The organism is Kitasatospora sp. NPDC058492, from assembly GCF_042720685.1.
Taxonomy (GTDB): domain Bacteria; phylum Actinomycetota; class Actinomycetes; order Streptomycetales; family Streptomycetaceae; genus Kitasatospora.
Map to the genome: position 1 here is coordinate 1 of NZ_JBHXMU010000028.1, position 107,807 is coordinate 107,807.

General features: G+C 73.4%; 84 protein-coding genes, 5 tRNA genes and 2 pseudogenes. 52 read left to right on the plus strand and 39 right to left on the minus strand.

Translation table 11 applies throughout. From position 1 onward, the window contains the following. Positions 1–364 precede the first annotated feature (364 nt). The 4 genes from ACFWPI_RS19655 to ACFWPI_RS19670 form a co-directional block, all read right to left on the minus strand. Positions 365–1,039: a nucleoside/nucleotide kinase family protein gene (locus ACFWPI_RS19655; protein ID WP_380378837.1), complete on the minus strand. Its 675-nt coding sequence runs from the start codon at positions 1,037–1,039 to the stop codon at positions 365–367. A 31-nt stretch (positions 1,040–1,070) separates the two neighbouring features. Next, on the minus strand, positions 1,071–2,027 hold the full coding sequence (locus tag ACFWPI_RS19660; protein WP_380378836.1) for an LD-carboxypeptidase: 957 nt from the start codon (positions 2,025–2,027) through the stop codon (positions 1,071–1,073). Positions 2,028–2,199: 172 nt separating this feature from the next. Beyond that, positions 2,200–3,282 (minus strand): tryptophan--tRNA ligase, encoded by a 1,083-nt coding sequence (gene trpS / locus ACFWPI_RS19665; protein ID WP_380334932.1) that lies wholly within the window; start codon positions 3,280–3,282, stop codon positions 2,200–2,202. Between the two features lie 247 nt (positions 3,283–3,529). Continuing rightward, positions 3,530–5,101: an APC family permease gene (locus ACFWPI_RS19670; protein ID WP_063349310.1), complete on the minus strand. Its 1,572-nt coding sequence runs from the start codon at positions 5,099–5,101 to the stop codon at positions 3,530–3,532. 321 nt (positions 5,102–5,422) lie between these two features. On the opposite strand from ACFWPI_RS19670, the gene ACFWPI_RS19675 reads away from it, so the two are divergent. Further along, positions 5,423–6,538 (plus strand): ABC transporter substrate-binding protein, encoded by a 1,116-nt coding sequence (locus ACFWPI_RS19675; RefSeq protein ID WP_380378834.1) that lies wholly within the window; start codon positions 5,423–5,425, stop codon positions 6,536–6,538. A 118-nt stretch (positions 6,539–6,656) separates the two neighbouring features. Further along, complete coding sequence (locus ACFWPI_RS19680; RefSeq protein ID WP_380378832.1) at positions 6,657–7,883, plus strand: hypothetical protein; 1,227 nt, start codon at positions 6,657–6,659, stop codon at positions 7,881–7,883. Between the two features lie 126 nt (positions 7,884–8,009). Here the strand turns inward: ACFWPI_RS19680 and ACFWPI_RS19685 are convergent, their stop codons facing one another. Continuing rightward, positions 8,010–8,543, minus strand: a complete 534-nt coding sequence (locus tag ACFWPI_RS19685) for an NUDIX hydrolase (protein WP_063349308.1) — start codon at positions 8,541–8,543, stop codon at positions 8,010–8,012. Positions 8,544–8,638: 95 nt separating this feature from the next. Between ACFWPI_RS19685 and ACFWPI_RS19690 the strand changes: the two genes are divergently transcribed. After that, positions 8,639–9,613, plus strand: a complete 975-nt coding sequence (locus ACFWPI_RS19690; RefSeq protein ID WP_380378830.1) for an ATP-grasp domain-containing protein — start codon at positions 8,639–8,641, stop codon at positions 9,611–9,613. Positions 9,614–9,669: 56 nt separating this feature from the next. Here the strand turns inward: ACFWPI_RS19690 and ACFWPI_RS19695 are convergent, their stop codons facing one another. Next, positions 9,670–13,728 (minus strand): ABC transporter transmembrane domain-containing protein, encoded by a 4,059-nt coding sequence (locus ACFWPI_RS19695; protein WP_380378828.1) that lies wholly within the window; start codon positions 13,726–13,728, stop codon positions 9,670–9,672. Between the two features lie 345 nt (positions 13,729–14,073). Further along, on the minus strand, positions 14,074–14,715 hold the full coding sequence (locus tag ACFWPI_RS19700) for a TetR/AcrR family transcriptional regulator (protein WP_107452927.1): 642 nt from the start codon (positions 14,713–14,715) through the stop codon (positions 14,074–14,076). Between the two features lie 132 nt (positions 14,716–14,847). Between ACFWPI_RS19700 and ACFWPI_RS19705 the strand changes: the two genes are divergently transcribed. The 4 genes from ACFWPI_RS19705 (at position 14,848) to ACFWPI_RS19720 (ending at position 21,431) form a co-directional block, all read left to right on the plus strand. Then, positions 14,848–16,560, plus strand: coding sequence for a carboxyl transferase domain-containing protein (locus ACFWPI_RS19705; RefSeq protein WP_063349305.1), 1,713 nt, complete (start codon positions 14,848–14,850; stop codon positions 16,558–16,560). 187 nt (positions 16,561–16,747) lie between these two features. Next, a complete protein-coding gene (locus tag ACFWPI_RS19710) occupies positions 16,748–19,057 on the plus strand; it encodes an acetyl/propionyl/methylcrotonyl-CoA carboxylase subunit alpha (protein WP_380378826.1) in 2,310 nt (769 codons plus the stop codon). Beyond that, positions 19,054–20,040: a hydroxymethylglutaryl-CoA lyase gene (locus ACFWPI_RS19715; RefSeq protein ID WP_380378824.1), complete on the plus strand. Its 987-nt coding sequence runs from the start codon at positions 19,054–19,056 to the stop codon at positions 20,038–20,040. Before ACFWPI_RS19710 ends, ACFWPI_RS19715 begins: the two co-directional genes overlap by 4 nt. Before the next feature lie 200 nt (positions 20,041–20,240). Further along, complete coding sequence (locus ACFWPI_RS19720; protein ID WP_380378822.1) at positions 20,241–21,431, plus strand: acyl-CoA dehydrogenase family protein; 1,191 nt, start codon at positions 20,241–20,243, stop codon at positions 21,429–21,431. Between the two features lie 169 nt (positions 21,432–21,600). Here ACFWPI_RS19720 and ACFWPI_RS19725 read toward each other — a convergent pair whose 3' ends face one another. After that, positions 21,601–22,080 (minus strand): universal stress protein, encoded by a 480-nt coding sequence (locus tag ACFWPI_RS19725; protein WP_063351389.1) that lies wholly within the window; start codon positions 22,078–22,080, stop codon positions 21,601–21,603. 72 nt (positions 22,081–22,152) lie between these two features. Here ACFWPI_RS19725 and ACFWPI_RS19730 point away from each other — a divergent pair, with 72 nt between their 5' ends. Together ACFWPI_RS19730 and ACFWPI_RS19735 are read left to right on the plus strand one after the other, a co-directional pair. Beyond that, the gene (locus tag ACFWPI_RS19730; RefSeq protein ID WP_380378820.1) at positions 22,153–22,737 is read left to right on the plus strand and encodes a hypothetical protein; all 585 of its coding nucleotides are present in this window, start codon (positions 22,153–22,155) and stop codon (positions 22,735–22,737) included. Positions 22,738–23,163: 426 nt separating this feature from the next. Continuing rightward, entirely contained in the window at positions 23,164–24,231 is a 1,068-nt protein-coding gene (locus tag ACFWPI_RS19735; protein WP_380378818.1) for an HAD-IA family hydrolase, read from the plus strand. A 144-nt stretch (positions 24,232–24,375) separates the two neighbouring features. Here ACFWPI_RS19735 and ACFWPI_RS19740 read toward each other — a convergent pair whose 3' ends face one another. Beyond that, on the minus strand, positions 24,376–25,176 hold the full coding sequence (locus ACFWPI_RS19740; protein ID WP_380378816.1) for a GNAT family N-acetyltransferase: 801 nt from the start codon (positions 25,174–25,176) through the stop codon (positions 24,376–24,378). A gap of 1,030 nt (positions 25,177–26,206) precedes the next feature. Between ACFWPI_RS19740 and ACFWPI_RS19745 the strand changes: the two are divergent. The 5 genes and pseudogenes from ACFWPI_RS19745 to ACFWPI_RS19765 all read left to right on the plus strand — a co-directional run. Continuing rightward, positions 26,207–27,209, plus strand: a pseudogene (locus tag ACFWPI_RS19745) (helix-turn-helix domain-containing protein); the annotation flags it as partial. 943 nt (positions 27,210–28,152) lie between these two features. Beyond that, the gene (orn, locus tag ACFWPI_RS19750; RefSeq protein ID WP_063349299.1) at positions 28,153–28,755 is read left to right on the plus strand and encodes an oligoribonuclease; all 603 of its coding nucleotides are present in this window, start codon (positions 28,153–28,155) and stop codon (positions 28,753–28,755) included. Between the two features lie 127 nt (positions 28,756–28,882). Continuing rightward, a tRNA-His gene (locus ACFWPI_RS19755) sits at positions 28,883–28,958 on the plus strand. A 133-nt stretch (positions 28,959–29,091) separates the two neighbouring features. Beyond that, a complete protein-coding gene (locus ACFWPI_RS19760) occupies positions 29,092–29,538 on the plus strand; it encodes a DUF4442 domain-containing protein (protein WP_363583564.1) in 447 nt (148 codons plus the stop codon). A gap of 109 nt (positions 29,539–29,647) precedes the next feature. After that, positions 29,648–30,559 carry a hypothetical protein gene (locus ACFWPI_RS19765; RefSeq protein ID WP_380372949.1) on the plus strand — a complete coding sequence of 304 codons (912 nt, stop codon included), beginning with the start codon at positions 29,648–29,650 and terminating at the stop codon, positions 30,557–30,559. Positions 30,560–30,634: 75 nt separating this feature from the next. Here ACFWPI_RS19765 and ACFWPI_RS19770 read toward each other — a convergent pair whose 3' ends face one another. Both ACFWPI_RS19770 and ACFWPI_RS19775 read right to left on the minus strand, forming a co-directional pair. After that, the gene (locus ACFWPI_RS19770) at positions 30,635–31,570 is read right to left on the minus strand and encodes a spermidine synthase (RefSeq protein WP_380372947.1); all 936 of its coding nucleotides are present in this window, start codon (positions 31,568–31,570) and stop codon (positions 30,635–30,637) included. Positions 31,571–31,697: 127 nt separating this feature from the next. Further along, positions 31,698–32,222 (minus strand): hypothetical protein, encoded by a 525-nt coding sequence (locus ACFWPI_RS19775; RefSeq protein WP_208869100.1) that lies wholly within the window; start codon positions 32,220–32,222, stop codon positions 31,698–31,700. A 438-nt stretch (positions 32,223–32,660) separates the two neighbouring features. On the opposite strand from ACFWPI_RS19775, the gene ACFWPI_RS19780 reads away from it, so the two are divergent. Next, positions 32,661–34,250 (plus strand): tetratricopeptide repeat protein, encoded by a 1,590-nt coding sequence (locus ACFWPI_RS19780; protein ID WP_380372945.1) that lies wholly within the window; start codon positions 32,661–32,663, stop codon positions 34,248–34,250. 21 nt (positions 34,251–34,271) lie between these two features. Here the strand turns inward: ACFWPI_RS19780 and ACFWPI_RS19785 are convergent, their stop codons facing one another. Further along, a complete protein-coding gene (locus ACFWPI_RS19785; protein ID WP_380372943.1) occupies positions 34,272–34,928 on the minus strand; it encodes a histidine phosphatase family protein in 657 nt (218 codons plus the stop codon). A 287-nt stretch (positions 34,929–35,215) separates the two neighbouring features. Here ACFWPI_RS19785 and ACFWPI_RS19790 point away from each other — a divergent pair, with 287 nt between their 5' ends. The 3 genes from ACFWPI_RS19790 to ACFWPI_RS19800 are packed head-to-tail and all read left to right on the plus strand — an operon-like array spanning position 35,216 to position 39,505. Next, positions 35,216–36,463 (plus strand): hypothetical protein, encoded by a 1,248-nt coding sequence (locus ACFWPI_RS19790; RefSeq protein WP_380372941.1) that lies wholly within the window; start codon positions 35,216–35,218, stop codon positions 36,461–36,463. Between the two features lie 55 nt (positions 36,464–36,518). Continuing rightward, positions 36,519–38,144: a hypothetical protein gene (locus tag ACFWPI_RS19795; protein WP_380372939.1), complete on the plus strand. Its 1,626-nt coding sequence runs from the start codon at positions 36,519–36,521 to the stop codon at positions 38,142–38,144. Then, the gene (locus tag ACFWPI_RS19800) at positions 38,144–39,505 is read left to right on the plus strand and encodes an AAA family ATPase (protein WP_380372959.1); all 1,362 of its coding nucleotides are present in this window, start codon (positions 38,144–38,146) and stop codon (positions 39,503–39,505) included. Before ACFWPI_RS19795 ends, ACFWPI_RS19800 begins: the two co-directional genes overlap by 1 nt. A 30-nt stretch (positions 39,506–39,535) precedes the next feature. On the opposite strand, the gene ACFWPI_RS19805 is transcribed toward ACFWPI_RS19800, so the two are convergent. Continuing rightward, positions 39,536–39,880 carry a hypothetical protein gene (locus ACFWPI_RS19805; protein ID WP_380372936.1) on the minus strand — a complete coding sequence of 115 codons (345 nt, stop codon included), beginning with the start codon at positions 39,878–39,880 and terminating at the stop codon, positions 39,536–39,538. A gap of 250 nt (positions 39,881–40,130) precedes the next feature. On the opposite strand from ACFWPI_RS19805, the gene ACFWPI_RS19810 reads away from it, so the two are divergent. The 3 genes from ACFWPI_RS19810 to ACFWPI_RS19820 all read left to right on the plus strand — a co-directional run bounded on the left by ACFWPI_RS19810 (position 40,131) and on the right by ACFWPI_RS19820 (position 41,376). Continuing rightward, positions 40,131–40,505 (plus strand): hypothetical protein, encoded by a 375-nt coding sequence (locus ACFWPI_RS19810; RefSeq protein WP_063349289.1) that lies wholly within the window; start codon positions 40,131–40,133, stop codon positions 40,503–40,505. 171 nt (positions 40,506–40,676) lie between these two features. Further along, positions 40,677–41,234, plus strand: coding sequence for a bifunctional DNA primase/polymerase (locus tag ACFWPI_RS19815; RefSeq protein ID WP_380372933.1), 558 nt, complete (start codon positions 40,677–40,679; stop codon positions 41,232–41,234). 68 nt (positions 41,235–41,302) lie between these two features. Next, positions 41,303–41,376, plus strand: a tRNA-Lys gene (locus ACFWPI_RS19820). 130 nt (positions 41,377–41,506) lie between these two features. Here ACFWPI_RS19820 and pgi read toward each other — a convergent pair. Together pgi and ACFWPI_RS19830 are read right to left on the minus strand one after the other, a co-directional pair. Next, positions 41,507–43,168 (minus strand): glucose-6-phosphate isomerase, encoded by a 1,662-nt coding sequence (gene pgi, locus ACFWPI_RS19825; protein WP_380372930.1) that lies wholly within the window; start codon positions 43,166–43,168, stop codon positions 41,507–41,509. A gap of 184 nt (positions 43,169–43,352) precedes the next feature. Next, positions 43,353–44,936, minus strand: a complete 1,584-nt coding sequence (locus tag ACFWPI_RS19830) for a Na+/H+ antiporter (RefSeq protein ID WP_167745871.1) — start codon at positions 44,934–44,936, stop codon at positions 43,353–43,355. 193 nt (positions 44,937–45,129) lie between these two features. Here ACFWPI_RS19830 and ACFWPI_RS19835 point away from each other — a divergent pair, with 193 nt between their 5' ends. The 4 genes from ACFWPI_RS19835 to ACFWPI_RS19850 all read left to right on the plus strand — a co-directional run bounded on the left by ACFWPI_RS19835 (position 45,130) and on the right by ACFWPI_RS19850 (position 47,932). Continuing rightward, the gene (locus tag ACFWPI_RS19835) at positions 45,130–46,038 is read left to right on the plus strand and encodes an NADP-dependent oxidoreductase (protein WP_380372926.1); all 909 of its coding nucleotides are present in this window, start codon (positions 45,130–45,132) and stop codon (positions 46,036–46,038) included. A 73-nt stretch (positions 46,039–46,111) separates the two neighbouring features. Further along, positions 46,112–46,185, plus strand: a tRNA-Lys gene (locus ACFWPI_RS19840). Between the two features lie 140 nt (positions 46,186–46,325). After that, a complete protein-coding gene (locus tag ACFWPI_RS19845) occupies positions 46,326–47,297 on the plus strand; it encodes a GlxA family transcriptional regulator (RefSeq protein ID WP_380372923.1) in 972 nt (323 codons plus the stop codon). Then, positions 47,297–47,932, plus strand: a complete 636-nt coding sequence (locus ACFWPI_RS19850) for a DJ-1/PfpI family protein (RefSeq protein ID WP_380372920.1) — start codon at positions 47,297–47,299, stop codon at positions 47,930–47,932. The genes ACFWPI_RS19845 and ACFWPI_RS19850 overlap by 1 nt, the downstream gene beginning before the upstream one ends. Here ACFWPI_RS19850 and ACFWPI_RS19855 read toward each other — a convergent pair. Continuing rightward, on the minus strand, positions 47,929–49,119 hold the full coding sequence (locus ACFWPI_RS19855; RefSeq protein WP_380372918.1) for an MFS transporter: 1,191 nt from the start codon (positions 49,117–49,119) through the stop codon (positions 47,929–47,931). The two genes, ACFWPI_RS19850 and ACFWPI_RS19855, sit on opposite strands and share 4 nt — an antisense overlap. 62 nt (positions 49,120–49,181) lie before the next feature. Then, positions 49,182–50,873, minus strand: a complete 1,692-nt coding sequence (locus ACFWPI_RS19860; protein ID WP_380372915.1) for a chitinase — start codon at positions 50,871–50,873, stop codon at positions 49,182–49,184. Between the two features lie 235 nt (positions 50,874–51,108). On the opposite strand from ACFWPI_RS19860, the gene ACFWPI_RS19865 reads away from it, so the two are divergent. Continuing rightward, entirely contained in the window at positions 51,109–54,312 is a 3,204-nt protein-coding gene (locus ACFWPI_RS19865; protein ID WP_380372912.1) for a S41 family peptidase, read from the plus strand. A 40-nt stretch (positions 54,313–54,352) separates the two neighbouring features. Here the strand turns inward: ACFWPI_RS19865 and ACFWPI_RS19870 are convergent, their stop codons facing one another. Continuing rightward, complete coding sequence (locus ACFWPI_RS19870) at positions 54,353–54,586, minus strand: hypothetical protein (protein WP_063349281.1); 234 nt, start codon at positions 54,584–54,586, stop codon at positions 54,353–54,355. Positions 54,587–54,759: 173 nt separating this feature from the next. On the opposite strand from ACFWPI_RS19870, the gene ACFWPI_RS19875 reads away from it, so the two are divergent. The 10 genes and pseudogenes from ACFWPI_RS19875 to ACFWPI_RS19920 all read left to right on the plus strand — a co-directional run bounded on the left by ACFWPI_RS19875 (position 54,760) and on the right by ACFWPI_RS19920 (position 61,898). Then, positions 54,760–55,566 carry a phosphoribosyl-dephospho-CoA transferase MdcG domain-containing protein gene (locus ACFWPI_RS19875; protein ID WP_380372908.1) on the plus strand — a complete coding sequence of 269 codons (807 nt, stop codon included), beginning with the start codon at positions 54,760–54,762 and terminating at the stop codon, positions 55,564–55,566. A 299-nt stretch (positions 55,567–55,865) separates the two neighbouring features. After that, positions 55,866–56,380: pseudogene (locus tag ACFWPI_RS19880) on the plus strand (DUF5753 domain-containing protein); the annotation flags it as partial. A 114-nt stretch (positions 56,381–56,494) separates the two neighbouring features. Then, positions 56,495–56,809: a hypothetical protein gene (locus tag ACFWPI_RS19885; protein WP_380372905.1), complete on the plus strand. Its 315-nt coding sequence runs from the start codon at positions 56,495–56,497 to the stop codon at positions 56,807–56,809. Further along, positions 56,733–57,254 carry a DUF6879 family protein gene (locus ACFWPI_RS19890; protein ID WP_380372902.1) on the plus strand — a complete coding sequence of 174 codons (522 nt, stop codon included), beginning with the start codon at positions 56,733–56,735 and terminating at the stop codon, positions 57,252–57,254. The genes ACFWPI_RS19885 and ACFWPI_RS19890 overlap by 77 nt, the downstream gene beginning before the upstream one ends. 26 nt (positions 57,255–57,280) lie before the next feature. Then, the gene (locus ACFWPI_RS19895) at positions 57,281–58,129 is read left to right on the plus strand and encodes a helix-turn-helix domain-containing protein (protein ID WP_380372899.1); all 849 of its coding nucleotides are present in this window, start codon (positions 57,281–57,283) and stop codon (positions 58,127–58,129) included. A 185-nt stretch (positions 58,130–58,314) separates the two neighbouring features. Then, positions 58,315–58,734, plus strand: a complete 420-nt coding sequence (locus tag ACFWPI_RS19900) for a hypothetical protein (protein ID WP_380372896.1) — start codon at positions 58,315–58,317, stop codon at positions 58,732–58,734. Next, positions 58,731–59,387 (plus strand): hypothetical protein, encoded by a 657-nt coding sequence (locus tag ACFWPI_RS19905; protein WP_380372894.1) that lies wholly within the window; start codon positions 58,731–58,733, stop codon positions 59,385–59,387. Before ACFWPI_RS19900 ends, ACFWPI_RS19905 begins: the two co-directional genes overlap by 4 nt. After that, positions 59,351–60,196 carry a hypothetical protein gene (locus tag ACFWPI_RS19910; RefSeq protein WP_380372892.1) on the plus strand — a complete coding sequence of 282 codons (846 nt, stop codon included), beginning with the start codon at positions 59,351–59,353 and terminating at the stop codon, positions 60,194–60,196. The genes ACFWPI_RS19905 and ACFWPI_RS19910 overlap by 37 nt, the downstream gene beginning before the upstream one ends. After that, entirely contained in the window at positions 60,193–60,705 is a 513-nt protein-coding gene (locus ACFWPI_RS19915; RefSeq protein WP_380372890.1) for a GNAT family N-acetyltransferase, read from the plus strand. The genes ACFWPI_RS19910 and ACFWPI_RS19915 overlap by 4 nt, the downstream gene beginning before the upstream one ends. A gap of 158 nt (positions 60,706–60,863) precedes the next feature. Then, entirely contained in the window at positions 60,864–61,898 is a 1,035-nt protein-coding gene (locus ACFWPI_RS19920; RefSeq protein ID WP_380372887.1) for a multiprotein-bridging factor 1 family protein, read from the plus strand. A 29-nt stretch (positions 61,899–61,927) separates the two neighbouring features. On the opposite strand, the gene ACFWPI_RS19925 is transcribed toward ACFWPI_RS19920, so the two are convergent. From ACFWPI_RS19925 to snpA (ACFWPI_RS19945), 5 genes are all read right to left on the minus strand, one after another. Further along, positions 61,928–62,749, minus strand: a complete 822-nt coding sequence (locus ACFWPI_RS19925) for a hypothetical protein (RefSeq protein ID WP_380372885.1) — start codon at positions 62,747–62,749, stop codon at positions 61,928–61,930. A gap of 236 nt (positions 62,750–62,985) precedes the next feature. Next, a complete protein-coding gene (locus ACFWPI_RS19930) occupies positions 62,986–65,061 on the minus strand; it encodes a phosphocholine-specific phospholipase C (protein WP_380372883.1) in 2,076 nt (691 codons plus the stop codon). Between the two features lie 207 nt (positions 65,062–65,268). Beyond that, the gene (locus tag ACFWPI_RS19935) at positions 65,269–65,928 is read right to left on the minus strand and encodes a pentapeptide repeat-containing protein (protein ID WP_380372880.1); all 660 of its coding nucleotides are present in this window, start codon (positions 65,926–65,928) and stop codon (positions 65,269–65,271) included. Between the two features lie 182 nt (positions 65,929–66,110). Next, positions 66,111–66,734 (minus strand): snapalysin, encoded by a 624-nt coding sequence (gene snpA / locus ACFWPI_RS19940; RefSeq protein WP_380372878.1) that lies wholly within the window; start codon positions 66,732–66,734, stop codon positions 66,111–66,113. A 340-nt stretch (positions 66,735–67,074) separates the two neighbouring features. Further along, on the minus strand, positions 67,075–67,716 hold the full coding sequence (snpA, locus tag ACFWPI_RS19945; RefSeq protein WP_380372876.1) for a snapalysin: 642 nt from the start codon (positions 67,714–67,716) through the stop codon (positions 67,075–67,077). A gap of 260 nt (positions 67,717–67,976) precedes the next feature. On the opposite strand from snpA (ACFWPI_RS19945), the gene ACFWPI_RS19950 reads away from it, so the two are divergent. Next, the gene (locus ACFWPI_RS19950) at positions 67,977–68,951 is read left to right on the plus strand and encodes a LysR family transcriptional regulator (protein WP_244293453.1); all 975 of its coding nucleotides are present in this window, start codon (positions 67,977–67,979) and stop codon (positions 68,949–68,951) included. Between the two features lie 136 nt (positions 68,952–69,087). On the opposite strand, the gene ACFWPI_RS19955 is transcribed toward ACFWPI_RS19950, so the two are convergent. Then, positions 69,088–70,278, minus strand: a complete 1,191-nt coding sequence (locus tag ACFWPI_RS19955) for a low temperature requirement protein A (RefSeq protein WP_380372871.1) — start codon at positions 70,276–70,278, stop codon at positions 69,088–69,090. 453 nt (positions 70,279–70,731) lie between these two features. Beyond that, positions 70,732–72,435, minus strand: a complete 1,704-nt coding sequence (locus ACFWPI_RS19960; RefSeq protein ID WP_380372869.1) for an ABC transporter family substrate-binding protein — start codon at positions 72,433–72,435, stop codon at positions 70,732–70,734. A gap of 345 nt (positions 72,436–72,780) precedes the next feature. Between ACFWPI_RS19960 and ACFWPI_RS19965 the strand changes: the two genes are divergently transcribed. The 4 genes from ACFWPI_RS19965 to ACFWPI_RS19980 all read left to right on the plus strand — a co-directional run bounded on the left by ACFWPI_RS19965 (position 72,781) and on the right by ACFWPI_RS19980 (position 76,959). Then, positions 72,781–73,761: an ABC transporter permease gene (locus ACFWPI_RS19965; RefSeq protein ID WP_380372867.1), complete on the plus strand. Its 981-nt coding sequence runs from the start codon at positions 72,781–72,783 to the stop codon at positions 73,759–73,761. A 16-nt stretch (positions 73,762–73,777) separates the two neighbouring features. After that, positions 73,778–74,707: an ABC transporter permease gene (locus ACFWPI_RS19970; RefSeq protein WP_380372864.1), complete on the plus strand. Its 930-nt coding sequence runs from the start codon at positions 73,778–73,780 to the stop codon at positions 74,705–74,707. Beyond that, a complete protein-coding gene (locus ACFWPI_RS19975; protein WP_380372861.1) occupies positions 74,704–76,785 on the plus strand; it encodes a dipeptide ABC transporter ATP-binding protein in 2,082 nt (693 codons plus the stop codon). Before ACFWPI_RS19970 ends, ACFWPI_RS19975 begins: the two co-directional genes overlap by 4 nt. Before the next feature lie 100 nt (positions 76,786–76,885). After that, positions 76,886–76,959: transfer RNA gene (locus ACFWPI_RS19980), tRNA-Lys, on the plus strand. An 89-nt stretch (positions 76,960–77,048) separates the two neighbouring features. Here ACFWPI_RS19980 and ACFWPI_RS19985 read toward each other — a convergent pair. Both ACFWPI_RS19985 and ACFWPI_RS19990 read right to left on the minus strand, forming a co-directional pair. Continuing rightward, the gene (locus tag ACFWPI_RS19985; protein ID WP_380335039.1) at positions 77,049–77,930 is read right to left on the minus strand and encodes an alpha/beta fold hydrolase; all 882 of its coding nucleotides are present in this window, start codon (positions 77,928–77,930) and stop codon (positions 77,049–77,051) included. Beyond that, complete coding sequence (locus tag ACFWPI_RS19990; protein WP_380372956.1) at positions 77,927–78,667, minus strand: DUF998 domain-containing protein; 741 nt, start codon at positions 78,665–78,667, stop codon at positions 77,927–77,929. The genes ACFWPI_RS19985 and ACFWPI_RS19990 overlap by 4 nt, the downstream gene beginning before the upstream one ends. 202 nt (positions 78,668–78,869) lie before the next feature. Between ACFWPI_RS19990 and ACFWPI_RS19995 the strand changes: the two genes are divergently transcribed. The 3 genes from ACFWPI_RS19995 (at position 78,870) to ACFWPI_RS20005 (ending at position 82,896) form a co-directional block, all read left to right on the plus strand. Then, positions 78,870–78,943, plus strand: a tRNA-Lys gene (locus ACFWPI_RS19995). A 223-nt stretch (positions 78,944–79,166) separates the two neighbouring features. Beyond that, complete coding sequence (locus ACFWPI_RS20000) at positions 79,167–81,623, plus strand: transglycosylase domain-containing protein (protein ID WP_380372859.1); 2,457 nt, start codon at positions 79,167–79,169, stop codon at positions 81,621–81,623. A 169-nt stretch (positions 81,624–81,792) separates the two neighbouring features. After that, positions 81,793–82,896 (plus strand): DMT family transporter, encoded by a 1,104-nt coding sequence (locus ACFWPI_RS20005; RefSeq protein ID WP_380372856.1) that lies wholly within the window; start codon positions 81,793–81,795, stop codon positions 82,894–82,896. Here ACFWPI_RS20005 and lepB read toward each other — a convergent pair. Continuing rightward, positions 82,859–83,668 carry a signal peptidase I gene (lepB, locus tag ACFWPI_RS20010; protein ID WP_380372853.1) on the minus strand — a complete coding sequence of 270 codons (810 nt, stop codon included), beginning with the start codon at positions 83,666–83,668 and terminating at the stop codon, positions 82,859–82,861. The two genes, ACFWPI_RS20005 and lepB, sit on opposite strands and share 38 nt — an antisense overlap. 157 nt (positions 83,669–83,825) lie before the next feature. Then, the gene (locus tag ACFWPI_RS20015) at positions 83,826–84,161 is read right to left on the minus strand and encodes a chorismate mutase (RefSeq protein ID WP_063349265.1); all 336 of its coding nucleotides are present in this window, start codon (positions 84,159–84,161) and stop codon (positions 83,826–83,828) included. 263 nt (positions 84,162–84,424) lie between these two features. Between ACFWPI_RS20015 and ACFWPI_RS20020 the strand changes: the two genes are divergently transcribed. Both ACFWPI_RS20020 and ACFWPI_RS20025 read left to right on the plus strand, forming a co-directional pair. After that, positions 84,425–84,850 carry an OsmC family protein gene (locus ACFWPI_RS20020; protein ID WP_063351385.1) on the plus strand — a complete coding sequence of 142 codons (426 nt, stop codon included), beginning with the start codon at positions 84,425–84,427 and terminating at the stop codon, positions 84,848–84,850. A gap of 683 nt (positions 84,851–85,533) precedes the next feature. Beyond that, positions 85,534–87,465: a putative bifunctional diguanylate cyclase/phosphodiesterase gene (locus ACFWPI_RS20025; protein ID WP_380372953.1), complete on the plus strand. Its 1,932-nt coding sequence runs from the start codon at positions 85,534–85,536 to the stop codon at positions 87,463–87,465. An 88-nt stretch (positions 87,466–87,553) separates the two neighbouring features. On the opposite strand, the gene ACFWPI_RS20030 is transcribed toward ACFWPI_RS20025, so the two are convergent. Next, the gene (locus ACFWPI_RS20030; protein ID WP_380372849.1) at positions 87,554–88,645 is read right to left on the minus strand and encodes an LLM class flavin-dependent oxidoreductase; all 1,092 of its coding nucleotides are present in this window, start codon (positions 88,643–88,645) and stop codon (positions 87,554–87,556) included. A 512-nt stretch (positions 88,646–89,157) separates the two neighbouring features. On the opposite strand from ACFWPI_RS20030, the gene ACFWPI_RS20035 reads away from it, so the two are divergent. Both ACFWPI_RS20035 and ACFWPI_RS20040 read left to right on the plus strand, forming a co-directional pair. Further along, complete coding sequence (locus tag ACFWPI_RS20035) at positions 89,158–89,748, plus strand: DedA family protein (protein WP_244293667.1); 591 nt, start codon at positions 89,158–89,160, stop codon at positions 89,746–89,748. Positions 89,749–90,116: 368 nt separating this feature from the next. Beyond that, the gene (locus ACFWPI_RS20040) at positions 90,117–91,397 is read left to right on the plus strand and encodes a hypothetical protein (protein ID WP_063349262.1); all 1,281 of its coding nucleotides are present in this window, start codon (positions 90,117–90,119) and stop codon (positions 91,395–91,397) included. 76 nt (positions 91,398–91,473) lie between these two features. Here ACFWPI_RS20040 and ACFWPI_RS20045 read toward each other — a convergent pair whose 3' ends face one another. From ACFWPI_RS20045 to ACFWPI_RS20070, 6 genes are all read right to left on the minus strand, one after another. Next, a complete protein-coding gene (locus ACFWPI_RS20045; RefSeq protein WP_380372846.1) occupies positions 91,474–92,379 on the minus strand; it encodes an alpha/beta fold hydrolase in 906 nt (301 codons plus the stop codon). Then, positions 92,376–93,461, minus strand: a complete 1,086-nt coding sequence (locus ACFWPI_RS20050; protein ID WP_380372843.1) for a branched-chain amino acid ABC transporter permease — start codon at positions 93,459–93,461, stop codon at positions 92,376–92,378. The genes ACFWPI_RS20045 and ACFWPI_RS20050 overlap by 4 nt, the downstream gene beginning before the upstream one ends. A gap of 251 nt (positions 93,462–93,712) precedes the next feature. Beyond that, positions 93,713–94,579 carry a branched-chain amino acid ABC transporter permease gene (locus ACFWPI_RS20055; protein ID WP_063349260.1) on the minus strand — a complete coding sequence of 289 codons (867 nt, stop codon included), beginning with the start codon at positions 94,577–94,579 and terminating at the stop codon, positions 93,713–93,715. Further along, entirely contained in the window at positions 94,579–95,385 is an 807-nt protein-coding gene (locus tag ACFWPI_RS20060; RefSeq protein WP_380372840.1) for an ABC transporter ATP-binding protein, read from the minus strand. Before ACFWPI_RS20060 ends, ACFWPI_RS20055 begins: the two co-directional genes overlap by 1 nt. 59 nt (positions 95,386–95,444) lie before the next feature. Beyond that, complete coding sequence (locus tag ACFWPI_RS20065) at positions 95,445–96,269, minus strand: ABC transporter ATP-binding protein (RefSeq protein ID WP_380372837.1); 825 nt, start codon at positions 96,267–96,269, stop codon at positions 95,445–95,447. A gap of 5 nt (positions 96,270–96,274) precedes the next feature. After that, positions 96,275–97,549: a substrate-binding domain-containing protein gene (locus ACFWPI_RS20070; protein ID WP_380372834.1), complete on the minus strand. Its 1,275-nt coding sequence runs from the start codon at positions 97,547–97,549 to the stop codon at positions 96,275–96,277. Positions 97,550–97,906: 357 nt separating this feature from the next. Between ACFWPI_RS20070 and ACFWPI_RS20075 the strand changes: the two genes are divergently transcribed. The 4 genes from ACFWPI_RS20075 to ACFWPI_RS20090 all read left to right on the plus strand — a co-directional run bounded on the left by ACFWPI_RS20075 (position 97,907) and on the right by ACFWPI_RS20090 (position 104,137). Then, a complete protein-coding gene (locus tag ACFWPI_RS20075; protein WP_380372832.1) occupies positions 97,907–98,668 on the plus strand; it encodes a CoA transferase subunit A in 762 nt (253 codons plus the stop codon). A gap of 4 nt (positions 98,669–98,672) precedes the next feature. Continuing rightward, the gene (locus ACFWPI_RS20080; RefSeq protein ID WP_079135861.1) at positions 98,673–99,392 is read left to right on the plus strand and encodes a 3-oxoacid CoA-transferase subunit B; all 720 of its coding nucleotides are present in this window, start codon (positions 98,673–98,675) and stop codon (positions 99,390–99,392) included. A 623-nt stretch (positions 99,393–100,015) separates the two neighbouring features. Continuing rightward, positions 100,016–102,121: a glycosyltransferase family 2 protein gene (locus tag ACFWPI_RS20085; RefSeq protein WP_380372827.1), complete on the plus strand. Its 2,106-nt coding sequence runs from the start codon at positions 100,016–100,018 to the stop codon at positions 102,119–102,121. A gap of 84 nt (positions 102,122–102,205) precedes the next feature. Then, on the plus strand, positions 102,206–104,137 hold the full coding sequence (locus ACFWPI_RS20090; protein WP_380372824.1) for a galactose oxidase-like domain-containing protein: 1,932 nt from the start codon (positions 102,206–102,208) through the stop codon (positions 104,135–104,137). Positions 104,138–104,244: 107 nt separating this feature from the next. Here the strand turns inward: ACFWPI_RS20090 and ACFWPI_RS20095 are convergent, their stop codons facing one another. From ACFWPI_RS20095 to ACFWPI_RS20105, 3 genes are all read right to left on the minus strand, one after another. Continuing rightward, positions 104,245–105,342: a glycoside hydrolase family 6 protein gene (locus tag ACFWPI_RS20095; RefSeq protein WP_380372822.1), complete on the minus strand. Its 1,098-nt coding sequence runs from the start codon at positions 105,340–105,342 to the stop codon at positions 104,245–104,247. Between the two features lie 196 nt (positions 105,343–105,538). Then, entirely contained in the window at positions 105,539–106,267 is a 729-nt protein-coding gene (locus ACFWPI_RS20100) for a uracil-DNA glycosylase (protein ID WP_244293451.1), read from the minus strand. Between the two features lie 78 nt (positions 106,268–106,345). Further along, complete coding sequence (locus ACFWPI_RS20105) at positions 106,346–107,623, minus strand: low temperature requirement protein A (protein ID WP_380372820.1); 1,278 nt, start codon at positions 107,621–107,623, stop codon at positions 106,346–106,348. Positions 107,624–107,807: the final 184 nt, after the last annotated feature.

The window sequence follows — 107,807 nt, forward strand, 5'->3', positions numbered from 1 at the left end:
TGGCACGCTGTTGAGTTCTCAAGGAACGGACACTTCCTTCGGACCGCCTTCCAGCGGGCCCTCCGGGCGCTTCGTTCTTTCGTGTTTCAAGCTTACCAGATGTTTTCCGCTCCGTTTCCGGCGCTTCGTTCATCCAACTCGCTGATGTCTTCTGCGGCTTGACGCCCCGTCCGACGTTTCAAACTCTAGCCGATCCCCGCTCCGAAAAGCGAATCGGCCGCAATCCAATAAAACGAACACACCGAATAAGAACCAAGCCGCGACAAGACGCGACCCAGCCCGAACCAGGAAATGGTGTTTCAAAAGGATTGGCCGCCCCGGGACCGTCCGCGCCGATGCGTGTCCGGTGCTCCCTGCCGAGCGACTAGAGAACACTACCCCTGGCCGGCGTCACGGGCAAGCCGCTGCCGGGGACGGTCCGGGTGCAGAGGGCGCGGCCGGCTTTCACGTACTCGCCGTTGGGGTGGTCGTTGCCGGTCACCCAGTGGCGGGCGGTGGCCTCGTCGCGGCCACCGTCGCGGTGGCGGCGGAGCAGGCGCTCCTCGCGGAGGGCGTCGTCGGTGTCCACGTACCAGAGTTCGCGCAGCAGGCGGCGGGCCTCCGGCCACGGGGTGTCGGTGGAGGCGAGGTAGTTGCCCTCGGTGATGACGAGGCGGGTGTGCGGGCGGACGACGTGGCGGGCGGCGACCGGTTCGTCGAGGATGCGGTCGAAGTCGGGGACGTAGATGTCCTGGAAGCGGTCGGCGGCGATGCGGCGCAGCAGGGCGACGTACCCGTGGGCGTCGAACGTGGCGGGGGCGCCCTTGCGGTGGGTCAGGGCGAGGCGGTCCAGCTGGGCGGCGGACAGGTGGAAGCCGTCGAGCGGGACGTACGCGGCGCTGCCGGGGCCTTCGGCGCGTTCGATCTCGGCGACCAGGTGCCGGGCCAGGGTGGACTTGCCGGCGGCGGGCGGGCCGGCAAGTCCGAGGATCGTACGGGCGTTGCTGCCCGGGCCCCGGAGGAAGCCGAGGGCGAGGGCGGTGAGGCGGTCCTCGTTCATGGCCGCACCCTACTCACCGCCGGCCCGGGCCTCACCGCTCGGCGAGGGCGGGCACTTCCAGGGTGAGGGTGCCGGCGTCGGCGTCGAGGACGGCGGGGACGCCGAGCGGGACGGTCAGGGTGGAGGGGCAGTGGCCGAAGCCGAGTTCCCAGATGACGGGTATGCCGAGCGGGCCGAGGCGGTCGAGCATGACGTCCCGGACGCGGTCGAGCCGTCCGCAGCCGTCCCAGGAGCCGAGCGCGATGCCGGCGACCCCGTCGAACGCGCCGGAGCGCAGGAACTGGGTGAGGAGCCGATCGAGCTGGTACGGGTGCTCGTTGACGTCCTCCAGGATCAGGATGCCGCCGGCGTAGGAGGGCCGGGCGGCGGGCGTGCCGCGCTCGGCCGCGAGGACGTGGACGCAGCCGCCCGCGGTGACGCCCCTGGCGCGGCCGGGGACGAGGGCGGTGGCGGTCGGTGAGGTGAGCACGGTGGTGGCCGTGGGCTCGAAGAGGGTGCGGCGCAGGTGCTCGGCGGTCGGTCCGTCGGAGATGAAGGAGCCGGCCGCGCTCATCGGCCCGTAGAGGGTGGCGATGCCGAGCCGCTGGGCGAAGGCCTCCTGGAGGGAGGAGACGTCGCTGAAGCCGATGAACGGCTTGGGCGGGGCGGCGCGCATGGCGTCCCAGTCGAGCAGGTCGACCATGCGGTGGACGCCGTAGCCTCCGCGGGCGCAGATGACGGCGTCGACGGTGGGGTCGAGCCAGGCGGACTGGAGGTCGGCGGCGCGGTCGGCGTCGGTGCCGGCGAGGTAGCCGAGGGTGGGGTGGGCGTCGAGGACGTGCGGGGCGACGGTGACTCGCAGGCCCCAGGAGCGGAGGATCGCGCAGCCGTCGGTGAGTCGCTGGGAGTCGATCGGGCCGCTGGGGGCAACGACGGCGATGTGGTCGCCGGGGCGCAGGTGCGGCGGGCGGGTCAGACCCTGGCCGGACGTGGTCGGGTGCTGGTCCATGGGCCGGGACGCCTTTCGGGGGAGGCCGGGTACGGGCGGCCTCGGTGTGGTCGAGGCCGCCCGGTGACGATATGCCCCCGTTTCGACGGGCCGATGTCCGCGAGCCGACGTCTTCGGGCCGAAGGTGCGCCGGAGGTACGCCGGAGGTGCCCCGACGGTGCGGGGCGGTTCTTCAGATCGCCCCCATCACCTTCCTGACCTCGTCGAGGGTGGCGTCGGCGACGGCGTTGGCGCGTTCGGCCCCGTCGCGCAGGACCTGGCGCAGGTGGCCTCGGTCGGCGGCGAGTTCGGCACGGCGGGCGCGCAGGGGGCGGAGGTACTCGTTGACGGAGTCGGTGACGGTGCGCTTGAGCGCGGCGGCCCCGCCGTCGCCGAGTTCCTCGGCGATCTCCTCGGGTGCGCGGTCCTGGCAGAGCGCGGCGAGCAGGACGAGGCTGGAGACCTCGGGCCGGTTGGCCGGGTCGTAGTCGATCCGGCGGTCGGCATCGGTCCTGGCGCCGCGGATGATCCGGGCGGTCTCGTCCTCGGTGGCGCCGAGGGGGACGGAGTTGCCCCGGCTCTTGCTCATCTTGCCGCCGTCGGTGCCGAGCAGCAGCGGGGCGTCGGAGAGCAGTGCGCGGGGGGTGGGGAAGACGGCGCCGCCGTCGGCGTGCGGGTAGCGCTCGTTGAAGCGGCGGGCGATGGTGCGGGCGACTTCGAGGTGGGGCAGTTGGTCCTGGCCGACCGGGACGAGGTTCGCCTTGCAGAAAAGGATGTCGGCGGCCTGGTGGGCGGGGTAGGTGAACATCAGCCCGTTGACGGCGGACTGGCGGGAGTGCGCGATCTCGTCCTTGACGGTGGGGTTGCGGTTCAGTTCGGCGACGCTGACCAGGCTGAGGAAGGGCAGCAGCAGCTGGTTGAGGGCGGGGACGGCGCTGTGCGCGAAGATCGTGGCGCGGTCGGGGTCGAGGCCGGCCGCGAGGTAGTCGAGGACGAGGTTCTCGGTGTGCTCGGCGAGCCGGTCGGCGATGTCCCGGTCGGTGATGACCTGGTAGTCGGCGATCACGACGAACATCTCGACGCCCTGGTTCTGGAGCTGGACGCGGTTGTGCAGGGTGCCGAAGTAGTGGCCGAGGTGCAGCGGTCCGGTGGGGCGGTCCCCGGTGAGGACGCGGTGGCCGGCCGGGTCGGCGGTGAAGGTGGCGGTGGTGGCCACGGACGGGGTCGTCGAGGTCGTCGGGGTCGTCGCGTTGGTCGCGGTCGTCGCGGTGGTCATCGGGTTTCTCCTCGGTACGGCGGCGGTGGCGGCCGTCCGGGGCGGGGGCCCGTTCCGTGGGAAACGCGAAAGGGCCGTCCATTCCGGACGGCCCTGGTCGAGCGGGTGGGGTGGCCGTCCCTCAGGACGGCCACCAGCACTGGCCCGCGTAAAGCTTCATGCGGTCGAGGATAGCGTCGATGCCCGGCGGCGTGGTCGGTTTTCGGCGCTCCCGGTCCCCTCGGTCCTCCCGGTCCTCCCGGTCCTCTCAGTCCTCGACGACCAGCGCGGGGGTGTCCTTGCGCAGCGTCTCGCCGCGGAAGAACTCCGGCCGGGCCAGCCCGTAGCAGGTCATCAGGACGGCGCCGAGCAGCAGGATGCCGACGCCGATGACGAACACCGAGCCGATGCCGAAGACGGCGCCGCTGCCGTAGTCCGGGCTCCAGGCGTCGGTGAGGGTCTGCAGGAAGACCCCGCTCAGCAGCACGCCGCCGAGCAGCGGGGCGATGCCCTTGAGGAACAGGTCGCGGGGGCCGGTGCGCAGCGAGCGGCGGAAGTACCAGACGCAGGCGAACGCGGTCAGCGCGTAGTAGAAGCAGATCATCAGGCCGAGCGCCAGGATGGTGTCCTGGACGACGTTCTCGCTGATCAGGCTCATGCCGACGTAGAAGACGGCGGTGGCGATGCCGGCCGCGACGGTGGCGTACCCGGGGGTGCGGAAGCGCGGGTGGACGGCGCCGAAACGCGGCGGCACGGCGCGGTAGGCGCTCATCGCGAGCAGGGTGCGGGCCACCGGGATGAAGGTGGTCTGGAGGCTGGCGGCGGCGCTGGCGACGACGGCCAGGAAGAGCAGGACGCTCCACGGCGAGCCGAGGACCGGGCGGGCGAGCGCGGCGAAGACGTTGTCGGAGGTCTCCGGGTTGCTGAGGCCGGAGCCGGTGGAGCCGACGCCCGCGAACATCTGGGCGGAGATCGCGACCAGCAGGTACGAGCCGACCAGGGTGACCATGGAGACCATCGCGGCGCGGCCGGGGGTCTTGGTGCTGCCGAGGGTCTCCTCGTTCATGGTGAGGCAGGTGTCCCAGCCCCAGTACATGAAGATCGACAGCGACAGGCCGGCGGTGAAGGCGCTGAAGGAGCTGACCTGGAGCGGGTTGAGCCAGGAGAACGAGAAGCCGATCGAGTCGGGCAGGTCGCCGGCGGCGGCCTTGCCGATGGCGATGGCCGAGAAGAGCACCAGCACGGCGAGTTGGAGGCCGACCAGGCTGTACTGGAACCACTTGGTGGCGGTCATCCCCCGGTAGCTCATCGCGGTGGCGCCGGCGATCAGCAGGACGACGGTGAGCAGGTGGACGGCCTGGTTCTGGTCGAGTTCGGCGACCCAGCTCCTGCCGGTCATCTCGCCGAGCATCAGGTAGAGGAAGTCGGTCGCGACCCCGGCCAGGTTGGACAGCACGATGATGGTCGCGACGGTCAGGCCCCAGCCGGCCATCCAGCCGACCCGGGGGCCGAAGGCCTTGACCGTCCAGGTGAAGGACGTGCCGCAGTCCGGGAAGTCCTTGTTCAGCTCCTTGTAGGCGAACGCGACGAGCAGCATCGGCAGGAAGCCGGCCAGGAACACGGCGGGCATCTGGACGCCGACCGCGGTGACGGTCGGCCCGAGTGTCGCGGTCAGGCAGTAGACCGGGGCGACCGTGGAAACGCCCAGGACCACACTGCCCAGCAGGCCCACCGAGTTGCCCCGTAGACCCTTGTCCCCCGCTCCCCCAGCTGTCCCCTGGTCGGGGACTCCACCACTGATGCCACTGACCGGGGCACCCTGCGGAGCGTCGGGCGCCATTGCCCGGCCGCTGCTTCCGTGCTCTGAGAGCTGCTGATCAAACACCAGCGCACCCTAGGCGCGAGCATGGAAGGTTGAGTAGACCAACCCTTGGTGATCTAAACCACTTGCTTCGATTCGTTCTCGGCGAAGGCCGTCAAGGTGCAGCATTAACGGCGCGTTAAGCGGTGTACCTTGGTTTCAAAGGATCAGGGTCAAGAGAATTTCTCCCTTATGTCAAGGTTTGAGATGGTTCGCCCTCGGCTCGGACGGGCCACTACGCCCCCCTCGAGTGCTTCGGATAGGTTTGCCTCACCTAACCTCGATTCGAAGGAGCGTCGCGTGGCCCCCCACCCCGACGACCTGGTCCTCGTCCCCCGCACCCCCTCCCGCCGCAGGTTCCTCTCCGCCGGGATCGCCGGTGGGGCGGCCCTCGGCCTCGGCGGAATGCTCACCGCCTGCGGCAGCTCCGGCGGCTCGGGCGGCAACGGCGGCTCAGGCGGCGCGACCCCCGGCGCCGGCGGCGCATCGCCCGACCAGAAGTCGGTCAAGCAGGGCGGCGACGACTACGCCACCGTGATCGAGAAGATGAAGGGCTTCGGCACCGACGCCGCCCCCGGCGTCTACCCGCGCACCGTCAAGCACGCCATGGGCGAGACCGTCATCCCCGCCAAGCCCACCCGGGTCGTGGTGCTGGACACCGGCGAACTCGACAACGTCGTCGCACTCGGCATCCAGCCGGTCGGCATCGTCTACACCGACGGCTCCAAGTCCCTGCCGTCCTACCTCAAGGACAAGGCCGGCAACCCGGCCAACGTCGGCACCATCAACAGCCTCAACCTGGAGGCCATCGCCGCGCTCAAGCCCGACCTGATCCTCGGCAGCCAGCTGCGCGCCCAGGACCAGTACGCGCAGCTGTCCAAGATCGCGCCGACCGTCTTCTCGCTGCGCCCCGGCTACCCCTGGAAGCAGAACTTCCAGCTCAACGCCAGCCCGTTCGGCCTGGAGGCCGAGGCCAAGACCCAGCTCGACGCGTACCAGGCGGCCGCCACCGCGATCGGCGCCAAGCTCGGCGACAAGCGGCCCACCATCACGCCGCTGCGCTTCATGCCCGGCCGGACCCGGCTGTACGCCGAGCTGTCCTTCATCGGCACCATCCTCACCGACATCCCGCTGCCGCAGCCCAAGATCGAACAGGTCAAGGAACTCGCGGTGGAGGTCAGCCCGGAACAGATCGACAAGGCCGACGCCGACTGGATCTTCTACGGCGTGTACGGCAGCCCCAGCTCCACCAACCAGGACGCGGTGCTCGGCGGCGCGCTCTGGAAGACCCTCGGCGCGGTCAAGTCCGGTCAGGCCCGGCCGGTTTCGGACGAGACCTGGTTCCTCGGGCTCGGTGTCATGGCGGCCAACGTGGTGCTCGCCGACCTCAAGGGCTTCGTCGCGCCCGGCACTTGAGCCGACACGGGGTGTAGGGGCGGGCAGTGGTCTCGCGCACACCCCCGGAATTGATGCTTGGAGCTGGTCGCGCGGTGCGGGAGGATCATCCGGACCGTCCGCCGAAGGGCCCGTGCCGATGACCTCGCTCCACCCCGCCGCAACCGACCCGTCCCTGCCCGACCCGCCCGGGGACAGCGCCGGATCCGCGCCCCCGCACGCCGCACGCTGCTCCATCACGACGGCCGCCGAGACCGGCCCGGCCGGCACTCCGGGCGCCGCCCCGTCCGGCACCGCCGGCGGGCCGCGCCAGGCCGGCGGCTCACGCCACGACTCGGTGCCGCAGCCACGCGGACGGGAGGACGGCGCGGGGGACGGCGGACTCGCGGCGGCGAGGGGCGAGGCGGCTGCGGACGATCCGACCACCTCGCGGCTGCGGGCGGCGCTCGCCGACCGGCTGCGGGCCGCCCGCGCCCAAGGCCGCTCGGTCGCCGACCTGGCGGCCGCGTGCCGGCGATCGGCTACGGAAGTCCGGGCGCTGCTGGGCGAGAGCGCCGAGGACGGGGACGGCGAGGACGGCGAGGTCCGTGAAGGCGGCGCGGGCGGCGCGGATGTTGAGCACCGTGGAGACGTTCCGGGTGGCGGGGCCGAGGCCGTGGGCGGGCGGACCGGGACCGGGACCGGGACCGGGGCTGGCAGGTTCGGCCGGCCGGCCGTCACGCCCGAGGGCGACCGGGCCGTGCCCGTGCTGCGCGCGGCGCGCGAGGAACTCCGGGCCGCCGGCTCCCGGCGCCCCGCGCCCTCGCGCCGGCTGCGCCGGATGCACCCGCAGGCCGACGCGACCGGGCAGGGAGCGGCCGCACGGGAGACGGCCGCGACCGAACCGATCGGGACAGCACCTACGACACCCGTGACCTCCGCCGCTCTCCCGGCCGAGGTCTGGGCGGCAGCCGCACCCGGTTCAGGTGAACTCATCGGAGGCACCGGGGCGGTGACGGCTCCGTCGGCCGCCGCCCCCGAGGCGGCGTGGGCCGAAACACCACTCGGCATCCTGATCGGCGGCAGCCCGAACCAGCCCGAGGCCGTCGGCCGCCCGGAGGAGCGGGCGCCGGTCCGGGTGACGGCGGAACCGGTCCGGATCGGCCGCGGCACCAGCCTGATCGTGCTGCCCTCCTGGCGCGCCGCCATCGCCGTCTCGGTGCCGACCGAGCAGCTGCTGTCCGCCACCGGGCTCGCCTTCGAGCAGTTGGCCGACGCGCAGCTGACCGTGCTGATGAACCCCTGCGCGCTGCACGACCGGGAGCTGGACCTGCACGGTTGGGAATCCGGCCCGGGCGGGCGGGCGCGACGCGGCGGGCGCCCGTAGGGGCGTGCGCTTGTAGCAGCGTGTGGCCGTAGCAGCGCACTTTTGGGGCCCGCAGGTGACGGTCAGGAGACGGCGGTCAGGAGATCGCGGTCGGCCGTGCGTCGGGGAACGGTCAGCGGGTGGCCGTCAGCGGGTGGCCGGGGCGTTCGGGATGAAGCCGAGGTCGACGGGTACCGGGGGGCGCCCATCGACGGCCCAGCCCTCGCGGACGGCGGCCAGCAGCTCCGGCAGCCGGGGCGGCCAGAGCGCGTCGGCGTGCTCGTCCGCCAGGTCGGCCGGGGTCCACCAGCGCCAGTCGAGGATCCGGTCCTCGGCGTGCACCGCGCTGACGTCACCGACCGGGCCGCGGTGCGGTCCGCCCGTGAGGTAGATGTGCTCGTGCTGACGGACCGGGGTGCCGTGCCAGGTGAAGTCGTGTTCCCAGGTGCAGAGCAGCGGGCCCGGTTCGAGGTCGCTCCAGCCCGTCTCCTCCCAGAGTTCGCGCCGGGCGCCGGTCCACGGGGTCTCGCCGGGTTCCAGCCCGCCGCCCGGCATGGTCCAGTGGACGCCGACCTCGTCGTTGTCCGAACGGAGCAGGAAGACCGAGCCGTCCTCGTCCAGGACCACCGTGCGAGCCGCCTGCCGGGGGACACGTGTACGGAGTCTCAGCAGATTTCGCATCGGATCACTCTCCCAGCACCCGGCCGGGCCGTCGAGCGGGTTTGACGCGCCGAAAGCCGCCGACGCCGCCCCGCCCGGGCCTTACCCTGACGGCCATGCCCGTACCCGCGATCCTCTTCCCCGCCGACCCGCTCAACCCGCGCCGGCCCGACCCGCACTTCGCCTGGGAGGCCAGGCTGCTGCGGGAGTTGGGCGGCGAGCACCACCTGGTCGACCACGACGCGCTGCTCGCCGGGCACGCCGGGCACGCCGAGCAGGCGGTCCGGCGGGTGCCGCAGGACCGGGGTCCGCTCTGGTACCGGGGCTGGATGCTTCCGTCCGCCCGCTACACCGGCTTCGCCACCGCGCTCGCCGCGCGCGGCTGCGCCCTGCTGACCAGCCCGGCCGGCTATGCGACGGCACACGAACTGCCGGGCTGGTACGACGTGTTCGAGGGGGCGACTCCGCCCAGCACGTGGATCCCCACCGCCGCTTCCTCGGTGCCCGGGCCGGAAGAGCTGGCGGCCGCCGTGGCCCGGCTCGGCGGGAGCGGGCCGGCGATCGTCAAGGACTACGTGAAGTCGCGCAAGCACGAGTGGCACGAGGCCTGCTACATCCCCGAGTTGGCCGATCTGGCGAGCGTCGGGCGGGTGGTGGCGCGGTTCGTCGAGCTCCAGGGCGAGTTCCTGACCGGCGGGGTGGTGCTGCGGCGGTACGAGGAGTTCGAGCGGCCGGCCGACGGGCCGGGCGGCAGCTCGGGCGACGACTTCGGCGAAGGATCGGGGGAAGGATCGGATGTCCGTTCGGGCCGTGGGAGCGGGCGGGCCGTGGAGGCGCGGGTGTGGTGGCTGGACGGCGAACCCGTCCTGGTCGGGCCGCACCCCGACGCACCCCACCACGATGTCGAACCCGACCTCACCGGCGTCCGCCCCCTGGTCCGGATGCTCGGCTGCCGCTTCGTCACCACCGACCTCGCCAGCCGGGCCGACGGCTCCGGCTGGCGCGTGGTCGAGGTCGGGGACGGACAGGTCAGCGACCTGCCGCACGGGATCGACGCCACCGGCCTGCTGGCCTCGCTGATCGCCGCCTGACGATCAGTCTGGCGGGCCGCCGGCGACGGTCCGCCAGACTGATCGCGGGCAGTCGGCTACCCCGCGGCGACGGCCTCGACCGCCGGGTGGCCGTCCGCGATGAACGCCTGCCAGAGCCGGGCGTACGTGCCGCCCCGGGCGAGCAACTCGGTGTGCGTACCGTCCTCGACCACCCGGCCGTGGTCCAGCACGACGACCCGGTCGGCGCGCTCGGCGGTGGTCAGCCGGTGGGCGATGACCAGCGTGGTGCGGCCGCCACTGAGCCGGTCCGCGGCCTGGTTGACCACCGCCTCGGTGGCCAGGTCGAGCGCCGCGGTCGCCTCGTCGAGCAGCAGGACGTCCGGATCGACCAGTTCGGCCCGGGCCAGCGCGATCAACTGCCGCTGGCCCGCCGAGAGGTTGCGGCCGCGACCCGCGACCTCGTGGTCGTAGCCGCCGGACAGCCGGACGATCATGTCGTGCGCGCCGACCGCCCGGGCCGCCGCCTCCACCTCGGCCGGCGAGGCGTCGGGCCGGCCGTACGCGATCGCCTCGCGCACCGTGCCCGCGAACAGGTACGCCTCCTGCGGCACCACGCCCAGCCGGTGGCGGTACTGCGCCAGGTCGAAGCGGGTGAGGTCGACCCCGTCCACCCGCACGGTGCCCTCCGTCGCGTCGTAGAACCGGGCGACCAGCTTCACCAGCGTCGACTTGCCGGCGCCGGTCTCGCCCACCAGCGCCACCGTCTGCCCGGCCGGAATGTGCAGGTCCACACCGGTCAGCACGTTCGGGGCGCCGTCCGCACCGCCGTTGTAGGCGAAGCCGACACCCTCGAAGGAGATCTCGCCGCGCAGCCCCTCGGGCACCGGCACGGGGTCGGCCGCCTCGGCCGTGGCGGTCGGGGTGCGCAGCAGCTCCCGGATCCGGCCGAGGCCCACCGAAGCCTGCTGGTAGCCGTCGAACACCTGGGACAGCTGGTTGACCGGCGCGAAGAACAGATCGATGTACAGCAGGTACGCGACCAGCGCGCCGACCGTCAGCGTCCCGGCGTCGACCCGGGCCGCGCCCACGATCAGCACCAGCGCGGCGGCCACGCTGGAGAGGAACTGGACGAACGGGAAGTACAGCGAGATGTACAGCTGCGCGCGCACCCGGGCCTCGCGGTAGGCGACGCCCCGGGCGACGAAGCGGTCCGTGTTGGTGTCCAGGCGGCGGAAGGCCTGGACGATCCGCATGCCCGCCACGTTCTCCTGGAGGTCGGCGTTGACGGTGCTGATGAGGTCCCGGGACAGCTCGTACTGGTCCCTGGACTTCCGTCGGAACACCAGCGTCGCGATCACCAGCAGGGGCAGCACCGCGAAGACCACCAGAGCCAGGCCGGCGTCGATGATCAGCAGCGCGGCGAAGATCCCGCCGAAGGTCAGCAGGCTGACCACGGCGGTGACCACGCCGGTCTGCAGGAAGGACGTCAGCGAGTCCAGGTCGGTGGTCATCCGGGTCATGATCCGGCCGGACAGCTCGCGCTCGTAGTAGTCCAGGCCGAGCCGGTTGAGGTGGGCGAAGATCTTGAGGCGGAGCATGTAGAGCACCCGCTCACCGGTACGGCCGCTGACCCGGTTCTCGGCGCTCTGGACCAACCAGTCCAGCAGCACCACCACCAGCGCGGCGAGCGCGGCCACGGCGACCCCGGACATCAGGGCCTTGCTGACGCCCTGGTCGATGCCGTGCCGGATCAGCACCGGCAGCACCAGGCCGGAAGCCGCGTCGAGCGCGACGAGCAGCAGGGCCAGGGCGAGCGGGACGCGGAAGGGGCGCAGCAGGCGGCGGAGGGTGAAGTCCGGGTCACCGGCCTCGGCCTCGGCGCGCGGGACCGCCGGGGAGTCGGCGGCCGGCGGGAGGGCCGCGACCCTGGCCAGCAGGTCGGGGTCGGCGGTGCGGGCCGCCTTGACCAGGGCGGGGGTGGGGAGGTCGGGGGCAGCCGGGGCAGCGGGTTGCGAGGCGACGGGTTCCGGGGCAACGGGTTCCGGGGCCGGGGCCTGCGTGGGGGTCGGTCCGTCGACCTGCTCGGAGGCGGACCGCGCCTCGGTCTGCTCGGCGGCCTGCTCAGCGGTCTGCTGCTCGGGGGTCTGCTGCCCAGCGGGCCGCTCGGGGGTCTGCGGAGAGGTCTGCTCGACAGTCTGCGGGGCCTCGGACGACCGGGGTGTGCGGCCGGCCTCGGGGTCGGTGATCAGAGCCCGGTACTGGGGACATCGGGCGTCGAGTTCCTCGTGCGTGCCGATGTCCAGCAGCCGGCCGTGATCCAGGACGGCTATCCGGTCGGCAAGCTGCAGGGTCGAGCGGCGGTGGGCGATCAGCAGCGTGGTGCGGCCGGTCATCACCGAACGCAGCGCGTCGTGGATCTCCGCCTCGACCTGCGGGTCCACCGCCGAGGTGGCATCGTCCAGCAGCAGGATCCGGGGGTCGGTGAGGATCGCCCGGGCCAGCGCGATCCGCTGGCGCTGGCCTCCGGAGAGGGTCAGGCCCTGCTCGCCGACCTTGGTCTCGTAGCCGTCCGGCAGCGCGCGGACGAACTCGTCGGCCTGGGCGGCCCGCGCGGCCGCCACGACCTGCTCGTCCGTGGCGTCCGGACGGCCGTAGGCGATGTTGGTGCGGACCGACTCGGAGAACAGGAAGCTCTCCTCGGGGACGATGCCGACCGCCGACCGGACCGAGTCCAGGGTGAGGTCGCGCAGGTCGTGGCCGTAGAGGCGGACGGCGCCGGCCGCCGGGTCGTAGAAGCGCGGCACCAGCTGCGCCACCGTCGACTTGCCGGAGCCGGAAGCCCCGACCAGGGCGAGGGTCTCGCCGGGGGCCAGCTTCAGGCTGAGGCCGTGCAGGACGGGGGCGGGGTGCTCGGGGTCGTAGCGGAACTCGACCTGGTCGAACTCCAGGGCGACATCGGAGGCTCGGGGGCCTGCGGTGGCACGGGGGCTTGCAGCGACGCGGGGGCCTGCGGTGCTGCCTTCGCGGGTGCCGTCCCCGGTGGAGTCCAGGGTGAGGTCCAGGGTGAGCGCGTCCGGGCGCTCCTGGACCAGCGGGCGCTCGTCGATCAGCTGGAGGACGCGCTCCACACCGGCCCGGGCCTGCTGGCCGACCGTGATGACCATGGTGAGCATCCGCACCGGTCCGGTCATCTGCGCGACGTAGGTGGAGAAGGCCACGAAGGTCCCGAGCGACACCTGGCCGTCGACGGCCAGCCAGCCGCCGAAGGCCAGCACCGCGACCTGCGCGAGCGCCGGGACGGCCTGCATCGCCGGGTTGTAGCGGGCGTTGAGCCGGATCGACCGGAGCCGGGCCGCGAACAGGTTGCGGGAGGCCCGCTCCAGCTTGTCCAGCTCCTGCGCCTCCTGGCCGAAGCCCTTGACCACCCGGACACCGCCGATCGCGCCGTCCACCACACCCGCGACGGCGGCCGCCTCCTGCTGGGCGGCCCAGGTGGCGGGGAAGAGTCGCTTCCGACTGAGGACGGTGATCCACCACAGCGCGGGGGCCATCACCAGGGCTATCAGGGTGAGCGGCGGGGAGAGCCAGACCATCACGGCCAGCGACATGACGAACATCAGCAGGTAGCCGGTCATCATCGGCAGCATCGAGAGCAGGCCGTTGATCAGCTGGAGGTCGGAGGTCGCACGCCCGACCACCTGGCCGGTGTCCAGCCGGTCCTGGCGGTGGCCGTCGAGCCGGCCGAGCGAGCGGAACAGGTCGCTGCGCATGTCGTGCTGGACGTCCAGGGCGAGCTGGCCGCCGTAGTAGCGGCGGACCTGGGTGCACCCGAAGACGACGACGGCGGCGAGCAGCAGCACCACCGCCCAGGGGACCAGCGAACGGGTGTGCGCGGTGATGACGTCGTCGATGATCAGCTTGGTGACCAGCGGCACCAGCGAGGTGACGGCCATGCCGACGAGCGAGGCGCCGAAGGCGAGCAGCACGCTGCGACGGGAGCGCCAGCAGTAGCCGACCAGGCGGCGCAGCCAGCCGACGGCCTGCGGGTCGTTGCCGTCCGGCTGCGGGTGGGCGCCGTCCGGCTGCGGGCTCGCGCCGGGGGCCGGTGAGCCGCTCGGGGATTGCTCCACCGTGGATCCGTGAGTCTCAGGCATATTTAGGGATGCTAACCATTTCGTCGGGTGGCCGCCATGGCGTTTCCGGCCCGGATGGGGCCGGAGCGGGCCGGGGCGGCCCGGATCGTCCGGTCCGGCGGACTGGCCAACAGCCTGCGGCCTGCGGTGATTCCCGGCCGAACGAACGCACGGCCCGCCGACCCGCCCGCCTCCAGGGTCGCCCGCCTCCGGGGTCGCCTGCCTCCAGGGTCGCGGACGGGCCGCCGAAGGCCCAGCGGCCCGGGGCGGGCGGGCGCCGTCCTTTGGTCCTAGACCTCCGGCCTCGGAGCCGGAGCGCCAACCTTGGGCCTGGACTGCCGAGCGGGCCGTCCGGGTGCGCAGGACTCAGGCCTGCGCGGACACCGACTCGGCCGCCGCCGCGAAGGCGCCGTGGGCGAGGGCGTGCAGCAGGACGGCCATGCCGTCGCGCTGGAGGCCGGAGCGCTCGTCCTGGGCGGGGCCCGGGCCGAGGCTGTGCGGGGTCGAGTTGATCAGGCCGAAGACGGCGTGGACGGCGGCCCTGGCCACCGGTTCGGCGGCGGGGCCCGTCAGCTGCGGATAGACCTGCCGGACCACGTCCACCCACAGCTCGACGTAGCCGCGCTGGAGCCGGCGGACGGTGCGCCGGTCCTCCTCCTTGAGGTTCAGCAGCTCGCGGTCGTGGAGGGTGATCAGGTCGCGGTCGTCGAGGGCGAAGTCGACGTGGCCGCCGATCAGCGCGTCCAGCGCGGCAGCCGGACCGTCGCCGCCCCCCGCCCGGCGCCGCCCCTCCTCCAGCAGGCGCTCGCTGATGCCGATCAGCAGATCGGCGAGCATCGCGTCCTTTCCGGCGAAGTGGCGGTAGAGCCCGGGGCCGCTGATGCCGACGGCCTTGCCGATCTCGTCCACACCCACCCCGAGGAAACCCCGGGCCGCGAAGAGTCGCGCGGCCTCCCGACGGATCTGGTCGCGGCGTGGGAGCGCGGAGGCTGCGGGGACGTTCGGCATGCTGCCCATCGTAGACAGTGGGGTTATCGGCCGTTAACCTGGGCGCGTAAGTTAACGTTAATTAACGTGGGGTCCATGGGCGCACCGCATCCGGCCGCCCGCCTGGTGCCGAGGGCAAGGGAGCTCTTGGGAATGGTCATCTCAACCGCCGGTGTACCCACCGGCGTCCATGGCAGCACAGCGGCCGGCACCACGGCGGCGCCAGGTGCCGTACCGCCGGGAGCCGCTGCTCCCGCGCCCCGGCTCGGCACTGCGGTCGACCCGGGCTCCACCGCCTACCGCGCCAACACCGAGGCACACCGGGCCCTGGTCGCCGAGCTGCGCGAGAAGCTCGACGCGGCGGCCCTCGGCGGCGGCGCCAGGGCCCGCGCCCGGCACACGGCGCGCGGCAAGCTGCTCCCCCGCGACCGGGTGGACGCCCTGCTCGACCCGGCCTCGCCCTTCCTGGAACTGGCCCCGCTGGCCGCCGACGGAATGTACGACGGGGCGGCGCCCGCGGCCGGGGTGATCGCGGGCATCGGCCGGGTCGCCGGGCGCGAGGTGGTGGTGGTCGCCAACGACGCCACCGTCAAGGGCGGCACCTACTACCCGATGACCGTGAAGAAGCACCTGCGCGCCCAGGAGGTCGCGCTGGAGAACCGGCTGCCCTGCGTCTACCTGGTGGACTCCGGCGGCGCCTTCCTCCCCATGCAGGACGAGGTCTTCCCGGACCGCGACCACTTCGGCCGGATCTTCTACAACCAGGCCAGGCTCTCCGCCGCGGGCATCCCGCAGATCGCCGCCGTGCTCGGCTCCTGCACGGCCGGCGGGGCGTACGTCCCGGCGATGAGCGACCAGGCCGTGATCGTCCGCAACCAGGGCACGATCTTCCTGGGCGGGCCGCCGCTGGTGAAGGCCGCCACCGGAGAGGTGGTCACCGCCGAGGAACTGGGCGGCGGTGACCTGCACTCCCGCACCTCGGGGGTGACGGACCACCTGGCCGAGGACGACGCCCACGCCCTCTCCATCGTCCGCACGATCGTGGCCGGGCTCGGCCCGCGCTCGGCCAGGCCGTGGCCGCTCACCCCGGTCGAGCCGCCGGCCGTGGACCCGGCCGGCCTGTACGGGGCCGTCCCGGTCGACCCGCGCACGCCCTACGACGTGCGCGAGGTGATCGCCCGGCTGGTCGACGGCAGCCGGTTCGCCGAGTTCAAGGCCGAGTACGGCGCGACCCTGGTCACCGGCTTCGCCCGGATCCACGGCCACCCCGTCGGCATCGTCGCCAACAACGGCGTGCTGTTCTCCGAGTCGGCCCTCAAGGGCGCCCACTTCATCGAGTTGTGCGACCAGCGCGGCATCCCCCTCCTCTTCCTGCAGAACATCACCGGGTTCATGGTCGGCCGGCAGTACGAGGCGGGCGGCATCGCCAAGCACGGCGCCAAGATGGTCAACGCCGTCGCCAGCACCCGCGTCCCGAAGCTGACCGTGGTGATCGGCGGCTCGTACGGAGCCGGCAACTACTCGATGTGCGGCCGGGCCTACTCACCTCGCTTCCTGTGGATGTGGCCGGGCTCGAAGATCTCCGTGATGGGCGGCGAGCAGGCGGCGTCCGTCCTCGCCACCGTCCGCCGCGACCAGTTGGAGGCCCACGGCGAGCAGTGGCCGGCCGAGGCGGAGGAGGAGTTCAAGCGCCCCGTCCGCGAGCAGTACGAGCGCCAGGGCAACGCCTACTACGCCACCGCCCGCCTCTGGGATGACGGCGTGATCGACCCGATGGACACCCGCACCGTCGTCGGCCTCGCCCTCACCGCCTGCGCCAACGCCCCGCTCCCGCCGCCCGGCCCGTACGGGGTCTTCCGGATGTGACCCCGCCCCGGCGGGTGTGACCCGCCCCCTCCCACGCGACCTCTCCTCTCCTGTCGGTGTGACCCCGCTCCTGCGGGCGTGACTCCCGCGGCGCCGGCGCACCCGGGCCGGCGCCCTCCTCTCCACCGCCGCCACCCCGCCGCCACCTCCTTCGTACGGCTCCCCTCGACCCGGAGGAACGCCTCCCATGTTCGACACAGTTCTGGTCGCCAACCGCGGCGAGATCGCCCTCCGGGTGATCCGCACCCTGCGGCGGCTCGGCGTGCGCTCGGTCGCCGTGTTCAGCGACGCCGACGCCGACGCGCCGCACGTCCGCGAGGCCGACGTCGCCGTCCGGCTCGGCCCGGCCGACCGCAGCGACAGCTCGGCGGCCGAGACCTACCTGCGCACCGACCAGATCCTCGCCGCCGCCCGCCGCACCGGGGCCCAGGCCGTCCACCCCGGTTACGGCTTCCTCGCCGAGAACGCCGGCTTCGCCCGCGCCTGCGCCGACGCCGGCCTCGTCTTCATCGGACCTCCTCCCGGTGCGGTCGAGCTGATGGGTGACAAGATCAACGCCAAGGAAGCCGTCCGAACCGCCGGCGTTCCGGTGGTCCCCGGCAGCCAGGCCACCGCGCCCACCGACGGGGATCTCCTCGCCGCCGCCGAGGAGATCGGCTACCCCGTCCTGCTCAAGCCGTCCGCCGGAGGCGGTGGCAAGGGCATGCGCCTCGTGCGGGACCGCGCCGACCTGCCCACCGAGATCGCCGCCGCCCGCCGCGTCGCCCGGACCGCCTTCGGTGACGACACCCTGCTGCTGGAACGCTGGGTCGACCGGCCGCGCCACATCGAGGTGCAGGTGCTCGCCGACGCCCACGGCACCACCGTCCACCTCGGCGAGCGCGAATGCAGCCTCCAGCGCCGCCATCAGAAACTGATCGAAGAGGCTCCCTCCGTTCTGCTCAATGCCGAGACCCGCGCCGCGATGGGCGCCGCGGCCGTCCGCGCCGCGGAGTCCTGCGGCTACACCGGGGCCGGCACCGTGGAATTCATCGTTCCCGGCATCGACCCGGACTCCCCCGCCACCGCCTCCACCGAGGGGGTGCGGGACTTCTTCTTCATGGAGATGAACACCCGCCTCCAGGTCGAACACCCCGTCACCGAACTCGCCGTCGCCGTCGGCGACGATTCAGCCCGACTCGACCTGGTCGAGTGGCAGCTGCGGATCGCCTCGGGCGAACGGCTCTCCTTCGATCAGTCCGACATCTCCTTCCTGGGCCACGCCATCGAGGCCCGGATCTGCGCCGAGGACCCGGAACGGGACTTCCTGCCCACCGGCGGCCGCATCCTCGTCCTGGACGAGCCCCAGGGCGAGGGCGTGCGCGTCGACTCCGGAGTCGCCCCCGGATCCGTCGTCACCAGCGCCTACGACCCGATGCTCGCCAAGGTCATCGCGTACGGGCCCGACCGCCCGACCGCGCTGCGCCGGCTCCGCGCCGCGCTGGCCGACACCCGCATCCTGGGCGTCACCACCAACACCGGCTTCCTGCGACGGCTGCTCGCACACCCCGAGGTCGTCGCCGGCCGGCTGGACACCGGCCTGGTGGAACAGACGGCCCAACAGCAGCCCGCCCTGCTCGCCTCGCCGTACTCCCCGGCGAACGCGCCGAACGGCGCGAACGAGACCGGCGAGGCCGACAAGGCCAACGAGGCCGATGACGCGCACGAGGCCGACGCCACAACTGCCGACCCGCTGACGGCCGAGACGCCACCACCTGCCCACCTCCTCTACTACGCGGCCGCGCTGGCGCGGCACCTGGACCTCACCCCGGCCGCCGACCCCGGCGGCTGGACCGACCCCTTCTCCCTTCCCTCCGGCTGGCGCCTGAGCGGCACCCCCGCCTGGACCACCCACCGACTCCGTACCCCCGGCCAGGATCCGGTCTCGGTGCGCATCCGTTCGATCACTGCGGGCAACGTAGCCGATGCCACTGACAATCCCGCCGAGCTCACCCGCGAGGTCGAGCTCCGGCTCGGCGCCGGGCCCGTCCACCGGGCCCGCGCGACCCGGACCGCCGACCGGCTGCACCTGACCGTCGACGGCCTGCAGACCACGTTCGCGCTGGCCACCGACGCCGCTCCCGGCCTCGCCGCCGGCCCGGTGACCTGGCTCGGCATCGAGGGCGACGCCTGGTCGCTGCACGCCCACGACCCGGTGGGCGAGCGCGCCGCCGGAACCGCCGCCCACCACGGCGCCCTGACCGCCCCGATGCCCGGAACCGTCACCGTCGTCAAGACCACGACGGGCGAGACGGTCCGCAAGGGCCAGCCCCTGCTCGTGCTGGAGGCCATGAAGATGGAACACGTGATCGCCGCCCCGCACGACGGCGTGGTGGCCGAGCTGCGGGCCACCGCGGGCGCCACCGTCGCGATGGAGGAACTGCTGGTCGTGGTCGCCCCGGCCGGGGACGGCGCCGACGAGCAGGCCGCCCCCGCGCCCGCCGGGGTGCGGTCATGACCGCACCCGCCCGCGAGCCCGACGCGCTGGACCTGGGCCTGCCCGACCCCGTCCGCGCCCCCGGCCTGCCCGAGGAGGTCCGGATCCACGAGGTCGGACCGCGCGACGGGCTGCAGAACGAGGGCTCCCTGGTGCCCGTGGAGGTCAAGGCGGAGTTCATCGCCCGGCTCGCGGCCGCCGGGCTGCGCACCGTCGAGGCGACCAGCTTCGTCCACCCGAAATGGGTCCCGCAGCTGGCCGACGCCGAAGAACTGATGCCCCGGCTCGCCGGCCTGCCGGAGCGCAACCCCGGCCTGCGGCTGCCGGTGCTGGTGCCCAACGAACGCGGCCTCGACCGGGCGCTCGCCCACCACGCCACCGACGTCGCGGTGTTCGCCAGCGCCACCGAGACCTTCGCCCGCCGCAACCTCAACCGCTCGGCGGACGAGGCGATGGCGATGTTCCGCCCGGTCGTGACGCGGGCGACCGAGGCCGGGCTGGCGGTCCGCGGCTACCTCTCGATGTGCTTCGGAGACCCCTGGGAAGGTCCGGTCCCGGTCTCCCAGGTGGTCGGATACGGCGTGCGGCTGCTGGAGATGGGCTGCGCGGAGCTGAGCCTCGGCGACACCATCGGCGTGGCCACCCCCGGGCAGGTCGGCGCCCTCCTGGCCGGCTTCGCGCGGGCCGGGGTGCCGGCCGGCCGGCTCGCCGTGCACTTCCACGACACCTACGGCCAGGCGCTCAGCAACACCCTGGCGGCCCTGCGCGAGGGGGTCACCACGGTGGACGCGTCGGCGGGCGGCCTCGGCGGCTGCCCGTACGCGAAGAGCGCCACCGGCAACCTGGCCACCGAGGACCTGGTGTGGATGCTGCACGGGCTCGGCATCCGGACCGGGGTCGACCTGCGCGCGCTGGTCGCCACCAGCGGGTGGATGGCCGAGCGGCTGGGCCGTCCGAGCCCGTCCCGCACCGTCCAGGCGCTGCTCGGCGCCGCCCGGGGCTGACCCCGCCCCACCACCGCTCCCCGGTGCCGGCCGCGCGGAATCCCGGCCGCGGCCGGCACCAGGCACCAGGCACCAGGCACCAGGCACCAGGCACCACGTTCATCGTCCAACCACACCGTGCGACCGTCACACCGTCAGACGGACGCCGGTCGTCCCGCTCACGCCCGCGGCCACCCCGGCCGGGCTCCAGGAGGATCACCGTGTTCGACCACCGGCTCAGCAGCGAGTACGAGGAACTGCGGCGCACCGTCGCCGAGTTCGCCCAGGACGTGGTGGCGCCGAAGATCGGCGGGTTCTACGAGCGGGAGGAGTTCCCGTACGAGATCGTCCGCGAGATGGGGCGCATGGGCCTGTTCGGCCTGCCCTTCCCGGAGGAGTACGGCGGCATGGGCGGCGACTACTTCGCGCTGGGCATCGCCCTGGAGGAACTCGCCCGGGTCGACTCCTCGGTGGCGATCACCCTGGAGGCGGCCGTCTCGCTCGGCGCGATGCCGATCCACCGGTTCGGGACGGAGGAGCAGAAGCGCGAGTGGCTGCCCCGGCTGACCTCCGGCGAACTCCTCGGTGCCTTCGGCCTGACCGAGCCCGAGGGCGGCTCGGACGCCGGCGCGACCCGCACGACCGCGCGGTACGACGAGACCACCGACGAGTGGGTCATCAACGGCACCAAGTGCTTCATCACCAACTCCGGCACGGACATCACCGGTCTGGTCACCGTCACCGCACTCACGGAACCGATCGCTCGTTCGAGTGAAGAAGGCGAATTCCGCTCGCCAACGCGCGAAATCTCTTCCATCATCGTGCCCACCGGGACCCCGGGGTTCCAGGTATCGAAGAAGTACTCGAAGGTCGGGTGGAACGCATCCGACACCCGCGAACTGTCCTTTACCGACTGCCGCGTCCCCGCGGCCAACCTGCTGGGCGAGCGTGGCCGAGGCTACGCCCAGTTCCTGCGGATCCTCGACGAGGGCCGCATCGCGATCGCGGCCCTGGCCACCGGCCTGGCCCAGGGATGCGTCGACGAGTCCGTCAAGTACGCCGGCATGCGCCGGGCCTTCGGCCGGCCGATCGGCGCCAACCAGGCCATCCAGTTCAAGCTCGCCGACATGGAGCTGCGCGCCCACACCTCCCGCCTGGCCTGGCGGGACGCCGCCTCCCGGCTGCTGCACGGCGAACCGTTCAAGAAGGAGGCCGCGATCGCGAAGCTGTACTCGTCCGAGGCCGCCGTCGACAACGCCCGCGAGGCGACCCAGATCCACGGCGGGTACGGCTTCATGAACGAGTTCCCGGTCGCCCGTTTCTGGCGCGACTGCAAGATCCTGGAAATCGGGGAGGGCACATCGGAGGTTCAGCGCATGCTCATCGCCCGGGAGATCGGCGCCGGGTTCTGATCCGGCCCCACCGGAGCAACACCCCGCTCCTCAGGCGGCGTTGAGGAGCGCCCGACGCAGAGGAGCGGGCCGACGCCGACGGGGCGGTCGACACCATCGGCGGCCGACACCAGCGGCCGACAACGGGGAGACGCCTCCGGGGCGCGGAAACGCGGCGCCCGACTGAGCGTCAGGGAATCACGATCACCGGGCGGTTGGCCCGCCGCGCCAGCCGTCCGGAGACCGAGCCGAAGATCTTGCCGAGCAGGCCGTGCGTCGTGCCGACGACGATCGCGTCGGCGGCGTACTCGCGGCCGACCTCCTCGATCTCGTGGCAGATGTCGCCGCCCCGCTCGATCAGGATCCACGGCACCCCGGTGAGGAAGTCCGCGCAGGCGAGCTCCAGACCCAGGACCTCGGTCCGGTGGTCGGGGAGGTCGACGAAGACGGGAGGTTCACAGCCTGCCCAGACAGTGGCGGGCAGGCGATTGGCGACGTGCACGATCACCAGGCCGCACTGCGAACGGCGCGCCATGCCCACCGCGTACGCGAGGGCGCGCTCGCTCGACAGGGAGCCGTCGAAGCCGACGACCACGCCGTGCTGGAAGACCGGGTCGAGGGAGCGCGCGGACGCGTCCCGGGCCGTCGACTCGGTGTGCGCGCCGGGCAGGCCGGACGCCTCCGGGCGCTCGGCGCCCGGGCCCAGGCGGCCCGTCACCGGAGACCCTGCAGGGTCGGCCGGGTGCCCGCCACGCCGCTGGCGAGGCCCTGGACGGTCGTGCCGGGCGAGGCCGCCCCGTCGGACCAGGCCGCACAGAGCACGCACGAGGCCCCGGGGAGCACCCGGCCCCGGGCCGGCTTCCTCAGCGCCCGGGGTGCGATCGGCGGCACCAGCGACACCCGAGGTGCCAACCGGCGCGTCGGCTCGCTGGGCGACGGCGTCGCCAACCCGCTCGCCGACAACCCGCTCGCCGGCATGCTCGCCGACACGGTCATCAGCCCGCTCGCCCCTGCGCTCACCCCCGCGCTCGTCGGCCGGTGCGTAGCCGAGCTCGTCGGCTTGGGCGTCGACCTGGTCGTCGGCTCGGTCATCGGCCTGCCTACTGGCGGGCAGGCGACCCGATACATCGGCGCGCCCGTCGGCTGGAGCGAGGTCCGCGCGGCCGCCGTCGTCCCCGGCGCCTGCGCCTGCGCCCACGCTGCGGGGCGCGTCCGGCTCCACCGGTCGGAAGGACTCAAAACCAGCCATGGCTCACGGCTCTTCAGGGGAGAGGGGCCGACAGGAGAGGACAACGCCGCCCGGGCAGCAGGCCCGCCCACGGGATGACGTCGGTCTGCGCCGCGCAGCACCGTATGTGACCTGTTCCTTTCAGAGTACGACGGGTGTGAGGCCCAGCCCAGCGGTGAGGCCTCGGAGCGGCATTGTTCCCGCGAAAGGAGGATGCGCCCGCCGTCGGCAGTGCGCCCCGCCCGCAGGCCACGCGCCCCCTCCAGAAAGGAGGTTCCCTGGAGCTTGACTGAGCGGACCGGACGACGCAACAGGCCTGCCGGACACCGTGACCGGACTGTCATGGATCGGCGACGATCCGTTGCGACACGTCGCGAACCGTCACGCCCCGCCAGCCTCAGCCGGCCCGCCCGGACCCACCCGTACGCCAGGTCCTGGAACCCGTTTCAGCCACTACGTATGGCTTCGCGACGTGGTCTGGCATTTGCCAGGTGCATAGGCGCGGCCGCTGGCACCATGCTTGGCATGCCCCTGCTCCTGTTCGACCTCGACAACACGCTGCTCCCCAGGGACGCCGCTTTCCGGGCCTGGGCTCAGGATTTTCTGTCCGAGCGCGACCTGCCGCCCGGAGACCTCGAATGGTTCGTCACTCTCGACGGCGGCGGCTACGTGCCGCGCAGCACCGTACTGTCCGCCGTCCGGCGCCGCTACGGGTTGGACGTCTCCACCGAGTTCCTGCTCGCCCACTACCGACACGGCATCAACTCCCACATCCACTGCCCGCCCGGACACGTCGACGCGCTGCAGGCGGCACGGGCGGCCGGGTGGACGCTCGGCATCGTCAGCAACGGCGGCACCCGGCCGCAGTTGGAGAAGATCCGGCGGACCGGGCTGGGGCCGCTGGTCGACGGCTGGGTCATCTCCGAGGAGGCCGACTGCGTCAAACCGGATCCGCTGATCTTCGAGATAGCCGCCCAGCGGTGCGGCGTCGTGCCCACCGGGACGTGGGCCGCGCACACCTGGATGGTCGGGGACCACGCGCCCGCGGACATCGCCGGCGCCGAACTGGCCGGCCTGCGCAGCGTCTGGCTGCACCACGGCCGGCCCTGGGCCGAGAGCGGCTACCGGCCGACGCTGAAGGCGGCCGGCCTGCCGGAGGCCGTCGGTCAGGTGCTCGCCGCACGCGGCGCGCCGTCGGCCCGGCCGGGTCTGCGCGCGGGCGGGCCGGTCCAGCGGCGGTCCACCGGGGTGCCGGTGCGCGCGGGGGCGCTCCTCGGCGCGCGGACCGGCGCACGGCCGACGGAATCCGCCCCTGACGGCCCGTTCGCGCCTGCTGCCGTGAACGCCGGAACGGCCAGTGCCCCCGGTGGTTCGATGGCGGGGTCGGATGTCCGAAACCGCACCGGCGAGTTTGCCGTGGTCGCCGACAGCCGTCCTGGCCTGGTCCCGGGCGCGGGCCCGGCGACGGATCCGGGAGCGAGCGTGCTGCGCCCCGTCGCGGTGGCGCACCCAACGGCCGTCCGTACGGCGGCGGATGGGGCGGGGCCCGCGCGGACCACGTTCGCCGTGGCGCCGGCGGCGGCCGCCCCGTAACACCCCGCTTGAACGCGCCACCTCGCGCACCCCGTCCCTCACACGCACCGCACGCCCTTCACGCACCCCGCCGCACCGCATCCCACCGCAACTGGTGCCCCGCACCGCAACCAGCGACGACCCCGCCGCGGAGCGGCCCGGCCGTCAGCCGTGCGCGGAGGTCCGGGTCCACCAGCAGGTGCGGGCCTGCGCGGTGAACCCGAGCTTGCGGTAGAGCGGTTCGCCGAGCGAGGTGGCGACCAGAGTGGCCGGGCGGTCGGGGTGCGCGTGGGCCAGGGCGGTCTGGAGTACGGCGCGGGCCACGCCCTGGCCGCGCCGGTCGGGCAGGGTGGCGACCCAGTACACCCCGGTGGCCTGGCCGTCGTCGTAGGTGAGGCAGGTGCCGGCGGTGGCGCCGTCGACGCGGCCCAGCCAGGCCCGGAGCCCGGGTTCGCGCAGGAGCTGTTCCGGGAGCGCTTCGCCACGGGTCCAGGGCTGCCGGGCGGGCAGCGGGAAGCCGTCCACGATCGCACGCTCGACCTGCGCGAAAGCATCGCCGTCCAGCGCCTCATCGACCGTCAGGGAGCCGCCGCCGTGCGCCTCCGAGAGCGAGGGGAGGACGGCCGGGACGCCGTCGACCGGGCCGGGTTCACGGGTCATCACCGGCATGACCGGCATCCGGGTGGCGCCGAACCGGGTCAGGTCGAGTGCGCCGTACGGGTCCTCCAGGGTGAAGCAGATGGTCTCCCACTCCTTCAGGAGGTCCTCCAACTCCCCTTCCACCAGCGCTGGTTCGACGTACGGACTGGTGACCACGAAGCGGTGTGAGTCCTCCGGGGTGCGGGCGCAGCGGACCGCCGTCAGGCCCGGGCGGGTGCGGAACCGCCAGCCGTGCACGCGGGCTTGGGCGAGCCAGAAGGCGGCGGCGTTGTCGTTGGCCTGTTCGAGCCGGCTGTTGGTGTTCACGGCAGGACGGTAACCCGGAGGTCGCGCCCCGGTTCCGCCGCCCCGGCCCTGGCCGGATGAAGCCTGGGAGGCGCACGAGCTCATTTCGTGCGCCCTCTCGTGCACCGCCGATTTTCGGTCAATTTCGCGCCGATCCCTCCCGCTTGGGCAAATCCGCAGCCCAGACCCGCCGACCGGGCGCGCGCGGGCCGGACGCCCCAGGACCGGCCCCGCGACAACCAGCCACCGTTGCACCGGCCCTCTTCCCAGAAGGGTCGACGGGTGCCACGCTTCGTGATCGAATGCATCACGCCAAATTGCCATGTCGACATAGCGTCGGATGGTGAACTTGTCACAACGGCAATGGTCCACCCGATAGATTTCGATCTTGGCGAGCAGCAGTGCCGCACCACCCACACCACACCACCGAGGGGGCTTGAGCGCCTTGAGCAGGGTGAGCAGGAGCGACGCGGGTCCTGACAGCGGCCAGGCGGCGGCCGGTATCGCGGCTCGGTCCGCGAGAAGCACCGGCACCTCCGCGACCGCCGCCACCACCCGCAACTCCGGCACCCCGGGCGCCGTCTCGCACTCCTCGTACCCCACAGTGCCTTCCCCCGGCATCGCCGCCACGGGCACCTCGGCGGCGGCCGCAGAGCACGGCGGAGCGGCACACAGCGGGCAGGCGTACGGCGGTCCCGCGTACGGCGGGTCGGCACACGGCGGAGCAGTGCACGGCGGGTCGGCACACGGCGGAGCAGTGCACGGCGGGTCGGCACACGGCGGCCAGCAGGCGCACTCCGGACAGGTCGTCAGCCGAGGCACCGTCAGCCCGGCGCAGGCCTACGGCGCCGACTTCCCGGCCTATCCCGGCTACCCGGGGGCGGGCGGAACGATCGCCGCGAATGGCGCGATCGGCGCGAACGGCGCCCCTGGCCTGAACGGCGCCCCCACCGGCTCCCTGGGCGGCCCCCTCGCCAGCCTCCCCCTGGGCTCCCCCGGCCACGGCCCGCTGGGCCACGGCGGGCCGGGCGCGAACGGCTCGTCGACCCCGATGACGGTCTCCGCCCCGCGCAAGCTCTCCGGCCGCCGACGCCGGGAGACCGTCGCGGTGCTGATCTTCGGCGGCGCCCCGATCTTCGAGAGCTCGATCCCGCTGTCCGTCTTCGGCGTCGACCGCCAGGACGCCGGGGTACCGCGCTACCGGCTGTTGGTCTGCGCCGGCGAGGACGGCCCGCTCGCCACCACCGGCGGCCTCACCCTCTCCGCTCCGTACGGCCTGGAGGCCCTCGCCCGGGCCGGCACGATCGTCGTACCGGCCTGGCGCTCGATCTCGCAGCCCCCGCCGGTCGAGGCGATCACCGCCCTGCGCAAGGCCCACCACGAGGGCGCGCGGATCATCGGGCTCTGCACCGGCGCCTTCGTCCTGGCCGCCGCCGGCCTGCTCGACGGCCGCCCGGCGACCACCCACTGGATGTACGCGCCGACGCTGGCCAAGCGCTACCCCCGGGTGCACGTGGACCCGCGCGAGCTCTTCGTCGACGACGGCGACGTGCTCACCTCGGCCGGCACCGCCGCCGGCATCGACCTGTGCCTGCACGTGGTGCGCAGCGACCACGGCGCCGAGGCGGCCAACGCGCTGGCCCGCCGCCTGGTGGTCCCGAGCCGTCGCAGCGGCGGCGGACAGGCCCAGTACATCGACCAGTCTTTACCTGAGGAGATCGGCAACGACCCGCTGGCCGAGGTGGTCACCTGGGCGCTGGAGAACCTCAACCAGCAGTTCGACGTCGAGGTGCTGGCGGCACGCGCGTACATGAGCCGACGCACCTTCGACCGGCGGTTCCGCACGCTCACCGGCAGCGCGCCGCTGCAGTGGCTGATCACCCAGCGGGTGCTCCAGGCGCAGCGGCTGCTGGAGACCTCGGAGCTGTCGGTGGACGACGTCGCCCGCCGGTGCGGGTTCCGTTCGCCGGTGGCGCTGCGCGGGCACTTCCGGCGCCAGCTCGGGGTGTCGCCGGCCGCGTACCGGACCAGCTACCGGGCGCGCCGGCCCGGGCCGCAGTCGGCGGTGCCGACCGGGCCGCACGGCGGCGACCTGCGGCTGCCCGGCGCCCTGCCGCACGCGGCGGCCACGGCCGGGTCGGCAGCGGGCGCGGCACTGTTCGGCGGGGCACACGGCAGCCAGCACGGCGCGCAACACAGCGCACAGCACGGCAGCCAGCACGGCGCGCAGCCCGCGTACCCGTTCCCGGCCGGGAACGGCGCACCGGCGCAGATCGGCCCGCACGGCCAGCCGCTGCCGCACGGCGCGTCGCCGGCCGCGGCGGGGCAGCCGGGCCCGCACGGCCAGCCCGGCCCGTTCGGTCCGGGGCAGGCCGGGACGCCGGCCGACCGGGCCTTCCACGCCCGGGCCGGGCAGCCGTACCCGCACCAGCAGGCCGCGCAGCAGCCGCACCCCGGGCAGCAGGGTGCGGGGCGCGGTCCGGTGCGGTCGCCGCTGGTGCCGCCGCAGGCCGGGTCGGGGGCGGGGCGTCCGCCGCGCACCGCGGAGCACGCGGCGGCGGAGGACGGCCACCCCCAGCCGGGGGCGCGCGGCCAGGGGCAGGGGCACCGCAGTGCGGTCGAACGGCCCGCGGACGAGCCGGGTGCCGCGGCGGGCTCCGCCCGCGGTCACGGCGCGGCGACCGGCCGGGTGCCGGCCCCCGCCCCCGCCGGGCAGCCGGCGACCGGGGCGGGCGAGCTCCGGGGCCGGCAGGCGCGGGTGCCGCAGGCCCGTCCGCAGGGCGGCCGGGCGGCGGCGGCCGACGGCGCCCGGGCGGCGCGCGAGGCCCGTCCGACTCGGGACGGCCACGCGGTCCGGACCGGGCGGGAGGGCGAGCGGCCGGACGGCCACGGCCCGCACGGCGGCGCGGAGGAGCACCAGGCCGAGGGCTGTGCCCCGGAGCCCCGCTCGGCTCCGCCGGTCCCCGCGGCGCGTGATCGCGCCGTAGGGTGAGTTGTGTGAATGACCGTTTGGTATGGATCGACTGTGAAATGACCGGCCTCGACCTCGACCAGGACGCCCTGGTCGAGGTCGCGGCACTGGTGACGGACTCCGAGCTCAACATCCTCGGCGAGGGTGTGGACGTCATCATCCGCCCGCCGGCGGAGGCGCTGGCGGGCATGCCCGAGGTGGTGCGCGCGATGCACACCTCCTCCGGCCTGCTGGAGGAGCTGGAGCAGGGTGTGACGCTGGCCGAGGCGGAGGCGCGGGTGCTCGCGTACATCCGCGAGCACGTGCCGGAGGCCGGCCGGACGCCGCTGTGCGGGAACTCGGTGGCCACCGACCGCGGCTTCCTCGCCCGGGACATGCCGGCCCTGGAGAAGCACCTGCACTACCGGATCGTGGACGTCTCCTCGATCAAGGAGCTGGCCCGCCGCTGGTACCCGAAGGCGTACTACAACAGCCCGCAGAAGGGCGGCAACCACCGGGCGCTGGCCGACATCCGCGAGAGCATCGACGAACTGCGGTACTACCGCGAGGCGGTGTTCGTCCCGCAGCCCGGACCGGACACCGACACCGCGCGCGCCATCGCCGAGAAGTACCAGGCCCCGGAGGGCTGACCCGAGGAGCCCGGGGGAGGTGCCCGCGTTCGCCCGGACGAAAGCCTGGCGCGAGCACCCTCTCGGATCCTGTAGAGTTCTTCCTGTCGGAACGGGAACGCGGAAGCGGGAACGGACCGGACAGATGGTGGGTGTAGCTCAGTTGGTAGAGCACCTGGTTGTGGTCCAGGTGGCCGCGGGTTCAAGTCCCGTCACTCACCCCAGAGCCTGAGGGGCCGATCTCTTCGAGAGATCGGCCCCTCAGGCGTTTTCGCGTTCCCTCAACTCTCCACCGCGGTTCGGGTTTTCCCGGCGCAGGCCTGCCGCCAGAAGCTACCGGCTAGTAACATTCCTGCCATGACCACACCTTCGATCGGCCAGCTGCTCGACTCCACCGTGCCGATGGCGCACACCCTCAAGCTGGAGTACCTGGAGACCGCCCCGGACCGCGCCGTGCTGCGGCTGCCCGACCAGCCCGCGTACCACAACCACGTCGGCGGACCGCACGCCGGCGCGATGTTCACCCTCGCCGAGTCCGCCAGCGGCTGCATCGTGCTCGCCGCCTTCGGCGACCAGCTCTCCCGGGCCGTGCCGCTCGCGGTGAACGCCGAGATCGCCTACAAGAAGCTCGCCATGGGCGAGGTCACCGCCACCGCCGTCCTCGGCCGCCCCGCCGCCGAGGTCGTCGCCGAGCTGGACGCCGGCGGCCGCCCCGAGTTCCCGGTCACCGTCGAGATCACCCGCGCCGACGGCGCCGTCACCGGCGTGATGACCGTCACCTGGACCCTGCGCCCCAACTCCTGACCGCGCCACGGCCGGTGGCCCCGGGCAACCCGGCCCGGGGCCACCCGCGCGATGACTGTCCGTGACGGCGGGCGTGACCTCACGACCCGTCCGCTCGTTCTCAACTCACATGCGAGCCAATCACGCGACCAAGCCCCAGGAACCCGCCCCCCGCGGCGTCGGCGCACGGCGCGCGATCGGCCGGTGGCTGCCCCGCGTCCTCGCCGCCGGCGGCGCCCTCCTCGCCCAACTCGGGGGCTTCGGCGCGCAGGCCGCCTGCGCCGACCCGCTGCCGGACCAGACCCGACCCGCCGTCCGCCGCACCCTGGCCGGCGGGCCCGCGCCCGGCCGGCTCGTCCAGGCCGGGCGGCCCGCGTACGACGGTCCGTCGGCCGAGCGGTCCGACGACCCCGGGCGCCCGGCGGCCGAGGAGGCCGAACGCCCCTCCCCCGGGCTCGTCGGGGAACTGACCGGCGCCGTCCCCGACGCCGGGATCGACGGCGCCACCGGCACGGTCGGCAGCGTCTTCCAGGACCGGATCCGAGCCGGCGGACTCCCCCTGCCCGGGCAACGGGCCGCCGTCCCCGACGCCTTCGCGATCGCCTCCGGCCTGCCCGACACCGTCCCCGCCCAGGGCCGCCCCGCCGAGACCCACGCCTCCCGGGAGGGCGGGCCCGCCGAACTGCCCGCCACCGCACGGCCCGGCGCCACCGGAGTCCGCTCCGCCGCGCCGGCCGCCACCGCCCGCCCGTCCGGGGCGGCCGGCGCGCCCCCGGTCCAGGAGGCCACCGCCCCGGACGGGCGGAGCGCGGCCGGACCCGCCACGAGCCGTGACCGGACGGGCGCCACCACCGCCCTGCCGGTCGGGCCCGGCGCACCCGCCCAGCCGTCCGAAACCCTCGCGCTCGCCGACACCGCCACGGTGACGGCCGTGGGCGACGGTTCCGCCACCGCGACCGCCGTCCTCGCGCCGATCGCCGCCGGGCTGCTGCTGACCGGCGCGGCCATGTGCAAGCACCGCGGCCTGCCGCGCGGGCACTGACCGGACTCACGCTCCTGGCGACGGTTCCAGCGCCGGCCGCGGACGTTCACGCCCGGGGGCAACCCCTCGGGGTGGTCAGCGGAAGACGCCCGGGGGCGGGGCCGGGGAGGGGGCGGCGGTGGCGTCCGTGGCGGGGACGGCCCCGGCGGCGAACGCGGTGAGGGCGGAGCCGTGTTCGACCCGGCCGAGGGCGGCGTCGGAGGCGACGCGGCGGGTGAGGTCGGCGATCGGGAGGGGTGCGTGGGCGCCGGCGAGGACGAGGTTGCCGAAGCGCTTGCCGCGCAGGACGGCGGGGTCGGCGACCAGGCACAGTTCGGGGAAGACCGCGCCGAGGGTGGCGATCTGGGAGCGGGCGAAGGGCAGCGCCGAGCCGTCGGCGATGTTGGCCGCGTACCAGCCGCCGGGGGCGAGGGCGCGGGCGGCGAGGGCGGTGAACTCGACGGTGGTGCAGTGGGCCGGGGTGCGGGCGCCGGAGAAGACGTCGGTGATGACCAGGTCGACGCTGTCCTCGGGGGTGCGTTCGAGCACGCTGCGGGCGTCGGCACCGCGCACCTTGATCTGCCAGCCGCGCTCCAACGGCAGCTCGGTGCGGACGAGTTCGGTGAGCGCGGTGTCGATCTCGGCGACCTGCTGGCGGGAGCGGGGCCGGGTGGCCGCGACGTAACGGGCCAGGGTGAGGGCGCCGCCGCCGAGGTGCAGCACGGTGAGCGGGCGGCCGGACGGGGCGACCAGGTCGATCAGGTGGCCGAGCCGGCGCTGGTACTCGAAACCGAGGTGGGTGGGGTCGGTGAGGTCGACCATGGACTGCGGGGCGCCGTCGATCAGCAGCGACCAGGCCGCGGGGCGGTCCCGGTCGGGGCGCAGTTCGGCGAGGCCGGAGCCGACCGGGCGGGTGAGCGGGCCCTGGGCGTGGGTGCGGCCGCCGGGGCCGGTGACGTCCGGCCCGGTGTCGCGCTCGGTGCCGCGGCCCGCGCCCCGGGCTGCTCTGCTGCTTCGTCCCATGACCGCCATTATCGCCGCCGGGCGGGGCGGCCTCGCTGGTCAGGGAGGTCCGGGAGGTCCGGGGGCATGCCAGGTGGATCCGGCCGGAGGGGCGGGCCAGGCTCGCGGGCCCGGCGGGATCCGCACGGCACGCCCGCTAGAACGGGCCGAGGCCGCCTGCGGTGAGCGTGCAGGCGGCCTCGCAGAGGGCGGAGCGGAGCACCCAGGCGTCGGTGGGGCGGGCGGCGCAGGCGGCGCCGGAGGGGGGCATCACCCACCGCGGGTCGGTGGCGGTCGGCAGCAGGGCGCCGGCGGTACAGGAACTGCCTGGCAGGTGCCAGGTCTCGCTGGTGCCGACGGGGACGAGGAAGGTGACGGTGCTGCCGTTGCGGCTCTGCAGGACGGCCCCGCAGGCCCTGCGCAGCCGCAGGATGTCCACCGCCTCCAAGCCGTGCCGCAGGGCGACCGTCACGGTGTCGCAGCTGGTGACGAGGGTGTCCTGGTCCGGTCCGGGGCCGAGGCGGTGGCCGGGGTGCCGGCCGCCGCGGGGGGCGCGTCCGCCTTCGACCGGGCCCCGGCCGGGGATCCGGTCGTCGGCCGGGTCGGGGAGCAGGGCGGGGGCGGCGCCGGCGAGCACGCCGCCGGCGGCCGGTCGGTACTGCGACAGTCCGGTGGCCATCATGGGCCCTCCTGTACCTCGTCGGGTCAAAAGCGCCGCCGCCCGGGAGGTGGGGGCCGCGGGGACGGACGGCAGGCCGGGGCGACGGCCTGGGCTTCCACGTATCAGGACAACGCGGCGGACACCTCACAGGCCACGGGGCGCCTTACAGCAAGGCATGGCATTTCATGGCGGATAACCCGCAACCACGCCCGCTTTATACCGAATTGGGGGCACATCTCCCATAAACCGGCTGTGGTCGACCGGTCACGCCCGGTACTGTCGGTGGCGGGTCACGACGACCCCACCGGCCACACCGGGCCGTTCCCGCACCGTCGCGCACCACCGTGCCGACACCCGGACCGTACCCGCACTTCGCCCCCGCACCCGACAGCCGCGCACCTCCGGCGCCGCCGGCCGCGCACCCGCACCACCACCCTCCGCACGACCACGGAGCGCACCATGGCAGCCACCCCACCGGCCGAGCCGAACCGCCCGTCACCCAACGCCGTGATGCGCGCACTGCGCGGCAACCGCTCACCCGGCGAGTTCGCCATGGCCGTGCGCCGGGCGGCCCGGGAGATCGGGGAGCACGTGTCCTGCGACGCCCGCTACGTCGGGCGGGTCGAATCCGGCGAGATCCGCTGCCCCAACTACGCCTACGAGCGGGTCTTCCGGCACATGTGGCCGGACCGCACGCTCACCGAACTCGGCTTCTCCCCCCGGACCGCCGTCCGCCGCCGCCCGGCGGACGGCGCCGGCGGGAGGGCCCAAGCCCCCCCGCTCCACCCACCGTTCCCGCCCCCGCCCGCCCCGCGCTCACCACTCTCCACTCAACTCCCGTACGCTGCCTCGCCGTACGCGGATCCAGCCGCTCCGAACAGGCCCCCGTGGCCGAGGGCCGTCGCGGCGCCCCGGGGGCCTGATGGATCGCCCTATCTCGACGAGGAGAACGACGACGTGCGTCGCCGTACGTTCCTGGCCGGCGGCCCGACCGCGCTGGCCACCGTGATCGGCATCGACCGGCCGACCGTGGCCGCCGCCGCGGCCACCGGCGGTGCCGCCGCCGACCCCGCCGCGCCGGTGCTGTTCGAGCCCGGCCCCGGCGCCTTCGTGCCCGGCCGCCCCGGGCCGGTACCGCCGCCCCGCAAGGTCGGCGCCGCCGAGGTGCTCGGCGTCGAGCAGGCCGTCCGGGAGATCCGGCTGGCCGACGACGCGCACGGCGGCGACACCCTGTTCGAACGCGCCGGGCAGTCGCTGCGCACCGCCTACCTGCTGCTCAACGAGGGCGAGTACAGCGCGGAGACCGAACGCCGGCTCCAGGCCGGGGCCGGCGAACTCGCCATCTCGGTGGGCTGGTTGGCGCACGACTCGAACCGGCTGGCGGACGCCCGCTCGCTCTACGCCGAGGCGCTCGCCACCGCCCGCATGGCCGGCGACGCCGCACTGGAGGCGCACGTGTTCTGCAACAGCGCCTTCCTCGCCCGGGACGCCGGCCGCCCCCGCGAGGCGCTGCGCGCCGCCCAGGCCGGGCAGGTCGCCGCCCGCCAGTTGGACTCCCCCCGGCTGCTCGCGCTGCTGGCCATGCGGGAGGCCGGCGGCTGGGCGCTGCTGCAGGACCGCGCCGCCTGCGAACGCGCGATCGCCCGGTCGTACACGCTGTTCGGCCGCGGCCGCTCCGAGGACGATCCGGAGTGGATGTCCTTCTTCGGCGAGGCGGAGATCGCCGGCCTGCAGTCGCAGTGCTGGTCCGCACTCGGCGACTGGGACCGCGCCAGCGAACAGGCCGCGCTGGCCATAGCCCTGCAGAAGCCGCACTTCGTCCGCAACCGGGTGCTGTACACCGCCGAGCTGGCCCACGACCGGCTCGGCCGGGGCGACTTGGCGGGTGCGGCGCACCACGGTTCGGCCGCCGTGGCGCTGTTCGGCGAAGTCCGCTCGGCCCGGATCCGGAGCATGCTGGCGGACACCGCCGAACGGCTGCGCCCGCACGCCGCCGTGACCGAGGTGCGCCACTTCCTGGCCGGGTACGACCAGGCGGCGGCCGCCTGAGGCAGGCGTCCTGACCGACCGTCAGTGACCGGCGGTCAGGCCCTCCAGGTGGGAGAGGTCGTTCCAGACCTCCACGGCCGGCGCGCCGTACTCCCAGGAGAGCACGCAGAGCGCGGCGGTGCCGAGCTTGAAGCGCTGGGCGAACTCGGGCGGCAGGCCCAGCCAGCGCGCGGTCAGGATGCGCAGCAGGTGGCCGTGCGCGAACAGGACGACGTCCCGGTCCGCGCAGTGCATGACGGTGGTGTCCGGCTCGGGGACGCCGTGCTCCTCGTTGAGGCCGGCGAGGAAGGCGTCCACCCGGGCGGCCACCTCGGAGAGCTTCTCGCCACCGGGCACGCCGTCGCGCCAGATCAGCCAGCCGGGGTGGTCGGTGGCACGGATGTCCGCGCCGGTGCGGCCCTCGTACTGGCCGTAGTCCCACTCCAGGAGCTCCGGGCGCTCCACCGCCCGGTCGCCGAAGCCGGCCAGGGCGCAGGTCTCCTTGGCGCGGCCGAGCGGGCTGGTGTAGACGAGCGCGTCCGGCATCCCGTTCCAGGGGGCCTTGGCGAGGCGGGCGCCGAGCGCCCGGGCCATCGCCCGGCCCTCCTCGGTCAGCGGGATGTCGGTGCGGCCGGTGTGGCGGCCGGTGGCCGACCATTCGGTCTCGCCGTGGCGGACCAGCACGATTCGGGCGGGCATGACAGGCTCCTCGCAGCGGGGTGGTGGCAACGGTCGGTCTCACCCTTGAGCACCGGGTTCCATGATCCCTCACCCGGACGGCGGGCACGATCGCGGGCCGGTCCGAAACGGTCCGGAGGCGGCTCCGGATCGAAACGGTCCGGAGGCGGCTCCGGTCCGGAACGGTCTCGACACCCGGGCCGACCGGGGCGCGAGGTGTCCCCCATCCGGCACGCACGCGCGGTTCAGGCCGGAACAGGCCGGTCCGCACCGCATTGTCGGACCCGGGTGCGACACTGGGCCGCACCATGAACGTCTCGACGAACGTCCCGTCCACCGGGCACGCTGAGCCGCTCGCCCAGCGGCTCGCCGAACTGCGCGGTCCCGCGCCGCAGCGCAGCCTGAACGCCCGTTCCCTCGCCGCGCTCGCCGCCAATCCGGGCTGCCACCGCCGCGCCGTGCTCGACGCTGCGGGGGTGGACAAGTCGACGCTGGCCGCCCGGCTCGGCCGCCCCGCGCCCTTCGGGCAGTCCCCGTTCGCGATCGCCCGCGGCGTGATCTTCGAGTCCCGGCTGAAGGCGGACGACTACGCCGCGCTGCTGGAGCCGCTGCGCGGCCACCTCGGCGTCCCGGCGGACGGCGGCACCCCCTTGCAGGTGCCGGATCTGCTGCACCGCTCCGGGCCCGCCGTCCGGGCCGACCGGACGGTCGAGGCGCTGGCCCGGGCCGCCGCCGACCCGGACGCCTGGACGCTGCTGGACCACCCGATGCTGCGCCTGGACGTGGCCGGCGGCACCGCCTACCTGGAGCCGGACGCGGTCGTGGTGCACGGCGGCCGGTGCACGGTGGTCGAGATCAAGTCCTTCCCGGTGCTGGACGGCGGCGCGGACCCGGCCAAGGTCGGCGCCGCCGCCCGCCAGGCCGCCGTGTACGTGCTGGCGCTCCAGCGGACCGCCGCCGCCCTGGCCGGCCACCCGCTCACCGACGACCCGTACACCGAGCAGCGGCTGCCCGGCAGCCCCCGGTCGAGCGTGCTGCTGGTCTGCCCGAAGGACTTCGGCAACCGGCCGACGGCCGTCGCCGTCGACGTCCGCCGCGAGCTGGCCACCACCCGCCGCCAGCTGAGCCGGATGACCGGCATCGACCGGCTGCTGGCGGAGCTGCCGGCGGGCACCGACTTCGACCTGGCGGCCGACGAGGAGGGCGTGCCGGCCCGCTCCGCCGAGGAGCTGACCGCCTCGGTCGAGGCGGTGCCCGCCGCGTACGGCCCGGACTGCCTCTCCACCTGCGAGCTCGGCTTCCACTGCCGCGCCCAGGCCCGCTGCGGCGACCGGGTCGAGCAGCTCGGCCGGGGCGTGCGCGGCGAACTGGGCAGCATCCGGACGGTGACGCGGGCCCTGGCCGCCGCCGAAGCCGGCATCAGCCTGGACACTGACACCGCCGACGCCGACGCGGACGCAGACGTGGACGTGGACGAGGCCGCCGAACGGCTGGCCTACGCGGCCGCGCTGCGCGCCGAGGCGCTGGGCAAGGCCCCGACGGCGGGTCACGCATGAGCGGGCGCAGCACGGCCGTGCGCGAACGCGGCGGGCCCGAAGCGGGGGCGCGCGCATGAGCCTGCTGACCACCCTCGCCCGGCTGGAGGCCGTCCGCAGCGGGCGGGCCGAGCCGCTGGCCACCGTCCGGCACCGGCACCTGTCCGACCGCCCGATGGTGGTCGTGCCGCTGACGGCCGCCGGTGAGGCCGGCGCGCCGCTGGCGGTGCTGCTGGGCACCGACCGGGACGCGCCCCGGCTGCACCTGGTGCCGCAGCCGCTCAACCGCACCCTGCGGTTCGACTTCCTGGCCGAGCTGGCCGCCGACCTGCTGCCGTACCTGGAGTCCTTCGCCGAGGACGTGGAGCAGATCGAGGGCTCCGAGAAGGACCCGGAGACCGGCGAGAAGACCCAGGTGTTCCGCGAGCTGTGCGCCGACGCGCCGCAGCTGATCGTGCCGAACGGCGCGGGCGTGCGGCACCTGGCCCTGCTCGGCCGCTCCACCCGGTTCCGCCGCACGGTCGAGGACGACGAGCCGGGGCCGTACCCCGCGCCGGTGCGGGTGCCGCTGCTCGGCCGCTGGCTGACCCACCTCACCGACCGCGCCCAGGTGCCCGGCACCAGCCTGCTGCTGCCGATGACCGGCCTGCTGGCCCGGCACTGGGCCACCGGCCAGAGCCACCTGGAGGACCAGCACCTGGCCGCCCACCTGGCCTGGCACGCCCCGCCGGGCGGCCTGACCGGTGCCGAGGCGGCCGAGCGCGCCGAGTCCGCCCGGGACGACCGGGGGCAGTTGCTGCACCCGCCGGCCGGCCCGGCCACCGATCCGCGCTTCGACGAGTTCGTGCTCGCCCCGGCGATCGCCCGCTACGACACCGCCACGGCCGCCCTTCAGCACAGCGCCGAGCAGCGCGACGAGGCCGCCGCCGAGCGCGCCCGGGCGGCCGTCCGGGCGGCGGTCGAGCAGTTGCGCGAGGCGCTGGCGGCCGTGCTGCTGCCCACCTGGCGGGACGTCTGGCGCGGTCTGGACCTGTTGCGCGGGCTGCCGCCCGCCGGGCACCTGGCGGAGCGCTGGACCGGCGACCGCTGGTCCTACACCGGCCACCGGGACCGGCTGGCGGCCGGCGAGCCGCCGCAGCCGCGGCAGGACGACGCCGTCACGGCCGCCCGCAAGCTCGCCCAGCGCGAGCGCGAGCAGACCCGGCTGGACGTCCAGGAGGCGCTGGACGATCCGCTGGCGATGGCCGAACACCGGCTGTCCGGCGAGGCGTTCAGCGGCGTGGTGACCGAGGTGGTGCCGGACTACGACACCACCGGCCGCTCCCCCAAGCCGCGCCCGCTGATCACCCTGCGCACCGCCGACCGCCCGCACGCGGATCTCGGGCGGGAGGCGCACCGGGTGTGGGGGTCCCCCCAGCCGGAGGCCGGCGGCGGCCGGTCCCCGCAGAAGGCGGAGATCGCGGCGGTCGACCCGGCCGGGGGCACCATCACCCTGCGTCTGCTGTCCGGCATGGGGCGTAGGAAGGAGCCCGAGCCGGGCAGTCTGCCCGAGCCCGGCGATCCGGTCACCTTCACCCTGTTCGAGCTGACGGTCCGCCAGTCCGCGCCGCTGCCCGAGCCGGACGACACCCCGTGGACGCACGGCGGCCCGCCCGGCACCGCCCCCGTACCCGCCCCGTCCGTCTCCGAGGAGTGGGAATGATGGCCGAGTTGAGCGCCGAGCAGGCACCGGGCGCGGCCGCCGACGCCGCCGTGGCCCGGATCCTGGCCGCGACCGTCCACCCGGCGGCCGGCGCCCCGCGCGGCGTGGTGGTCGATTCCCCGCCCGGCGCCGGGAAGTCGACGCTGGTGGTGCGGGCGGCCCGGGAGCTGGTCGAGGCCGGCGAGCGGCTGATGATCGTCGCCCAGACCAACGGCCAGGTGGACGACCTGGTCGGCCGGCTCGCCGAGAAGGCGCCGGACCTGACGATCGGCCGGCTGCACGCCGCCGACGCCCGGCCCGGCCCGGAGGTGCTGAAGCACGCCAACGTCACGCCCTCCGACAAGGTCGCCGAGCTGGTCGAGCACGACGTGGTGGTCTCCACCTCGGCGAAGTGGCAGTGGGTGCGGGCCGAGGCGCCGTGGCGGCACGCGATCGTCGACGAGGCGTACCAGATGCGTTCGGACGCCCTGCTCGCGGTGGCCCGGCTGTTCGAACGGGCGCTGTTCGTCGGCGATCCGGGCCAGCTGGACCCGTTCACCGTGGTCGGCACCGAGCAGTGGGCGGGCCTGTCGTACGACCCGTCGAGCAGCGCCGTGGTCACCATGCTGGCGCACAACCCGCAGATCGAGCCGCACCGGCTGCCGGTCTCCTGGCGGCTGCCGGCCAGCGCGGCGCCGCTGATCTCGCGGGCGTTCTACCCGTACACGCCGTTCCGCTCCGGCACCGGCCCGGACGACCGCCGGCTGACCGCCGCCGTCCGGCCGGACGGCGGCGCGCTGGACGCCGCGATCGACCGGGCCGCCGAGCACGGCTGGGCGCTGCTGGAGCTGCCCGCCCGGCACACCGTGCGGACCGATCCGCAGGCGGTGGCGGCCGTCGCGGCCGTCGTCCGGCGGTTGCTGGAGCGCGGGCTGACGGCCCGCTCCGAGCAGGGCGAGGCCCCGCTCACCGCGGACCGGATCGCGGTCGGCACCGCCCACCGGGACCAGGCCGCGGCCGTCCGCGCGGCCCTGCTCAAGGTGGGCGTCCCGGTGGACCAGGCGGCCGGCCCGGCCGTCACGGTGGACACCGCCAACCGGTTGCAGGGCCGCGAGTACGACGTCACGGTGGTGCTGCACCCGCTCTCCGGACGGCCCGACGCGACGGCCTTCCACCTGGAGACCGGCCGGCTGTGCGTGCTCGCCTCCCGGCACCGGCACGCCTGCATCGTGGTGGCCCGGGCCGGGATCGGCGAGCTGCTGGACGAGCACCCGTCCACCGAGCCGGTCCTGCTGGGCGTCCCGGTCGCCTTTCCGGACGGCTGGGAGGCCAACCATCAGGTGCTGCACCACCTGAGCGGCCACCGGGTGCGGCTGGGCTGAGCGGCTGGGCTGAGCGGCCGGGCGGGCGGATCAGGCCTTGGTCTCGGTCTCGGTCTCGGTCTCGGTCTCGGTCTCGCAGGCGGCGTAGGCCTGGACGGTCCCGTGCCCGGCCCGCACCGCCCAGGTGCTCGGGTCGTCGGGGTTCGGCGCGTTGACCAGGACGGCGTCCCCGGAGCCGGCGGGCCGGAAGGCGTAGCCGCCCCCGGTGAGGTGGGAGCCTTCGGGGCAGGTCGCCGTCGACCAGCCGCCCGGGCCGCTCCACGGCCCGGTCACCACGGTGGTCGTCTCGGCGGCCCCGGCCGCAGGTGCCGCGGCCGGTCCGAGGGCCGGGGTGATCAGCAGGAGTCCGGCCGCGAGGCCCTTGCGTACGGGCATAGGTTCTCCCTGGGGTGGTGGATCGCTGGGACACCCGGGACAACGACGGCCCCGACGCCCCGACGCCACCGCACGCGCCCGACCACCCGAAGGAGTAGCGCGACCCCGGCGCGTACGGGGGAATAGCGCCCGCACGCGCACCGTTCCGTTACCGGCCGCCGCCGCGCGACAATGGACGGCGGCCACGGCCGTGCGGCGCGGCCCGGAGCAGCCGCCGCCCACCCCCACCGAGACCCGGAGGTGTCCGTCCATGCCCGACTCCCACACGAAGGCGTCCGACCACGGCGGTCAGGCCGACCCCGCGCGGCGTCTGCGTCCGGTGCAGCTGCTGTTCGAGCCGCAGTCCGCCGAGCCGGAGCCGGAACGATTCTTCGATCTGGAGTCGATCGACGACCCCACGGAGCTGCTGCGCCGCTCCACCGAGCTGGCCCTGGCCTTCCGGACGGCCGCCGAGCGGGCCACCGACTTCCAGGCGGTCGCCGCCGCGCAGCTGGCGGACCCGCGCCGCTTCGACGCGCTGTCCGACGCCGAGATCGCGCAGCGGGCGGACTGGACCCCCGACTACGCGGCCAAGATGATCGAGTACGGCCGCGGGCTGCTCCAGCCCCGCCGCCACGAGGACTGAGCGCCGCCGGGCACAAGGCGCCGGAGCGCCAGGCACCCGCTGCTCCGGCGCCCCGGCATCCGCCGCTGGCATATGCGCGAGCGGGGGAAGGGTACGCCGTTCCCCGTCGTCCTGTCCGGCAAACCGTGCTTTCCCTCCCGTCCTGCCCCCGGACGGCACAGGCTGCTGTCCGTGGACATCTGGACGTATCAGTCGGTGGAGTACGTCACCGTGGCCGGCGAGGCCTGGCTCGCCTCCGCCAGCGAGTACCCGCGCAGCATGCGCGCCCTCTGGGAGGCCCGGCCGTGGGCGCCCTCGGTGCTGCCCTGCGGGCGCGCCTTCGACGTGATCAGCATGCCGTCGCTGTTCGGCCGCCGGGTGCTGGACGAGCTGTGGGCCTCCGGGCCCGGCTGCGGGCCGGTCGCCTCCTACCGGGGGCGGACGCTGCTGTTCGTCCAGCCCGGTGCGGGGCCCCGGCTGCGCCGGCTGCTGGCCTGGGAGGAGTGGGCCCGGGACGTGCCGCCCCTGCTGTGCCACGGCAAGGGCGACGCGGTGACCGTGCCGCCGGTGCAGCGGATGGTGAACGGCCCGGACTCCCCCGGGCTGGGCTCCGGCCGGTGGATCGTCGCCCCGGAGGACCGGAAGCCGTGGCTGCCGGGCGCCTCGGTGGTGCTGTGGGCGTGCGTGCGGGCGGCCCGGGAGCCGGCCGCGGCGGTGCCGGCCGGCGCGGCGGCCGTGACCGGAGGGTGAACGGCGGACGGCCGGTATTCGATTTTGGCGCGGACCCCGGGCGCTGCTAAAGTCTTCTCTGTCAGCAGGCGCCGCTAGCTCAGTTGGTTAGAGCAGCTGACTCTTAATCAGCGGGTCCGGGGTTCGAGTCCCTGGCGGCGCACAGACAGCCGAGAGGCCCCTTGCGAAAGCGAGGGGCCTCTCGGCGTTTCCCGCGCGAACCGCGAACCGCGAACCGGCGAACAAGGAAGCAGGACCGGGCCGCCCGCCGGAGCGGACGGCCCGACCGGGGCTCAGCGGCCGCGCAGCGCGCGGTAGCGGGCGACCAGCTCGGCGGTGGAGCTGTCCAGTTGTTCCGCGCCCTCGCCGGTCAGCAGCACCGGCTCGATCCGCTTGGCGAGCACCTTGCCCAGCTCGACGCCCCACTGGTCGAAGGAGTCGATGTTCCAGATCGCGCCCTGGACGAAGACCTTGTGCTCGTAGAGCGCGACCAGCTGGCCGAGCACCGAGGGGGTCAGCTCGGCGGCCAGGATGGTGCTGGTCGGGTGGTTGCCCTGGAAGGTCTTGTGCGGGACGAGTTCGGCGGGCACGCCCTCGGCCGCCACCTCCTCCGGGGTCTTGCCGAAGGCCAGCGCCTGGGTCTGGGCGAAGAAGTTGGCCAGCAGCAGGTCGTGCTGGGCGACCAGGCCCGGGAGCAGGTCGGCGACCGGCTTGGCGAAGCCGATGAAGTCGGCCGGGATCAGCTTGGTGCCCTGGTGCAGCAGCTGGTAGTAGGCGTGCTGGCCGTTGGTGCCGGGGGTGCCCCAGACGACCGGGCCGGTCTGCCAGGTCACCGGCGAGCCGTCGCGGGTCACCGACTTGCCGTTGGACTCCATGTCCAGCTGCTGGAGGTAGGCGGTGAACTTCGACAGGTAGTGCGAGTAGGGCAGCACGGCGTGCGCCTGGGCGTCGAAGAACGCGCCGTACCAGACGCCGAGCAGGCCGAGCAGCAGCGGGACGTTCTGCTCCGGCGGCGCGGTGCGGAAGTGCTCGTCGACCAGGTGGAAGCCGTCCAGCATCTCGCGGAAGGCGTCCGGGCCGATGGCGATCATCAGCGAGAGGCCGATCGCCGAGTCGAAGGAGTAGCGGCCACCGACCCAGTCCCAGAACTCGAACATGTTGTCGGTGTCGATGCCGAAGTCCCGCACGCCCTCGGCGTTGGTGGACAGCGCGACGAAGTGCTTGGCCACCGCCTCGGTGCCGGCGCCCAGCCCGGTGAGCAGCCAGTCGCGGGCCGAGACCGCGTTGGTGATGGTCTCGATGGTGGTGAAGGTCTTCGAGGCGACGATGAACAGCGTCTCGGCCGGGTCGAGGTCGCGGACCGCCTCGTGCAGGTCGGCGCCGTCCACGTTGGAGACGAAGCGGACGTCGAGGTCGCGCTTGGCGAACGAGCGGAGCACCTCGTAGGCCATCGCGGGGCCGAGGTCGGAGCCGCCGATGCCGATGTTGACGACGGTACGGATCGGCTTGCCGGTGTGGCCGCGCCACTCGCCGCCGCGGACCCGCTCGGCGAAGCCGGCCATCTTGTCGAGGACGGCGTGCACGGCGGGCACCACGTTCTCGCCGTCGACCTCGATCACGGCACCGCGCGGGGCGCGCAGCGCGGTGTGCAGGACGGCGCGGTGCTCGGTGTTGTTGATCTTCTCGCCGCGGAACATCGCGTCCCGCAGCTCGGCGACGCCGGTGGCTGCGGCGAGTTCGCGCAGCAGCTCCAGCGTCTCGTCGGTGACCAGGTGCTTGGCGTAGTCCACGTGCAGGTCGCCGACCTGGAGGGTGTAGCGGCGGCCGCGCTCCGGGTCGGCGGCGAACAGCTCGCGCAGGTGCGTCTCGCCCAGCGCGGCCCGGTGCTTGCCGAGGGCGGCCCACTGCGGGGTGCGGTCGAGCGGGGTGCGGGCGTCGGCACGGGTCTCCGACATCGGTGGTTCCTCGATTCATCTGGGTGCAGAAACCGGCAGGGCCAGGCGGTGAGGGTCTCGCGAGGTCGTGCGGGTACTGGTGGTACTGGTGGTGCGCCGACTCCGTTGACGGCCTGCCCGGGCTCAGCCTATGCAACCGCGGAGCCGGTCGCGCACATTCCGCCCGGCGGGGCCGGACAGGCCGTCACTTGCGTTCCGAGCGCAGGTCCAGCCCCCGCAGCACCTGGTCGACCAGCTCCGGGTCGGCGCCGAGTTCGCTGCGGGCGGCGAGCATCTCGCGCCGTGAGGCGGCGATCATCTCCTGTTCGACCTCCCGGGCGGCCCGCCACTGGCTGAGCCGCAGCTTGGCCTCGGCGGCCTCCTCCTCGGCGTAGTTCTCCGGGCAGAGCCGGGCCAGCCGGTCGTGCTGACGGTCCCGCAGGCGGTCGGCGACCTCGGCGGGCAGCCGGTCCTGCTCCTCCAGTTCGCCGAGCCGCCTGAGCCCGGCCTTGGCGGCCCGCCACCAGAGCTGGCGCACGGCCTGCTCGTGCTTGTCCTGGTCGATGTCCAGTTCGAACCGCTTGGCCAGCCAGGGCAGGGTGAGGCCCTGCACCAGCAGGGTGAACAGCACCACGCTGAAGGCGATGAAGACCAGGCGGCCGCGCTCGGGGAACTCCTCGCCGGAGTGCAGGGTGAGCGGGATGGCGAGGGCCAGGGCGACGGTGGCCACGCCGCGCATGCCGGACCACCAGAGGATCACGCTCTCCTTCCAGCTGAACGGGGTGTCCTCGTCGTCGCCGCTGCGCAGCTTCTTCGACAGCCAGCCGGCCGGCAGCAGCCAGAGCAGCCGGACCACCACGACCACGCCGATGACCACGGCGGCGTCGCCGATGAAACCGGTCCAGCCGCGGCCGGCCTCCTTGAGCACGGTGGCCAGCTCCAGGCCGATCAGGCCGAAGGCGACGCCGGTGATCAGGATCTCGACGACCTCCCAGAAGGCGTTGCCGACCAGCCGGAAGGAGACGGCGTCGGCGTCGGAGGCCCGCTCGGCGAGGTAGAGCGCGCAGACCACGACGGCGAGCACGCCGGAGCCGTGGATCTCCTCGGCGATGGCGTAGGCGGCGAAGGGCACCAGCAGGTTGAGCGCGACCTGCTGGGTCGGGTCGTCCAGGCGCTCGGCGAGTTTGGTGTTGACCCAGCCGAGGGCGATGCCGACGACCACGGCGAGCACCGCGGACAGGATGAAGCGCAGCACCGCGTGGCCGACCGAGAAGTCGCCGCTGACCACGGCCTCGATGGCCAGCGAGTAGACGACGATCGCGGTGACGTCGTTGAACAGGCCCTCGCTCTCCAGGATCGACACCAGGCGCCGGGGCAGGCCGACGCTGCCGGCCACCGCGACGGCGGCCACCGGGTCGGGCGGGGAGACCAGCGCGCCGACCGCGATCGCGGCGGCGACCGGCAGGGCGGGCAGCAGCCAGTGCACCGCCCCGGCCACCGCGGCCGTGGTGACCACCACCAGGGCGACGGCCAGCAGCAGGATCGAGCGGACGTTGGCCTTGAAGTAGCGCACCGAGGAGCGCCGGGCGACCGCGAAGATCAGCGGCGGCAGCACCAGCGGGAGGATCAGCTCGGGTTCGATGGTGACGTCCGGGATCTGCGGGACGAGCGCCATGACGATGCCGAGCAGGGTCATCAGGACCGGTTGCGGGACTCCGGTCTTGCGTGCGAGCGGCATGGTCACCACGGAGGCGAGCAGCACCAGGAAGAACAGGGGCAGCTGGCCCACGGAAACGTTCCTCTCGACAACGGACGGCTGAGCGCCGCCCAGGATAAATCTGACAATGCGCCCATCGGCGAAGACGCGCCGAACAGCGGGCCGAACAGTGGCTTGACCTCAAGCGGACTTCAGGTCCGAGGATCGGGGGCGGTCGAACAGTCAAGCAGTCGAATGTCGAACATTCGAGAGGGCGGGAGCAGACATGAAGGCGGTCACCGTGACGCGGTCCGGCGGTCCGGAGGTCCTGCGGGTCACCGAGGTGCCCGACCCGGAACCCGGGCCGGGCGAGGTGCGGGTGCGGGTCTTCGCCGCCGGGGTGCAGCCTGTCGACCTCGCGATCCGGGAGGGCTTCCGCCCGCCGGGGGCCGTCGTCGAGCCGCCGTTCGTCCTCGGCAACGAGTTCGCCGGAGTGGTGGACCGGCTCGGACCGGACGGCTCCGACTGGCAGGTCGGCGACGAGGTGCTGGGCTTCCGCTTCCTGGACAGCCAGGCCGGGCTCGTCACGGTGGACGCCGCCCAGCTGGTGGCCAAGCCCGCCGGCATGCCCTGGGAGCAGGCCGGCTCGCTCTCCGCCTCCGGCCAGACCGCGCACCTGGCGCTCACCCTGCTCGCGGTCGGCCCAGGCGACACCGTCCTGGTGCACGGCGCCTCCGGCGGGGTCGGCACCGTCGCCGTCCAGCTCGCCCGGGCCCGGGGCGCCACCGTGATCGGCACCGCGAGCGAGCGCAACCACGACTACCTGCGCGACCTGGGCGCGATCCCGGTCGCGTACGGCGAGGGGCTGGTCGAGCGGGTCCGGGCGGTGGCGCCGCAGGGCGTGGACGCCGCCTTCGACGCCGCCGGGCGGGGCGCGCTGGCGGCCTCCGTCGAGCTGGTCGCCGACCGGAGCCGGATCGGCACCGTGGTCGACTACCCGGAGGCCGAGCGGCTGGGCGTACGGGGGCTACGGGGGCCGCGCACGGCCGCGCGGCTGACCGAGCTGGTGCGGCTGTGGGAGGCGGGCGGGCTGCGGCTGGAGGTCGCCGAGGCGCTGCCGCTGGAGCGGGCCGCCGAGGCCCACCGACTGGTCGGCGCCGGGCACGTCCGGGGCAAGGTGGTCCTGGTGCCGTGACGCTGCGCACCCAGCCGCCCGGGCCGATTGTGTGTTTCGGCTGCTGACCAGGTAATGTTCTCCGCGTCAGCAGGCGCCGCTAGCTCAGTTGGTTAGAGCAGCTGACTCTTAATCAGCGGGTCCGGGGTTCGAGTCCCTGGCGGCGCACAGACAGCCGGAAGGCCCTTCGCGAGAGCGAGGGGCCTTCCGGCGTTTCCGTGCTCCCCACCGGCACCCCCACCGACGGTGGCAGGAAAGGTGGGAAACGGGTCATTGCTGCCACTGCGACCCGGTGACAGGCTGGTCGCATGAGAGCGCGCAGCGTGGTCGTCGTCCTCTACGAGGGCGTGCAGAGCCTCGACGTGACCGGTCCCGTGGAGGTCTTCACGGGGGCGGGCGCGGCCGCCGGGCAGCCGGGGGCGTACCGGGTGACCACCGCCTCCCCGGGCGGCGGGCCGGTGCGCAGCCACAGCGGACTGCGGCTGCTGCCGGACACGGACCTGGCCGAGGTCGGGCCGGTGCACACCCTGCTGGTCCCCGGCGGGCTGGGCAGCGATCTCCCGGACGGCGCGCTGGTCGCCCGGATCCGGGAGCTGGCCGGCCGGGCCGAGCGGGTGGTGTCGGTGTGCACCGGAGCCTTCCTGCTCGCCGAGGCCGGGCTGCTGGCCGGGCGCCGGGCGACCACGCACTGGGCGTACTGCGAGGCGCTGGCCCGGCGGTTCCCGGACGTCGAGGTGGACCCGGACCCGATCCACGTCCGGGACGGGAACGTCGCCACCTCGGCCGGGGTCACCGCCGGGATCGACCTGGCGCTGGCCCTGGTCGAGGAGGACCTGGGACGCGACGCCGCCCTGCTGATCGCCCGCCACCTGGTGGTCTTCCTGCGCCGGCCGGGCAACCAGGCCCAGTTCAGCACCCAGCTGGCCGCCCAGGTGGCGGCCCGGCAGCCGCTGCGCGAGGTGCAGCGGTGGATCGCCGAGCACCCGGAGGCCGACCTGTCCGTCGAGGCGCTGGCCCGCCGGTCGGCGCTGTCACCGCGGCACTTCGCCCGGGCCTTCGCCACCGAGGTGGGGGTGACCCCGGGCCGGTACGTGGACGGGGTCCGGCTGGAGGCCGCCCGGCGGCTGCTGGAGGACACCGCCGACGGCATCGAGGAGATCGCGCGCTCCTGCGGCTACGGCACCCCGGAGGCGATGCGGCGCGCCTTCGTCCGGTCCCTGGCCGCCCCGCCCGCCGAGTACCGACGCCGCTTCCGACCCGATCCTGTTGGAGGACACTGATGCGCATCGCCGTTCTGCTCTACGACGAGTTCACCGCCCTGGACGCCGTCGGCCCCTGCGAGGTGCTGTCCCGCATCCCCGGCGCCGAGGTGGTGTTCACCGCCGCGAAGCGCGGCCCGGTCCGCACCGACATGAAGACCCTGTCGCTGACCGCGGAGGCCTCCCTGGACGAGGTGGACGCGGCCGACGTGCTGCTCGTCCCGGGCGGGCCCGGGACGGAGGCCCGGCTGGCCGACCAGGCCGTGCTGGAGTGGATTCGCGCGGTGGACGCCACCACCACCTGGACCACCTCGGTCTGCTCGGGCTCCCTGCTGCTGGGCGCCGCCGGGCTGCTGGCGGGGCGCCGGGCCACCTCGCACTGGTGCTGCCTCGACGCGCTGAAGAAGTTCGGGGCGGAGCCGACCGGGACGGAGCGGGTCGTGGTCGACGGCAAGTACGCGACCGCGGCCGGGGTCTCGGCCGGGATCGACCTCGCGCTGACGCTGACCGGCCTGATGGCCGGGGACGCGACCGCGGAGGCGATCCAGCTGGTCATCGAGTACGACCCGCAGCCGCCGTACTCGGCGGGCTCGGTCGCGACGGCCCGGCCCGAGCTGGTCGCCGAGCTGCTGGCCAACGGGCTGCAGTTGCGCTAACCGCGGTCAGTCGGGAAGCCGTGTTGGCGGGCGCCGGTGACCACTGCCAGGACGGGCAGCATCAGGGCGAGCACCGTCCAGGGCAGGGCGTCGGTGCCCAGGCGGCCCAGCACCAGGCCGCCGACCACGCCGCCGCCCGCCATCGCGGCGTTCCACAGGGTGACCAGCACCGCCTGGGCGGCGTCCGCCCGCTCGCCGCCCGCGTCGCCGACGGCGGTCTGCAGCAGGGTCGGGGCGCCGCCCCAGCCCAGGCCCCAGAGCGCGGCGGCGGCGTACACCAGCGGTGTGCTGTGCGACCAGAGGCCGAGCAGGCCCGCGGTCAGGGCGACCAGCAGCGCGCCGCCGATCGTCAACTGCCGTAGCCGGCGGTGGATGTGGGCACCGGTGAACCAGATGCTCGCCAGCGAGGCCAGGCCGAAGACCAGCAGCACGGTGTCGGTCGCGTCGCCGAGGCCGGTCCGGTCGAGGAAGGGCGCGATGTAGGTGAACAGGATGGTGTGGGCGAGCACGAAGAGCACCGTCACGGTGAGCACCGGCGCCACCCCGGGCACGGTGAGCGCGCTCCGCACCGGGGCGCGCTCACCGGCGGGTTGTCCGGGCTGGTCCGGCAGCAGGGCCGCGATCCAGCCGATCACGCCGAGCGCCAGTGCCGTCATGGCCAGGAAGGGCACCCACCAGGCGAGCGCCTGGCCGAGGAAGGTGCCGACCGGCACTCCCAGCGACAGCGCCACCGGCACGCCCGCCATCGCCACGGCCATGGCCCGGCCCTGCTGCTCGACCGGCACCAGCCGGCGCGCGTACCCGGCCAGCAGCGCCCAGGCGAGGCCGGCCGCGACGCCCGCGAGGAAGCGGGCGGCCAGGGTGAGCGGGTAGTTCGTGGAGGCCGCGGTGACGGTGTTGGCGGCGGCGAAGCCGGCCATCGCGGTGAGCAGCAGCCGCTTGCGGCCCCAGCCGGCGGTGGCCGCGGTGAGCGGGATCGCGGTGGCGGCGGTCCCGAGCGCGTAGACGGTGACGGTCTGCCCGGCGGCCGACTCGCCGACGCCGAGGGCCCCGCTCATCCCGGGCAGCACGCCGGCGGGCAGGGTCTCGGTGAGCGCGGTGACGAAGACGGCGGTGGCCAGGGCGAGCAGGGCGGGCAGCGGGAAACCGTTGCGGATTGCGGGAGTCGGGAGCTGTGTGGTCGCCATGGGAACCATGCTCGATCCTCACACTGATGTCAGGTTCAAGCACGGTTCCCACCGGCGTCACCTCAGCGGCGGAAGTAGCCGTCGAAGTTCTTGGAGAACTCCCGGCCGCCGAACTGGTCCCAGTTGACGGACCAGGTCATCAGCCCGCGCAGGTTCGGCTGGGCGCCCGAACGCGGCACGTACGAACCGCAGTTGGCCAGCCTGGTGAGGCAGTCCAGGGCCTTGTTCACCTCGGCCGGGGCGACGTAGCCGTTGCCCGCGTTGGTGGTGGCCGGCATGCCGATGGCCACCTTGGAGGCGGGCAGCGGCGGGAACACGTTGTTCGCGTTGCCCGCCACCGGGAAGCCGTTGAGCAGCAGGTCGGTCATCGCGACGTGGAAGTCGGCGCCGCCCATCGAGTGGTACTGGTTGTCCAGGCCCATGATGGAGCCGGAGTTGTAGTCCTGGACGTGCAGCAGGGTGAGGTCGTCGCGCAGCGCGTAGATGACCGGCAGGTACGCCCCAGCGCGCGGGTCCTGGCCGCCCCAGGGGCCGGAACCGTAGTACTGGTAGCCGAGTTGGACGAAGAAGGTCTCCGGCGCCATGGTCAGCACGAAGCCCGGACCGTACTTGGCCTTGAGGGTCTTCAGCGCGGAGATCAGGTTGACGATGACCGGGCTGGTCGGGTTCTTGAAGTCGGTGTCACCGGTGTTGAGGGAGAGCGAGTGCCCCTCGAAGTCGATGTCCAGGCCGTCCAGGCCCCACTTGTCGATGATCGCCGAGACCGAGCTGACGAAGGTGTCGCGGGCGGCGGTGGTGGTCAGCTGGACCTGGCCGTTCTGGCCGCCGATCGAGATCAGCACCTTCTTGCCCTGGGCCCGCTTGGCGGCGATGGCGGCCTTGAAGTCGGCGTCGGACTCCACCGTCGGGCAGTCGGTGACGGAGCAGCGGTTGAACCGGATGTCGCCGGAGGTGACGGAGGTGGGCTCGCCGAAGGAGAGGTCGATGAAGTCCCAGGAGTTCGGGACGTCGGCCATCCGGGTGTAGCCGGCGCCGTTGGCGAAGCTGGCGTGCAGGTAGCCGACCAGGGCGTGGCTGCCGGGCGGCGGCGGGGTGGTCGGCGTCCCGGTCGGGGTGCCGGTCGGCGTTCCCGTCGGCGTCCCGGTCGGCGTCCCGGTCGGGGTGCCGGTCGGCGTTCCCGTCGGCGTCCCGGTGGGCGTCGGCGTCGGGCTGGGGGCGCCCGGCCCGTCCAGCGAGACGTCGTCCGCGTAGTAGGTGCCCTGGCCGTACCAGCCGTGGGTGTAGACGGTGGCGCTGGTCTGGGTGGCGCCGGTGGTGAAGCTGACGCTGAGCTTCTGGTAGCCGCCGCCGGTACCGGGGGTCCAGGTGCTGGGGCCGCCGCCGTCGACGCCCAGGTAGACGTACGAGCCGTTGACGTACGCGCTGAGCGTGTAGGTGGTGCTGGGGGCGACGGTGACGGTCTGGCCGCACTGGGCGGTGTCGCCCGCGGTGGCCGCGGCGGCGAGGGCGTAGCCGCCGCCGTGCACCGGGCTGGTGACGACGCTGCCGGAGTTGCCGGTGCAGCTCCAGGGGCCGAGCGAGCCGGATTCGAAGCCGCCGTTGACCAGGAACTCGCCGGCCGAGGCGGCGGGCGCCAGGCCCAGGGTGACACCGACCAGGGTGGCCGCGGCGACGGCGGAGGCGGTGCCGGCGGCGAGCAGGGTGCGGGACTGCTTCCGGCGGGCGGGGGCGGGTGCGGGTGTGGTTCTGCGCATGCGGGGGCTCCTGCGATGGCGCGGTCGTGGGGGACGTCCGAGGGCACGCCGGAGCACGCGCCAGTGGGGGGGGAACGGCCCGGCCTGGCACCCAAGTTGGACTAGACCACTGAAGTGGATTCGGCACTGCGGTGTCAATGGTCCAGACCGGTCCGCGACCTACGCACCGACCGCCCGGCAGCCCCGACGGGCCGCCCCGGTTGCCGGGGGTGACACCCCGTCGAAGGATGGAGGGGTGACCCCGCCCGGCTACCTCCGCTACCCCCACCTGCACGGCGGGCTGCTCGCCTTCACCGCCGAGGACGACGTCTGGATCGCCCCGCTGGACGCCGACGGCGCCACCGGCCGGGCCTGGCGGGTCAGCTGCGACCGCACCCGCGTCAGCCACCCCCGCTTCTCCCCCGACGGCCGCACCCTCGCCTGGACCAGCTGGCTGAACCTGACCCCCGAGGTGTGGACCGCCCCCGTCGAGGGCGGCGAGGCCGAACGGCTCAGCCACTGGGGCAGCCAGGACACCCGGGTGCGCGGCTGGCTGCCGGACGGCGAAGTACTGGCCGTCACCTCCTACCACGAGCCGTTCGGCCACTACACCTGGGCGCACGCCCTGCCGCCCGACGGCTCCCCCGGCCACCGGATGCCCTGGGGCCCCGTCGGCGACGCCCAGATGAGCCGCGAACGCACCGTGCTTCTCACCGGCGCCGCCCCGCACGAACCCGCCGCCTGGAAGCGCTACCGGGGCGGCGCCACCGGCCGGCTCTGGGCGGACGGCGAACAGATCCTCGCCGACCACCCCGGCCACCTCGCCTCACCCATGCCCGTCGCCGGGCGGATCGCCTTCCTCTCCGACCACGAGGGCATCGGCAACGTCTACTCCTGCCGCCCCGACGGCACCGACCTGCGCCGGCACACCGACCACGCCTCCTACTACGCCCGCGAGGCCGCCACCGACGGCACCCGGATCGTCTACCAGCACGCCGGCGACCTCTGGCTGCTGGACAGCCTGGACGCCCCCGCCCCCCGCCGGCTCGCCGTCCCGCTCGGCGGCGCCCGGGCCGGCCGCCGCCCGTACCAGGTCGGCGCCGCCTCCCAGGTCAAGGACCTGGCCTGCGACCAGAGCGGCCGGGCCGGGGTGATCACCGTGCGCGGCAGCCAGTACTGGCTCACCCACAAGGACGGCCCGGCCCGCGCGCTCGCCGACACCCCCGGGGTGCGGACCCGTCTGCCGGTGATCCTCGGACACACCGGCGAGGCCGCCTGGATCACCGACGCCGAGGGCGCCGACGCGATCGAGGTGATGCCGCTGCCGGGGCACGAGGAGACCGAGAAGCACCGCCACCGGGTGCTCGCCGCCGACCGGATCGGCCGCGTCCTGGAACTCACCGCCTCCCCCGACGGCGCCCACCTCGCCGTCGCCGCCTCCGACGGGCGGCTGCTGCTGGTCGCCGCCGACGACGGCGCCGTCCGCGAACTCGCCGCCTCCGGCTACGGGCCGGTCTCCAGCGCCCGCTTCTCCCCCGACTCGCACTGGATCGCCTGGTCCCAGCCGGTGGCCGGGCGCTCGCTGCGCCGGATCCGGCTCACCCGCACCGAAGCGCCCGGGCCGGTCACCGAAGTCACCGACGGCCGCTTCGAGGACGAGCAGCCGGTGTTCACCCGGGACGGCCGCTACCTGGCCTTCCTGTCCTGGCGCGGCTTCGACCCCGTCCACGACGTGCACACCGGCGACCTCTCCTTCCCGCTCGGCTGCCGCCCCTACCTCGTCCCGCTCACCGCCGACACGCCGTCCCCGTTCGCCGCGCCCGCCGAGGACGGCGCCCCGCGCGGCAACGGCGGCGGCGACGGCACCGTCCTCGTCGACCCGCAGGGCATCGGCGAGCGGCTGCTCCAGTTCCCGGTGATCGCCTCCAAGTACTCGGCCACCGACGCGGTGCGCGGCGGCCTGATCTGGCTGCGCTGGCCGATCTCCGGCACCCTCGGACAGACCTTCGCCAGCCCCGACGACACCTCCGGCCGCCCCTCGTTGGAGTACTTCGACCTCGCCCGGGGCACCCGCACCACCCTGGTCGACAAGCTGGACGGCTACGCCGTCTCCGGGGACGGCGGCTCCATCGCGGTCTACTCGGCCGGGACCCTGCGGATCGTCCCGGTCACCGGCGGCGCCGGCAGCACCGTCGACCTGCGACGGATCACCCACACCGTGCACCCCGCCGCCGAGTGGCGCCAGGCCTACCACGAGGCCTCCCGGATCGTCCGGGACCAGTTCTGGGACGAGCGGATGTCCGGCCTGGACTGGCCCGCCCTGACCGCCCAGTACGAGCCGCTGCTGGAGCGGGTCTGCTCACCCGACGACTTCGCCGACCTGCTGCGCGAACTCCTCGGCGAACTCGGCACCTCGCACGCCTACGTCACCCCGTCCCGGCGCGCCGAAGGCCCCTCGCTCGGCCAGCAGCCGCTCGGCCTGCTCGGCGCCAACGCCCACCGCTCCCCCGACGGGCGCTGGCTGGTCGAACGGGTGCTGCCCGGCGAGACCTCCGACCCGCGCGCCCGCGCCCCGCTCGCCGCCCAGGGCGTCCGGGACGGCGACGAACTGCTCGCCGTCGGCGGCCGCCCGGTGGACCCGGTGCGCGGCCCGCTGCCACTGCTGGCCGGCACCGGCGGCACCACCGTCGAACTGGCCCTGCGCGGCAGCCCGGACGGCCCGGTACGGCGGATCACCGTCACCCCGCTGACCGACGAACGGGCCGTCCGCTACCAGGACTGGGTGGCCAAACGCCGCCTCCTGGTCCGGGAGTTCAGCGACGGCCGGTGCGGCTACCTGCACATCCCGGACCTCGGCGGCTCCGGCTGGGCGCAGTTCAACCGCGACCTGCGGCGCGAACTGGACAAGCCCGCACTCGTCCTGGACGTGCGCGGCAACGCCGGCGGCAACGTCTCCGAACTCGTCCTGGAGAAACTCACCCGGCACGTCCTCGCCTGGGACTTCGGCCGGGACCGCCAGCCGGTCCGCTGGCCCCGGCACGCACTGCGCGGCCCGCTCGTGGCGCTCGCCGACGAGGCGACCAGCTCGGACGGCGACGTGGTCATCGCGGCGATCAAACTGCTCGGCCTCGGCCCCGTCGTCGGCAACCGGACCTGGGGCGGGGTCGTCGGGATGACCGGGCGGCACACCCTCGGCGACGGCACCCGGATCTCGGTGCCCAAGAACGCCTCCTGGTTCGAAGGCGGACTCGGCTGGTCGGTGGAGAACCGCGGCGTCGAACCGGACGTGCACGTGCTGCGCACCCCGCGCGACTGGGCCCGCGGGCGCCACCCCGAGCTGGTCGCCGCCGTCCAGCTCGCGCTGGACCTGCTGGAGGACGCGCCCGCCGCAGCGCCCCCGCCGGAGGACACCCCCCGGCCGGACCTGCGGCGCCCGCCGCTGCCGCCGCGGGCGCGGTGACGGGGGCTGGAGGTTTTGGGGTGCTGAGACTCCTGGGGTTTCAGCCCCAGGGGTCGCCCTCGGCCGTCATGTTCTCGGCCGCGCGCCGGTCGGCCTCCTCCTGGACGGCACGGGCACGCCGCTCCGACTCACGGGCCTCCTGGGTCTCGCGGGCCCGCTCGATCTCCGGGCTGTACGCGTCCGCGGCCTCGTCGTGGGCGATGGCGGCACGCTCGGCGGCGTCCTGCCCGGTCGCCTCGTGCGCCTTGTGGCGGAACCTGTCGAAGATGCCCATGACTCCTCCTCCGAACGGATACCAGGCTTCCCCCACTCTCACACCGGGCACCCGGAGCCGCACGTTGAGCCTTTGGTCCCTGGTGAACGCGCCCAACGGCCGTGGCGCGGAGGCGGGCGCCCGGCGCAGATTGGAGCCGTCGGCCGAACTGACGCCACCGTCTGGAGCCCACCGTGACCGTCGTACCTTCCGCCCGCCAAGCCCGGCGCACCGCCGAGGACCCCCACGACGGGCCGCGCCGGCGGGTCGGGCCGCTGGCCGCACTGGACGGGCGACTGCCCGGCACCCACGACCTGCTGCTGATGCAGTGCCCCAGTTCGCTGCACCCGCTGGCGGGCGGCGAGCTGCCGGACTGGGCGCGGGCCGTGCTGCGCGTGCACCCGTGGGTGACGGTCGGCCGGGCCCCCTCCCTGGTCGGCACCCCGGCGGACGTGCCGCACCCGCAGCGCTGCACCCGGGACCCGGAGGCCGCGCCCGAACAGTGGATCCCGGTGATCGTGCGCGGCCCCCGCCCCGGGCAGCGGCTGGACGCCCTGGCGCCCTGGGCCGCAGTCGCCCGGACACTGCGCCCCGAACAGCTGGCCGGGCGGTGCGGGCGGCTGGACCCCGAACGGGTCTCCGGAATCCCGGCGCTGGCCCTGCTGCCGGCGGTCGGCCGGATCGTCGCGGACCACCGGCTGTCCTGGGGCCCGATCGGCGCGGTCGGCTACGAACTGGGCACCGGCGTACCGGTCGCCGGGCCGCTCAGCCCGCTGCGACTGGTCCTGCGCACCCCGCACCCGATCAGCCGCCGGGACGCCCTGCAACTGCGGCGGGCGCTCAGCAGGCTGCCGGTCCCGGTGCAGGCCGAACTGGAGACCCGCTACGGCTCGGTCCAGCTCGCCGAGTACGCGGCCTCGCCGTACACCCTCACCCTGCTGACACCGGACGGGCCCCGGGAGGTCCGCGATCCGTGGTTCCCGCGCGGCCCGTTCGTGTGAGCTGTCCGCCACATCAGTCGGGCCGGTTGGGCGGCCGGGACGCCGCCCGGGGCCTACGGCGGGACACCGCCGGGATGCGGAGTCCGGCCATCGCCTCGAACGGCTGGTTCGCCAGGTAGCCCGCCGACCAGGCGACGCCCCACCGGGCGCAGTTCGGGCAGTTCCACGTCCGTCCGGCCGCGTTGGCGTCGTTGAGCAGATCGACCGGGGCCGCAGCAGTCCGGTGCGGGACAGGCGGGAGGGGCGGTCATCGGCGGCGGTCCCGGCCGAGTCGCCGCCGGGTGGCCCGCCGGATGAGGGGCATCGCGCCGGGGCTGCTTCAGACGTTGGACTACGCGCGGGCCATCGCGGCGGGGGCAGTCCGCCGAGGCAGCATCACGCAGGACCAAGCCGAGGAGCGGGTCGCCTACCTTGCGCGCCGACAGGCGAACTTGCGCCGGGAGACCCTCCACTGATCCACGCCGTTCTGGATGAGAGCCGCATCCGACGGCCGGTCGGCGGAAAGTCCATCATGGCTGCCCAGCCCGACGAGCTTGCAGCCTTCGCCCGGATGCCCAACACCGTTATCCAGGTTGCTCCGTACGCCATAGGCGAGGAACGAGCGTTCGACCTCCCGGTGAACATCATCACCCTTCCGGACCGATCGCTGATGTCCTACGCCGAATCGGCGCAGCAAGGGCACCTGGAACGGGACAGCGGCGCAGTACCGCCGATCCTCACGGCCTACTATCAGCTACAGGCCCTCGCACTCTCACAAGCCGAGTCCGTAGCCACGGCTTTCGGCGCTCTTCGGACCTGCGTTCCACAGCCGTAGAAGAGCTGTGGACATCCAGAACGTCCATGCTGAAACGCGCCCTTGACGCTTCGTCATGTCACGCGAAACGGTGGCGTGCAGAACCGCGCAACCGACTTGGCACGGGAGGGCACCATGACCCTACGGTTCGGCGGGATCGACCCCAACACCGGCAAGGACGAGAGCCCGATGGTGTGGGTGGACGACGAGGAGAAGGAGTTGGTCCTTCAGGGCTGGAAGCCCGGCGGGCCCCTGCTGACGAAGATCGGCAGCACGGAGTGGGTACCCGGCCACTCCGCTGGTATCCCCGACCACGAGAACGTGACCCGCATCCCGCTGCGTATGGCGGGGATCATCAGGAAGGCGCTCGACGATGCAGAACGTGCCGGACTTCTCGGCGATGCTGAGGCAGGCCCGCAGGTCGGCGGTCCATCTGGAGCTGAGGGATAGCTACGGGATCGCCGGCGAGGTGGAGGAATTCGCGGAGTTCCTGCGCACTGGCCACGTCGACACCGACCCGGAATCCGAAGGGTGGTCCGGCTGGGTTGCGCAGATCCGGGAAGCAGTCGCCCGCGGCGTGGTCGTACGCCGCGGGCGCATCGTCTCCGAGCCGGTCACCGACTACATCCGGTACGAGCATGCCGGAACGGTCGTGAACCTGGCGGCCGGCGAGCAGGTGCGCTGGCTGCCGCGCCGTCAGGCGTCGGATATCGCCCTGCCCGGTAACGACTTCTGGCTGTTCGACGAAACCGTGGTTCGCTTCAACCACTTCACCGGCGACGGCGGTTCTGCCGGTCCCACGCTCACCGACGACCCTGCAGTGGCCAATCTCTGCGCCGTCGCTTTCGAGGCTGTCTGGGAGCGCGGCATCCCGCACGAGAAGTACACCGTCTGACCCATCTGCATCAGGACCGCCAGCTCATGCCCGTCTCCCCGTCCTCCAGTGCCCAAGAGGCCCGTCTGGCCGTCGCCGCGCGGCTGCGCGAGATCATGCTGGACGCCGGACTCCTGGGGCAGGAGCTGGCAACCCTGTGCGGGTGGAACGGCGCGAAGACCTCCCGCATCATCAACGCCAAGACCGCGCCATCCGACAAGGACATCCGAGCGTGGTGCCGAGCCTGCGGGGCGGACGACCAGGCCGAGGATCTGATCGCCGCCAACCGCGCGGTGGACTCCATGTATGTCGAGTGGCGCAGGCTCACCCGCACCGGCCTTCGCATGCTGCAGGAATCAGCGGTACCGCTCTACGAGCGCACGCGACACTTCCGCGCCTATTCCTCCCGCGTGATACCCGGCGTCTTGCAGACCGAGGCGTACGCCACCGCGCTGCTCGCCACGGTGTCCGACTTCCGGCGCACGCCCAACGATGTCGCCGAGGCCGTGAAGGCCCGCCTGGCCCGATCCCGCGTAATCCGCACCGGTCACCACCGCTTCGCGATCCTGGTGGAGGAATCCGTCCTGTACTACCGCCTCGGCGGGGTCGAGACGATGGCTGAGCAACTGAAGCACCTGCTGACGGTGATGTCCCTGCCAGCTGTCTCGTTCGGCCTCATCCCCTTCGCCGCAGAGCGCACCATGTGGCCAGTGGAGACCTTCAACGTCTTCGACGATGCGGAAGCCGGGGTAGAACTGCTCTCGGCCCAGGTGACGCTCACCGCGCCCAGCGAAGTCGGCCTCTACGTCCAGGCGTTCGACAGGCTCATGGGATTCGCGGTGCACGGCGCACAAGTGCGGTCCCTGATCGCCAGGGCGATCGACTCTCTGGGCTGAAGTTCTGCAAACGGATGCAAGCACGTTGAGCGCCCGAGCCTCTGACGGCCAACCTGGTAATCCGCCACCCGGCGCGAGGTGAATCCGATCCCCCTCGGTTCCGTGGAAGCCCGCCGGGCGGCGCACCATCCCACACCACTGCTCGCCCGCTCCAGGCGAGCAGAGCCAACCCGATGGGAGAGGCCGTGAGCACCGCCACCATCAAGTCCATCACCGAGCTGAACGAACTGGGCAAGTTCTTCACGATCACCGCGCGTCGGATCGACGCGGGTCAGGCCGCGGCGGAGATGTTCTCCGCCGCCATCGACAACGCGTGGCACCAGCTTCTCAGCGATCCGGCCGCGCACGAGGCATTCGCCGTCCGGCACGGCGGACGCAAGCTGACGCACGTCGAGAGCGCGGGCGTCGGCTTCATCTCCTGGGTGGGCGCGTACGAGGAGGCGTACGGCCCCCTGCCGGAGATCTGGTTCACCGACGCCGACGGCACGGTCAACACCGTGGCCCTGGCCCGCTACCGCGAGACGGGCGAGGTCTGGGCCGAGTGGGACTGCTCGCCCGCGCCCGGCGACGGCGACGACCTGGCCCCGGCGGCGACCACCCGGTGATCACCGCACCGTCCGACGGAGCGTCCCGGCCGACTGCCGGGGCGCTCCGCCTCACCGAGGCCCGGACGGAACACCCGGCCGGCGTGGACGTGAGCGGTTATCTCCCCGCCATGCAGCAGTACTGCCCGTTCCTCCGGCCATCCGCAGCGCGCGGTATGACCGGGTGGACCGTTTACGAGATCTCGCGCGACACTCGCCGGTACGCCGTCGAAGCCGAACTGTTCTACGCGGGCGTACAGGCTGCCGAGTGGATTCGCCCTCTGATGGCCCGACCATTCGGCGCGCTGACCTGCGAGAACGTGGTGCTGATCGGGCAGTGCGCCGACGCCGACCACCGCGAGCTACTGGCCTGGCCGCACTGGGCCTTGAAGAACCTCTACGGGCCGGTCGGCGTGATGTTCGGCAAGTTCGTCCAGGGGGCTGCTGAGACCAACAGGGCCGGGCACGACATCCCGCCGGCCCCGTTCTCGTTCCTCCCAGTGCGCGCGGCCGTCCGCCTCCTGGACCCGAAGCTCCTGACCAGCACACCCGATCTCGCGGCGGCGGTGGGCGGGGCCGTTGACGACGGCCACGACGTGTTCGAACACATCCCCTGCGAGTGGAAGGCAGTAAGAGAATGGGCGATTTCACTCCCGAGGCCACCGAAGCGCTGAAGGCCGCGGAGGCCGTATGCGGGCCGCTGGAGCTGGAGGAGATCAGCAACCGGCGGGGCTCGTCGGTCTGGAAGGCGACCGGACCGCGAGGCCGCGCGAGCATCAAGCTCGGCACCGGCGAGGCCGCCGAGGTCACCGCGCGCGAAGCCTCCGTGCTGGACCAGCTCCCCGGCTACACCGTGACCGCCGGCCGGTTCGACGGCGGCATCTGGCTCGTCACCCCATGGCTGGCCGGACCATCCACCTGGCAGGTCTTCCGTCCCGTACGCAAGGGCGAAGGGGGGCGGAACGAAGCCCTTGCCGCTGCCATCGGGCTGTGCCGCGCCGCGGCCGTCCTCCACGCCGACGGATGGGTACACGGCGACCTCCAGCCCCAGCACGGCGTCCACGGCGATGACGGAACCGTGCGCCTCCTCGACTTCGCCTGGTCCCGGAAGGTCGGCACCACTCCATGGAAGACCTTCGACGGCACGATGGTCCACCTCACCGCCCCCGAACTGGCCGCCCGGATCATCACCGGACCCCAACCCGTCGACACGACAAAGGCCGCCGACGTCTACGCCCTCGCCGGCACCCTGTGGACCTGTGCCACGGGCAACTGGCCGCTGGACTACGAGGCCGCCGGACTCGGCCGGGGCACGCCGGTCGAGGTGGTTCGCGAGGCCATCGCCGCCAGAGCCGTCCCAATGTCCTCCCGGATGCCCTGGCCCGCACTCCAGGCCCGGCTGCGGTTCGTCCTGCTGGCCGGGCCCGACGACCGGCCGACCGCCGCCGAGTTGACCACCATGGTGCAGGCGGTGGGCAAGTGATCGTACTGCGCGAGCTGACCCGAAACGACGCCACCGCTCTCCAGCGGATCTACAGCCCGGAATCGACCAGGTTCCTCCAGCGAGGGCCGATGGACGCCGCCGAAGCCCGCAGCGCCGCACGCGACGCAGTGGCCTCCGCCGCTCAATCCCCGCGCACGCTCTACACCCTGGGCCTCGACTTCGACGGCGACCTGCTCGGGATCATCAAGCTCTGCCTGGACCGCCCCGTCGCCGCACTCGGCTACATCCTGCGCGCGGACACCTGGGGGAAGGGGCACGCCACGGAGGCGGTCCTCAGGATTCTCGCCCTGGGCTTCGGCCACCTCGGACTGCCCGAGATCCACGCCAAGCACCATCCGGACAACCCGGCCTCCGGTCGCGTCCTCCTCAAGGCAGGGTTCGTCCCGACCGGCGAGCACGCCGGATTCACCACCTACGCCATCCGGCCGCCCCAAACAGCGAGCGACCTCCGATCACGCACCCGAGGCCCCACTACCCGAGGCGGGTAGTGGGGCCTCCGCTCTGCCCGGCGAGGGTGACCGCCGGATGCCGACGCCGGGCGCGTCCGGCTCCTCGATCTGCTTGGGGCTGTGGCGAGTTGTCCGGTCGGGGGGTAGGCTCCGGCGGCACTTGGTGGGCGGGTGAACGGCCAGGAGCGGAGGCGGGTTTGACGTCCTTCGGGCGCACGTTGCGGCTGCTGCGTCGGCGGGCGGGCATGTCCCAGCCGAGGCTGGCGGCGACGGTGTTCGTGTCCCAGTCGACCATCAGTAGGTTCGAGTCGGGCGACCGGATGCCGGATCCGGCGCTGGCCCGGTTGATCGATGGGGCGCTGGGGGCGGGAGGCGCGCTGTCCGGCCTGATTCCGGCTGATCCTGATCGGGTCGACTTCCAGGCCCGCAGGCCGGGTCTGGTGGACCGGGCGATGATCGTCGAGGCAGAGTCGGGGCTGGTCCAGTTGCGGAAGCTGGAGGACACCTCCTCCTCCGCGGATGTGACTCCCATGGTGGCGGCGCGGGCCGAGTTGGCCGTCCAGGCGGCCAAGGACGCGCCGTACGCCCTGCGGGCCCCGGCGATCGGTGCGGCCGCCATGGGGACCGCGTACCTCGGCTGGTGCCACTTCGTGGCCGGGCGGTATGCGGCGGCGGAGCAGGCGCTGGACCGCGCGGTGGCCTACGCCTACGAGTCCCGGGCACCTGACCGGCTCGAACGCACCATGAGCTACCGGGGCGTGCTGGAGCTGGTCTGGGGCAGCCCGGCCGCCGCGGCGAGCATGCTCGACGCCGCCCGCCGCGACACCCGCGCCCACCCGGCGCTGCGGACCTACGACGCCGGCCAGCAGGCGCGGGCGCTCGCGCACGCGGGGGAGGTCCGGGAGGCCGACCGGCTCCTGCTGGAGGCCGATCGGCTGGCCGACACGATCGACTTCTCCGACCTGCCGGTGGGTGCCTACTGGTACACGCCGGGGTGGCTCGCCCTGCGCCAGGGTGTGGCGCTGCTCGCCCTGGGCCGCACCGCCTCGGCCCGGCGGGAGATCGCACAGGGCTACGCCGCCATGCCGGTGGAGCATCAGCAGGCCCACTGGGCGCGGCAGTGGATGGACGCGATCAGCGCCGACCGGGGGCCCGCCGACCTGATCCTGCCGCCGAGCCGGCGCGGCAGGCACAGCGCGCCGTCGTCCCGTCCGGTGCGTTCACGCCGATGAGGCCCCGGACGGGCGACTGGCGAAGGGGGTCAGCGCAGCTCGATCACGGCGGCCCGGCCGTCGTGGTCGCCGGTGGTGATGGAACCCTCGTTGTACTCGTTCTTCATGTCGACCGGGAACCCGCAGCGGCCCGCTCCACTGGCCGTCATGTCCGCGCACAGTTTGTTCCGCGCGTCCTTGAACGACGCGTAGTCGTGCGTGAATGACGGTCGGCCGTCCGGGTCGATGTAGATGCCGGGCTTTTCGGCGCTGAGTGCGGCGGTCCAGACGTAGCCGTCGCCGGTCCGGGTCGGGCCGAAGACCCGGCCGTGGTCGATGAGGGGTGCGAAGAACCAGGCGTCGGCGAAGGCGTGGTCCGAGGCGCTCGGCTGCTGGCCGTGGGGCGTGGGGGTGCCGTGGGCGTCGGGGAGGAGGGCGTGGTAGCCGTTGGTGTGACCGATGCGTGCCGGGAAGCCGGCGGCCTTCATGTCCTTGCCGAGCTTTTCGATCGCCTCGTCCTGGGTGCTCGACGACTTGTCGACGAGGATGACGTTGATCGGCTCGTACAGCGTATTGCCCTTGTACGGGTGGCCGAGCCAGTTGGAGATTCCGCAGTTGTCCGGGTACTGGCAGTCGATTTGCAGCATCCACTTTCCGAGGGGGCCGTACGGCGTCGCCACAGCGTCCGTGTCGCCGGGCGGGCTGGGCGGCCTGGTTTCGCTCGTCGCACTGGCCGACGGCGCCTGCACGACGGTCAGCGTGGCGGTCAGCACAGCGGCACAGCAGAAGGCGGCCAGTGCCGAGATCGACGTCCTCCGTGCGGCCCGCAGCCCGGGCGCGCGACCGGCGCCGTGCTGTTCACGTGTTCCCATGGTCGTTTCCCCGATCCTCCCCGCGCGGCCCTGACGCTTGAGCGGGGAATAGTCCGGAACTTCAGGCGCGATACCTTCTGCGTCTTGGGCTCACGGTAGGCAGGATCCCGGACGGCCATAAGGTCGGCAGGCAGATCGGAATACTATTCCGCGCCGATTCCGCGCCGAGTTGACGATCGATCAGAGGCGGGTGGAGGCCCCGCCACCCGAGGGAGCGGGTAGCGGGGCCTGGGGCGTCAGCCGGTGATGCTGGGGGTGCCCGTTTCCAGGTGGCCGGTGAAGCGCTGGGACCAGGTGCTGTCGGCGTCGACCGTCACCGTGAAGTCGTACCAGCCGTTGTTGTAGGCCGCGGCGTTGAAGAAGTCGGTGACGTTGCCGCCGGCGGGGACCTGGTACGTCCAGGGGCCGTCCGTGCGGTAGTTGTTCGACGCGATCGTGAAGGTCATGGGCGTCGCACCGGAGTTGGCGAGCTTGAAGTAGACGGCGAGCTTGCCGGTGCCCGGCTCGACCGCGTACGACGCCGTGGCGGCCGCGTTCTTGCCGGCCTTGGTGGCGTCGCCCTTGAAGCGGCGCAGGAAGCGGTTGGGGCCGACGACCGTCAGGTCGTAGGGGCCGCCGCCGAAGTTGGTGCCGCAGTTGAAGAAGTCGCTGGTGGTGCCGCCCGGGTCGACGGTGTACTGCCAGGGGCCGCCGCTGCGGTAGGCGTTGGCGTAGGCGGCGAAGTGGGCGGACTTCGCCGCCGCCGTGCCCCCGTTGTCCATCGCGATCCAGACCTTCATGACCCCGCCGGAGCCGAATTCCAGGTGGTCCAGGTTGGCGTTCGGCTGGTACGGCAGGGCGCGGGCCGGCCGGGTGCCGGTCTCCTGGATCGGCAGCTGGTTGTTGACCGGGGCCGGGTTGGGCAGCGGGCCGCACGCCGACAGGCCGATGGTCTGCGAGGTGTCGGGCAGCCCGGGCAGGCCGTAGACCGGGTTGGCGAAGTCGAACGCGCTGGTCAGGTCGCCGCAGACGCGTCGGCGCCAGTCGCTGATGTTCCGACATTGCGCGGGTGTGCCGAGGGCGGCGGTCCAGGTCTCCAGGAAGCGGAGCACGGAGGTGTGGTCGAAGGTCTCGGAGTTGACCCAGCCGCCGCGGGTCCAGGGCGAGACGGCGATCATCGGGACGCGGAAGCCGAGGCCGATGTTGGTGCCGTTGTAGAACTCGCCCGGGGTGCCGGCCGGGGCGGCCGGCGGCGGGACGTGGTCGAAGAAGCCGTCGTTCTCGTCGTAGTTGATGAACAGGACGGACGAGTTGAAGACGTTCGGGTCGGCGTTCAGCGCGTCGATCACCAGGTGGACGAAGTGCGCGCCGTCGGCGGGGGTGGCGTACGGGTGTTCGGAGGAGGCCTGGTCGGGGACGATCCAGGAGACCTGCGGGAGGGTGCCGTTCAGCACGTCGGCCTTGATCGCGGCGGCGATGTCGTCCGGGGTCCTGCCGGTGGCCTTGGGCACCGAGCCCATGCCCTTGACGGCCAGCGGGCTGCCGGCCGGGGCGCCGGAGAACTGGGTGAAGTACGCGAGGGCGTTGTCGCCGTAGTTGTCGGCGGCGTTCTGGTAGACCTTCCAGCTGACGCCGGCGCTCTCCAGTGCCTCCGCGTAGGTCTGCCAGCGCAGGCCCTTCTCGTCGCCGCCGTCGTACGCGGGGCCGCCGGCGCTGCCGGCCGGGTCGATCTGGCCGGACCAGTGGTAGGTGCGGTTGGGGCCGGTCGCGCTGAGCACGGAGCAGTGGTAGGCGTCGCAGATGGTCCAGTTCTCGGCCAGCGCGTAGTGGAACGGGATGTCCTGGCGGGTGAGGAAGCCGAGGGTGCGGACGTTGCCCTTGGCGGCGACCCAGGAGTCCATCTTGCCGCTGTTCCAGGCCTTGTGCTGATCGCTCCAGCCGTGGCTGAGGTCGCCGTTGCATTGGGCGAGGCGCTCGGGGTCGGCGCCGCCGGCCGGCTTGGTCTGGCTGAACTGCCACGGGTACTGGCGGCCGAGCAGGCCGTTGGGCTGGTTGAAGACGCTGTAGCCGCCGGCTATCTGGATGGCGCTGCGGTCGGCGAAGCCGCGCACCCCGCGCAGGGTGCCGAAGTAGTGGTCGAAGCTGCGGTTCTCCTGCATCAGGATCACCACGTGCTGCACGTCGTTGATGGTGCCGGTCTGCTGGAGCGTGGCGGTGGAGGCCACCGCGGGTGCGCCGGGGGCGGCCCCTGCGGCGCTGGTGCCGGCCACGGCGAGTCCCGCCGCGGCGGCACCGGACAGCGTGACGAACTTCCTACGACTCAGCTCGGCCATCGGCCCGGCCCGTCCCTTCACTGGCGATCTGGCGATGTTGTGTACACAAGTCGGGGCTCATCGATCGCGCAGCATCTTCCACCCCGGCCGGAGGCGCCCACCAGATGCGCGCGGCAGGGTTGGCGGACTGTTCGTCCGGGTGTCACCGAGCGACGCCGGGCTGAACGGGCGGCGGAAACGGCGGGGAGGGACGGAGCGGGCGGCTGGTCAGCGGTCCTTGACCTCGATTCCCAGCGCCTGGGCGAACTGCGGTGCCAGCTCCAGCAGTTGGGTGGAGCTGATGACCGCGCCGCGCAGCCCCTGGTGGCCGTCCGCGAGGCCCAGCCGGGCGGCCCCGCGCAGGTCGGTCTTCTTCAGGGTGGCGCCGCGCAGTCGGACCTCCTCCAGCGTGGAGCCGGGGAAGGACACCTCGGTCAGCTTGGCCTCGCCGAAGTCCACGTCGCGCAGCAGGCAGTCCTCGAACACGACGTCCCGCAGCACGGCCGCCCGCAGGTTGACCGCCTCCAGCTTGCAGCCGCGGAACACCACCCGGCGCAGCGCCGAGCCGTATCCGGCGACCCCGGCCAGCACGCCGCCGACGAAGGCGCTGTCCTGCCACTCGGTGTCGCTCAGGTCGCAGGCCACCCAGCGGCCGGCCTGCACCCAGACCTCGTTGAACCGGGCCTGGCGCAGCTTGACCCCGCTGAGCGCGACCCCGGTGAAGGCGCATTCCAGGAACGCCGCCCCGGCCGCCGACTCGTCGGTGTGCTCGCCGCCGTCGAAGTGCGTGGTGTCGTACCGCTCGTCGCTGCGCAGCCGCCCGGCGTGGGGGCGGAGCAGGTCCGCGTACGGCAGGTCGGTGAGCTGGTCGGGGGCGGAACGCGGCATGGCGGTGGCACCTCACGGTCGGGGGCGAACGGGTCTCGCCCGCATGCTCGCACGCGGCACCGACAACGGTCGGGACGACGACCCGCCGGACGACCACCCGCCGAAGGGCGACGGCCTCCGGACGACGGCGCCCCGGCCCGGCCGCTGCGGGCTGCGGCCGGGCCGGGGCGCCTGGCGGACGATCAGCCGCGCGCCCAGAGGGAGTTGACGCGGCTGCGCTCGGTGCCGTTCGGGTACGGGTTGGTGCAGGAGGTGCCGGGGCCGCCGCCGGACATCAGCTCGCTGCACGGGCCGGAGTAGTGGTCCGGCAGGCCGAGCACGTGCCCGGTCTCGTGCGCGGTCACCCGGACCGAGTTGTACTGCCGGTTCTGCTGGTAGTCGAGGAAGACGTAGCCGCGCCCGTGGCCGTCGGTGCTGGCGTAGGAACCGCGGCTGTCGTTGCCCTCGTAGTACGAGAAGTCGCCGCCCGAGCCGGACCGCAGCTGGACGTTGCTGACCGAGCTGTTCCAGATCTGCGCGGCGTTGGCGATCTGGGTGCGGAAGCTCGGTGCCGAGCTGGCGTCGTAGGTGACGACGACGGTCGCCAGGTTCGGGTTGGCGGCCTGCTTGGCCTTGGCGGAGGCCATCACGGCCTGGAAGAACGCCTGGTTGTTCGCGGCCTCGGCGGCCGAACCGGCGTACGTCGAGGCGGTGTAGCCCTGGACGGCCGGGCCGGGGGTGGCGGCGGACGCGGCGGTGGTGGGCAGCACGGCGAGACCGGCCGCGAGGGCCAGGCCGAGCGCGGCGGACAGCACGGATCGCTTCATGTGGGGGCTCCGATTCCGGTGGTGCCGTGGCCGGTTGGGGGCCGGCCCTGGGGGACACCTGGTCAGCGGGTGATGTCCCCAGAGCTTCGGGCAGCCCGGCGGGCGGGCGGATGATGTCAACCCGCGATAGCTTCGATCAATACCCCTTGCGGTAAAGCGATTTGAGATGTCTTTAACCGACCTTGACTCGCGCGTGCCCCTGGCATTCCGCTCCACCGGCGGTTAGGCTCCCGATCGGGGAAGCAACCGAGCGGCGGGCCACCCGATTCCGGCCGGGCGGCCCGCCGCACCCGAAGGGCGTCGGCAACTTCCCTGTTTCAGCGGCGAGTTCGCGACTCCCCTAGTTCACGGAATCGACGCCGTTCGACCAGAGGCTGTCGACCTGGCCGCGCTCGTTGCTGTCGGGGTAGGGGTTGGTGCAGGACGGGCCGGGGCCGCCGCCGGACATCAGCTCGCTGCACGGGCCGGAGTAGTTGTCGGGCAGGCCGAGCACGTGCCCGGTCTCGTGCGCGGTGACGCGCAGCGAGCTGTACTGCTGGTTCTGCTGGTAGTCGAGGAAGACGTAGCCGTGGCCGTGGCCGTCGGTGCTGGCGTAGGAGCCGCGGCTGTCGTTGCCCTCGTAGTACGAGAAGTCGCCGGTGCCGCTGCTCGCCTGGAGCTGGACGTTGCTGACCGAGCTGTTCCAGATCTGCGCGGCCTGGGATATCTGGCTGGTGAAGGAGGGCGCGCTGGCGGTGTCGTAGGTGACGGTGACGGTCTGCAGCCACGGGTTGGCGGCCTGCTTGGCCTTGGCGGAGGCCATCACGGCGTGGAAGAACGCCTGGTTGTTCGCGGCCTCGGCGGCCGAACCGGCGTACGTGGAGGCGGTGTAGCCCTGGACGGCCGGGGCGGGCGTGGCCGCGGACGCGGCGGTGGTGGGCAGCACGGCGAGACCGGCCGCGAGGGCCAGGCCGAGCGCGGTGGACAGCACGGATCGCTTCATGTGGGGGCTCCGGATTCGCGGTACGCCGAACCGCCGGGGCCGGTGGGGGCCGGACACGGCTGCGGCGACGGTGGGGGCGCCCCGGTGGGGCCGGGGCGGATTCGCTGCCCCCGAGCTTCGACCCGCCCGGGCCTGCGGCGGATGATGTCAACCGGCGATAGCACGGCCGCATACCGGCGGGGCCCGCAACGTGCCCTCCTGCCGCGCTTTGTTCTGTCATGTCCTTGGCGATGTGGCCGGGTGGCGTCTATGCTCCGGGCGTGGAGCTCGACGTGAGACACCTCCGGGTGGTGTGCGCGATCGCCGACACCGGCAGCCTCCGCAAGGCCGCGCTCCAGCTCGGCATGACCCAGCCCTCCCTCACCACCCAGCTGCACCGCATCGAACGGGCCATCGGCGGCACCCTGTTCACCCGCGAGCAGACCGGCAGCCGGCCCACCGCGCTCGGCCACTCGGTGCTGTCCCGGGCCCGGCCGGTGATCACCGAGATGGCCGCGCTGGTGGCCGCCGCCCGCCAGGAGGCCCGCGACGCGGCCGGCCCCGGGCGGCAGCGCCGGCTGCGGATCGGCAGCGTCGGCAGCCGGGCGGTCGCCGCCTGGCTGCGCCGGGTGCACGAACGGCTGCCGGACACCGACACCACCATCCACGTCGACGTCTCGGCCAGCGCCCTGCTGCGGATGGTCGCCGCCGACCAGCTGGACGTGGCCTTCGTCTACGAGAGCGAGGGCTTCCCGCTACGGGTGCCGCCGGACGCCGAGCACCGGGTGCTGATGGCCCGTGAGCCGCAGTTCGTCGCGCTCGCCGCCGGACACCCGGCCGCCGCCCGCCCGGTCGTCCACCTGACCGACCTCGCCGAGGACACCTGGATGGTCGACCCGACCGCCGACCACGAGTACGCGGCGATGCGCCGGGTGTTCAGCGAGGCCGGGCTCAACCCCCGGGTGGTCCAGGTGCGGGACAACGCCACCGCCGCCGAACTCGTCGCCTCCGGCGAGGCCGTCCGCCCCTGCCAGCCGACCTCCGCCCCCGGGCCCGGCACGGTGGTGCGCCCCGTGCACGGGGACCCGCTGGCCGTCCGGCTGCTGCTCACCTGGCGCCCGCGCGCGCTCAGCCAGCCCGCGCTGGACGCGCTGTACGGCGAACTGCGCGCCGCCTACCTGGACCTGGCCAAGGTCAACCCGGCCTACCTGGCCTGGCTGGCCCGGCACGAGCCGATCCTGCTGGACTGCGCCTGAGCATCACCTGGCCGCCCGGCCGGCGGACGACGGCCACGCGCCTGAGAGTCGCCGAGCACCCCACGGCGGCCAAGCGCCCGAGAACCGCCAGGCGCCCCACGACGGCCGGGCACCCCAGACCCGCCAGGCGCCCCCGTCAGCCCTCCCGGCTGTGCAGCAGCACGCCCACCGCCACGGTCAGCGCGCAGACCAGGCCCGCCGCCAGCACGCCGGAGCCGCCGAGCGCGGTGCAGGCCAGCACCAGCACCGCCCCGGTCGGGGCCAGCGCCTGCGCCGCGCCGGTCTTGGTGTGCCGGGAGTGCAGCAGCCAGACCGTGAGCAGGTAGAGCGCGGTGGGCACGGTGACCGTCGCGGTGGCGGCCGTCGCGGAGATCTCCGCCTGGTGCACGGCCGACTCCACGGCCACCTCCAGCCCAGTGCCGATCGCGGCGGCCGCGCCGAACACCAGGTAGTGGCCGTACCCCCAGGCGAAGGCCTGCCGGTTGGAGCGCAGGTGCTCGTGGACCGGCCGGGCGAAGTAGATCCACCAGGCCGCGAAGCAGATCAGCAGGCCGCCGATCGCCACCGGCAGCAGCCGGCCCAGCTCCTCGTGCTCGTCCACCGCCGACTGCACCGCGACCGTCGCGGCCGCCACCGTCTCGCCGAGCACGATCAGGGTGAACAGCCCGTACCGCTCGGCGATGTGGTGCGGGTGCCAGGAGGTCTGCATCCGCAGTTCGGCGACCACCGGCACGGCCAGCTCGCACAGCACCCCGAGCGGGATGACCACCGGCCGGACGGCGTCCGGCAGCAGCACCACCACCACCCAGCCCACCTGGCAGAGCGCGATCCCGACCGCGTACCGCACGGCGACCAGGCGCGCCTCGCCCTGCTCGGCGGCCGCCGCGCGCAGCCACTGGGTGACCATCGCCAGGCGCATCACCACGTACCCGGTGATCGCCAGTGTCAGGTCCTGGGTGGCGAACAGCCGTGGCACCCCGGCCGCGAGGACCAGCACCCCGGCGATCTGCACCAGCGTGGTGACCCGGTACGGCACGTCGTCGCAGTCGTACGCGGAGGCGAACCAGGTGAAGTTCATCCAGGCCCACCAGATCGCAAAAAAAGCAATCGAGTAGCCGCGCAGGCCGTCGCCGTAGTGGCCGGCCGCCAGGGAGTGGGCGAGTTCGCGCCCGGCCTGGCCGACGGCGACCACGAAGCAGAGGTCGAAGAAGAGTTCCAGCGGGGTGGCGACCCGGTGCGGCTCGTCCCGGTCGCGCGGGACCATCCGGCGCACCGGGGGCGGGTCGACGGGGCGCGGGTGGGGGGCGGCGGCGGATTCGCTGGCCATCGGTGCTGCTCCGGGTTCGGGAGGGGCTGGCTGTCCCGCGCATCCTGGCAGCGGCCCGGGCCCCGCGCACGCACCGGCGCGACGGGCGCAGCGGTTCGCGATCCCGGGGTCGATTGCGCCGTTCGTCCCCTTTTTTCCTTGCCGTCAGCCGTAGTTGACGCCCCGGTGCGCGAACCGGGTGACAGCACGGCGGGTTTCCGGGCGCGCCCCGCGCGCTGCGCCGCGGCCGGCCGGACGGCCCCGCTAGATTCGTCCCCGGTTGGAAGCGAGCGCGGGCCTTGCGGGGCCCCACGACACGGGCGGCCTGCGGGCAACGCGGAAGGTCAAGGCCGGTGGCAGGAGAACGGGGGCGGCGGAGCCGACCTTCCCGTGTCCGTACCACCGGCCTCGTGATCACCGCGCTGCTCGCCAGCGCCTGCCGCCCGGTCGCTCTCGCCGCGTCCGCGGCGGGGGCTACTTCTCCCAGCCGACCTTGGCGTAGTCCTCCCCGGCCAGGCCGAAGGCACCGTAGTTGGCGAGGCCCTTGCGCGTCGCCACCACGGTCGGCCGCTGGTAGAGCTCGACGGTGTGGCCGAGCTCCCAGATCTTCGCGTCGGCCTGGTTGTAGAGCTTCGCGGCCTCCACCGGGTCGACCGTCCCGGCCGCCTTCTTGAGCAGGTCGTCGACCTCCTGGCTGCCGATCCGCGAGGGGTTGTTGAAGGTGTTGTCCCCCACCGGCAGACGGAAGTTGCCCAGGCTCTTGGAGAGCGGGAACGAGTCGGTGTTGCGCCAGCTCGCGATCTCGAACTTGCCCGGGTTCACGTACTTGGTGAAGAAGTCGTTGGCGGGCACCTTGTCCAGGCTCACCTTGACCCCGGCCTGCAGCCACATCGCGGCGGCGGCGGTGGCCAGGTCGATCTGGGCCTGCGGGGTGGACTCGTTGACCGTCCAGTGCAGTTGCAGCGACTGGCCGTCCCTGGTGCGCGGCTGGCCGGCGCCCGCCTCCTTCCAACCGGCGTCGTCCAGCAGCTTCTTGGCGGCGGGGACGTCGAACTTCGCCCACTCGCCCGAGTTGTCCTGGTAGCCGGTCTGGTTGGGCATGAAGATGTGGTTGCCGAGCGGCTTGAACTCCACCGGCACGCCGTTGTTGGCGATCTTGATCAGCGCGGACCGGTCGAGCGCCTTGCCGAGCGCCTGGCGGACCTTCTGGTCCGCCAGCGCGCCGCCGGAGCCGAAGGAGATGTGCACCTCGTCCCACGGGCTGGCGGCCCGGATCGCGGTGTCCTTGGCGTCCTTGAGCTGCCCGTACGCGGCGGCGGTGCCGGCCGTGGCGAGGTCGATCTCGTTGTTGAGGTACGACTGGGTGGTCGCGGACTGGGTCATCACCCGGAAGGTGATCTTGTCCGCCTTGGCCTTGGTGCCCCACCAGGCCGGGTCCGGGACGAGGGTGAGGGTCTGCGCGGTCTTGTCCGCCACACCGATCTTCAGCGCGCCCGCGGTGATCGGGATCTTCTCCACCCAGCCCTTGTTGAAGTCGTCCGGGGTGGCGATGCCGGCCGCCGGGATCAGCGGGCGGAACAGGTTCTGCCAGTCCGCGTACGGCTCGGAGAAGGTGACCTTCACCTCGCTCGGGTCGGCCCCCTGCTCGACGGCGGAGATCTGCTCGTAGCCGGACGGGTCGGCGATGTTGTACGCCGGGTCCTTGCCGTTGCTGGCCTGCCAGTCGGCCTTGAAGTCCAGGTAGCTGAGCGGCTTGCCGTCCGACCACTTGGCCTTGGGGTTGAGCTTGTAGGTGATCACCTCGGGCGAGGTCGAGGTGACCTTGGCGTCCAGCAGGTAGTCGGTGTCGGGCTGGAAGGTGCCGGAGGCGTCCGTGTTGAAGAGCGACGGCTCCAGGGCGCGCATGATCGAGACCGCGTCGCCGTAGGTGCCGTCCACCTGGAACGGGTTCCACTGGGTGATCCACTGGTACAGCGGGAACCGCACCTCGCCGCCGTCCTTGACCTGGTCCAGCGGCTTGGCGTTGATGTCCTGGGAGTCCTGCCGGGGCGGCTCGCTCTTCGCCACCTTGTCGGCCGAGCCGCCCCCGCCCGAGGTGCACGCGGTGACCGCCAGCGCGACGGCGACGGCGAGGGCCGTCGCCCGGCCGAGGCGGCGGGCCGTGGTGGAAGCGTCCATGGAGTCCCCCTGGTGAGGTCTTCGAAACGGGCGGTAACGGGCAGTTGTGCCGCGCGAGGTGTGGCGGGGCTTGAGCGTGGGCAGCCAAGTCGGCACCGGGCCAGCAGAACGTAACAGCCGATCAGTTCCGTCACCAGGGGGAGGACCGCACACCTGATCCAGAAGTCATCCGCGGCAATACCGCCGCAACACCCCGGCCTCGCACCGGTGCCAGACTCTGACCTGCGCTTTCCCCGTACCGCCCCGTCCCCCTGCCGTCCGAAGGCCTGAACGGGCCCCGACCGAAGGCCACCACCCGATGCCCACCAGACGCGTCGGCCCCTCCCCCACCCCGGGCGGCCGTTGATGTTCCGTTACCTGGCGAAGCGCCTGAGCTACTACGCGGTGCTGCTGATCGCCGCCGTCTTCCTGGCGTACGCGATCTCCGCGACCGCCCTCCAGCCGCGCACCTACTTCGACGCCAAGGTCCCCCGCCCGGCCGCCGAGTCGGTCGAGCGCCAGCTCACCGCGCTCAACCTGAACGACCACACCCCGGTCGTCGAACGCTTCGGCCACTGGGCCGACGGGCTGCTCCACGGCGACCTCGGCCGGACCATCCACGACACCCCGGTCACCGACGACTTCGGCCGCCGGGTCTGGGTCTCGCTGCGGCTGCTGCTGCTCGGCAGCCTGCTCGGCATCGTCCTCGGCATCGCCGCCGGGGCCTGGAGCGCCGTCCGCCAGTACCGGATCTCCGACCGGCTGCTCACCGTGCTCTCCTTCGTCCTGCTCTCCACCCCGGTCTTCCTGGTCGCGCTGTTCCTCAAGAACGGCGCCATCGCCGCCAAGGACGCGGCCGGCCACGACGTCATCCCGTTCACCGGCTACGAGACCCCCGGACTGACCGGCGGCCTCGGCGCCCACCTCGCCGACTGGGCGCTGCACCTGCTGCTGCCCACCATCTCGCTCGCACTCGGCGGCCTCGCCACCTACAGCCGCTACCAGCGCGGCACCATGCTCGACGTGCTCGGCTCCGACTACCTGCGCACCGCCGAGGCCAAGGGGCTCACCCGCCGCCGGGCGCTGGTCAAGCACGGGCTGCGGACCGCGGTGATCCCGATGTCGACCATGTTCGCCTACAGCTTCCTGGGCATCTTCACCGGCGCGATCTTCACCGAGACGATCTTCGGCTGGCACGGCATGGGCGAGTGGCTGATCCAGTCGATCAACGAACAGGACGTCAACTCGGTCGTCGCCGTCAACCTGTTCACCGCCGTCGTCGTCCTCGCCTCCGGCTTCCTCGCCGACACCCTGCACGCCGCCCTCGACCCGCGCGTGCGGTCCTGACCGGAGGTGAACTGACGTGACCACCGTCGCCGTGGAACCGGCCGCCCCGGCCGCCGCCCCTCGCACCACCGGCCGGGCCCGGCTCGTCCTCGCCCGGCTGCTCGCCGCCCGCGGGGCCGTCGCCGGAGCCGTGATCGTCCTGCTGCTGTTCGCGCTCGCCTTCGGCGGGCCGTACCTGACGCCCTGGGACTACGCCGCCCCCGACTTCGGCGCGCTGCACCAACCGCCGTCCGCCGAGCACTGGTTCGGCACCAACGGGATCGGCCAGGACGTCTTCGCCCAGACCGTCCGCGGCCTGCAGAAGTCGCTGGTCATCGGCCTGCTGGTGGCGCTGTTCTCCACCGTGCTGGCCTCCCTGGTCGGCGCCTGCGCCGGCTACTTCGGCGGCTGGGCCGACCGCGCGCTGATGTTCGCGGTGGACCTGCTGCTGGTCTTCCCCAGCTTCCTGATCATCACCATCGTCTCGCCCCGGCTGAAGAGCGCCGGCTGGATCGCCTTCGTGCTGCTGCTCGCCCTGTTCAACTGGATGATCACCGCCCGGGTGGTCCGCTCGATGACCATCTCGCTGCGCGAGCGCGAATTCGTCCGCGCCGCACGGTTCATGGGGGTGCGGCCGCTGCGGATCATCACCCGCCACATCCTGCCGAACGTCGCCTCCTTCCTCATCATCGACGCCACCATCGCGGTCGGCGGCGCCGTGATGAGCGAGACCGCGCTCTCCTACTTCGGCTTCGGCGTCAAACCGCCGGACGTCTCGCTCGGCACCCTGCTCGCCGCCGGTACCAGCGAAGCCCAGGTGTTCCCCTGGCTGTTCTACTTCGCCGCCGGCCTGCTGGTGCTGTTCGTCCTCGCCGTCAACCTGATCGGCGACGGGCTGCGCGACGCCCTCGACCCCACCGCCGGGGGCGCGCCCCGCCGCCGCTCCGCCCGGAGGAAGAAGCCGTGACCACCACCGTCGACACCCCCCTGCTCGCCGTCAGCGACCTGCGGGTGGACTTCGCCGGGCCGCACGGCCCCGTCCCCGCCGTCCGCGGGGTGGACCTCACCCTGCGGCGCGGCGAGACCCTCGGCATCGTCGGCGAGTCCGGCTCCGGCAAGTCCGTCACCGCGCTGTCCGTGCTCGGACTGCTGCCCAAGACGGCCGGCGTCCAGGGCTCGGTGCGACTGGACGGGCGGGAACTGGTCGGGCTGCCCGGCAAGGAGCTCGCCGCGATCCGCGGCCGCCGGATCGCCATGGTCTTCCAGGACCCGCTGTCCGCCTTCACCCCGGTCTACCGGATCGGCGACCAGATCGCCGAGGCCGTCCGCATCCACCAGCGGGTCGACCGGGCCGCCGCCCGCCGCCGGGCCGCCGAACTCCTCGACCTGGTGGGCATCCCGGCCCCCGAACGGGCCCTGGACAGCTTCCCGCACGAGTTCTCCGGCGGCATGCGCCAGCGCGCGATGATCGCCATGGCGATCGCCAACGACCCCGACATCCTGCTCGCCGACGAGCCGACCACCGCGCTGGACGTCACCATCCAGGCCCAGGTGCTGGACGTGCTGCGCACCGCGCAGCGGGAGACCGGCGCGGCCCTCGTCCTGGTCAGCCACGACCTCGGGGTGATCGCCGGGATGGCCGACCGGGTCGCGGTGATGTACGCGGGGAGGGTGGTCGAGACCGCCGGGGTGGACGAGCTGTTCGCGGCCCCGCGCCACCCGTACACGCTCGGCCTGATCGGCGCGGTGCCCCGGCTGGACGGGCTCGGCGGCCCGCTCGTCCCGATCCCCGGCGCACCCGCCCCGATGGCCGACCTGCCGCCGGGCTGCCCGTTCGCCGCCCGCTGCCCGCTCGCGGAGGAGCGTTGCTCGGCGGCGGAGCCGGAACTGGCCGGGGGCGACGGTCACCTGGCGGCGTGCGTCCGGTCGGCGGAGCTGGCCGAGCGGCGGCCCGCGCCGGCCGACGTCTACCCGGTGCCGGCGCTTCCGGCCCCGTCGGCCGCTCCGGAGGGCCGGGGGGACCGGGGGGACCGGGGCTCGCGGGCGCCGGTGCTGGCGGTGAGCGGCCTTGGCAAAACGTTTCCGCTCCTCAAGGGCACGGTGTTCAAGCGCCGGGTCGGCGAGGTCTACGCGGTGGACGGCGTCGACCTGGACCTCCGGGAGGGCGAAACCCTCGGCCTGGTCGGGGAGTCCGGCTCCGGCAAGTCCACCACGCTGTTCGAACTGCTGAACCTCACCGCCCCCGAGACCGGCCGGATCGAACTGCTCGGCCACGACACCGCCAAGCTCTCCCGCGCCGAGGCCCACCGGCTGCGCGCCCGACTGCAGATCGTCTTCCAGGACCCGATGGCCAGCCTCGACCCGCGGATGCCGATCGGCGACATCATCGCCGAACCGCTGCGCGCCCAGCACGCCGCCCGCGAGCAGATCGCCCGCCGGGTGCCCGAACTGCTGCACCAGGTCGGCCTCGACCCGGACCACGCCGCCCGCTACCCGCACCAGTTCTCCGGCGGGCAGCGCCAGCGCGTCTCCATCGCCCGGGCCCTGGCCGTCCGGCCGAAACTGCTGGTCCTGGACGAACCGGTCTCCGCCCTGGACGTCTCCATCCAGGCCGGGGTGCTCAACCTGCTGCAAGCGCTCAAGGCCGAACTCGGCCTCTCCTACCTGTTCGTCTCGCACGACCTCTCGGTGATCCGGCACCTCGCCGACCGGGTCAGCGTCATGTACCTCGGGCGGACGGTCGAACAGGGCGAGGTCTCCGCCGTCTTCGACCGCCCCCGACACCCGTACACCCGCGCCCTGCTCTCCGCCGTCCCGCTGCCCGACCCCGCCGCCGAGCGCGCCCGCGACCGCATCCTGCTCGCCGGCGACCCGCCCTCCCCCACCGAGCGCCGCACCGGCTGCCCCTTCCGCACCCGCTGCCCGGTGTACGCCCGCCTCGCCGACCCGGCCGCCCGCACGCGGTGCGAGCAGGACCGGCCGGCGCTCCTCGGCGACACCCCGGCGCAGGACCACCAGGCGGCCTGCCACTACCCGGAGTCGTAGCCGGCCGCCCGCGATCGCTGGGGGTGATCACTACGGGTGACCACTCGAAAGCGATTCGGCGGATCGACCGGGCGCCGTGTAAAGTGCTCCGAGTCAGCAGGCGCCGCTAGCTCAGTTGGTTAGAGCAGCTGACTCTTAATCAGCGGGTCCGGGGTTCGAGTCCCTGGCGGCGCACATGGCAAGGTCTCAGGCCGCTCACTTCGGTGGGCGGCCTGAGGCGTTTCAGTGCGCCTTTCAGTGGGCGCCGCAGCGGGTGCCCGGCCTCAGCCGGTGTCCAGGACGGCGGAGGCCACCGCGTCCGGGCGGTCGAACATCACCAGGTGCCCGGCCGGGGCGGTGGTGCGGTAGTCGGCCCCGAGCAGCGCCGCCAGCTCCCGCTGGCCGGCCAGCCACTCCTCGGTACGGCGGCTGCGGCAGCCGTCGTCGGCGGCGAGCACGGTGACCGGCAGGCCCTCGGGCAGCGGCCGGGTGCGCCGCAGCCCGTCCACCTCGGCGGCCAGGTCGAGGTAGCGCGCGTTCTCCCGCAGCAGGGCGCGCAGGGCCCGGCCGGTGCGGTAGCAGTGCCGCACCAGCGGCGCCGGGGCGAGGTCCTCGCGGCAGACCGTGGACAGCCGGGCCGTCAGCCGGCGGGCGGCCGGGCCGAGCAGGTACGGCACGGCGACGGCGGTGGCGGCGCCCGCGAGCGCCCGGGCCGCCAGGTCGCGCGCGCCGGGGGCCGGGTACGGTCGGGCCGCCGGCTCGACGCTGCTGTCCACCAGGACCAGCCCGGCAGCCCGGTCGGGGTGCAGCCGGGCGAAGGCCTCGACGTGGAAGCCGGCCAGCGAGTGGCCGACGACGGTGCAGGGCCCGCGCAGCCCGAGGCCGTCCAGCACCGCGCGGATCCGCTCGGCCTCGCCGGCGGCCGTCGGGGCGGGCCGCCCGGTGGCGGGCTCGGGGGCGCTCAGCCCGTAGCCGGGCCGGTCGAAGCGGACCACGGTGCGGTAGGGCGTGAGGAAGGGGACGACCAGGTCCCAGTCGAACCAGCTGCTGCCGAGGCCCCCGGTGAGCAGGCAGACCGGGCCGCTGCCCTCGGTGCGGACGTGCAGCGGGACGCCGTCGACGCGCAGGAAGCGCGCCCGGGTGCGGGGGTCGTCGGGTGCGGTCATGCCGGCTCCCGGCCCGGGGGCCGTTCGGCCGACCGGGGCCCCCGGTGCGCCGGCGGAGAAGCGTCGGACCAGGTGGATTCGTCGCCCGGCGCCCCCGCGGGGAGGGCCAGGCTCACTGCCAGGACGGCCAGCCAGAGCGCCACCAGCAGCACCTGGAGCCGCTGGCCGGCCCCGAGCGCCCAGGTGCCGCGCCCGGCCTCGAAAGCGGCGATCGCGGCCAGGCTCCAGCCGGTGGCCAGCAGTTCGGCGCCGAGCAGCCAGGGCCCGATCCGGCGCACCGGCGGCCACCAGCCGTAGCGGCGGGCGGCGACGGTGAGTGCGGCCAGCCCGGTGAGCGCACCGAGCATGGCGAGGCTGCTGGTGACGGCGTGCGCGGTGTGGGTCGCGGGGACGAGCCCGGCGGTCTCGCGGGCGGCGCACATCTCGTCACTGGTGGGGGCGCAGCTGAGCGGCAGCCGGGAGTCGGCGGCGGTCGCCGCGCCGAACAGGGCGAGCGCGGACCAGCCGACCACCGCCCACCCGCGCCGGGCACCGCGCGGCCCGGCCTGCCCGCCGGCGAGGGCGGTGACGGCCGCGGCGAGCACACAGAGCCCGGCGGCCAGGTCGGTGGCCCGGAACAGGCCGCCCAGCGGCTGGTCCTCGGCCGCGAGTTCGCTGATGTACGCCTGCACCGGGTCGAGTCCGGTGCTCAGCACGACCTCCAGCACCCACGCGGTGTACGCCGTGGCGCTGAGCATCAGCAGCGCGGCGACCGCCTTCCGCGCGTTCGGGTGTCCGGGCTTGGGGCTGGGCACCGTTCCACCCTAACCGGCGGCGAACTGCACCCCAACCGGGCGGAAACGGACAGCTCGGCGGCGGGCCGGCTCCCGCGCGGATGCGGGCGGTTCCGGGCGGTTCGAGGCACCCGCCGGGACCGTGTATTGTTTTCCAGGTCAGCAGGCGCCGCTAGCTCAGTTGGTTAGAGCAGCTGACTCTTAATCAGCGGGTCCGGGGTTCGAGTCCCTGGCGGCGCACAGACATTTGGGGAGCCTCTCGCAGCAGCGAGGGGCTCCTCAATTTTTTGGCCTTCGACGTCCGTTTTGCGTGTGATGTCGGTCTCGATTGCCGTTCCGGTGGAGCCAATCGGCCCGCCCGGCTCGTCCAGGGCAGTAAACCGGAATCGGGACAAAGGTCCCTAACCACCGATGTCCCCGTCCGTGCAGGCCGACCCGGTCCGCCCGCAGGAAAGGCCGCGCCTTGTCCGAGAACGCCCAGAGCGGCCGTCGCACGCCGTCGACAGGCCTCCGACCGGTCAAACGCTTCCAGCGCGCCGCCCCCGCGACCGGCGGCAGGAAGCCCCGCCGTCCGAAGCGCACCGGCTGGCGCCGGCTGATCCCCACCTGGCGGATGAGCCTGCTCGGCCTCGCCGTGGCCCTGCTGCTCGGCGTCGGCCTGTTCGCGCTCGGGGTCACGCTGGTGAAGGTCCCCGACGCGCACGCCGCCGCGACCGCGCAGAGCAACACCTGGCTCTACGCCGACGGCTCCGTGATCACCCGCACCGGCCAGACCAACCGGCAGAACGTCAGCCTGGACAAGGTCTCCCCCGCCGCCCAGCACGCCGCACTGGCCGCCGAGGACCGCAACTTCTACCACGAGGGCGCCGTCAACGTGCAGGGCCTGCTCCGGGCCGCGGTCAACACCGCCAAGGGCGCGGGCACCCAGGGCGGCTCCACGATCACCCAGCAGTACGTGAAGAACACGTACCTGAACCAGAAGCAGTCGGTCACCCGCAAGGTGAAGGAACTCTTCATAGCCATCAAGGTGGACGCCACCGAGAGCAAGGACGACGTCCTCTCCGGCTACCTGAACACCTCCTACTACGGCCGCGGCGCCTACGGCATCCAGGCCGCCGCCCACGCGTACTTCGGCGTCGACGCCTCCGCGCTCGACCCCGCCCAGGGCGCCTACCTGGCCACCCTGCTGAACGCCCCGAGCGCCTACGACGTGGCCACCGCGACCCCGGCCGGCAAGCAGAACGCCGTCAACCGCTGGAACTACGTGCTGGACGGCATGGTCAAGGAGGGCTGGCTCTCCGCCGAGGAGCGGTCCGCCATCACGTTCCCGGACGTCAAGGACCCGCAGCCCAACCCGGGCCTGTCCGGCCAGACCGGCTACCTGGTGAACGAGGCCACCCAGTACCTCACCTCGAACCAGGTCATCAGCGAGACCGAGCTGGCCAAGGGCGGCTACACGATCAAGCTGAGCATCGACCCGGCCCGCCAGCAGGCCCTCCAGGACTCCGTCCAGGCGCAGCTGCGCGACACCCTGAACCCGGACAAGCGGAAGAAGGACGCGGCCGCCCAGGCCGGCGCCGTCTCCGTGGACCCGAAGACCGGCGCGGTCGTCGCCCTCTACGGCGGCGTCGACTACGTCAAGCACTACGTCGACAACGCGACCCGGCGGGACTACCAGGCCGGCTCGACCTTCAAGGCGATCGCCCTGGCGGCCGCGTTCGAGAACAACGCCAAGACCCAGGACGGCCGGACCGTCACCCCGCGCACCGTCTACGACGGCACCAGCGGCCGCAAGGTCCGCGGCGGCAAGGGCACCCCGTACGCGCCGCCGAACGAGGGCGACAGGAGCTACGGCCAGATCTCCCTCCAGCAGGCCACCGACTGGTCGGTCAACTCGGCGTTCGCCCAGCTGGCCCAGGACACCGGGCTCCAGAAGGTCAAGGACACCGGCATCGCGCTGGGCCTGCCCGGCAGCACCCCGGGCCTCGACCCGGTGCCGTCCATCCCGCTCGGCGCGGCCACCCCGAGCGTGCTCGACATGGCCGGCGTGTACGCGGCGCTGGACAACGGCGGCAAGCAGATCACCCCGTGGCTGGTGCAGTCCGTGGACCGCGAGGGCGAGGCCCTCCCGCTGCCCGCGCACAAGACCACCCAGGCGATCAGCACGGACACCGCGAACCAGGTCACCTCGATGCTCCAGGGCGTGGTGAGCGACCCGGGCGGCACCGGCTGGCGAGCGAAGGCGCTGGGCCGCCCGGTGGCAGGCAAGACCGGCACCACCGACGACCAGAAGTCGGTCTGGTTCGTCGGCTACACCCCCGAGCTGGTCACCTCGGTGGCCCTGTTCGGCCAGGACCCGGGCAACGGGGCCCAGGTCAGTCTGAGCGGCGTCGGCGGGATCGACGGCGCGGCGGGCGGCCAGTTCCCGGCGCAGATCTGGACCAGCTACATGAAGGCGGCGCTCAAGGGCGTGCCGGTCAGCGACTTCCAGACCCCGGCCGACGGCGGCGACTCCGCCGGCGCCACCGATCTGCCGACGGCCCCGTCCTCGCCGAGCGCCACCCCGTCGACCGGGACCGGCTCGAACGGCGGCTCGACCGCCCCCGCGGCGCCGACCACCCCGCCGAGCGACGGCGCCGGGGCCGGCTCGGGCTCGGGCTCGGGCTCGGGCTCGGGCTCGGGCTCGGGTCCGACCACGCCGGCCGGCGGCTCGAACTCCGGCGGCGGCGTGACCAGCCCGCCGACCGTGCCCCCGGCCACCCAGCAGCCGACCGCCCCGCCGACGACGCGGCCCACCGGGCGGCCCACCGGCCGGCCGACACCCTCCACCGGCCCGACCACGGCGCCGACCACGCAGCCGACCACCCAGCCCACGGGCGGGCCGGACACGCTCACCGGGGCGGGGGCGAACGCCGGGTAGCGGCGGCGGGGGGGCTTGGGCGGCGGGGGGCCCGGACGGCGAGGGGGCGCGGACGGCGGGAGGGTCGTGCGCAGGCTGGGTGAGTGCGCCGCTGCGCACAGTTCCGTGCAGGACCAAATGACGGAATGGCACCTTACTGAACGCCCGGTATGACTGTCACAATGCGTCGGTGCACAGATCAACGGCCTCGCCCACCCTCCCCACGGGCAGAACCCTCGGCCTCAGCCTCGCGCTGGTCTCCGCGTTCGCCTTCGGCGGCTCCGGCACCGCCGCGAAACCGCTGATCGAGGCCGGCCTCTCACCGCTGCACGTGGTGTGGCTCCGGGTCACCGGCGCCGCCGTGGCCCTGCTCCCCATCGCCTACCGCCACCGTGGCGCCGTCCTGCGCCGCCCCGGCCTGCTGATCGGGTTCGGCCTGCTCGCCGTGGCCGGCGTCCAGGCCTGCTACTTCGCGGCGATCTCCCGCATCCCGGTCGGCGTCGCCCTGCTCATCGAGTACCTCGGACCGCCGCTGCTCATCGGCTACGTCAAGCTCGTCCAGCGCAAGCCGATCAGCCGGGGCGCCGCGATCGGCGCCGGCGCCGCGGTCGCCGGGCTGGCCTGCGTGGTGGAGGTCTGGAACGGCCTGAGCTTCGACGCGCTGGGCGTGCTCTTCGCCCTCGGCGCGGCCTGCTGCCAGGTCGGCTACTTCGTGCTCGCCGACGCCGGCCGCCGGGGCGAGCGCCCGGTCGACCCGCTGGCGGTCAGCGCGTTCGGGCTGCTGATCGGCGCCGTCCTGCTCACCGTCTTCACCCGGCCCTGGCAGGCCGACTGGAGCACGCTCGGCGGGTCCGTGGTGATGAACGGGCACACCCTGCCCGCGCTGCTCCCGGCCGCCTGGATGATCCTCATCGCGACCGTGCTCGCCTACCTGACCGGCGTGATCGCCGTCGGGCACCTCTCGCCCCCGGTCGCCGGGGTGGTGGCCAACCTGGAGGCGGTCGTCGCCACCGTGCTGGCCTGGGTCCTGCTCGGCGAGCACCTCGGTCTGCCGCAGATCGCGGGCGGCCTGCTCGTGCTGACCGGCGCCTTCGCGGCGCAGACCGGCAAGCCGGCGGCCGCGGAGGCCGCGGACACCAAGGGTGCTCGGGACTCCCGGGACGCTCCGGACACCCGGGACGCTCGGGACTCCCGGGACGCTCGGGACTCCCGGGATGCTCCGGACTCTTCGGAGCGGGTCGCCGCCGAGCGGCAGGTCAGCGGCCGACCCAGCCGAACCAGTCGAGGTGATTGAGCGGCCACACCACGGCCGACACCGGCCCGACCACGTTGTCCACCGGCACTGCCCCGCCCCCCGGACCGCGCTGGTGGTAGCGGGAGTCCGCCGAGTCGCTGCGGTGGTCGCCCTCGACCCAGACGTGGCCCGAGGGCACCGTCACCGGCCCGAAGTCCAGGCCCGCGCAGGAGTCGTCGCCGGGGTGCAGGTACGGCTCGTCGACCTTCTTCCCGTCGACGGTCAGCGTGGTGCCCGTGCACTGCACGGTCTGGCCGCCGGTCGCGATGACCCGCTTGACCAGGTAGTTGTCGTCCTTCGGCGGCACCAGGCCGACGAAGCTCAGCACCGAGTCGGCCGCGTTGGTGAACGGGTTCGAGTCGACGGGCTGCGGCGGGAGCCAGCCACCCGGATCCTTGAACACCACCGGCTGCCCGGGCTCCGGCTTCCAGCCGGTCAGCGGCGCCAGCTTGTTCACGCCCACCCGGTCGCCGATCCGCAGCGTGTTCTCCATCGAGCCGGACGGGATGGTGAACACCTGGAACAGGCAGGTCTTGATCAGCAGCGCGACCACCAGGCCCACCGCCGCCATCGCCGGGATCTCGATCCACCAGGGCCGGGGCCGACGCCCGGTCCGCCGGGCCTTGCGGCCGCGCGAACCGCGCGCACGGCGGCGGGCCTCGGCACGGCCTCCGGGCGCGTCAGGGGCCTCGGAAGCACCGGGGCCGCGTCCGGCGGCGGGGGCCGGACCGGACCCGGCATCGCTCGGCGTTTCGGGCAGGTTCACCGCCATCGTCGCTGCTCCACCTCTCCGGCTGGGGGAACCTGCACGCTACGCCAACCCCGGAGCCTCACGAAATCCGGCGTTTAGCCGCCCCCGACATGTCCGGGCCGGGCGGCGCCGGGGCCGTCCTCGACGGCTCACCACCGCCCCCCTCGGGGGTGCGCTCTCAGGCGCGGGCGATGGCCTCGTGGTGCCGGATGACCTCGGCGATGATGAAAGTCAGGAACTTCTCGGCGAAGACCGGGTCCAGCTTGGCCCCGGCGGCCAGCTCCCGCAGCCGCTTGATCTGGTCGCGCTCACGCGCCGGATCGGCCGGCGGCAGCTTGTGCTCGGCCTTGAGCCGGCCGACCCGCTGGGTCGCCTTGAAGCGCTCGGCCAGCATGTGGACCACCGCGGCATCGATGTTGTCGATGCTCTCGCGCAGGCTGGTCAGCTCCGCCCGCACGGCGGCGTCGACCCCGTCGGTCAGGCCTGCGTCGGGGGTCGTGGGGTGGTCCGTCATCGGGGCGGCTCCCGGTGTCTGAAGTGGGCACCCGGCCGTACGGCGGCCGGGCTCGGGCCCGGGCAAATCTAACAGGGCCCCCGTGGTGGAGCCGCACCTTTTGGCGGATCCGTCCACAATCCGGACATTGCCCGCACCGCCCGGCACCCGGCGCCGATCCGGGCCCGCGCCGCCCCGGGCCGAACGGGGGCCGCCCCGTAGGCTGGTGCGCGCATGACCGGAAGTGACGACTCAGCAGTCCCTCAGTAATGGAGGTACCGATCGTGGCAACCACCCGCACCGCCCGCACCGCTTGGGAAGGCAACCTGCTCGACGGCAAGGGGCAGGTGACCTTCGCCTCGTCCGGGATCGGCGAGTACCCCGTCTCCTGGCCGGCCCGGGCCGAACAGCCCAACGGCAAGACCAGTCCGGAGGAGCTGATCGCCGCCGCTCACTCCGCGTGCTTCTCGATGGCCCTCTCGCACGGCCTGACCGGCGCCGGCACCCCGCCCGTCAAGCTGGACACCCAGGCCGACGTCACCTTCCAGCCCGGCACCGGCATCACCGGCATCCACCTGACCGTCACCGGCGAGGTGCCCGGACTGGACGAGGCCGACTTCACCAAGGCCGCCGAGGACGCCAAGGCCAACTGCCCGGTCAGCAAGGCGCTCACCGGCACCACCATCACCCTCACCGCCAAGCTGGCCTGACGCCCCGACGGATCCCGTCGGACCCCGTCGGACCCCGGCGGATCCCGGCGCGCTCCGGCCGCTCCGGGCGCGCGGTCGGCGCCCGGGGGCGCGATCTCGGCGCACGCGCCCCTGGCGCACATCATGTGATGTGCACCGGGGGCGTCTGCGCGTACCGCCGCACATGATCACAAAGCGGGCGAATCACCCTGGCGGCGGTCACCGCGCGTTGCCGCCGCGGCCTATGATCGGCCGCAGCGCCCTGTTCTTCACGCGGGTCTCCGCGCGACAGCGCCCCACGGCGGGCGCCCCGCACCGGACCGACTCCGAGGACCGCGACAGAGTGCGGAGCCGGCCGCCGGAGTCCCGATCGGCCGGCCGGACCAGCATCCAACGTCAGCAGCGGACGGGAGCATGCCGTGCCGGGCCAGAACGAGGGGGCCGACGCACACCACCCGGGCGTGCGGCACGAGGAAACACCGCACCACCGTCACCTCACAACACCCCTCCTGGGCCCGGACATCAGCACCGTCGGTCCGGCCAGTCCGGTTGGTCCGGTCGGTTCGATCAGTCCAGTCGGTCCGGTCGGCGTCGTCGGTTCCGTCACGGCCGTCGGTGCTGTCGCGACCGGCGGCAGGGCCGTCGGCACGGCGAGTGCGGCGAGTGCGGCGAGTGCGGCGGGAACCGTGCTGGACGACCCCGGGATGCTGCTCTGCCCCACCTGCTCGGCGCCGCTGACCGACGGCACCCACCGGAGCGCCGTCGACGGCCCAGGCCAGGAGAACGGCGGGAGCGACCGCCTGCTGGCCGCGCTGCGGGCCAGCGAATCCCGATTCCGGGCCGCCTTCTGCGACGCGGTCATCGGGATGGCCCTGATCGACCCCGAAGACCGGATCATCGAGGTCAATCCCGCCTTCGCCGCCCTGATCGGACGCAGCGTCGGCGAACTGGTCCGCACCCACCTGCACGAGATCATCGATCCGGAGGGCATGCCGCACCGGCTCTTCCCCGAACTCGTCCACGGCGGGCGGGAGCGGTTCCGCGTGGAGAAGCAGCTCAAGCACCGCGAGGGCCGCACCGTCTGGAGCAAGGTCACCGTCTCGCTGATCCGGGACGGCGCCGGCCAACCGCTCTACACCCTCGCACTGGTGGAGGACATCACCGAGCAGCGCCGGCTCGGTGACCGTCTGGAGTACCAGGCCCTGCACGACCCGCTGACCCGACTGCCCAACCGGACGTCCTTCTTCGAGCGGCTCGACGCCGCCTGCGTCACGGCCACCGGGGCCACCGGGACTTCTGAGCCCGCCGAGGCTCCTGACACCGCCGGCACCAGCGACACCGTCCTCGCGCCGGCGGACGGGCGCCGGGTCGGCGTCTGCTACCTGGACCTCGACGGTTTCGCGGCGATCAACGAGACGCTCGGGCACCACATCGGCGACCAGTTGCTGATCGCCGTCGCCGCCCGGCTGCGCGGCGGGTTCTCCGGGCACGACGCCCACCTGGTGGCCCGGATGGGCGGCGACGAGTTCGCCGTCCTGGTCACCGACAGCCGGGGCAGCGACCAACTGACCGACCTGGCCGCCCGGATCCTCCAGGAACTGGAACACCCCTTCGACGTCGCCGGACACCGGCTGGTCATCACGGCCAGCGTCGGCGTCGTCGAACGGTCCGTGCACGAGACCACCCCGACCGACCTGGTCAAGGACGCCGACGCCACGCTCTACTGGTCCAAGGCCGACGGCCGCGCCCGTTGGACCCTCTACGACCCGGACCGCGGCGCCCACCAGCTGACCCGCCAGCTCCTCGCCACCGCACTGCGGCCCGCCCTGGAGCGCGGCGAGTTCACCATCGAGTACCAGCCGCTGGTCGGCCTGGCCGACGGAGCCGTCCACGGCGCGGAGGCCCTCGTCCGCTGGCGCCACCCCCGCTACGGGACGCTCTCTCCGGACCGCTTCATCCCGCTCGCCGAGGAGACCGGCGCGATCGTGCCCCTCGGCACCTGGGTGCTGGAGGAGTCCTGCCGCCAGGCCCGGCAGTGGCTCACCGAGTTCCCCGAGACCGAGACCTTCGTGAGCGTCAATCTGGCCGCCCGCCAGATCTGGGACTCCGACGTGGTCGCCGACGTCGCCCGCGCCCTCGAACGCACCGGGTTGCCGGCCCGGCTGCTCCAGCTGGAGATCACCGAGAGCGCCCTGCTCGGCCCCGGCGGACGGCCGTTGCAGGCGCTCCAGGCGCTCGCGGACATGGGCGTGCGGATCGCGATCGACGACTTCGGCACCGGCTACTCCAACCTGGCCTACCTCTCCCGGCTGCCGGTGCACGTCCTGAAGCTCGACGGCACCTTCATCGAGGGGTTCCGCGACCCGGCCCCGGCGACGAACCCTTCGGAACTCCCCGAGCTCGGCTCCCGCCGCAGCGACGCCGACGAGCAGATCGTGGGCGCGATGGTGCAGCTGGCCCACACCCTCGGCCTGACCGTCACCGCCGAGGGCATCGAGAGCGCCGCGCAGGCCGAACGGCTGCGGCTGACCGGCTGCGACACCGCCCAGGGCTGGTACTTCGCCCGGCCGGGCGAGGCCGAGCTCGTCGCCGCCATACTCCGCAAGGACCGCCCCGGCCCGGACACCAGCCGGTAACCGGGGCCGGCCCCGCTGCGGACCCGGCGGCCGGGCCTCTCCGCCCAGGCCTTCCGTACTCAGGCCTTCCGTACTCAGGCCTCGACCGTCAGGCTTCCGCCGTCAGGCCGTACGCCTCGGCGATCAGGCCGTAGGAGCGGAGCCGGGCCTCGTGGCCGTGGATGTGCGAGGTGACCATCAGCTCGTCCACGCCCGTCCGCTTGCGCAGGGCCTCCAGCCCGTCCGCGACCTCGCCCGGGGCGCCGAGCACCACGTTGTCGAGCCAGCTGTCGATGAACTCCGCCTCGGCCGGGCTGTACGGGTAGGCCTCGGCCTCCTCCGGGGTGGGGATCGGGCCGGGGTTGCCGCGCCGCAGCCGGAGCATGCCGAGGGCCGCGGAGCGGGCGAGGCGACGGGCCGCACCCTCGTCCTCGGCGGCGACCGCGCTCACACCGATCAGCGCGTACGGCTCGGCGAGCACCGCGGAGGGCCGGAAGGACTCCCGGTAGAGGTCGAGCGCCGGGATGGTGTTGACGCTGCTGAAGTGGTGGGCGAAGGCGAACGGCAGGCCGAGGCGGCCGGCCAGCTGGGCGCTGAAGCCGGAGGACCCGAGCAGCCAGACCGGCGGGCGCCCGTCGCCCTGGGGGACGGCGGTCAGCTGGGCGTAGGGGTGGCCGGAGGGGAAGTCGCCGTCGAGGAAGTGGGTCAGCTCGGCGAGCTGCTGCGGGAAGTCGTCGGCGCCCTCGGCGCGGCCGCGGCGCAGCGCCCGGGCGGTGGCCGGGTCGGTGCCGGGGGCGCGACCGAGCCCCAGGTCGATCCGGCCCGGGTGCAGGGCCTCCAGCAGGCCGAACTGCTCGGCGATGGCCAGCGGGGCGTGGTTGGGGAGCATCACCCCGCCCGAGCCCAGCCGCAGGGTCGTGGTGTTGGCGCCGAGGTGGGCGAGCAGGACGGCCGGGGTGGAGCTGGCCACTCCCGGCATGCCGTGGTGCTCGGCCACCCAGAAGCGGTGGTAGCCCCACTGCTCGGCGTTGCGGGCCAGCGCGGTGGTCGCGGCCAGGGCCTCGGCGGGCGTGTAGCCGACGCCCACGGTGGCCAGGTCGAGGATGGAGAGCGGGGCGGGCGCCGTGCCGCGGGCGGTGCCCCGGATCGCCGCGCCGGTCCGCGGTTCGGTCGGGTGCTCCTGCTGGTCCTCGGTGGTCATGCCGTCCGCCCTTCTGGCTTTCTTGAGCCGGCCCTGGTGGGCGACCGCGGGTCTCGGGTGGCCCGGCGGTCGCTGCTGCCGACCGGGGTCAACCACCGCGCCGGGCCGGCTGTTCCCGTATCCGGCACGTTCCGGCCTGCACGCCGACCACCGCGCCGACCTCACGCCCGCTCCGCCGCGGCCCGTGCAGCGGCCCCGCTCCGGCCCGTACGCCGGCCCCGTTCCGGCCCCGCTTCGATCCCGCCCGGCGCCGGCGGGCACGGCCCGGTACGGTGCCGCCGACCGACCATTCGGATGACGGAGAGCCAGCGGTCGGACACGCCTGGCGACTTCATGCCGGCGCCGGAAGTCACCGGGTGGAGGGCTCGCGCCTTTGCGCAGGTCGGGGCCGGGGTCTGTGACCCGCGGCATACCGGGGTGCTTCATGGCATGAAAAGTCGAGGCGCTAGCGTTGACCTCAGCGGCCACCTGCTCCCCCGGGCGGCGTGGAGGGAGTACAGGCCTTGAACTTCGTGGCGGCGATCGGATCCTCGTGGATCTGCGCCCTGGCGCTCTTCGCCGTGCTCGGAGACGCCCTCCTGCCCTTCATCCCCAGCGGGACACTGGTCATCCTGGCGGTGCTCAAGACGGCGCGGATCGACGGCGCCCCGGTGCTGCTCGGCCTGGGCGTGGCAGTGGCCTCCTTCCTCGGCGACCTCCTCCTCCTGCACCTCGCCCGGCGCGGCGCCCCGCTGCTCCAGCGCCGGCTCGCCCGGCGCCCGGAACTGGCGGCCAGCGTGACCAGGGTCCAACAGGCCCTGGTCGAACGCCCTCACGGGGCGGCCGCGGCCATGGTGGTGGTCGCCCGGTTCGTCCCGGCCGGGCGGACCGTCCTGGACGTGGCCATCGGCCACTCCCCCGCCCACCCGCACCGCTTCCTGCACTGGTCGGCTCTGGCGGCGCTGGTCTGGGCCGCCTACATCGTGACGCTGGGCTGGCTGAACAGCCACTGGTTCGACACCGCCTGGCTGAGCCTCGCGGTGTCCTGCACCGCTGCCACCATCGTCAGCACCGCGATCGCGCGAATAGTGCGCCGCAACCGACGACGGCTCGCCGCGCTCTGACCGCTGCGCCTCGGCCTGCACCCCTGGCCCCGGTCGCCCCTCGCCGCGCCCCCGCCATGGGCGAGATCTGCCCGGACGGGCGACGAGCCGTACCGAGCGCTGACGAACTCTGACCCGCCCCGCCGGACCGGCGGTACCGTACTCCCCTGGCGGCGCGAGGAGCGAAGCGTCACAGGACGGCAACAGACGACGAATCCTTGCAGCCCAGCCCGGCCCTGCTGACGTGTTGACTCTCGTAGAGGGTCGACGGCCTTGGTGGCCGCTGCGGCCACATGGCATGCTAACGGCGGAAAATTCATCAATTGCCCGATTTGACCGGTGCGGCCCCGGGCCGCCCTCACCACCGGCATCGGCACCCAGGGGAGACCATGACCAGCATCTCGCGCAGGACGGTGCTCAGTGCGACCGCTGCGACCGCGGCCCTCGGCGCGGTCGCGGCCTGTTCCAGCAGCGGATCCGGTTCGAGCCAGAACTCCTCCTCCCCCACGACCGGCGGCAGCCCCGGCACCACCCCGGCGGGCACGACCGACCCGACCAAGACGGGGGTGCCCAAGGGCACTCCGATCGGCGACGGTTCCAACGCCGACACCGGCCCGCAGCCGAACCAGCCGAAGCCCGAGAAGCTCAAGCCCGGTGAGCGGCCGCCGCAGTTCGTGGTGTTCTCCTGGGACGGCGCGGGTGGCACCGACGACGGCCAGTTCCCCCGCTTCCTCAAGCTGGCGGAGCAGTACAAGGCCACGATGACCTTCTTCCTCTCCGGGATCTACGCCCTGCCCAAGGGCAAGGCCGACCTGTACCACCCGCCGAAGCACTCGGTCGGCGCCTCCGACATCCCGTACCTGTCGGACGGTGCGGTCAAGAGCACGCTCAAGCTCGTCAGCCAGGCATGGCTGGCCGGGCACGAGATCGGCACCCACTTCAACGGGCACTTCTGCTCCAGCCGCCCGGACAAGAACGGGGTCAACATGTGGACCCCGGAGGACTGGCAGAGCGAGATCGACCAGGCGATCGGCTTCGTGACCCAGTGGCGGACCAACACCGGCTTCACCGACGTCGACCCGCTCCCCTTCGATTACAAGAAGGAGCTCATCGGCGGCCGCACCCCCTGTCTGGAGGGGCAGAAGGCGCTCCTGCCGACGGCCGCGAAGCTGGGTTGGAAGTACGACGCCAGCTCCTCCGGCGGCCTGCAGATATGGCCGCAGAAGGTGCAGGACGGCAAGGTCTGGGACTTCCCGCTGCAGTCCATCCCGTTCCCCGGGCACACCTTCCAGGTGCTGTCGATGGACTACAACATCCTGGCCAACCAGTCCGCGGGCAGCACCAAGGGCGACCCGTCCAAGTACAACGACTGGCGCACCCAGGCCAAGGACTCCTACCTGGCCGGCTTCGACCGCGCCTACAACAGCAACCGTGCGCCGTTCTTCATCGGCAACCACTTCGAGCAGTGGAACGGCGGCATCTACATGGACGCCGTCGAGGAGACCCTCAAGACCATCGCGGGCAAGCCGGACGTCCGACTGGTCTCCTTCCGGCAGCTGGTCGAGTGGCTGGAGGTGCAGGACCAGTCCACCCTGCGCAAGCTGCGCACGCTCAACGTCGGCCAGGCGCCGAGCGGCGGCTGGGAGACCTTCCTCGGCGCTGCGGGCTGAGACGGGGCAGACCGGGACAGGCGCGGCCCGCGGGGTGGACGGACCCCGCCGGCCGCCGTCGTCGGGGCCGGGCCCGCTACCCCGCGGCGGTGACGTCCGCGAGCAGGCCGCGGACGATGCGCTCGGCCCCCGGCTCTCCCCAGAGGATCGAGTAGTGGTTGGTGTCCGGCACCAGCGAGGCCGGCACCCGGGCCTGGTCCAGCCCGGCCAGCCCGATCCGCTGGTGGTCGTAGAGGCCCTGGGGCTCGTCGAGCAGGCCGCGCTCGGCCCAGAGCAGTTCGGCCGGGCAGGGCAGCCGGTGCACTGCGGTGGCCGCGTCCCGGTCCAGCAGGACCTGGGCGCCGTCGGTCTGTACGGCCTCCAGCACGCAGGAGGAACGCAGTTCGGGCTCGACACCGACCAGGTCGCGCTGGGTGTAGGCGTCGATCTCCGCCGACCAGGCCGTCCCGAAGGCCGGGTGCCGCTGCCAGAACTCCCGGTAGGCGTCCCGGTCCGGGAAGGTCATCGACAGCCGGGCCAGCGCGGGGCCGAGCACCGCGGCCAGCGCGTCCTCCTCACGGATGCCCTCCGGCAGCGGGAAGGTCAGCGCGCCGTCCACCAGCAGCACCCGGCGGACGAGTTCCGGGTGCCGGACGGCGGCCAGGGCGGTGACCCAGGCTCCCATCGAGTGGCCGACCACGGTGGTCGGGCCCGTGCCGAGGGCCGTGATCAGTGCGGCCACGTCGTCGGCGTGCCGGGCCAGCCCGTACGGCCCGGCGACCGCGCGGCTCCCGCCGCGCCCCCGCAGGTCGGGCGCGAGCAGGGTGACCCGCCCGGCGAGTTGACGGGCGACCTCGTACCAGGCGAGGCCGTTGGCGGTGATGCCGTGCACCGCCACGATCGTCGGGGCGTCCGGCTCGGCGGCGGGCCAGCGCAGGACCGCCAGCTCCCCTCCGGGCACGGCGACGGTCAACTCCTCGGGCTTCAGGGGCGACTGGCTCACGCGGGGGTACCTCCGGTGGGACGGGCGGTCCGGGCAGCGGCCGGAGTGCGGACCGCACGGGCGGATCGGGCGGCGCGAATGCGGGCAGGCAGTCTAGCCAGGCCGCCGGGCAGCAGGTAGACCACCGCGACGAACAGGGTGCCCAGCAGGAACAGGGGTTGGGAGAGTGGCACCCGCAGGACCGCGGGCAGGTCCGCGATCGTCGTCGAGTTTGCGAGGTCGCCGAGCCGGTGGCTGGCCCAGGTGTAGAGGACACCGCCGAGCAGCGGACCCCAGCGGGTCCCCGAGCCGCCGAGCACCACCATCACCAGCAGGGCGAGCGTGGCGTCGGAGCCGGCGGCCTGCGGGGTGGCGCCGCCGGTCAGCAGCAGGTAGAGCACCCCGCCCAGCCCGGCGAGGCCGCCGGCGAGCACGAAGGCGACCAACTTGTAGCCGTAGGGGCGCAGTCCGAGCACCTCCACCCGGCGCTCGTTCTCCTTGATCCCCTCCCAGACCCGACCGGCCGGCGAGTTGACGGCCCAGTGGACCACGGCGACCGTCAGCACCAGGTAGCCGACGGCGATCCAGTAGAGGTTGGCGGTGTTCTCGATCCCGAGCAGGCCGGAGGGCAGCAGGTCGGCCGGGGCGGAGCGGCCCTCCTCACCGCCGGTGACGCCACCGGGGTTGCGCTGGACGAGGATCGAGCCGGCCTGGGCGAAGGCGAGGGTGACCATGGAGAAGCCGATGCCGGTGACGCGGAGGCTGACCGAGCCGAGCAGCAGGGCCAGCGCGACGGTGCAGGCGACGCCGAAGACCGCCGCGGCGGCGAACGGCAGTCGCAGTTCCAGCATGCCGAGGTCGGTGGCGTAGAGGCCGGTCGCGAAGTAGAGCGCGTGGCCGAAGGAGAGCAGTCCGGTACGGCCGAGCAGGAGGTCGTAGCCGGAGGCGAGGGCCCCGTAGAGCAGGCACAGGGCGAGCAGTTGCAGGCTGCCGGGGCTGCCGAGCGGGCCGTCGAGCAGTCCCGGGACGGGAAGCGCACTATATGGGGCGACAAGGAGCGTGATCAGCAGGGCGATCGGCCACCAGCGTAGCGCTCTGTGCACCGGTGTCCAGCGATTAGTGACTGAATCACCTGTTCGAGGGATGGTGCCGAGGTCGGTCGTGTGTTCACAATGGGTCTCGGCAAGGCTGGTGTCAGTCCCCCTTGCCACAGTGACGGTGTTGGCGGAGCTGGTGTCAGTCCCCTCTGCCAGCATGGCGGTCATGGCAGGGCTGGTGTCAGTCCCCCCTGCCATGGTGGCGGCGCTGCGGTCGGCCGCGGGGCCACCGGTGCTCGTGATCGGAGTTTCGGCGCTCACGCGAGCCTCCCGGTGAGTCCACGGGGTCGGACGAGAAGGAGCACGGCGAGCAGGACGACGACCGAGAGGTCGCCGAGCCCGGCGCCGGTGTAGTAGTTGGCGAACTGCTGGACGAGACCAACGCCCACGGAGGCGACGGCGGCCCCGGTGACGGAGCCCATGCCGCCCATCACCACGACGACGAAGGCGAAGATGAGCAGCCCGGTCCCCTGGCCGGGATTGACCGAACCGAAGTAGAGGCCACCGAGGGCACCGCCGAGCGCGGCGGCCGCCCCGCCGATGGCGAAGACGAGGGTGAACGCCTTCCGGACGTCGATGCCGAGCGCCGTGACCATGGCCCGGTCCTCGACGCCGGCCCGGACGATCAGCCCGTAGCGGGTACGGGCGAGGAACAACCGAAGAGCGAGCAGCAGCAGCGCGGCCGCGGCCACGAGCACGAAGCGGTTGACCGGGACGGTCGCACCGAGCACGTGCCAGGTGCCGGAGAGCACGGCCGGCTGGGGGAAGGGGCGGGCGTCCGCACCCCAGACCCCCATCAGGAGGGCGGGCACGGCGAGCCCGACCCCGACGGTGGCGAGGATCTGATCGCGCGGCCGGCTGTAGAGCGGGCGGATCAGGAAGAGCTCCAGCAGGACGGCGGCGGCCGTTCCGACCAGGGTGCCGAACGGCACCGCGAGCCAGAAGGAGAGGCCGGCCTCGGTGCCGGCCCACCAGGTGGCGTAGGCGCCGATGGAGAGCAGGGCGCCGTGCGCGAAGTTGAGCACGTCCATCAGACCGAAGATCAACGACAGACCGGAGGCGACCAGGAAGTACAGCGCACCAAGACCTAGTCCGGTACAGGAGAGGAGGACGACGGTGTCCATCAGGGCTTCACCTCCACGGTGACGACAGGGGTGACCGGAGAAACGGCGGGCCGGGGTCCGCCGGCGAGCGGGTGACGGGAGCCGACGCCGAGCAGGCGGCGGGCGGCCTCCTCGTCGGCCAACAGCTCGGCGGTGTCGCCCCGGTGGGCGGTACGGCCGTCGGCCAGGACGGCGCAGGTGCCGGCCAGCCGTCGGACGAGGGCGAGGTTCTGCTCGACCAGGAGAACGGGCACGGCCTCGGCCGCTCGCGCCAGGACCTCGGCCACCTCGGCCACGATCTTCGGCGCCAGCCCCTTGGTGGGCTCGTCGGCGATGATCAACCGGTTGCGGTTGAGCAGCGTCCGGCCTATCGCCACCATCTGCTGCTGGCCGCCGGAGAGCGTCCCGGCCAACTGGCCGGCCCGCTGCTTGAGTTCGGGGAAGAGCTCGTGGACGAGCGGATAGTTCGGCTCGTCCGCCTCGCCCCCGCCCCGGACGGCGCGCTCGGCGAGGCGGAGGTTCTCGGCGACCGTCAGGCCGGCGAAGATCCCCCGGTCCTCGGGCGCGTAGCCGATGCCATGACGGACCACCAGATGTGTTGGAAGGGAGGCGAGTTCGACACCGGAGAAGCGGACGCTTCCGGTGCGCGGCACCAGGCCCATCACGGCCTTGACGGTGGTGGTCTTGCCGGCGCCGTTGCGGCCGAGGAGCGCGGTGACCCCGACGGGGGCCACGTCGAGGTCGACACCGTGCAGGATGTGCAGCCCGCCGATGACCACCCGCAGATCGCGAACGGAGAGGAGAGGGGCGGCAGGAGACGTAGGCACGGCCGCGGAGGCGGCGGCAGCGGTGGAGGTAAAACCGGGCGAGGGGAGCGGAGAGGAGGTCACAGCGCCTCGCCCAGGTAGGCCTGTTGCACGGTCGGGTCGGCCATCACGGCCTCGGGGGTGTCCAGCGCGAGCAGCGTGCCCTGGTGCATCACCGCGAGGCGGTCGGCCAGCCCGAGCAGGACGTCCATGTGGTGCTCGACCATCAGGACGGTCCGGCCCAGGTCGCGGTGCACGGACCGGATCAGCTCGGTGAGGGCCGGCACCTCCTCGGCGCTGACCCCCGCCATCGGCTCGTCCAGCAGGATCAGCCGCGGATCGGAGACGAGGAGGACGGCCAGTTCCAGTTTGCGCTTCTCGCCGTGCGAGAGCGCGCCCGCCAAGGTGTCCGCACGGTGGGTGAGTTCGGTGCGGTGGAGGGTCTCGGCCAGCTGCTCCTGGTACCGGTCGGCACGGCGCCAGAGCCGGTACGAGGCGCGCGGTCCGGCCGCCGCCTGGGCGGCCAGTCGGACGTGGTCGGCGACGGTCATCCCCGGCCAGAGGGAGGAGGTCTGGAAGGTGCGGCCGAGGCCGCGGCGCGCCCGGGCGTGCACGGCCTCGGCGGTGACGTCCACACCGTCGAGGTGGAGGCTGCCGTGGGTCGCCGGATAGATGCCGGAGATCAGGTTGAAGAGGGAGGTCTTGCCGGCGCCGTTGGGGCCGATGAAGGCGATGAACTCGCCTTCGCCGACCGAGAAGGAGACGTCCTCGACGATCGGCACCCCGCGGACGGACCAACCGAGTCCGTCCAGCCGCAGCACCGGGGCGGGCGAGGCCGTGGCCGGGGCCGGGGCCGGGGCCGGGGAACCAGCCCGGGAAGGAGTGGGGGCGGTGGGAGCAGGCATCGGGATCAGCCCGCCATCGGGGTGACCGGGGGCGCCACCTCGTCCGCGGTCAGGGCCTTCTCCACCGAGGGCTTGGCGGCGGCCCCGGTGCCGGTCAGCCGGGCCTGGAACATCGGCTGGAGGAGGGCGTGGTCCTCGGCGCGCACCGTGGTACGCCCCTTCACCCCGTCGAAGCTCCAGCCCTCCAGCGCCTTGACCAGGGCCGAGGTGTCGTCGGTGGAGCCGTGGTTGGCCTCGACGGCGTGCACGATCAGCTGGGCGGCCGTGAAGCCGTCGGGCGTGAAGATGTCGGTCTTCCCGCCGGCGGCGGTGACGGCCTCGTCCATGGCCTTCTCCACCGGGGTGCCGGCGGCGCCGCCGAAGTAGTGGTTCAGAAAGGAGATCTTCTCGGCCGCCGGGCCGAACAGCGGGTAGGAGGCGGCCAGATCCAGGCCGGTGACGACCTTGGTGTCGGCGAACACGTCCTGCTGGTTGAGCGCCGTCCACAGGGCCGAGGAGCTGTCGCCGGCCCAGGCGACGAACAGCAGGTCGGGCTTGGCGGTCTTGGCCTGGGTGGCGAACGGGGTGAGATCGGTGGCGCTCGGCGGGGCGAGCACCTGGTCGACCGTCGCGCCCTGGGCGCCGAGCACGGCCTTGACGGCAGCCACGTTGGCCTGTCCGAAGGCGTTGTCCTGAGCGAGCACGGTGACCTTCTTGCCCTTGGCGTCACCGATGAACGAGGCCGCGGTGCGGATGTCCTGGAAGGACTGGCGGCCGGAACGGAAGGTGTACTTGTTCAAACCGGTGACCTTGTCGGCGGCGGCCGGGCCGCTGACGAAGAGCACCTTGTTCTGGGCGGCGATCGGGCCCACCTGGAGGGCGACGCCCGAGGCGGTGGAGCCGGCCAGGACCTTGTAGCCCTTGCCGATCAGGTCCTTGGCGGCGGACACCGCCTTGGCCGGGTCGCCCGCGTCGTCCTGCTCCTCGAATTCGACCTTGTGCCCGTCGACCGCGCCGGTGCCCTTGGTCGCGTAGCTCAGCCCCGCCTTGAAGCCCTCCAGGTACTGCTTGCCGTAGGCGGCCAGCGGTCCGGTCTTGGAGTACACCAGGCCGACCTTGACCGGGCTCTTCGCACCACCGCCGTCCGCCGAGGCCGTCCCGGCGGTGCCGGCCTTGGCGCAGCCCGCGGCGAGCAGGACGCACGCCGCGACGGCGGCGAGCTTCCGGGCCGGGCCGCCGGTCAGGGTCTCGCCCGGGCGGGCGCCGGAGGCGGGCCGAGTGGGGGCTGTCGAGCTGCGCATGATGACCGACTCCTGAGGGTGCGGCGGGGTGGATGCCGGAACCGTAGGTGTGCGGTGGGACTGGCGACATGTGCCCGGGCGACGCATCGGTCCACCGTGATGTGGCTCTGGCCGACATACCACCCGGGCGGCGCCGCTCCCCGGACGTCCGGGTGTGGCCGGCCGACACGGGCTGGTACCCGCCCATGGCGGGAGCCGCCATGGCTGCGGCGGCCCGCGTCCGGTGACGGTGGAGGGGCTCGGCAGCCGTCCGGCGGCGGCCGCCGAGCCATCCCGCCGGGTCTTCCCGCCGGGCCCCCCACCGGGCCCGGCCCGGGCGCGCCCTCTCCCGTATCCCACTCCTCACGAGGTGATCCCTTGGACAAGGTCCTGGACTCCCCCGCCGACGCGGTCGGGGACATCCCCGACGGTGCGGTGCTGGCCGTCGGCGGCTTCGGCCTCTGCGGCATCCCGAGCACCCTGATCAGCGCCCTGGCGGACACCGGCACCACCGGCCTCCAGGTGGTCTCGAACAACTGCGGGGTGGACGACTGGGGGCTCGGCCTGCTGCTGCGGGCGGGCCGGATCGCCCGGATGACGTCCTCGTACGTCGGCGAGAACAAGGAGTTCGCCCGGCAGTACCTGTCCGGCGAGTTGGAGGTGGAGCTCACCCCGCAGGGCACGCTGGCCGAGCGGCTGCGCGCCGGAGGCGCCGGCGTCCCCGCGTTCTACACCCCGGCCGGGGTCGGCACCCAGGTCGAGGAGGGCGGGCTGCCCTGGCGCTACGCGGCGGACGGCTCGGTGGCGCTGGCCTCACCGGCGAAGGAGGTCCGGGAGTTCGGCGGCCGCCGGTACCTGCTGGAGGAGGCCATCACGGCGGACTTCGCGCTGGTCCGGGCCGAGGTGGCGGACCGGCACGGGAACTGCGTGTTCCACGCCGCCGCCCGCAACTTCAACCCGCTCTGCGCGACCGCGGGCCGGATCACCCTGGTCGAGGCGGACCGGATCGTCGAGCCGGGCGAGCTCGCCCCGGACGCCGTGCACCTGCCCGGCGTGTACGTGGACCGGGTGGTGGCCGCCGATCCCGCGGACCGCCGCATCGAGCGCCGGACCGTCCGCCCCGCACTCCAGGAGGCCTGAACCGATGTCCACCCCGACCAGCACCCGGTCCCCCGCGCCCACCCCGCAGACCGCCCACCGGCCGCAGGCCGTCCGCCACCCGCAGCCCGGCCTCGACCCGCGCAACGCCCTGGCCGCCCGAGCCGCCCGCGAACTGCGCGACGGCCAGTACGTGAACCTGGGCATCGGCCTGCCCACCCTGATCCCCAGTCACCTCCCGCCGGGCGTCGAGGTGGTGCTGCACTCGGAGAACGGCATCCTGGGCGTGGGCCCGTACCCGGTCGAGGGCACGGAGCACGCCGATCTGATCAACGCCGGGAAGGAAACGGTGACGGTCGCCCCCGGCGCCTCGTACTTCGACTCCGCCTTCTCCTTCGGCATGATCCGGGCCGGCCGGATCGACGTCTCGGTGCTCGGCGCCATGCAGGTCTCGGCTGCCGGCGACCTCGCCAACTGGATGATCCCCGGCAAGATGGTCAAGGGCATGGGCGGCGCGATGGACCTCGTGCACGGGGCCCGTCGACTGATCGTGGTCATGGAGCACACCGCCCGGGACGGCTCCCCGAAGATCGTCGAGGAGCTCTCACTTCCCGCCACCGGCCGAGGAGTTGTCAACCGGATCGTGACCGATCTGGCCGTGATCGACGTGACGCCGGACGGGCTGCGGGTGGTGGAGACGGCCCCGGGCACGGGGTTCGCGGACGTCCAGGCCGCGACGGGCGCCGCCCTCCTTCCACCGCTCTGACCGGGCCGGGTCGACCGGACCGGCCAGCACCAACCGGACCGGACACACCGACCCCGCCCCGCAGCAGCGGCCGGGCCTCCCGTCGGGGAGGTCCGGCCGTTCGCTTTGCCTCCGCGGCGCCGCTGCCGTCGCCCCGTCCGCCGAATTCGCTGCATTAGCACCACTGCGGTGCGGATTGGCCGGGAACCGTAGGATCTTCATGCTTGCGCGGTGATCATTTCCCAGACCGGTTGCGATCACGGTTGCCCTCCGGGAGAGTTGGGGGCGCCGTGGATCCCGCGTGCCCGGAGGGGAAGCCGGGAGCGTGCCGGGATCCGCATTCGAAGTCCCCGCAGGCGCGCAATGAATTCCGCTCGCAAACGCCCACCGGCGCAAGCAGAAGCATGACGCGAATGACGGCCCGAAAACCGCTTGGAAACAACGGCGGTCCACCGGGCGGTGTTTCACGGGGACGACTTTCGAGGCAAGAGGCAAGGCGAAGCAAAGCTCCGGGGGGAGCGGACCAGCCCCGCCGAACGCGGCCGGCCAGGCGCGCCACGGGACGGCGGATCGCATACCCCCGGTCTGAACACGCACCAACGGGCCCGCCGCCACGGCCGGGCCCCGGCCGGGGGGAGCAGACGATGACCACGCCGTTCGCGCGACAGAAGGACGCCGGGACGGCCCGCGGGCGAGGCGCCGGGCGGCGGCTCGACGACGACCTGGCCGCCGTTCCCGTACCCGAAGCCCCGTACGACTACGGTCACTTCAGCCGGCTGGCCGGCCCGGCGCACGACCCGGACGAGGAGGACGACCTCGGTGGCGGCGTCTACCGGCCCGAGCCCGCCCACCACGGAGCCCCGCCGTCACCCTGGCACGCGCACCAGGCCGTACAAGAGACCGTGCACCAGGCCACGCACGAGGCCACCGCCCCCTACCGCGTCCAGTACCGCAGCCTGCTGCGCCGCGAGCCGCACCGGATCCGCGCCGCCCTGCTGATGGTGGCGGCCCCGCTGGTGGAGGTGGTGCTGCTGGTGTGGCTGCTGCTGCCGGAGCACTGGCCGGAGCGCCCCGGCGAGACGCACACCCTGGTGCTGCTGGGCGACCAGGTGATGATCGGGATCATCGCCGTGGTCGAGGTGTTCCGGCTGGTCAACGTCGTGTCCAACACCCACGCCACGCTCGTCGCCCGCGATCCGATACCGGTGACGCCGGAGTCCGGCACCCGGGTCGCGTTCGTCACCGCCTGCGTGCCGGGCAAGGAGCCGGCGGAGATGGTGCGGGCCACGCTGGTCGCGGCCCGCGCCGTCCGGCACGACGGCCCGTACGACGTCTGGCTGTTGGACGAGGGAAACGATCCTGCGATGCAGGCGCTCTGCACCGAGCTGGGCGTCCGCCACTTCAGCCGCTTCGGCCGCCCGTACTGGAACCAGCCCAAGGGCCGGTTCCGCACCGGCACCAAGCACGGCAACTACAACGCCTGGTTGCAGGCGCACGGCGACGACTACGACTTCTGGGTCTCCGTGGACACCGACCACGTCCCGCTGCCGGACTTCTGCGAGCGGATGCTCGGCTACTTCCGCGACCCCGACGTGGCATTCGTGGTCGGACCCCAGGTGTACGGGAACTACCGCAGCTCGGGATCGGCCGTCACCAAATTCTCCGAGAGCCAGCAGTACCTCTTCCACGCACTCATCCAGCGCGCCGGAAACCGTTACGGCGCGCCCATGTTCGTCGGCACCAACAACGCCGTCAGAATCCGTGCACTCCAGTCGATCGGCGGGTTGTACGACTCCATCACGGAGGATATGGCGACCGGCCTGGAGTTCCACCGGAGCCGGAACGCCGAGACCGGTGAACGCTGGAAATCCGTGTACACCCCGGACGTGCTCGCGGTCGGCGAGGGCCCGTCCTCCTGGACCGACTTCTTCTCCCAGCAGCTGCGCTGGAGCCGCGGCACCTACGAGACCCTGCTCACCCAGTACTGGCGGGTGCTCTGGCGGCTGTCGCCCGGGCGGCTGCTCAACTACTCGCTGATGGTGGGCTTCTACCCGATGGCGGCGCTCACCTGGCTGCTCGGCGGTCTGTCCAGCGTGCTCTACCTGGTGTTCGGCGCCTCGGGGGTCCACGTGTCCTCCGAGATCTGGATGATGCTGTACAGCGACGCCGCCGCGCTCCAACTGCTGCTCTACACCTGGAACCGCAAGCACAACGTGAGCCCGCACGAGCCGGCCGGCTCCTCCGGGGTCGCGGGCATGCTGATGTCCGCGCTCTGCGGCCCGGTCTACGCGGCCTCGCTGGTGCAGGCGCTGCTGCGGCGGCGCAGCCGCTTCGTGGTGACGCCGAAGGGCCGTTCGGCCAGCGCGGACCGGGTGAGCACCTTCCGCTTCCACCTGTTCTGGACGCTGGTGTTCGGCGGCGCGATAGCGGCCTCCTTCTTCACCGGCTACGACCACGTCGCGATGCGCACCTGGGCCTGGATCGCCCTGGTCCTGACCGTGCTGCCGATCCTGGTGCTGGCCGGCGACGCCGTCCGCCGCCGGCGCACCCGGCCCACGGCCACGCTCACCGTCACCGGCGGTCCGGCGGCGACCCCGAGGGTCGTCCTGGAGAAGCGCCGCCCCCGGCACGCCCGCGATCCCCGGCACGGCCGCGCCGCACCGGTCGCCCCGGCCGCGCCGGCCGCGCCGGCCGCGCCGCCGGGCGTCCCCGCGGCACCCGACCGGGCGGAGCACACCACCACCCGCTGAAGCCGCCCGACCCGCCAGCACACCCGACCCGCCAGCCACCCCGAACCTCACGAGCTCCCGAACCTCACGAGGGGACCAATCACCGTGAAGATCCACAAGACCGGCCGGACCAAGCGCTTCGCCCTCGGCAGCACCGTCGCGCTGACCGTCGCCGGAATGAACGCGCCCGCCGTCCTCGGCTTCGCCGGCCAGCAGTACCACCAGTACGTGATCAACCGCCCCGACTACAAGGCGGAGTACGGCCACTGGCAGACCCTCACGCTCCCCGCCGAGTTCCGGGTCAACGCCGTCCACGCCACGCTGCTGCGCACCGGCAAGGTCCTCATCGTGGCCGGCTCCGGCAACGACGAGAAGCGCTTCGACGCGGGCAGCTTCCGCAGCCTGCTCTGGGACCCGGCCGCGAACACCTACAAGCTGATACCCACCCCGGCCGACATGTTCTGCGGCGGCCACACCTCGCTGCCGGACGGCCGCGTCCTGGTGGCCGGCGGCACCCAGCGGTACGAGAAGCTGGCGGGCGTGGTGAAGAGGGCGGCCGGCGTCATGCGGGTGCGCAACGAGAGCCCCGAGCGCGCCAGAACGTTCCCCAAGGGCACCGTCTTCGTCGGCCCGAACGGACGCGAGTACGCCTCCACCGTGCCGGTGACCGTCCCGGCCGCGGTGAAGACGGGCGCCGGCAAGCAGGCCGTCGTCACCGCCGGCGAGCAGCACGTGTTCGTCGAGGCGGTCGGCGAGGGCGCCGACTACGTCACCGACTCCCCCGCCCAGTACCGGATCAAGGGCCTGACCGGGGTCGACGCCCACAACCTGTACGGGCAGAGCACGAAGCTGACCCTGGACAAGCAGGAGTACCAGGGCATCCGCTCCGCGTTCGAGTTCAACCCGGACACCGAGCTGTACGAGCAGGTCACCGACATGGCGTACGCCCGCTGGTACCCGACGCTCACCGGGCTGGGGGACGGACGGGTGGTCACCGTCTCGGGCCTGGACGACACCGGGGAGATCCTCAACGGCAACGACAACGAGATCTACGACCCGAAGAACAAGACCTGGTCCAAGGGCCCGGACCGCTACTTCCCGACCTACCCGTCGATCTTCCTGACCGCCTCCGGCAAGCTCTTCTACTCGGGCTCCAACGGCGGCTACGGCCCGGCCGACAAGGGCCGCGACCCCGGGGTGTGGGACCTGTCGAACAACGGCTTCCAGCCCGTCCCCGGCCTGCGCGACCCCGCCCTCACCGAGACCTCGTCCTCGGTGCTGCTGCCGCCCGCGCAGGCCCAGAAGGTGATGGTGCTCGGCGGCGGGGGCGTCGGCGAGTCGCCGCTGTCCACCGCCCGCACCGACATCGTCGACCTCTCCGCCGCCAAGCCCGCCTTCACCCCGGGCCCGGACCTGCCGGCCGGCGGCACCCGCTACCTGAACAGCGTGATCCTCCCGGACGACACCGTGTTCACCACCGGCGGCTCCAGCGGCTACCGGGGCCGGGGCGCCAGCGACCTGCTCAAGGCGCAGGTGTACCACCCGGACACCAACAGCTTCAGCACCGCCGCCGAGCCCGCCGTCGGCCGCAACTACCACTCCGAGGCACTGCTGCTGTCGGACGGCCGGGTGGCCGTGCTCGGTTCCAACCCGCTGTTCGCGGACAAGGCCGAGACCACGCCGGGCGGCTTCGAGCAGCGCATCGAGATCTACACCCCGCCGTACCTGTTCCACGGCGACCGCCCACAGGTGGCCGCCGCGCCGGAGGCCGCGAAGCTCGGCACCACCGTGCGGATCGGCACCGCCCGGCCGGACGCGGTCGCCACCGCCAAGCTGATCCGGCCGAGTTCGGTCACCCACGTGACCGACGTCGAACAGCGGTCGGTGGCCCTGGACATCAGCGGTCGCACGGCCGACGGGGTCTCGCTCACGCTCCCCGCCAACCCCAACCTGCTGCCGCCCGGCTGGTACATGCTGTTCCTGACCGACGCCGCCGGCACTCCGTCGGTCGCGCGCTGGATCCAGGTGACCGGCTGAACGACACCGGGTGCGTCACGGCCTGGTACGGACCCGCGCCGGTGCGGACCCGCACTGGTACGGACCCGCACTGGTGCGTCACGGCACTGGCGCGGACCAGCCCCCCCTCAGCGGGCGGCCTGCGCCAGGCCGAGCGCGTACGGCAGCCAGAACTCGCCCGCCCGGGGCTCGCCGCGCCCGCACTCGCCGTCCGACTCCCCCGGGTTCTTGATCCACAGGTAGGCGTCGACCCCGGCCCGGCCGGTGTCGGCGGTCGGCCGCTCACCGAGCGCGCGGCCGGGCGGGTTGCACCAGGCGTCGCCGCCGAGCGGGCCGTTGCCGTTGCGGCTGGTGTCGATGACGAAGTGCTTCCCGCCCAGGGCGGCGGAGAGCTGGCCGCCGTAGGCCGTGTTGCGGCCGGTGTCGTAGAAGTTGGCGACGTTCACCGCGAAGCCGTCCGCCGCCGCGATCCCCGACTTGCGCAGCGCGGTGGACAGTTCGGCCGGGTCCTGCGACCAGCCGGGGTTGCCCGCGTCCAGGTAGACCCGCACCTGCGGACGCTTCTTCAGCTCCTGCACGGCGAAGGCCAGCAGGCCGTACCGCTCGGCGGCCAGGTCGCCCTTGATCCCGCAGCTGTCCAGGGTGTGCGCGACGGCGTCCGGCTCCAGCACCACCCAGGCCTTGCGGTCGCCGAGGGCCTCCGCGACACCGCTGATCCAGGCCCGGTAGGCGGCGGCGTCGGCGGCGCCGCCGGCCGAGTACAGGCCGCAGTCGCGGTGCGGGATGTTGTAGGCGACGAAGACCGCCGTCCGGTCCGCCTCGGCGGCCCGGCGGCTGACCTGTTCGGCGATCTCCTTGGCGCCCTGCTCGCCGAGCCACTGCGAGGAGGGTTGGGCGGCGATCCGCAGCAGCGTGTCGGCCTCCGCCGGCCGGCCCTGGCCGCGCAGGGCGGTCACCTGCCGGGCGGCGTTGGTCTGGTCGGAGACGTAGAAGGCCTGGCCGGGGAGCTGGGCGAGGCTCGCGGGGCCGGTGCCCGGGTTCGCGGCGGAGGCGGTGGGCGCGGCTGTGGGTACGGCGGCGGTCCCGCCGGCCGCGGCACCGGCCGAGGCCCCGCCGCCCGGGCCCCCGGGTGATCCCTTGGCCGATCCGGCGGTCGAACCGCTACAGCCCGCGGCCCCCGCCAACAGCACGACCAGGGCCGCCCCCACGGCCCGTCGGATTGCCACTACCCGTCCTACCCGGCGCACGTACCGCCCCTCCCCCCAGAGCCGGTCCGGCGACCGGTCGGCACCAGCTAAGCACACCGGTCACCGCCCGCCCGCGACGGGCGGTGAACGCCGGGTGGCCGTGAGCGGGCGGACGGGCGACCCCGCCCGCCCGGACCACCCCTCACCCAACTCCCGGGCGCTCAGCCCCAGGTGCTCAGCCCTGCTTCAGGTTGGGCACCTGCCAGTCGATCGGCTCGCCGCCGAAGCCGTCCAGCGCCGTGTCGATCTGCGAGAACGGGCGGCTGCCGAAGAACAGCTTGGCCGACAGCGGCGACGGGTGCGCCCCCTGCACGACCACGTGCTTGGACGTGTCGATCAGCGGCAGCTTCTTCTTCGCGTAGTTGCCCCACAGCACGAAGACCACCGGCTCCTCGCGCTCGCTCACCGCCTTGATCACGGCGTCGGTGAACTTCTCCCAGCCCTTCGCCTTGTGCGAGTTGGCCTCGTGCGCGCGCACCGTGAGCACCGCGTTGAGCAGCAGGACGCCCTGCTCGGCCCAGTGCATCAGGTAGCCGTTGTCCGGGGCGGGGATGCCGAGGTCGGCGTCCAGCTCCTTGAAGATGTTGCGCAGCGAGGGCGGCGTCCTGGTGCCGGGCAGCACCGAGAAGCTCATGCCGTGGGCCTGGCCGTCGTCGTGGTACGGGTCCTGCCCGAGGACCAGCACCCGGACCTTCTCGTACGGCGTGGCCTCCAGCGCGGCGAACTCCTGGCCGCTCGGCGGGAACACCTGGTGCTGCGCGCGCTCGGCCGCCACGAAGGCCGCCAGCTCGGCGAAGTACGGCTTCTCCGTCTCGGCGCCCAGCACCGGGCGCCAGGACTCGGGCAGCTCCAGCCCGCCGCCCTCGCCGGCCTCCACCACGCCCGCCTCGACCGTGTCCGTCACGACATCTACCTCCCACACCGCGGCTGTTGTGCCGCACGCCCTCTTTCACCCCGAACGCTACACAGCCCCACCGACAACTCACTCCGCCGAAGCCGCAGAAGGCGCAGAAGGCAGCGCGGACCCACCAGGCAGCGGGGCCCCAGCGGGAACTACAGGCAGCGCCGACCCCGAGGGAGCCACCGGCGCGGGGTCCGAACCGGCCGCCCGCACCACCCGGACGTGCTCCACCACGTTGAGCGCCACCAGCAGCACCGCCAGTGCCACCAGTACCGCCAGCGCCGGCAGCCGCACCACCGCCGGCGCCAGCCCCAGCACCACCGCCGCCGCACCGAGCCGGGTCGTCGCCACCTTGCGGAACATCATCCAGCGGGTGTACCCGAAGGTCAGCAGGTACAGCCCGCACCCGCCGTACAGCAGCGCCACCGACCCCGGGCCGAGCGCCTGCCACGGGTCCGCGACGGTCTCCCCGAAGCCGACCGCCACCCCGATCACTCCGGCGGCCAGCGCCAGGTGCCCGTACTGGAAGATCCGCCGGACGACGTCCCGCCGGGAGTCGGCGACCTCGACGGCGTACCGCATGGCGTCCGCCGCGTACACGAAGTACTGCCACCACAGCCCCGCCGAGATGGTGAACGCGGCGGCCACGGCCGTGAGTTCGGCCACGTCCAGCCGGGCGCCGGCCGCCGTCCCGCCGATGCCGACGATCGACTCGCCGAGCGCCACCAGCAGGAACAGCGCGAACCGCTCCGGCATGTGCGAGGGGTGGTACGCCACCGCCGCCAGCCGCCGCCGGAACACCAGCGGCGCGGCCAGGTCGCAGAGCGCTGCCGCCGCCCACAGGGCCAGCCGCGGCCCGTCCGGCAACAGCCCGCCCACGACCAGCAGCGGCCCGCTGACCAGCACGCCGGCGCCGTACGGGCCGCGCCAGACGCCCGGCAGGCGGATCAGCAGGAGCAGCAGCACCAGCCGGGCCAGCCAGTACGCGGCGCCGAGCAGCACGCCCCGCCCGCCGTACGCGCCCGGGACGGCGAGCGCCATGAACAGGCCGGCCAGCCCGACCGCCAGGATGCCGAGGCGGTCCCGCAGGTTGTCCACGTCCCTGATGTTGGCCTGCACGGTGGTGCCCACCCAGCACCAGTACACCGGCACGAACACCACCAGCGCCCGGACCAGCCCGGTGGCGTCGTGGTGGTGGTGCAGCAGCCCGGAGACCTGGGTGATCGCGAAGACGAAGACCAGGTCGAAGTAGAGCTCGGCCCAGGTGACCCGCTTCTCGTCGACCTCCCCGCCGACGCCCCCGACACCCCCGGCATCCCGCCGTGCCTCCGGCAGCCCCGCATCCCCCGTCGCACTCATTGCGCCGTTGCCTCCCCACAGGTACGAAACGGGCCCCGCCCCGGCGACCGACCGGAACGGGGCCCACGACAGCACCGCAGAGGCTAGGCCCAATGCCAGTGACTTTAGGTTGTGTCGTGCTGGGTGACGGTGACTGTTGCCGGTTGTGGTGGTGGCCAGTTGTGGTGTTGGGCGCGTTTGAGGG

Bases quoted from the DNA above. Each gene is read 5' to 3' on its own strand.
- ACFWPI_RS19655 (WP_380378837.1), bottom strand. From the start codon at position 1,039: ATGAACGAGGACCGCCTCACCGCCCTCGCCCTCGGCTTCCTCCGGGGC.
- ACFWPI_RS19660 (WP_380378836.1), bottom strand. From the start codon at position 2,027: ATGGACCAGCACCCGACCACGTCCGGCCAGGGTCTGACCCGCCCGCCG.
- trpS (WP_380334932.1), bottom strand. From the start codon at position 3,282: ATGACCACCGCGACGACCGCGACCAACGCGACGACCCCGACGACCTCG.
- ACFWPI_RS19670 (WP_063349310.1), bottom strand. From the start codon at position 5,101: ATGGCGCCCGACGCTCCGCAGGGTGCCCCGGTCAGTGGCATCAGTGGT.
- ACFWPI_RS19680 (WP_380378832.1), top strand. From the start codon at position 6,657: ATGACCTCGCTCCACCCCGCCGCAACCGACCCGTCCCTGCCCGACCCG.
- ACFWPI_RS19685 (WP_063349308.1), bottom strand. From the start codon at position 8,543: ATGCGAAATCTGCTGAGACTCCGTACACGTGTCCCCCGGCAGGCGGCT.
- ACFWPI_RS19690 (WP_380378830.1), top strand. From the start codon at position 8,639: ATGCCCGTACCCGCGATCCTCTTCCCCGCCGACCCGCTCAACCCGCGC.
- ACFWPI_RS19695 (WP_380378828.1), bottom strand. From the start codon at position 13,728: ATGCCTGAGACTCACGGATCCACGGTGGAGCAATCCCCGAGCGGCTCA.
- ACFWPI_RS19700 (WP_107452927.1), bottom strand. From the start codon at position 14,715: ATGCCGAACGTCCCCGCAGCCTCCGCGCTCCCACGCCGCGACCAGATC.
- ACFWPI_RS19705 (WP_063349305.1), top strand. From the start codon at position 14,848: ATGGTCATCTCAACCGCCGGTGTACCCACCGGCGTCCATGGCAGCACA.
- ACFWPI_RS19710 (WP_380378826.1), top strand. From the start codon at position 16,748: ATGTTCGACACAGTTCTGGTCGCCAACCGCGGCGAGATCGCCCTCCGG.
- ACFWPI_RS19715 (WP_380378824.1), top strand. From the start codon at position 19,054: ATGACCGCACCCGCCCGCGAGCCCGACGCGCTGGACCTGGGCCTGCCC.
- ACFWPI_RS19735 (WP_380378818.1), top strand. From the start codon at position 23,164: ATGCCCCTGCTCCTGTTCGACCTCGACAACACGCTGCTCCCCAGGGAC.
- ACFWPI_RS19760 (WP_363583564.1), top strand. From the start codon at position 29,092: ATGACCACACCTTCGATCGGCCAGCTGCTCGACTCCACCGTGCCGATG.
- ACFWPI_RS19765 (WP_380372949.1), top strand. From the start codon at position 29,648: ATGCGAGCCAATCACGCGACCAAGCCCCAGGAACCCGCCCCCCGCGGC.
- ACFWPI_RS19770 (WP_380372947.1), bottom strand. From the start codon at position 31,570: ATGGCGGTCATGGGACGAAGCAGCAGAGCAGCCCGGGGCGCGGGCCGC.
- ACFWPI_RS19775 (WP_208869100.1), bottom strand. From the start codon at position 32,222: ATGATGGCCACCGGACTGTCGCAGTACCGACCGGCCGCCGGCGGCGTG.
- ACFWPI_RS19780 (WP_380372945.1), top strand. From the start codon at position 32,661: ATGGCAGCCACCCCACCGGCCGAGCCGAACCGCCCGTCACCCAACGCC.
- ACFWPI_RS19785 (WP_380372943.1), bottom strand. From the start codon at position 34,928: ATGCCCGCCCGAATCGTGCTGGTCCGCCACGGCGAGACCGAATGGTCG.
- ACFWPI_RS19790 (WP_380372941.1), top strand. From the start codon at position 35,216: ATGAACGTCTCGACGAACGTCCCGTCCACCGGGCACGCTGAGCCGCTC.
- ACFWPI_RS19795 (WP_380372939.1), top strand. From the start codon at position 36,519: ATGAGCCTGCTGACCACCCTCGCCCGGCTGGAGGCCGTCCGCAGCGGG.
- ACFWPI_RS19800 (WP_380372959.1), top strand. From the start codon at position 38,144: ATGGCCGAGTTGAGCGCCGAGCAGGCACCGGGCGCGGCCGCCGACGCC.
- ACFWPI_RS19805 (WP_380372936.1), bottom strand. From the start codon at position 39,880: ATGCCCGTACGCAAGGGCCTCGCGGCCGGACTCCTGCTGATCACCCCG.
- ACFWPI_RS19810 (WP_063349289.1), top strand. From the start codon at position 40,131: ATGCCCGACTCCCACACGAAGGCGTCCGACCACGGCGGTCAGGCCGAC.
- pgi (WP_380372930.1), bottom strand. From the start codon at position 43,168: ATGTCGGAGACCCGTGCCGACGCCCGCACCCCGCTCGACCGCACCCCG.
- ACFWPI_RS19835 (WP_380372926.1), top strand. From the start codon at position 45,130: ATGAAGGCGGTCACCGTGACGCGGTCCGGCGGTCCGGAGGTCCTGCGG.
- ACFWPI_RS19845 (WP_380372923.1), top strand. From the start codon at position 46,326: ATGAGAGCGCGCAGCGTGGTCGTCGTCCTCTACGAGGGCGTGCAGAGC.
- ACFWPI_RS19850 (WP_380372920.1), top strand. From the start codon at position 47,297: ATGCGCATCGCCGTTCTGCTCTACGACGAGTTCACCGCCCTGGACGCC.
- ACFWPI_RS19855 (WP_380372918.1), bottom strand. From the start codon at position 49,119: ATGGCGACCACACAGCTCCCGACTCCCGCAATCCGCAACGGTTTCCCG.
- ACFWPI_RS19860 (WP_380372915.1), bottom strand. From the start codon at position 50,873: ATGCGCAGAACCACACCCGCACCCGCCCCCGCCCGCCGGAAGCAGTCC.
- ACFWPI_RS19870 (WP_063349281.1), bottom strand. From the start codon at position 54,586: ATGGGCATCTTCGACAGGTTCCGCCACAAGGCGCACGAGGCGACCGGG.
- ACFWPI_RS19885 (WP_380372905.1), top strand. From the start codon at position 56,495: ATGACCCTACGGTTCGGCGGGATCGACCCCAACACCGGCAAGGACGAG.
- ACFWPI_RS19890 (WP_380372902.1), top strand. From the start codon at position 56,733: ATGCAGAACGTGCCGGACTTCTCGGCGATGCTGAGGCAGGCCCGCAGG.
- ACFWPI_RS19895 (WP_380372899.1), top strand. From the start codon at position 57,281: ATGCCCGTCTCCCCGTCCTCCAGTGCCCAAGAGGCCCGTCTGGCCGTC.
- ACFWPI_RS19910 (WP_380372892.1), top strand. From the start codon at position 59,351: ATGGGCGATTTCACTCCCGAGGCCACCGAAGCGCTGAAGGCCGCGGAG.
- ACFWPI_RS19925 (WP_380372885.1), bottom strand. From the start codon at position 62,749: ATGGGAACACGTGAACAGCACGGCGCCGGTCGCGCGCCCGGGCTGCGG.
- ACFWPI_RS19930 (WP_380372883.1), bottom strand. From the start codon at position 65,061: ATGGCCGAGCTGAGTCGTAGGAAGTTCGTCACGCTGTCCGGTGCCGCC.
- ACFWPI_RS19935 (WP_380372880.1), bottom strand. From the start codon at position 65,928: ATGCCGCGTTCCGCCCCCGACCAGCTCACCGACCTGCCGTACGCGGAC.
- snpA (WP_380372878.1), bottom strand. From the start codon at position 66,734: ATGAAGCGATCCGTGCTGTCCGCCGCGCTCGGCCTGGCCCTCGCGGCC.
- snpA (WP_380372876.1), bottom strand. From the start codon at position 67,716: ATGAAGCGATCCGTGCTGTCCACCGCGCTCGGCCTGGCCCTCGCGGCC.
- ACFWPI_RS19955 (WP_380372871.1), bottom strand. From the start codon at position 70,278: ATGGCCAGCGAATCCGCCGCCGCCCCCCACCCGCGCCCCGTCGACCCG.
- ACFWPI_RS19960 (WP_380372869.1), bottom strand. From the start codon at position 72,435: ATGGACGCTTCCACCACGGCCCGCCGCCTCGGCCGGGCGACGGCCCTC.
- ACFWPI_RS19965 (WP_380372867.1), top strand. From the start codon at position 72,781: ATGTTCCGTTACCTGGCGAAGCGCCTGAGCTACTACGCGGTGCTGCTG.
- ACFWPI_RS19985 (WP_380335039.1), bottom strand. From the start codon at position 77,930: ATGACCGCACCCGACGACCCCCGCACCCGGGCGCGCTTCCTGCGCGTC.
- ACFWPI_RS19990 (WP_380372956.1), bottom strand. From the start codon at position 78,667: ATGCTCAGCGCCACGGCGTACACCGCGTGGGTGCTGGAGGTCGTGCTG.
- lepB (WP_380372853.1), bottom strand. From the start codon at position 83,668: ATGGCGGTGAACCTGCCCGAAACGCCGAGCGATGCCGGGTCCGGTCCG.
- ACFWPI_RS20015 (WP_063349265.1), bottom strand. From the start codon at position 84,161: ATGACGGACCACCCCACGACCCCCGACGCAGGCCTGACCGACGGGGTC.
- ACFWPI_RS20025 (WP_380372953.1), top strand. From the start codon at position 85,534: ATGCTGCTCTGCCCCACCTGCTCGGCGCCGCTGACCGACGGCACCCAC.
- ACFWPI_RS20030 (WP_380372849.1), bottom strand. From the start codon at position 88,645: ATGACCACCGAGGACCAGCAGGAGCACCCGACCGAACCGCGGACCGGC.
- ACFWPI_RS20040 (WP_063349262.1), top strand. From the start codon at position 90,117: ATGACCAGCATCTCGCGCAGGACGGTGCTCAGTGCGACCGCTGCGACC.
- ACFWPI_RS20055 (WP_063349260.1), bottom strand. From the start codon at position 94,579: ATGGACACCGTCGTCCTCCTCTCCTGTACCGGACTAGGTCTTGGTGCG.
- ACFWPI_RS20065 (WP_380372837.1), bottom strand. From the start codon at position 96,269: ATGCCTGCTCCCACCGCCCCCACTCCTTCCCGGGCTGGTTCCCCGGCC.
- ACFWPI_RS20070 (WP_380372834.1), bottom strand. From the start codon at position 97,549: ATGCGCAGCTCGACAGCCCCCACTCGGCCCGCCTCCGGCGCCCGCCCG.
- ACFWPI_RS20080 (WP_079135861.1), top strand. From the start codon at position 98,673: ATGTCCACCCCGACCAGCACCCGGTCCCCCGCGCCCACCCCGCAGACC.
- ACFWPI_RS20085 (WP_380372827.1), top strand. From the start codon at position 100,016: ATGACCACGCCGTTCGCGCGACAGAAGGACGCCGGGACGGCCCGCGGG.
- ACFWPI_RS20105 (WP_380372820.1), bottom strand. From the start codon at position 107,623: ATGAGTGCGACGGGGGATGCGGGGCTGCCGGAGGCACGGCGGGATGCC.